Source organism: Paraburkholderia sp. CHISQ3, from assembly GCF_030464945.1.
In the GTDB taxonomy this organism is placed as follows: domain Bacteria; phylum Pseudomonadota; class Gammaproteobacteria; order Burkholderiales; family Burkholderiaceae; genus Paraburkholderia; species Paraburkholderia megapolitana.
In genome coordinates this window covers 1-115343 of record NZ_JALPRG010000008.1, presented here as the reverse complement: position 1 = coordinate 115343, position 115343 = coordinate 1, and the positions used below count along the sequence as shown (strand labels likewise).

Below are 115343 nucleotides of genomic sequence, written 5' to 3'. Positions count from 1 at the left end.
GATGTGCTGCGCTCGACTCGTCTGGCTCGAGAAGCGGCTGTCGCGCTCGAACTGTTCGCTCCTGTTAATCGCCGCAAAGAACGCTCGCCAATGTTTATCGTTGTAGACGAGCACGCAAAGATAGCCATCTTTCGTTCGATACGGCCGCCGGTTCGCGGTCAGTAATCGCGCATAACCGGGATCGCCTTCGGGAGGATCGAAACTCAAGCCGCCAAGATGATCGCCCAGTACGAACTGCACCATCGTCTCGAACATCGGCACGACGATCGCCTGCCCGATGCCCGAACGCTCGCGCTCGTAGAGAGCGGCCGTTACCGCGTACACCGCATGAAGACCCGTCACGCGATCCGCGAGTGTCGTCGGTACGTAACATGGCTCGCCGATCCCATAGCGCGTCATCAACCACGGTAATCCCGCCGCGCCCTGGATCAAGTCGTCGTAGGCGGGTTTGGACGCATAGGGTCCCGTCTGTCCGAAACCGCAGCACGACACGTGGATGAGACGTGGATTGCGCGCGCGCAACGACTCGTAATCGAGACCGAGACGCGCGAGCGCGTTGGGACGCACGTTGGATATCAGCACGTCGTGTGTGTCGACGAGCTTCAGCGCGACCCCGCGCGCAGCCTGCTGCTTGAGATCGAGCACCAGACTGCGTTTGCCCCGGTTCGCATGCAGAAACATATGACCCATGCCGGTGTGACGCATGGGCCCGATATGGCGCAGGTTGTCCCCCTCAGGCGACTCGATCTTGGTCACCTCGGCACCGAGCGACGCCAGAATCTGCGTCGCAAACGGCCCCATCACCACCGACGTAAGATCAAGCACCTTGATGCCCGCGAGCGGCCCGGTTCGTTCGATATTCACTGGGCGATCTCCGTGGCGCGGGCTCGTAAGCCCGCCATCGTGTGAGTCATTTCAACCATCCTTCAGAGCGGAAACGTGCCGACAATCACCGCGGCAAAAGTCATGACGACCGATGCACCGAACAGAAACGGGATCGAAAACTTCTGGTGCTCGGAAAGCTCGACACCGGCGAGACCGACGAGCAGAAAAGTGGCCGGCGTGAGTGGACTCACCGGAAAACCTGTCGTCATCTGTCCAAGCAGTGCGGCCTGTCCCACCTGGATTGGCGATACGCCGAGTTGATGAGCCGCACCTGCCACGACGGGCAGAATGCCGAAGTAAAACGAATCCGGATCGAAGATCAGACTGAGCGGCATCGAGAGCAGTCCGATGATGAACGGAATATGACTCGCATGTTCGGCGGGGATGAAGTGGACGGCGGCGCGGGCCATCGCGTCCAGCATGCCGGTTCCGGACATGATGCCGGTGAAGGCGCCCGCCGCCAGCAGCACGCTCGCCATCAAAAGCGCTGCGCCTGCGTGCGCATCGACCCGGCGGCGTTGCTCGTCCACGTTCGGGTAATTCAGAAACAGCGCGATCACTGTACCGACCATGAACATGACGACCGGTTCTACCTTCCCGCTGATCATCGTGGCCATCACGACGACCGTGAGAATCAGATTCGGCCAGAAGCGAGCGGGCCGACGCAATGCGCGCTCCTGTTCCGTCAGTTCGCGCACGGGCATTGCAATAGAACGACCGTCGCGTACGAGCCCGAGGCGACGCTCCTCGCGCTTGCCGAGTCCGTAGGCAGTCGCAAACACGAACGCAAGGCCGACGATCTGTACCGGAATGAGCGGCACGAAGATCTCGGCCGCCGGTATGTGCAGTGCGACCGACGCGCGAATCATCACCCCCGTCCAGGGCAGGAAATTCACGCCCGCAGCCAGCGCCGCGGTACACGTGAGCAGGCGCTTATCCATACCGAGCCGGTCATAAACGGGCAGCATGGCAGGCACGGTGATCAGAAAGCAGACGGCACCGGACCCGTCGAGATGAATGAGAAGCGCAAGGAGCGCCGTGCCCATCAGGATGCGTGTCGGGCGCACACCCACCGTACGCAGGATTCGGTCGATGATCGGATCCAGCATGCCGGCATCGGTCACGATGCCGAAGAAGACGATCGCAAAGATAAACATACCGACCACAGGTGCGACGCTTTGAATCCCCTTGACGATGAACGTCGTCGTCTGCAGTCCAAAGCCGCCCATTAACGCGGCGACGATCGGCACGACGATGAGTGCTGCGAGGGGCGACATCCTTCTCGTCAGAATCAAGGTGGTGAGCGTCACTACTGAAACAAGCCCGATGATGGCGAGCATGCCGTCTCCTTTCGCGCGTCTTGAGCGTCGACGTGTCTTTTGAACAGGGAGGCCCGGTCAGGGCGCGGGACGGATCACCCGGTCGGGTGACTCTTCGTATGGCGGCGAATAGATAACGAGAACGCGGACGGGCTCTTCGCTCACAACGGTGAACGTGTGCATCATCCCTGCCGGGAAATAACAGCAATCACCTGGCCTCAACTCGCAGCGTTGACCGTCCACTTCTGCTAGCGCAACACCCTCGAGCAGGTAGCACACCTGCTCGATATCCGGATGCGCATGGGGCAGAGCGCCTTTACCTTTCTCGATAGTCCCGTGCAGCACTTCAAGCCGCTGGGCGCCGACCGTTTCGCGACCGATCAGTCGTCGGTTCAATGTTCCGTGATGATTGGCGGGGTGGTATCCGGGCACGTCGTCCAGGCGGACGAAATATCGTTTGTGCGTCACGGCGGTGTCTCCTGTTTATCGATCGCGTTACACCGGAACCCGCTTGAGGGCGGCCCGAGACAGGCGAACGTATTCAGTGTGCATGCTCGTCGTGATATCCGTCCAACACTAGATTCGTTGCTTTTGATATATATTTAGTCTCACCATGATCGCCGCCCGCCTCCTGAACCAGTTCATCGCCGTCGCCGAAGAATTGCACTTCGGACGCGCCGCCGCGAGGCTGCATATGGCGCAGCCTCCGCTGAGTCAGGCCATTCAGAATCTCGAAGAAATCGTAGGCGTGGCGCTTTTTGCGCGTTCCAGACACTTCGTCGCGCTCACGCCTGCCGGGAAGGTATTTCTCGATGAAGCGCGCGCGTTGCTGGCGCAAGGTCAGCAAGCAATCGATGCGGCGCGGCGCGCCAACGAAGGTGTCTCGGGGCGCGTGGCAGTGGGTTTCGTCGGATCGGTCAGCTATGAGTTGCTACCGCGCATGCTGCGTCAATTTCGAATCCGCTTTCCGACAATCCATATCGATCTGCGCGAACTCACCTCGGTCGAGCAGATCGAGAATCTGCGCACCGGCAAGATCGATATCGGCATCCTGCGGCTCCCGATCAACGACGCGGCCGACCTGAACGTGCGCACCATCGAGGTCGAGCGTTTCATTGCCGTGATACCGCGTGACCATCGTCTCGCTGCGGCGCAGACCATCCGGCTCGAGGACCTCGCGGACGACGCGTTCATGACTTTCCCACCGGACCGGGTTCCGAGCCTGCACGCGAAATTCCTGCTGGCCTGCGAAGCTGCAGGGTTCAGCCCGCGGATCGCGCTCGAGGCGTGGCAGATGGCGAGTATGGTCAGTCTGGTCGCGGCGGGAATAGGTGTCGTGTTGCTGCCGGCGCAAGTACGTACCAGCCCGCACCCCGGGGTCGTGTACAAGGACCTCGCAAACGATTCCGATCACTTCCAGTTGAGGATCGCTGCGGCATGGCGCAGCAACGACGTCTCACCGAATGTGCAATCGCTGCTTGCGGTTCTGGATTCGCATATCACCGACTGACGCAGATACCGCACTATCCCGCAGTGCGGTTCAGAACACCGGCCACAGCGGCCCTTCCTGCATCGCACCGACCTGCTCGCGCAACTCGAGAATGCGGTCTTCCCAATAGCGCTGCGTGTTGAACCATGGAAACGCCGCCGGAAACGCCGGATCGTTCCAGCGACGCGCGAGCCACGCGGAGTAGTGAATCAGCCGCAACGTGCGCAGCGCTTCGATCAGATACAGCTCGCGCTGCTCGAATTCGCAAAAGTCCTCATAGCCCGCCAGCAGATCGGCAAGCGCGCGGGACGCCTCCTCACGTTCGCCGGGTAGCAGCAGCCACAGGTCCTGCACCGCCGGGCCCATGCGACTGTCGTCGAAATCGACAAAGTGCGGACCTGCATCGGTCCACAGCACGTTGCTCGGATGGCAGTCGCCGTGCATGCGCAGCGCGCGAATCTCGCCGGCACGCTCGAACGCCTGCTCGACACCTTCGAGCGCGAGATCGACCACCGTCGTCCACGCCGTGCGAACGTTGTCCGGCACGAAGCCGTGCGTGAGCAGAAACTCGCGCGGTTCGCGACCGAAGGTCTCGATGTCGAGCACAGGGCGTGCGGTGTAGTTGTGGGTCTGACCCACGGCATGAATCCGGCCGATAAAACGGCCGAGCCATTCGAGCGTGTCGCGCCGGTCGAGATCGGGAGCACGACCGCCGCGTCGCTCGAAGATCGCGAAGCGATAGTCGTCGAATGTATGTAGCGTGCGGCCTTCGAATGCGCGCGCCGGCACGGCGGGAATCTCGTGTGCGACGAGTTCGTCGACGAACGCGTGTTCTTCGAGAATCGCTTCATCGGTCCAGCGCGCCGGCCGATAAAACTTCGCGATCACCGGCGGGCCGTCTTCGACACCGATTTGATAAACGCGATTCTCGTAGCTGTTGAGCGGCAGCATGCGGCCGTCCGTGCGCACGCCGACCGTGCTGAGCACACCGTCGAGCGCGTCCAGCACGCATTCCGGCGTGAGCCGGGCGAAAGGCACGGCGCCGTCGGCGCCGCCCTGCAGGTCCTGGGTGTCGTGGTTCATGCCGGCATTGTGCCCCGCGCCGCCATGAATGACGAGCGCGGTTCGACAGTGCGCGGTCAAACCGCGCGACCGCTCAATGTATCTGCGCGCCGGCCGGTCGAACGAAGTCGCCGGTATCGATCAGGTCTTCAAGGAAAAAGGGTTCCGTGTTCAGTTGCAACGATGTACCGGGCTCACCGGCGTACCACGCCACCATTGCCATGTCGCCGAGCAGGCGCATGACTATCCCGCGCGCGCCCGCAGGCACGGCGATATGCACGGATCGGACGATAGAACCGACTTGCATGATGTTTCCCCGCTCTCCCATGCCGGCTGTTGAAAATTCATGCCGGTCAATGTGTGACAAAAACACGGCAACGTCGAAACGTTGCGCGCGCACCTGATTCGAACCGCGTGATGCTGTGACTCCGATACGTTCAGCTCATTGTTCCCGTTTTGACGAAACCGGGAAAGTAAAAAGTAATGGCAGATGTCCCCTCTTTCCATGCCATCACTCTTACGAAATGCTAACTGTAACGTATGGTAACGAATACAGCATACCTGCTGTAAGCGACGCTCCTCAAAATCGGGCATCCAGAATACGATACGCGCTATAGTCCAGGCGCGCGGGCAAGCCGACGCTCACGCGGCTTCAGCCACCCGCGCGGCCCGGCTGGTTTACCCTCACTTCGACCGCACCGCTCATGTGGATCGTTCGCCTGGCGCTGCGGCGCCCGTATACGTTCATCGTTCTCGCGTTGCTGCTGCTGATCGTGGGTCCGTTGACGATCCTGCGCACGCCGACCGATATCTTCCCGAATATCGACATCCCCGTGCTGTCGGTGATCTGGACGTATAACGGCCTGTCCGCCGATGAGATGGAAAAGCGCATCGTACTCAATTACGAGCGCGGCCTGTCGGTGGCGGTCAACGATATCGAGCATACCGAATCCACCTCGCTGAACGGCATCGCGGTCGTGAAGATATTCTTCCAGCCGCACGCGAACATCGAAGAAGCGCTCGCGGAAGTCACCGCACTGTCGCAAACGCAGTTGCGCTCGTTGCCGCCTGGCATCACACCGCCGAACATCCTGCGCTACAACGCATCGACAGTGCCGATCCTGCGGCTGTCGTTGTCGTCGGCATCGCTCACCGAGCAGGAACTGTTCGACTTCGGGAATAACTTTCTGAAGACGCAGCTCGCCACCGTGCCCGGCGCGTCCGCACCGTTGCCCTATGGCGGCAAGCAGCGGCAGATCATGGTCGACATCGATACGCGCAAGTTGCAGGAGCGCAACCTGTCGCCGATGGATGTCGTCAACGCAATCAGTGCGCAAAATCTGATCCTGCCGTCGGGTACGGCGAAAATCGGTTCGACTGAATACTCGGTGGAAATGAATGCGAGTCCCGATACGCTTGCGGGTCTGAACGATATCCCGATCAGGACGACGGACGCCGGCACGGTCTATATCCGCGACGTCGCGCACGTGCGTGACGGGTTCCAGCCGCAGACGAATATCGTCCGCGTGAATGGCCAACGGGCAGCGCTCCTGACGATCAACAAGAGCGGCAACACCTCGACGCTCGAAATCGTCGATCGCATCAAGCAGATGATGCCGGTGCTGCACAACCTCGTGCCTGCCTCGCTGAACATCGATCCCGTAGCCGACCAGTCGCTGTTCGTGCGCGCCTCGGTGCAGGGCGTGTTGCGCGAAGCGTTGATCGCCGCCTGCCTGACCGGCCTGATGATCCTTCTGTTTCTCGGCAACTGGCGCGCCACGCTGATCATCGCCGTATCGATTCCGCTGTCGATGATCACCTCCGTCATCGCGCTATCGGCGCTCGGCGAGACGATCAACATCATGACGCTAGGCGGTCTTGCGCTCGCGGTGGGGATTCTCGTCGACGATGCGACGGTGGCGATCGAGAACGTCAGTCATCAGCTGGAGCAGGGCAAGAATCTCGAACAAGCCATTCTGGACGGCGCGCACCAGATCGCGATTCCGACACTGGTGTCGACGCTGTCGATTTGTATCGTGTTCGTGCCGATGTTTTTACTGAGTGGCGTCGCGCACTATCTGTTCATCCCGCTCGCCGAAGCGGTCGTGTTCGCGATGCTCGCGTCGTACTTCTTCTCGCGTACGCTCGTGCCGACGCTCGCGAAGTATTTGCTGCGCCATCACCACCGGGTCGCTGATCCGCACCACGCCGGTGGCACAAACGCGGGCACGAGCCGCAATCCGTTCATGCGCGTGCATCTCGCATTCGAAGGCGGTTTTGCGCGGTTGCGCGAGCGTTATCGCACGTTCCTCGTTGCGCGTGTCGAGCGGCCGGGCGTATTCGTCGTGGTGTTTCTGCTGTGCTGCGGGCTGTCGTTGCTGCTGATCCCGTTTCTCGGTCGCGACTTTTTCCCGCAAGTCGATGCGGGCACGATCGCGCTGCATCTGCGCGCGAAAACCGGCATGCGTGTCGAGGAAACCGCGGTTGTCACGGATCGCGTCGATGCGCGAGTCCGTCAGTTGATTCCGCAGGACGAACTGCATTCGCTGATCGACAACATCGGGCTACCCGTGTCCGGTATCAACCTGTCGTACAGCAACACCGGCACGATCGGCACGTCGGATGCCGACGTACTGATCACACTCAACCCCGATCATCATCCAACCGCCGGCTACGTGCGTACCCTACGCCGCACGCTCACCGACGAGTTCCCCGGCGTGCAGTTCGCGTTTCTGCCCGCCGACATCGTCAGCCAGACGCTCAACTTCGGCATGCCGTCGCCGATCGATATCCAGATCGTCGGCCGCGACGTCGATGCCAACCGCGCGTTCGCCGCGACGCTGCTGAACCGGCTGCGCAGCGTGCCCGGCCTCGCCGACACGCGCATCCAGCAGCCCGCTGACCTGCCGCGCATCTTCATCGACGTCGACCGCACGCGAGCGCAGCAAGCGGGCTTCACGCAGAAGGACATTGCCAGCGACCTGCTGATCACACTCTCGGGCAGCCAGCAAACCACGCCGACGTTCTGGCTGAATCCGCGCAACGGCGTCAGCTACAACGTGATCACCGAAGCACCGCAATACACGATCGACTCGCTGCAGGCGCTCGCCAACATTCCGCTGAACGCAAACGGCCACAGCAATATTCTCGGTGCACTGTCGACGATGCGCCGCGAAGCGGGCCATGCGGTGGCCACGCACTACAACGCGCAATCGACGGTCGATATCTACGGCACCGCCGACAATCGCGATCTCGGCGCAGTCTCCGACGACATCGACAAGGTCATCGCCTCAGCCACCGCCGATTTGCCGAAGGGCTCGACGATCACCGTGCGCGGCCAGGTGCAAACGATGAACGACTCGTTCTCGGGGCTCTTCACGGGCCTGCTGTTTGCCATCGTGCTGGTGTATTTGCTGATTGTCGTGAACTTCCAGTCGTGGCTCGATCCGTTCATCATCATTACCGCGTTGCCGGGCGCGCTCGCGGGTATCGTCTGGATACTGTTTCTCACGCACACCACGCTGTCGATTCCGGCGCTCACCGGTGCAATCATGTGTATCGGCATCGCCACCGCGAACTCGATCCTCGTGATCAGCTTCGCGCGCGAGCAGTTGCTCGAACACGGCGACGCGACACGCGCGGCGATCGAAGCGGGATTCACACGCTTTCGTCCGGTGCTGATGACGGCGCTCGCGATGGTGATCGGCATGGTGCCGATGGCGATCGGTCTCGGCGAAGGCGGCGAACAGAACGCGCCGCTCGGACGCGCGGTGATCGGCGGGCTCACGATCGGTACGCTCGCGACGCTCGTGTTCGTGCCCGTGGTGTTCTCGATGATCTACCGGCGGCTTGCCGACCGGCGGCGGCGCTCGGCGGAGCATGTGGTTCACAAGTCATCCTGAGGCAAAGCATCGATGGAAGGTCAACGTCCTGACGAATCCCAGCCTGGCGGCACGGCCGCAAGCAAGCGGCGCACGCGCTGGCTGACTGTGCTGGCAATCGTCGTCGTGCTCGCGCTCGCGCTGCAGGGCATCTGGTCGCGGCACAGCGCGCACGCCGCGCTTGAGCGCGACGCAGAGCACGCAAGCGCGCTTAGCGTGGCTGTCGTACTGCCGCAGAAATCGTCGGCAGCACTCGATCTCGTGTTGCCGGGCAACGTGCAGGCGTTTCTCGATACGCCGATCTACGCGCGCACCAATGGCTACCTGAAGCAGTGGTACGCGGACATCGGTGCGCACGTGAAAGCCGGACAACTGCTCGCCGACATCGAAACGCCCGAGGTCGACGACCAGTTGCGCTCGGCGCGCGCGGATCTCGTGAACGCGGACGCAAACTATGCGCTCGCAAAAAGCACCGCCGACCGCTGGACCGAGATGCTGAAGAGCAAGTCGGTATCGAAACAGGAGACCGACGAGAAAGTCGGCGACATGCTCGCGAAGAAGGGCACGCTCGACGCCGCGCGCTTTAACGTCGCGCGACTCGAAAAGACCCAGTCGTTCCAGAAAGTCTATGCGCCGTTCGATGGGATCGTGACTGCGCGTAACGTCGATGTCGGCGCGCTGATCGACGCGGGCAGTGCGGGCGGTCCGGCAAAGGAGCTGTTCCATGTCGCGGCTGCCGACCGGCTGCGCGTCTACGTGAACGTGCCGCAGGCGTACGCGCAGGAAGTGCGCGCCCAGCAGACTGCGTATCTGACGTTGACCGAAGCGCCGTCGAAGCGCTATCCCGGCACCGTCGCGCGTACCTCCGGTGCCGTCGATCCGATCCAGCGCACGATGCTCGTCGAAGTGGACGTCGACAACCGCAGCGGCGCGTTGCTGCCGGGTGCGTATGCGCAGGTGCATTTCGCACTCGGCGCGGGGGCGGCACCTTATACGCTGCCGGGCAATACGCTGCTGTTTCGTCCGGGCGGCGTAACGGTTGCGACCGTCGACGCGCAACAGCACGTGAAGCTCGTACGCGTGTCGCTCGGCACCGATTTCGGCACGCGTGTCGCGATCGTGTCGGGGCTTCAGGGTAACGAGCGGGTGATCGTGAATCCGCAGGATTCGATCGTCGACGGTGCGCCGGTGCGGGTTGCTGCGACGAAGCCGGCAGCGAGTGCGGCCGCCGGTAGCAATGCGAGCGGTGAAACGCCGAAGGCTGCAGAGTGAAGCCGGCGAATCTTTTCTTGAGCACAACAGTGCGGTTGCAGTCTGCACGCGCGGTCATGCGTGCCGCGCCCCTTGTTGCACCTCTTGGTATTTCTCTCGCCGCGCTGATCGTCGCCGGCGTACTAGGCGGATGCGCGGTTGGCCCGGACTACGTGCGACCGACGGCCACTACGGCCGCGACTTACAAGGAACTCGAAGGCTCCGGCTGGCAGCCCGCACAACCCGCCGACACTACCCTGCGCGGCGCATGGTGGAAGATCTACGGCGACCCCGCGCTGAACGCTCTCGAACAGCAGGCCGGCAGTGCGAACCAGAACGTACAGGCCGCGCAAGCGCGTTTTCGCGCGGCCCGCGCGGCGGTCGCGCAGTTCCGCTCGAACTTCTTTCCGGTCGTAGGCGCGGGCGGCGATTTCTCTCGCACGCGCACGTCGGACAACGTGATGTACAAGTCGACGGCCGGTTACACGATCAACGATTACGTCGTGCAGGGCGACGCGTCGTGGGAGCCCGATCTGTGGGGCCGCGTGTCGCGCAGTGTCGAAGGTGCGAAGGCGAATGCGCAAGCCAGCGCCGCCGACGTGCAGTCCGCGCTGCTGTCGATGCAGGCCGAACTCGCCACCGATTACTTCGAACTGCGCGGCATCGACAGCGAACGCCGTCTGCTCGACGACACGATCAAGGCGTATCGCGAAGCGGTCGATCTGACGCAGCATCGTCTGACAGGTGGCATCGCCACCGACGCCGACGTCGCGCAGGCGCAAACGCAACTGCAAACCACCGAGGCCCAGGCCATCGATCTCGACGTGCAGCGCGCGCAGCTCGAACACGCGATCGCGATTCTCACCGGCCAGTCGCCATCCACGTTTGCGCTGCCGGTCGCGCCGCTCGCAGCCGTGCCGGTCGTCGCGCCCACCGGCGTGCCGTCGGCGCTGCTCGAGCGGCGGCCCGACATTGCATCGGCGGAACGTCATATCGTCGATATGAATGCGCAGATCGGCGTGGCGACTGCTGCGTTCTTTCCGAACCTGATCCTCTCGGTGACCGGTGGCCTTGAGGCGACCAACTACAGCCAGTGGCTGATGGCGCCCGCGCGGTTCTGGTCGCTCGGTCCGTCGCTGGCCGGTACGCTGCTCGACTTCGGCGGGCGCGCAGCGGTGAAGGCGCAGGCCGAAGCGCACTACGACGAAAGCGTCGCGCAGTACCGGCAAACGGTGCTGAGCGCATTCGGCCAGGTCGAAGACAATCTCGCCGCGCTGCGCGTGTTCGAGCAGGAAGCCCGCGCGCAGGATCAGGCCGTCGCCGCGGCCGAGCGGGCACTCGCGATCGTCTCGGATCGCTACAAGAACGGCGCGATCACCTATCTCGATGTCGTCGTCGCGCAAACCACCGCGCTCACGAACGAGCGGCAAGCCGTATCGATCGCGCGGCGGCGGATGGCTGCGAGCGTCGCGTTGATCAAGGCGCTTGGGGGCGGGTGGGACGCGTCGCAGTTGCCTACCGGCGATCAGCTCGTTCATCCTGCTGCGGCAAACGGCTGAGCGCATACGTGCAACTGTTGCGCACCACGGCATCCCATACTTCCCGATCGGCGTATCGTTGAGACCTTTGCACCGCTCATCGCGCTGCTCACCTTCACCGCTCGGGAGACCGCTTCTTGACTGCATCGCCGGACCGTTACCGGACTGCTTCCACTGCCACTCCTTCATCCACCCCGCGACACGACGAGCCCTACCTCGAACGCGGCACACCGGCCTACTGGCGCGCGAGCGTCGCGCTGCTGTTCGCGGGCTATGCGACGTTCTCGTTGCTCTACTGCGTGCAACCGTTGCTGCCCGCGTTTTCCGAGGCGTTCGGCGTAAGTCCCGCGCAAAGCAGTCTGTCGCTGTCGCTCACGACGGCCGCACTCGCAGTCGCCGTGTTCGTCGCGGGCTTCGTGTCGGAGGGCTGGAGTCGTCATCGATTGATGACGGCATCGCTGACGTTGTCCGCCGTGCTGACGCTCGCCGTCGCCTTCACACCGCACTGGCATCCGCTGCTCGTGTTGCGCACGCTCGAAGGGCTCGCGCTAGGCGGCGTGCCAGCCGTCGCGATGGCGTACCTCGCGGAAGAAGTGCATCCCGATGGCCTCGGTCTTGCGATGGGTCTGTACGTCGGCGGCACCGCGATCGGCGGGATGGCCGGACGCGTGATCACGGGCATCGTCGCGGACCTGTTCTCGTGGCGCGTCGCGATCGGCACGATCGGTGTCCTCGGTCTGCTGTCGATGCTCGCGTTCCGCGCACTGCTGCCGCCGTCGCGTCACTTCGTCCCGCGGCGCGGGCTTGGTTTCGCGCAGCGCGGTCGCGCACTCGCGAAGCACCTCCGGCATCCGGGTCTGTGCAGACTGTTCGCGATGGGTTTCGTCCTGATGGGCAGCTTCGTCACGCTCTACAACTACATCGGCTACCGGCTGCTTGCGCCACCGTACCGGATGAATCAGGCGACCATCGGCGCGATCTTCGTCGTGTATCTGACCGGCGTGGTGGCGTCGCCGTGGTCCGGAAGGCTCGCCGATTCGTTTGGCCGTGGCCGCGTGCTGATCGCGAGCCTCGTACTCATGCTCATCGGGCTCGGACTCACAATGCTGAATCCAGTCGCCGCAATCGCCGCCGGCATCGCGTGCGTGACGTTCGGCTTCTTTGCGGGCCATGCGGTGGCGAGCGGCTGGATTGGGCGGCTGGCAAAAGAAGCGAAAGGACAGGCCGCCGCGCTCTATCTGCTTGCCTACTATCTCGGCTCGAGCATCGTCGGTTCGTATGGTGGGCGGTTCTGGACCGCGCATGGCTGGAACGGCGTCGCGGGGCTGGTGTGCGCGCTGCTTTTGCTCGGCATCGCCGACGCCTGGTCGCTGCGCATGCGCGAACGCAATGGGGAAGCCTGAAGCGCAGAAATGCGGGTGCGATCGCCTTTTAACCTCGAATCCGCATAATCGGAAAGCGAGTTGTAAGTATCCACTACACATTTCCGGAGCCCTGGAAAATCGTGCAAAACCGCGCCCCGTCTAGCTCTTATCGCGTACGAAGCGTCGCTCTAACAGCATCTTGACGCGTAACAGCCAGTAAACCGTCGCCTATACTCGAAACAAGCCCGACGCCCGCCATAGAAAAATCAGACGCGGCGTACGCAGCGAGGATCCTATAAGGAGACGAGCATGACGACCTACTTTACGATCAGCGATTTCATCCTGGTGATTCCGATGGCGTTGGCTGGCGCGCTATTTCTTGGCGCGTTGCCGTGTGCGACGGAATTCAAGCACAACATCCTGCGCGTGCTCGGTGCACTACTCGGTGTCGCGTTTGCGGTGGTGCTCGTCGAAGGTCTACCGGCGCTGATGTGACGCTCGAACGCGTCACCTGCAACCGATCTGTTCAACGCACCCTGCCGAACCGCCCGAACTGTTTGAGCGCGGTACGGAAGTAGGGAGCGTCGGCGTCCGATGCATTTGATGCGGCCGCCGCAATGTCGTGCGCGAGCGCGGGGAGCGCTGTCCACGGCAAGGTCGGGTGTCGATGATGCAACTGGTGCAGATGATGATTCATCAGCACGGGCTGCCAGAAGGACGGCACGCGGAAATTGCGCGCCCGTCCGGGTTCGTCGAGCTGGACATCGTAATGCGGCAGGTTGTCCGCCAGCGACAGCCACACGCCGCGCAAATACATCGTGACGAGCAGCACCGGCCACCACGCGCCGTATAGATAGAACGCGACCGCATGCAGTCCGAGCGACAGCAGCCAGTCGCGCCGGATGCGTGCGCGTCGTGCCGGATCGACGGCAAAGCCGACGAACAATCGCTGCACGTCCGCCCCAACCGGCCCTTCGCTGCCGACCGCGTACGCCACCAGTCGACGCGCGTATCGCTGCGGCACAAAAGCGAGCAGCGGCATAACGAGTTCCCCTGCATACAGACCGCCGAGCAGCCGCGCGTAATAGCGAACCCGCGCGCGCAGATGCTGTGTCGTTCCGTCGTGTACGTCCGGGCGATCGAATGGTTCGCGTGTGAAGCGATGGTGCATCAGGTGGCCGAAACGCACGGCATCGAAAGGCAGCATGAAAGCGATGGCCAGCATGCGCGCGATTAATTCGTTCAGGCGACGTTGCGGCAGCAGTTGCCCGTGAATCGCCTCGTGTATCAAGCCCCAGTGCATCGGTGCGAGTATCGCGAGCGGGATGATGAGCCACAACGCTGCCGGTCCTACATGCCGCAGTAGCAGCGGTAGCCCGAACAACTGCAGCAATACCGCCGACACCACGACGGCGAGCAATGCGAGGTTTGCGCGCACGTCGATGGCAACACGGCGGCGCGTGGGCGCCTCGCGATCGGCGGGATCCGCGCGATCCACATGATCCACGCCCGCTGCCGACAATCCGTCCGGCTTCCCCGCAGCCGCCTGTGCGTCCATCTTCGCTCCGTCGACACGATGTCGCCGGAGAACTTAGCAATGCCACATGACAACTGGAAGAATCGCCGCTGCTCCGGTGACAACTGGTAAGCAACGCAACAGCAGTGCAGCAAAAAGCCGCCTTACGGCGGCCCTTCGATTGCGTACGAACGAAAGCTTTGCGACGTCAGATAGCCTGATCCGTCGATGGCTTCTCCCACAGATTAACGCCGCCCTCGGTTGCGTAACGGTCGATCTCCGCGAGTTCTTCCGTCGAAAACGCGAGGTTCTTCAGCGCACCGACGTTCTCACGCACCTGTTCCGGCTTGCTCGCGCCGATCAGCGCCGACGTCACACGCGCATCGCGCAGCGTCCATGCAAGCGCCATCTGCGCGAGGCTCTGGCCGCGACGCTGCGCAATATCGTTCAGCTTGCGCACGTGTTCGATGTTTTCGGCGCTCAGGTGGTCCTGCTTCAGCGAGCCGCCACCCGGTTTGTTGACGCGCGCATCGGCGGGCACGCCGTTCAGATACTTGCTCGTCAGCAGACCCTGCGCGAGCGGCGTGAACGCGATGCTGCCTGCACCGACGTCATCGAGTGCGCCGAGCAGTTCGCGCTCCATCCAGCGGTTGAGCAGGTTGTACGCGGGCTGATGGATCAGCAGCGGCACCTTGTATTCGCCGAGCAGCTTCGCGATTTCGCGGGTCTTCGTCGCCGAGTACGACGAAATGCCGATGTACAGCGCCTTACCCTGCTGCACCGCGCTCGCCAGCGCACCGGCCGTTTCCTCGAGCGGCGTATCGGCATCGAAGCGATGCGAGTAGAAGATGTCGACGTAATCGAGACCCATACGTTGCAGGCTTTGATCGAGACTCGCGAGTATGTACTTGCGCGAGCCGCCGCCCTGACCATACGGCCCCGGCCACATGTCCCAGCCCGCCTTCGACGAGATCAGCAGTTCGTCGCGGTACGGCTTGAAATCGTCCTTGAACAGCCGGCCGAAATTCGTTTCGGCGCTGCCGTACGGCGGCCCGTAGTTGTTCGCGAGATCGAAGTGGGTGATGCCGAGATCGAACGACGTGCGCAGGATGTCGCGTTGCGTCGACAGCGGTGTCGTGTCGCCAAAGTTGTGCCACAGGCCCAGCGACAGCGCAGGCAGTTTGAGACCCGATTTGCCGCAAACGCGGTACTGCATTTCCGAATAGCGTGCCGAAGCTGCTTCGTAGGCCATGGGTGAAGTCCTTGGTGAGAAAGAGACAGGCTGAGAAAGAATGCCCGCCAACGCCATGCGGCGATGCGCGGTCAGAGCGAGGATGCCGAACGCATTATGTTAGCGAATCGTGACGCGCCTTGCAGGCCGACATGCGACGAGCGGAAACGGGCCGTCGCGTGAGCAACGGGATGGACGTTGCAGCGCGCGTCTTCTACACTGCGGCCCACGATTTCATCGACGAGGCGTTTCATGGGTAAGGTAATTTCGCTCGCATTGCTGGCGGGCGGTGTGGTGCTGCTGTATTTCGGTGGGCAATCGTTCCACTCGTTCAGCAACGAGGTGTCGCGGGTGTTCACCGGTGCGCCGACTAACCGCACGATGTATCTGATCGTGGGCGGTGTAGTCGCGACACTCGCTGGATTGACCGGGCTCGTCGTGTCGGGCAAACGCTAGCGCTTGCGTTTGCGCTAGCCCGGCTTCCGGTACGCCCTAGAATGCGACTTCCGGTGTCGACGCGGAACGCGAGCCCGGCAGCGGCACGTTGCTCGCGCCGTGATACGTGAACACCAGCGAAAACTTCACGTCGTCGGACACGTTCTTGCCCGCCGAATGCAGCGTGTTGCAGTGGAAGAACACGACGTCGCCGGCTTTCAGTTCGGGGGAGAACGCGGTCTGGATCAGCGCCTGATTTTCCGGCAGATCCGAGCGGAAGAATTTCGCGTTGTCGAAGCGGTCCGACGTGAAGGTCCTGCTGTGCGAACCCGGCACGAACCAGAGCCCGCCGTTATCGACCGTTTCCGGACCGAGCGCGAGCCACATCGACACCAGGTCGTCCCGTTCGAACGACCAGTAGCGCACATCGCGATGCCAGCCGGTCAGGCTGCCGTAGGTCGGATGCTTGGTCATCATGCAGTTGTGATGCGCACGCGACAAACGCGGTTCCTCGCCGAAGTACAACTCCATCCAGCCGCGGATCTCCGGCGCAGTCGACCATTCGCGAAAGCTCGCGTGACGCCCGTAGGCATCGAGCAGGCGTCGCACGGTATGGCCACCGGGCGCGTGTTTCGATTCCGGTGCGCCCGGATAACGCAGATCCGCCTCGAATTCGGCTGGCATCGCGGCTTCCTGCAATTGCTGCTGTGCAACCTGCTTCAGTTGCGCGCAGCGCTCGGGCGACACCAGCCCCGAGACGACGACGAAACCCTGCTCCCGCAGCGTCTGGATCTGCTCTTTCTTCGAATGGCCTGACATGGGGTGTTCCGCTTCTTTGGACTGACTGTAGGCTCGATTGTAAATCGTGCGGGATCGCGCTGCCTCGGGATTCCTGCGTCAATGGGGCGCACTGCACGACGCGAGGGCAAGCGTGCACGGGCATCGCTCCCAAAGGGCATGATTGGGCGGACCGCCGCGAGGGTAAAAACCGACTTTCGACAGTCATGAATCGCGTGTAGCCTGCGTTCATGTCGTCTGTAATTTCCGCCTTCCGCTGTGTGTGCAGCCCTCAGAGGCCCGTGCCACAAGCGCCGATATACCTCGATCGCCCTCCCGGCTTTCCCGACGCGCCCGCCATGTTGCGATTGATATCGCACGTGGCGTTCCGGTTGGCATGCTTGCTGCGTGTTGCAGCATCATCTCCTGACGCGCGCGCCGCCGCCCATTTTCGAAGCCATGCACAATTTTTTTAGCACCCGACTCACCCACGCCGCGCTCACTGCGGCGCGTCCGGCGCGGCGCCATGTCATGCGCGCGCTGCGTCATCACTCCGCCCGCACCCGCGCACTCGCCGAGCAATTGCGCGATGCACGGCCGGTCGACGGCATTCGTACCTGGTTCTATGCGTTCTTCTCGACGCTGCGGTCCCGGCGCGCGTCGCATCGACTGTCGCTGCGTACGTTGCTGCGCAAACCGGCGCCGCTGCGTGCGCCATCCACGCTGCGTATTCCCGCGCCGCACAGCACAAGCCGTCGGCCGCGAAGGCTCGGTGCGAGTAGCGCCGGGTGGTTTGCGTTCGCGTTCGCTACGCGTTAAATCCTGCCGCGTGGCGGCGTTGCCCTCAGGGTTGTCAAAACCGCCGCGCATGAAAAAACCCCGTAAGGCAATGCCGTACGGGGTTTGATCGATACAGCCGTAACCAATGCTTGCTTACACGAGCGCGGCAACCGGCTCCGTGCCAGCAGCTTCGGCGAGCAACAGCGCCTTATCGGTGGCTTCCCACGAGAATTCCGGCTCTTCGCGGCCAAAGTGACCATACGCCGCGGTCTTTTCGTAGATCGGACGCAGCAGATCAAGCATCTGGATGATGCCCTTCGGACGCAGATCGAAATGTTCCTGCACGAGGCGCGTGATCGTCGCATCCGATACGCGGCCGGTACCGAACGTGTTGACCATCACCGAAGTGGGTTGCGCCACACCGATCGCATACGACACCTGGATCAGGCAACGCGACGCGAGGCCCGCGGCCACGATGTTCTTCGCGACATAACGGCCTGCATAAGCGGCCGAGCGATCCACCTTCGACGGATCCTTGCCCGAGAACGCACCGCCGCCGTGCGGAGCTGCGCCGCCGTACGTATCGACGATGATCTTGCGACCCGTCAGACCGCAATCGCCTTGCGGACCGCCGATCACGAACCGGCCCGTCGGGTTCACGAGGAACTTGATGTCGCCCTTGATGAGCTCGGCCGGCAGCGTCGGCTTGATGATCTCTTCGATCACGGCTTCGCGCAGCACGGACAGTTCGATGTCCGGAGAATGTTGCGTGGACAGCACGACGGTGTCGATTGCATGCGGCTTGCCGTCGACGTAGCGCACCGTAACCTGCGACTTCGCATCGGGACGCAGCCAGGGCAGGCGACCGTCGCGGCGCAGATTCGCCTGACGCTCGACGAGGCGGTGCGACAGGTGGATCGGCAACGGCATCAGCTCAGGCGTTTCTTCGCATGCGTAGCCGAACATCAGGCCCTGGTCGCCGGCGCCCTGATCGAGATTGTTGTCGTGCGCACGGTCGACGCCTTGCGCGATGTCCGGCGACTGCTTGTCGTAGGCGACGAGCACGGCGCAGCCGCGGTAGTCGATGCCGAACTCGGTGTTGTCGTAGCCAATGCGCTTGATCGTTTCGCGTGCGACCTGGATGTAGTCGACGTTGGCGGTCGTGGTGATTTCACCTGCGAGCACGACGAGACCGGTGTTGCACAGCGTTTCCGCTGCGACACGCGAGTATTTGTCCTGCGTCAGGATGGCATCGAGAATCGCGTCCGAAATCTGGTCCGCGACTTTGTCGGGATGGCCTTCGGAAACGGATTCGGAAGTGAAGAGATAATCGTTTGCCACGTTACAGACTCCTGATGTGTGGTTACGGTTGAGTTTCACGTAGCCAGCCTCGGTGTCTGAAGCGGCGACGCTTTAGCGGATTTCCAGACCGGCCTCGACGCGTAATGCATGCATCGTTGTACCGGCTTCGCCCCGCAAGTTGTCTATTAACTCGGCGAAGCCTTTATTATAGCGACTTCTTCAATTTGTCGCAGAGTACCCACGCGTGCTGTATATCCATTCGTCTGCCGCATTTAGCGGCACCGCACCGCACAATGTCGCGCCCGGAGCATTTTCATGCTGAGCCGGATTGGCGTGAAGCTGGCCGTTGGCCTGCTGAAACTGTTCGCGCTGCTGCCGTACGGCTTCGTCGCGCGCCTCGGCGACGGGCTCGGCTGGCTGCTCTATCAGATCCCGAGCCGGCGCAGGCGCATCGTCCACATCAACCTGAAGCTGTGCTTCCCCGAATGGAGCGACGAGCGTCGCGAAGAGGTCGCGCAGAAGCACTTCCGCCATGCGATCCGCAGCTACGTCGAGCGTAGCGTGCAGTGGTTCGGCTCGGCGAAGAAGCTCGAAAAGCTGATCGAGGTGGTTAGCGACGTCGATCTCCTCGACCCCGATATGCCGCCCACGCTGCTACTCGGCTTTCATTTTGTCGGCATCGAGGCGGGCTCGGTCTTCATCAACTATTCGCTGCATCGGCCCTGCGGTTCTCTATACCAGCCGATGTCGAACCCCGAACTCGAAGCCGTCGCCAAGGCGGCGCGCGGCCGCTTCGACGCGGAGCTGGCAAGTCGCGCGGACAGCGCGCGCATCGTGCTGCGCTGGCTGCGCGAGCGCAAGCCGGTGATGCTCGGCGCGGACATGGACTACGGCATGCGCAATTCGACCTTCGTGCCGTTCTTCGGCGTGCAGGCGTGCACGCTGACCGCGGTCGGCCGGTTCGCGAAGGTGGGGCGCGCGCAGGTGTTGCCGTTCATCGGCGAGGTGCTGCCGAACTACAAGGGCTACCGTCTGCGCGTATTCAAGCCGTGGGAAAACTATCCGACCGGCGACGACGAGGCGGATGCGCGCTACATGAACGCGTTCCTCGAAGAGCAGATTCTGCGCATGCCGGAGCAGTACTACTGGGTGCACAAGCGCTTCAAGACACGCCCGCCGGGCGAGCCCGGTTTTTACTGAAGCGTTGCGGCGCGGCGCGCGATGCGCGACTAGCGCCTCGCTGCACCCCGACAACAAACGCATAAACGCCCCCGCGCGTCCCTTACAATAGCGGGATGAAACTGAAATTCACCAAAATGCACGGCGCGGGCAACGACTTCGTCGTGCTCGACGGCATCACGCAGCCGCTCGATCTCACGGCCACGCAGGTGCGCGCGCTCGCAGACCGGCATTTCGGCATCGGCGCGGACCAGTTGCTGCTGGTCGAGAAACCGACCATCGACGGTGTCGATTTCAGATATCGCATCTACAACTGCGACGGCGGCGAAGTCGAACATTGCGGCAACGGTGCGCGCTGCTTCGTGAAGTTCGTGCGCGACGCGGGCCTGACCGATAAAAGCAGCGTGCGCGTCCAGGTGCAGAACGGCATCATCACGTTGACGATGCAGGCCAACGGCGAAGTTGTCGTCGATATGGGCAGCCCGATCTTCGAACCGGCACACGTGCCGTTCGATGCGAGCGGTCTCGACGGCCGCCGCGAAGGCGACGACACGCTCTGGCCGCTCGATGTGAATGGTGCGACGCGCTGGATCTCGACGGTATCGATGGGTAATCCGCATGCGGTGCAGGTCGTCGACGACACCGAAGCCTTTGCAGTCGCCACCGACGGTCCGATCATCGAACACCATCCGCGCTTTCCTCAACGCGTCAACGCGGGCTTCATGCAGATCGTCGGGCGCCGCGAGATCAACCTGCGTGTGTATGAGCGCGGCGCAGGCGAGACGCTTGCATGCGGCACCGGCGCATGTGCCGCGGTCGCGGCCGGCATCCGGCGCGGACTGCTCGACTCGCCGGTCACGGTGCACACGCACGGCGGCACGTTGACCATTTCGTGGGACCGTACGCAGAACGGCGCACCGTTGCTGATGTCGGGCCCCGCCGTCACCGTCTTCGCAGGCGAGATCGAGCTGGCCGACTGATTTTTCTCATTTAACGCAGCGTCCGGCAACGGGCGCCTATCCGCCGAAACCATGAACGATCGCGAAGTCGCCGAATACCTGCTAGCCAACCCCGAATTCTTCGCCGAACACGCGGAGATGCTCGCGACCATCCGGCTTGCGAACCCGCACGGCAAGGCTGCCGTGTCGCTGCAGGAGCGGCAGATGGACATGCTGCGCGACAAGAACAAGCACCTCGAACGCCGTCTCGCCGAGCTCGTGCGCTACGGGCACGAGAACGACAGCATCGCGTCGAAGTTCAACCGCTGGACCGAGCGTGTGATCGCCGAGCGCGATCCGTATGCGCTGCCGCGCGTGATCGCGCACGGCCTGCGCGAGGTCTTCGATGTGCCGCAAGCCGCGCTGCGCGTATGGGATGTCGCCGAGCAATATGCGCACGCCGATTTCACGCGGCAGGTCGGCGAAGAAGTGCGGATCTTCGCGAACAGCCTTGCTACGCCGTATTGCGGCGCGAACTCGGGCTTCGAAGCTGCGCAATGGCTCGCGCCGTCCGTCGCCGCGGTACCGGACGACTCGACAGGCGACGCTGCGGCGCCTGACACGATCGAATCGATCGCGCTGCTTGCACTGCGCGATCCCGAGGGCAACGAAGATGCCACCGCCTTCGGCCTGCTGGTGATGGGCTCGCCCGATCCGCGACGCTTCCACGACGGCATGGCCACCGACTTCCTCACGCACATCGGTGCGCTCGCCAGCGCGGCGCTGAGCCGTCTGCTGCCGCGCTAACGCGCGCCGCCATCGTGACCCCCGCCGATCCCGTCGCCGACTACCTCTCAAACCTCGAACACGAGCGGCGGCTGTCGACGCATACGTTGCGCGGCTACACACACGAACTCGACGAACTGAAGAAGCTCGCAAACGGCAGGGCGCTCGAAAGCCTCACTGCCATCGATATCCGCGGCGCGGTCTCGCGCGCGCACGCAGGCGGGCTGTCGGCGCGCTCGATCGCTCACCGGCTGTCCGCGTGGCGCGCGTTTTATCGCTGGTTCGCGGGACGTATCGATCTGCCGGCCAACCCGGTCGCGACCGTGCGTGCGCCGAAGCGCCCGAAGACGCTGCCAAAGGCGCTCTCCGTCGACGACACACACCGTCTGATGGAAGCGCCTGCCGCCGAGGGCACCGAAGGTGTCCGCGACCACGCGATTCTCGAGCTGTTCTATTCGTCCGGGCTGCGGCTCGCCGAACTCGTCGGGCTCGATGCGCAGTACGCGAGCGTCGGTGGCTATCAATCGGCGGGCTGGCTCAAGCTCGACTCCGCTGAAGTCGAAGTGCTCGGTAAAGGCAACCGGCGACGCGTCGTACCGGTGGGCAGCAAGGCAATCGATGCATTGCGCGCGTGGCTCGCGGTGCGCGGCGAATTCGTCAAACACGATCCACATCCGCTGTTTCTGTCGGTGCGCGGCAACCGGATGTCGCCGAACGTCGTGCGCGATCGCGTGAAGCGCGCGGCGCTCGTGGCGGGTATTCCGGCCAACGTGCATCCCCACGTGCTGCGTCACTCGTTCGCGACGCACGTGCTGCAGTCGAGCGGCGATCTGCGCGCCGTACAGGAACTGCTCGGCCACGCCAGCATCACCGCTACGCAGGTCTATACGGGCCTCGATTTCCAGCATCTCGCGCGCATTTACGACCAGGCGCACCCGCGCGCAAAGAAGCGCGGCTGAAGTCTTCCGCATGCGTGCTCACGCGCTCACAGCCGGCGCACCGCCGTGCTGAATCCCTCTACGAAATGAGTCATGAATATCGTTACGCTAAAACCGTCGAAAGAGAAATCGCTGCAGCGCCGCCATCCGTGGGTCTACGCGAATGCGATCGATCGCGTCGAGGGCAAGCCGGCGCAGGGCGCGACCGTGCTGGTACGCGCACACGACGGCCGCTTTCTCGCGCGCGCCGCCTATAGCCCGCATTCGCAGATCCGCGCGCGGGTGTGGAGCTTCGACGAAGCCGAACCGATCGATCACGCGTTCTTCAAGCGCCGCGTACAACGCGCGCTCGCGCACCGGCAAACGATGGTGCGCAATACCGGCGCCGTCCGGCTGATCTTCGGCGAGGCCGATGGGCTGCCCGGTCTGATCGTCGACCACTACACCGCCGACGATGGACGCGGACAGCTCGTCTGTCAGTTCATGGCGGCCGGCGTCGAAGCATGGAAAGCCGCGATCGTCGATGCGCTGACCGGCGTGACGGGGTGCCCGAATGTCTACGAGCGCTCGGATGTGTCGATCCGCGAGAAGGAAGGGCTCGAGCAGATCACCGGCGTGCTGGCCGGCGACGAACCGCCCGAGACGCTGATCGCCAGCGAAAACGGCGTGCGTTATCACGTCGATGTGCGCAACGGCCACAAGACCGGCTTCTACGTCGACCAGCGCGATAACCGCGCGCTCGTGCAGCAGTTCGCCCAGGACCGCGACGTACTGAACTGCTTCTGCTACACCGGCGGTTTTTCGCTGGCGGCGCTCAAAGGCGGCGCGAAACGGGTCGTCTCGATCGATTCGTCGGGCGAAGCGCTGGCGCTCGCGCAGCAGAACGTTGCGGCCAATGCCTTCGATGCGGCGCGCGCCGAGTGGCTCGATGCAGATGCGTTCAAGACGCTGCGCCGCCTCCACGACGACGGCGAGCGCTTCGATCTCGTCGTGCTCGATCCGCCGAAGTTCGCCCCTTCGCGCGAGCACGTGGACCGCGCGGCACGCGCCTATAAGGACATCAACCTGACCGGCTGCCGGCTGCTGCGCCCGGGCGGCCTGCTGTTCACCTATTCGTGCTCAGGCGCGATCGACGCCGAGCTGTTCCAGAAGATCGTCGCCGGCGCGGCGGCCGATGCCCGGGTCGACGCGCGCATCCTGAAGCGTCTTGGCGCGGGCGTCGATCATCCGCTGCTGACCGCATTCCCGGAAGGCGAGTATCTGAAGGGCCTGCTGTTGCAAATCGCCTGATCGCCCTCATTTGCGGCGGATCGCCCCGCGGGCGGCCGTCCTGTGTGGGCTAGCCGCCAAGCAGGGGCTTGACAGGTATGTTTCAATATCTGACCAGGCCGACGCGCATAAGCGCTGCGCGCCCCCGATTCACCGATTTACGTATCCAGACAGGCGACCACATGATTCCCGTCACCATCCTGACCGGCTTTCTGGGCAGCGGCAAAACGACGCTGCTCAAACGCATCCTGAACGAGAAACACGGCATGAAGATCGCCGTGATCGAGAACGAGTTCGGCGAAGAAAACATCGATAACGAAATCCTCGTGCAGGACACGAACGAGCAGATCATCCAGATGAGCAACGGCTGCATCTGTTGCACGATTCGTGGCGATCTGGCCCGTGTGCTCGCCGACCTCGCTGCGCAGAAGCGCGACGGCAAGCTCGATTTCGAGCGCATCGTGATCGAAACGACCGGCCTCGCGAATCCGGGCCCGGTCGCGCAGACGTTCTTCATGGATAACGACATCGCCGACGAATTCCTGCTCGACGCAATCATCACGCTGGTCGACGCCAAGCACGCGAACCATCAGCTCGACGAGCACGAAGTCGTGCAACGCCAGGTGGGTTTTGCCGACCGGCTGTTCATCACCAAGGCCGATCTCGTCGACGAAACCACGCTGGGCGACCTGCGCCACCGGCTGCTGCACATGAACCCGAAGGCGGCGATCAAGCTCGTCAACTTCGGCGAAGCGGACATCAAGGAAATCTTCGACCTGCGCGGCTTCAACCTGAACGCGAAGCTCGAGATCGATCCGGATTTCCTCGCCGAAGACGATCACGACCATGATCACGCGCATCACGACCATGACCATGATCACGACCACGCGAACTGCGACCACGATCATGGCCAATGCGATCATGAAGGCCACGACCACGCGCACGGCCATCACCATCACGCGCACCACGACGACAAGATCAAGTCGTTCGTCTACCGCAGCGACCGCCCGTTCGACGCGAACAAGCTCGAAGATTTCCTCGGCGGCATCCTGCAGATCTACGGCGAGCGGCTGCTGCGCTACAAGGGCGTGCTGTATATGAAGGGCGTCGACCGTAAGGTCGTGTTCCAGGGCGTCCACCAGATGATGGGCAGCGATCTGGCCTCGAAATGGCAACCGGTCGAAAAGAAGACCAACAAGATGGTCTTCATCGGAATCGAGCTGCCACAGGATCTGATCACCGACGGTCTCGACGCCTGCCTCGCCTGAGCGACCGGGTTTCCGCCGCCGTATGCCGGGCCGATGGTCCGGCATACGGTCTGGTGCGTGGCGCCCACGAAAACCCTGCAACCGGAAACCTCGCGCGCCCATCGCTTTTTGATGGTTGGCGCGTTATATTTCGAGAAATCGGGGCAGGAGGCTCAGATTCCTCCTAGTTGCGGTGCCGCATTGTGATTCAGTTACAATACGTGCCCACTGGAGAATGACAACGAATTGCCCGGCCAGCGCGCATCTTGTGCCAGGCCCGAAAACGGCACCGGAAAATCTCGTCCGGAAAGTATGCCGACATGACCGGCTAGCCAGCGGCCTGGTAAGCGCGCAACCGGTCAGCATCACCTCGGGAGGATCCGAATCGGTTTCCAGAGGGAGTTCGGCCCCGCATCGGCGCTTCGGCGTCACGACAGCCCACCGTCCGTGTTCGCCAGCGCTCCGTGAGCGTCATCGAAACGCCGTTGCGGGCTACACGAAAGTGCGGGCAATATGTATGAGTTTTGCCTCACATTGAAGAAGCAAGCCAGATGACGACGAAACGACTCTTGACCGAAGCCGAAATCCTGAAGATGAGCGACAAGGATTACATGAATGAGGCTCAGCTCGCTTTCTTCAAGGACCGGCTCGAACAGTTGCAGGCGGACATCCTCCGCAATGCCGGCCAGACGACCGAAAACCTGCGCGAAACCGTGATCGTGCCGGATCCGGCCGACCGCGCGACGATCGAGGAAGAGCATGCGCTCGAACTGCGCACGCGCGACCGCGAACGCAAGCTGCTGAAGAAGGTTCAGCAGTCGCTGGCGCGCATCGAATCGGGCGACTACGGCTGGTGCGAAGAAACCGGCGAACCGATCGGCGTGCCGCGTCTGCTCGCACGCCCGACGGCGACGCTGTCGCTCGAGGCGCAGGAGCGCCGCGAACTGCGCCAGAAGCTGTTCGGCGACTGACCGCCACGGCGCGGTCGCTCCCGCGCCCCGCTACATTGCTTCGTCGAAAGGCGCACGGTGTTCCGTGCGCTTTTTTCTTTGGGCACCGGATCGTCGCAGGTGCCAGCAGCAGGCTTTACCGGCTACCCGCTCCGGTGCCCGTATGTACAAGGCCAGGCCTGGCATGCCGTGCTGCGCTACCGCTGCCTCCGCGGGCTTTTTCCGCCCGATCCGCATCGCCAGCCCTTGATATGGCGGCGCACGCCCTAAAATTGATCCGACATGCGTCGCACGTGCGCGCGCCTTGCGCCGCGCCGTCCGCTCTCCCGCATTTCGCGGTGGCGCAGTGCGCCACCCGTTTTCCCCGTTTTGCAAAAGGAACGCATATGGAGCAATTTCACGGCACGACGATCGTCTCCGTGCGCCGCGGCAACAAGGTCGCACTCGGCGGCGATGGCCAGGTGACGCTCGGCAACATCGTCATGAAAGGCGGCGCGAAAAAGGTCCGGCGCATCTATAACGGCCAGGTGCTGGTCGGCTTTGCCGGCGGCACGGCCGATGCCTTCTCGCTGCTCGACCGTTTCGAAGGCAAGCTCGAAAAGCATCAGGGCAACCTCACGCGCGCCGCCGTCGAACTCGCCAAGGACTGGCGCACCGACCGCATGCTGCGCCGTCTCGAAGCGATGCTGATTGCCGCCGACGCGCAAACCACGCTCGTCATCACCGGCAACGGCGACGTGCTCGATCCCGAAGGCGGCATCTGCGCGATCGGTTCGGGCGGCGCTTACGCGCAGGCCGCGGCGCAGGCGCTCACCGACAACACCGCGCTCGATCCGCGCGAGATCGTCGAGAAATCGCTCGAGATCGCCGGCAACATGTGCATCTATACGAATCACAACCGCGTCATCGAGACGATCGAGTAAGGACCCACGATGAGCACCATGACCCCTGCCGAGATCGTCTCGGAACTCGACAAGCACATCATCGGCCAAGGCCGCGCGAAGAAGGCCGTGGCGGTGGCGCTGCGCAATCGCTGGCGCCGTCAGCAGGTCGGCGACCCGCTGCGTCAGGAAATCACGCCGAAGAACATTCTGATGATCGGACCGACCGGCGTCGGCAAGACCGAAATCGCCCGGCGGCTCGCGCGGCTCGCCGATGCGCCGTTCATCAAGATCGAAGCGACCAAGTTCACCGAAGTCGGTTACGTGGGCCGCGATGTCGACAGCATCGTGCGCGACCTGATCGAGATTTCGGTGAAGCAGACCCGCGAAACCGAAATGCGCAAGGTCCGTACGAAAGCGCAGGACCAGGCTGAAGACCGCATCCTCGACATCCTGCTGCCGGGCGCGCGTCCGGTTGGTTTCGGCTCGGGTTCGCAGGAATCCGCCGGCAGCGAAGACAACGCCACACGCCAGACCTTCCGTAAACGCCTGCGCGAAGGCCAGCTCGACGACAAGGAAGTCGAACTCGACATCGAGATGCCGCAACCGGGCATGGACATCATGGGGCCGCCGGGCATGGAAGACATGACCGAGCAGATCCGCACGATGTTCGCGAATATCGGTGGTGGCAAGAAGGCGCGTCGCAAGCTGAAGGTGAAGGAAGCGCTGAAGCTGCTTAGCGACGAAGAAGCGTCGAAGATGCTCAACGACGAGGAAGTGAAGACGAAGGCCGTGCAGAACGTCGAGCAGAACGGCATCGTGTTTCTCGACGAAATCGACAAGATCGCATCGCGCAACGAAGCAGGCGGTGGCGAGGTGTCGCGCCAGGGCGTGCAGCGCGATCTGCTGCCACTCGTCGAAGGCACGACGATCAATACGAAGTACGGGATGGTGAAGACCGATCACATCCTGTTTATCGCGAGCGGTGCGTTTCATCTTGCGAAGCCTAGCGATCTGATTCCCGAGTTGCAGGGCCGCTTCCCGATTCGCGTCGAACTCGATTCGCTGTCGGTGGGCGATTTCGAATCGATCCTCGTGGCCACCGATGCGAGCCTCGTCAAGCAGTATCAGGCGCTGCTCGCCACCGAAGACGTTCACCTCGAATTCGCCGACGACGGCATCCGTCGTCTCGCGGAAATCGCGTTCTCGGTCAACGAGAAAACGGAAAATATCGGGGCGCGCCGGCTTTATACGGTGATCGAGAAGCTGCTTGAAGAAGTATCGTTCTCGGCGGGCAATCATGCGGGCACGAGCGTCATGATCGATGCGGCTTACGTGGACCGTGCACTGAACGAAGTTGCCGGGGACGAAGACCTGTCGCGCTACGTGCTTTAAGGCGCTGCGGTCACGTTTGATTGCGCACGTAGGTCGCGCGTCGGGCGCATAAACAGAACGGGCGGTCCTGCGAAATTCGCGGGACCGCCCGTTTTTTATTCGGCGACCTTATCGGAAGGGACGCAAAGCGGCCGCATTCGCAACGTTCACTGCTTGACCGGCCGCTTCGCAAGCTTGCGCTGCAGCGTGCGCCGATGCATGTTCAGCGCACGCGCGGTCGCCGAAACATTGTTGCCGTTCTCAGCAAGCACCCGCTGAATGTGCTCCCACTCAAGCCGCGCCACCGACAGCGGCACCGGATTCTCAATCGCCTCTTCCGCCTGCAACGCACTCGCTTCGCTTTGCAGCGCCGCCAGAATCGTCTCGACATTGGCCGGCTTCGCGAGATAGTTGTCCGCGCCGTCCTTAACCGCCTGCACCGCGGTCGCGATGCTTGCGTAGCCGGTCAGCACCAGCATCCGCGCATCGGGCTGCAACTCGCGCAGCGGCGCGACCAGATTGAGACCGGAGTCGTCGCCGAGATGCAGGTCGACGGTGATCTGGCCGAACTTCTGCTGGTTCGCAAGCCGGATTGCTTCGTCGGCGCTGTGTGCTTCGGCGACTACGAAACCGCGCCGCGTCAACCCGCGCGCGAGGATGCCGGAAAACACCTCGTCGTCGTCGATCACCAGGAAATTGTTGTCGCTCATACTTCTTTCTCCACAGGGGTCGGCGCAGAGCCCGTTCGGCTCGCGTCCAATGAATCGCGTGCCGCCACCGGCAGCCGCAGCACCGCGCGCGTGCCGCGCGGCTTCGTATCGCGGGCGTCGGTCAGCTCGATCGATCCGCCGAGCCGCACCGCCGCCGAAAACGCCAGATAAAGACCGACGCCATGTCCGCCTTGCGTGCTGTCGACCGGTATCGCACCAAGCGACCCACGCAGCGACGACGGAATGCCGGGTCCCTTGTCGCACACTTCGAATTCGACGAAATCGCCGCGCACCGCCGTCACCGCGGCCAGCGTCACGCTGTCGCGGCTCGCACGCGCCGCGTTGTCGAGCAGGATCGTCAGGATCTGGCCGACAGCGACAATGTCGCCTAGCGTGGCGTCGTCGGGCAGCGTGCCGAGCAGCTGAAACTTCACATGGGGATGGCGCAACCGCCATTGCTCCGCGAACGAATCGAGCCATTCCGCGACGGTCTGCCGGCTGCCCGGCAACTCGCTGGTGGCCGCGCGGCTGCGCAGGCGCGCGAGCGCCGAGGTGCACAGCGTCAGTTGCTGCTCGAGCAGGTCGAGGTCGGTGGCGTAGGGCGCAAGGCCGCCGTCAGTGCGTGCGGCGTCGCGCAGTTCTTCGGTGAGCATCGCGATCGTCGATAGCGGTGTGCCGATCTCATGCGCGACGGTGGCGGCCTGCACACCGAGCGCCACTGCGCGCTCGTCGCGCAACAGGCGCTGCTGCGCGTCGCCGAGCGCCGCTTCGCGCTGCCGTAGCGCACGCGACATGCGCGCGACGAACCACGCGATCAACCCGACGCTCACCATGAAGTTCACCCACATGCCAGCGCGGTAGTAGTCGAACAGGTTGGCCGGATTGTCGAGATTCAACGGCACCGAGTCGAAGCCGAGCACCGCGTAACAGGCAGCGGCGAACACCGCAAGCCAGATCATCAGATGCCACGGCAGCACAGCCGCCGCGATCGCCAGCGACGGCAGATACAGCGACACAAACGGATTCGTCGTGCCGCCTGACAGGAACAGCAGCGCCGACAACGCGCCAAGGTCGACCCAGATCTGGCCGAACAGTTCGAGATTCGATTCGGGCCGCGCGCGCGCGACGCGCAGCCAGGTCAGCGCGTTGAAGGCCGCCTCGAGGCCGATGACGAGCAGCATCGCCGGCAACGGCAGATGCACGCCGATGAAGATCTGCACGAAGGCAATGGTGCCGAGCTGCCCGATGATGGCAAAGCAGCGCAGCCAGAAGAGGTGGCCGAGATTGACGCGGCCGGTGTTGGTGAAGCGATGCATGCAGTCAGTCTGTCTACGTAGTGGCGCCGCGCGGGCAGCCGTTCATTGCGCCTCGGGCGCCTCGGGCACCACCCGGGCGCGCGCGATTTCGTCGGCGAGACACTCGGGGCACAGGCAGGCGCGGCCGGCCCTGAGCCGGTTGGCCGGCAGCGCGGGCATCGAGCGGCACCAGCAGTCGGGCGCGCCGGCGCCCGGTTCGGCCCGCATGCCGCAATCGAATGCACGGCCGCAGCGCGGACAGCGGCCGCTGGCGGCACTGCGCGGACGATGGGCCGACGCATTCATAAGAAGTCGAAAATATGACACCGACGAGGGCGACCCGGACATGATGCCACGTCCGCCCGCCGCCCACATGCCCTGCGCCAGCGACAAAACAGCGCTCCGGCGCCGTCCGGCCCGGTACAAGGGGCGACTGGCGGCAGCAGCAAACGCCGCGCGTGGCGCAGTGCGGAAAAAGACTGCGGCGCGCCGCCAACACCCGCGTGGAAAAGGCTGTTGCAGCGCGCCAGTCCTGTACAATTCGCGCTTGTTTCAACTGTTCCGTGCCTGAGCCAGCCGCCATGTCCGAACTTCCCGACCTTTCGCAGATCGCGCCCCGCCTGAAGGCTGAAATCCTCGCCGAGGCACTGCCCTATATCCGCCAGTATCACGGCAAGACCGTTGTCATCAAATACGGCGGCAACGCCATGACCGAAGAGCGTCTCAAGCAGGGCTTCGCGCGCGACGTGATCCTGCTGAAACTCGTCGGCATCAATCCGGTCATCGTGCACGGCGGCGGTCCGCAGATCGACCAGGCGTTAAAGAAGATCGGCAAGCAGGGCACCTTCATCCAGGGCATGCGCGTCACGGACGAAGAGACGATGGAAGTCGTCGAATGGGTGCTCGGCGGCGAAGTGCAGCAGGACATCGTCACGCTGATCAACCACTTCGGCGGCCACGCGGTGGGGCTCACGGGCAAGGACGGCGGCCTGATTCACGCGCGCAAGCTGCTGATGCCGGATCGCGACAACCCCGGTCAGTACGTCGACATCGGCCAGGTCGGCGAAGTCGAGGCGATCAATCCGGCGGTAGTGAAAGCGCTGCAGGACGACGCATTCATTCCGGTCATCTCGCCGATCGGTTTCGGCGAAGACGGCCTGTCGTACAACATCAACGCCGATCTGGTCGCGGGCAAGCTCGCGGTCGTGCTGAACGCCGAAAAGCTGGTCATGATGACCAACATCCCCGGCGTGATGGACAAGGAAGGCAACCTGCTCACCGACCTGTCGGCGCGCGAAATCGACGCGCTGTTTGCCGACGGCACGATTTCCGGCGGCATGCTGCCGAAAATCTCGTCGGCACTCGACGCCGCGAAGAGCGGCGTGCGCTCGGTGCACATCATCGACGGCCGCATCGAACACTCGGTGCTGCTCGAAATTCTCACCGAACAGCCGTTCGGCACGATGATCCGCTCGCATTGAGCCGGCAACTGAGCGACAAACTGGATCGGCCCCGGCAATCGATGCGCATTTCCCGCCCACGACGCCGGCGCCCCCGCATTGAATCGGGCAAGCCCGTCTGGCTGTTCGACCTCGACAACACACTGCATCACGCGTCGCACGCGATCTTCCCCGTTATCAATCAGGGAATGACGCAGTACATCATCGACACGCTGCAGGTCGACCTCGACGAAGCAAACCGTCTGCGCACCGGCTACACGAAGCGCTACGGCGCAACGTTGCTCGGTCTGACACGCCATCACCCAATCGACCCGCACGACTTCCTGAAGGTCGTGCACACGTTCCACGACCTGCCTTCGATGGTGCGCAGCGAGCGCGGCCTCGCGCGGCTCGTCGCCGCGCTGCCCGGCCGCAAGATCATCATCACGAACGCGCCCGAAGCGTATGCGCACGCGGTCTTGCAGGAGCTCGGCATCGAGCGGCTGTTCGAACGCGTGATCGCCATCGAACACATGCAGCACGGCGGTGTCTGGCGTGCCAAACCCGATGCTTCGATGCTGCGCCGTGCGATGCGCGACGCGCATGTGTCGCTTGCCGACGCGATCCTCGTCGAAGATACGCGCAGTCATCTGAAAAACTACCGGCACCTCGGTATCCGCACGATCTGGATCACCGGTCACCTGCCGAAGCAGTCGCGCCGCGACGGCGTAGCCGCGCCGCTACCGGGCACGGGCCGGCCGCACTATATCGACTGGCGCATCCGTTCGCTAAAATCGTTACGATGGGGCACCCGCCACGGGCGATTGAGGGGCGACACACATGCAACCGACTCACAAGCATGACGAAGCCGTAACCGAAGACCCGACAGGAACAACCGGAGCAACCGCCGCCGCGGCCGCGGCGGCCAGCGGCGGGCGCGCCGTGCGCCTGAAACCGGGCGAGCGGCGGGTCCACATCCTGCAGATGCTCGCCACGATGCTCGAGGCGCCGAAAAGCGAAAAAATCACCACGGCGGCGCTCGCCGCACGGCTCGGCGTATCGGAAGCGGCGTTGTACCGGCATTTCGCCAGCAAGGCGCAAATGTTCGAAGGACTGATCGAATTCATCGAGCAGACCATCTTCGGACTGATCAACCAGATCGTCGCGAAAGAGCAGAACGGTGTGTTGCAGGCCCGTTCGATCGCCCTGATGTTGCTCAATTTCTCCGCGAAGAACCCCGGCATGACCCGCGTGCTGACCGGCGAGGCGCTGGTCGGCGAACACGAACGGCTCACCGAACGCGTCAACCAGATGCTCGAGCGTGTCGAGGCGTCGCTCAAGCAATGTCTGCGGCTCGGACTGATGGACTCGAACGCGCGGGCCGACAGCGCTGCGGCCGTCCCGCTGCCCGCGGACTACGATCCTGCGGTACGGGCGAGCCTGCTCGTCAGCTATATCGTCGGGCGCTGGCATCGCTATGCGCGCAGCGGCTTCGTGCGGATGCCGGACGAACATGCCGATGCCCAGCTGCGGCTGATCCTGCAGTAGCCGGCGCTGTCGCGCGGATTTTTCCGCTATACTTTGCGCTCCTTTGCTGTTCGCCGGCCCTGTCGGTGTCATACAGCAGCGCGCCGATTTGCTGACTCGATTGCGGGCGCGCGAACCTCCCGGCCTGTGTTGCTTGCCTGGCCCTGCGGTTCACTATAAATGCGGCTAAAGAGGTCGTCAGCCGCGCATCCCGCTTCCTTCCCGCGCATCGCCGACGCCGTTTAGCCGCCCCTGTCAGAAGGCGGATTGAATGGAATCGATCGGAATCGTCGTTCCCCAGAAAATGCATTTCTCCGAGCCGCTGCTCATGCAGAACGGCAGCTCGCTAGCCGGCTTCGACCTGATGGTCGAAACCTACGGCACGCTCAACGCTGCGCGCAGCAATGCCGTGCTCGTCTGTCATGCGCTCAACGCGTCGCATCATGTGGCGGGGGTGTATGAGGGCGAGCCGAAGGAAGTCGGCTGGTGGGACAACATGGTCGGCCCCGGCAAGCCGCTCGACACCAACCGCTTCTTCGTCATCGGTGTGAACAACCTCGGTTCGTGCTTCGGCTCGACCGGTCCGATGAGTATCGATCCTGCAACCGGCGAGCCGTACGGCGCGCGCTTTCCGGTCGTCACCGTCGAAGACTGGGTCAACGCGCAGGCGCGCGTCGCCGACACGTTCGGCATCGAGCGCTTTGCCGCGGTGATGGGCGGTAGCCTCGGCGGCATGCAGGCGCTTGCATGGAGCATGATGTATCCGGAGCGCGTCGCGCACTGCATCGTGGTTGCGTCGACGCCGAAGCTGTCCGCGCAGAACATCGCATTCAACGAGGTCGCGCGCTCGGCGATCCTGTCGGACCCCGACTTCCACGGCGGCAACTACTACGCGCACAACGTGAAGCCGAAGCGCGGCCTGCGCGTCGCGCGGATGATCGGCCACATCACCTATCTGTCCGACGACGACATGGCCGCCAAATTCGGCCGCGCGCTGCGTCGCGCAGAAGGTGCCGAAGACGCGTACAACTTCAACTTCGACGTCGAATTCGAAGTGGAATCGTATCTGCGCTACCAGGGCGACAAGTTCGCCGACTACTTCGACGCGAACACCTACCTGCTGATCACGCGCGCGCTCGACTACTTCGATCCGGCCAAAGCCTTCGACGGCGATCTCACCGCCGCGCTCGCGCACACCACGGCGAAGTATCTGATTGCGAGCTTCTCGACCGACTGGCGCTTCGCGCCCACACGCTCGCGCGAACTGGCCAAGGCGCTGCTCGATCACAAACGCCAGATCACCTATGCCGAGATCGACGCGCCGCACGGTCACGACGCGTTTCTGCTCGACGACGACCGCTATCACAACCTGATGCGCGCCTACTACGAACGGATTGCCACCGAGGTGAACGCATGAACCAGCGCGCACTCGATTATCTTGCGACACGCCCCGACTTCCGCGCCATCGCCCGCTGGGTCGAACCGCGCTCGACGGTACTCGATCTCGGTTGCGGCGATGGCTCGCTGCTGTCGCTGCTCACCGAAGAGCTCGAAGTGTCCGGCTACGGCATCGAGATCAACGATGCCGGTGTGCTGGCGTCGACGAAGAACGGCGTGAACGTGATCCAGCAGAATCTCGAAGACGGACTACGTCTCTTCGAAGACGGCAGCTTCGATTTCGCGATCCTGTCGCAAACGCTGCAGACCATCCACCAGACCGCCGCGATCCTGCGCGAAACGGTGCGGGTCGGCCGCGAATGCATCGTGTCGTTTCCGAATTTCGGCTACTGGGCGCACCGCCTGTCGGTCTTGCGTGGCCGCATGCCGGTGTCGAAAACGCTGCCGTTCCAGTGGCACAACACGCCGAACGTGCGCGTGCTGACGATCCGCGATTTCGAGGCGCTGGCGCCCGAAGTCGGCATCGAAATTCTCGACCGGGCGGTGCTGCACGGCGGCCAGGCGGTACGTTGGGGGGTGAACTGGCGTGGTAGTCTTGCGGTCTATCGCGTCAAGAAAAGCTCACGCTGAACATTTTCATGTCGAACCCGCCGCACGAGGCGCGCGCACTTACCGCACACGAAGAACATCCTGGCTGGCGCGCGTTCCTGAACACGCGCATGCTGATTTGCGTCTTTCTCGGCTTCACATCGGGATTGCCGCTCTTCACACTCGTCTATCTGGTGCAGGCCTGGTTGCGCTCCGAAGGCGTGAACCTGAAGGAAATCGGCCTCTTCGCGCTGATCCAGTTCCCGTACACCTGGAAGTTCGTCTGGGCGCCGTTGATGGACCGCTACCTGCCGCGGCTGCCCGGCTGGCGGCCAGGCCGGCGACGCGGCTGGATGCTCGTCACGCAGATTCTCGTGGCCGGCGCGATCGGTACGCTTGGCTTCGTGTCGCCACGCGAGTCGATCTGGACCGTCGCCGCGCTGACCGCATTGGTCGCATTCTTCGGTGCAAGCCAGGACATCGCCGTCGATGCGTACCGGCGCGAACTGCTGAGAGACACGGAGCAGGGGCTCGGCAACGCTGTGCACGTGAACGCCTACAAGATCGCGGCGCTCGTGCCCGGTTCGCTCGCGCTGATTCTTTCCGATCATCTGCCGTGGACCACGGTGTTCGCCGTGACGGCCGCGTTCATGCTGCCGGGCATGATCATGACGCTCGTCGTACGCGAACCCGAAGTGCATGGCGTACCGCCGAAAAACCTGCGCGCTGCGATCGTCGAACCGTTCCAGGAATTCGTGCGACGTGACGGCTGGCGCGGCGCGCTGTTCGTGCTCGGCTTCATCTTTCTGTACAAGCTCGGCGATACGATGGCGACCACGCTATCGACGTCGTTCTTTCTCGACATCGGTTTCACGCGTACGCAGATCGGCGTGATCGCGAAGACGACTGCGTTCGGTGCGAGCCTCGCGGGTGGGATCATCGGCGGGATCTGGTTGATGCGCATCGGCATCGGTCGCGGGCTGTGGATTTTCGGCGTGCTGCAGATGGTGTCGACGCTCGGCTTTGCGTGGCTCGCGCATGTCGGGCCGGCGTCGCCGGTGCTCGCTTCGCTCTATGGGTTTGCTTCGGCGGGCGGACAGGGACTGACGAAACTGCTGTCGTTCTTCGGTATCGGCTGGACGGTGCAGTTCGATCCGATGTCGGTTGCGCTCGCACTCGTCTACGGGTTCGAAACCTTCTCGACCGGTCTTACGCTGGCGGCCTTCACCGCCTATATCGCCAGCACGACCGACCCGCGTTACACCGCTACCCAGTTCGCGCTCTTCACGAGCCTTGCCTCGGTGCCGCGCACGCTCGCCTCGGCGGCGAGCGGCTATGTGGTCGCGCAGATCGGCTGGTTCGACTATTTCATCGCGTGTACCGCGCTTGCACTGCCCGGCATGCTGCTGCTGTTTCGCATCGCTCCGTGGAGAGCGCGGTCGTGAGCGGGATCGTTTCGTTGCGCCGTCTGCTACCGCGTTTGCTGTGCATCGCGCTTGCTCTGAGCGGATTGTGGCTCGTCCCGGCCGCCGTTGCCTTCGCTGCGGACGCAGCATCTGCCACCGCCGCGACACCTCTTGCACGGGGCGTACCGAACGCTGCGACCGCCGCAAGCGCCGCTCCCTCGTCTTCCGCCGCGGCAAGCAGCAGCGCATCCGCGCCACAAGCCGCTTCGACGGTTCCGGCCGCATCGTCACCAGTCAGCGCCGCGAAGCCACCCACACCGACATCAAGCCCAAGCGCCACTGCCTCTCCGTCCTACCAGAGCGGCCAGCAGATCCGCTACGGCGACAGCGCCGTGTTTCGCAACCTGATTCCGTCGCAGGTACTCGAGAACCAGGCCGCCGAAGAATTCGAGCAAATCGTCCACGGAGCCGATCACGCGAATCGCCTGTACCCGAACAACGATGTGCGCGTGCAACGCGTGCGCGACATCGCAAACCGGCTGATTCCGTACTCGCTGAAGTGGAACGAGCGCGCGAAGAACTGGAAATGGGAAGTGGCCGTCGTGCAGTCGCCCGATATCCGCATGTACTGCCTGCCCGGCGGCAAGATCGTCGTCTATAGCGGCCTGCTCGATCGCGTGCGGTTGAACAACAACGAACTCGGCATGCTGATCGGCCACGAGATCGCACACGCCCTGCGCGAACATGCACGCGAGCGGCTCGGCGAGCAGCAGGCGGCGCAGTTCACGTCGGGTTCGATTCCGCAGCTGTTCGGTCTTGCGGATCTTGGCGCCGCGCCGCTCGGCATCGGCTCGCAGCTGCTGGAAATGAAATACGGACGCGCCGACGAAACCGAAGCCGACGTAATGGGCAGCGAAATCGCATCGCGCGCAGGCTACGATCCGCGCGCGGCCGTCACGCTGTGGGACAAGCTCGCGGCCGCGACGCACAGCAACCGCAATGGCGGCTACATCTATGTGCATCCGTATAGTGCCGCGCGCCGCCAGGACATCATCAAGCGTTTGCCGGACATGTTGCCGCTGTACGCGAAGGCGCTCGGCAAGGACGTCGACGGGTCGCCCGGTTATGCGGCTACCGACCGCTCGCGGCAGGCTACGGCGCGCAAATAGCGGGCGGCCCGTTTAGAGCCGCGCGCCGCATCACTCAGCCTGCAAGCTTGTGCGCGTAATCGACGGTGACCGGCGCGTGGTCGCTGAACTTGATATCGCGAAACACATCGCAGCGCTTCGCCTTGCCGGCAATTTCCGCCGTCGCGATCTGATAGTCGATCCGCCACCCGACGTTGTTCGCATACGCCTGGCCGCGATTGCTCCACCACGTGTACTGCTCCGGCCGCTGGTCGAGCGTGCGGAACACGTCCACATAACCGACCTCGTCGAAGAGCTGCGTGAGCCACGCGCGCTCTTCCGGCAGGCAGCCTGAATTCTTCTGGTTGCCCTTCCAGTTCTTGATATCGATTTCCTTGTGAACGATGTTCACGTCGCCGCACACGATCACTTCGCGTTTCTTGCTGAGCGCGGCGAGATGCGGCATGAACTCATCCATGAAGCGGAACTTGGCCTGCTGCCGTTCTTCACCGCTCGATCCCGACGGCACATACACCGAGATCACCGACAGCTTGCCGAAGCGCAATTCGACATAGCGTCCTTCGGGATCGAACTCCTCGCTGCCGAAACCGATGATGACCTTGTCCGGCTTATGACGCGTGTAGACGCCCGCGCCGCTGTAGCCCTTCTTGACCGCGTGCTGGAAGTAGCCGGTGTAGCCGTGCGGCGCGAGGAATTCGGGTGTCATGTCGTCCTGCGAGCACTTGATTTCCTGCACGCATATGACGTCGGCATCCTGCGTGCCGAACCATTCGAAGAAGCCCTTTTTGGCTGCGGAGCGGATGCCGTTCAGATTGGCGGTGATCACGCGCAACATGGTGTTCCTTTCTTGGCAATGGATGGGATAACGAAGCGCAACGCGAGCAAACCGATGCTGCGTCAGGCCCTAGTCGACCTTCAAACCCTTCAGCGATGCTTTCGCCGGGGGATACTCGAGCTTCATGCCAACGAGCGCACGCAGCAGCAACTCGGCGATCATCACGTTGCGATGCGTCTTTGAATCGGCGGGAATCACGTACCACGGCGCGATCTCCGTCGAAGTCGCCGCGAGCGCATCGCGATACGCAGTCTGGTACTTGCCCCACAGCTTGCGCGCTTCGAGATCGGCGACGTCGAACTTCCAGTGTTTGTCCGGATCGTCGATGCGTGCCTGCAGACGCGCGCGCTGCTCGTCCTTCGAAATGTGCAGCATGCATTTGACGATAGTCGTGCCGCTCTCCGCAAGCAACGCCTCGAACTGGCGGATGTGCCGGTAGCGCAGTTCGCGTGCGGCATCGTCGAGCGTGCCGAGCACGACCGGTACCAGCACGTCTTCGTAGTGGCTACGGTTAAAGACGGTCAGCTCGCCGGCAGCGGGCGCCTGCGCATGCACGCGCCAGAGAAAATCGTGCGCGGCTTCGACGGGCGTCGGTGCCTTGAACGACACGATACGCAGGCCAAGCAGATCGACTTCGTGAAAAACGGCGCGGACCGTACCGTCCTTGCCACTGGTATCCATACCCTGCAGCACGAGCAACACACGTTGCCGGCTTTGCGTGTGCAGACGCTCCTGCAGCGCGTCGAGCTGCGCACCGATCTCGGCAAGGCGCGCACGATCCGACTCCTTGCTACCAGTCGAAAATGGCTTTACCGCCGGATCGAAATCGTCGAGCGCGAATTGTTCCGCCTTCTTGCCGACGTTGAAGAACGGCACGCGGAAATCGTCCAGCTCGGGCTTCTTTGCCATGCAATGTCTCCTTTTTTGCCCAGCATGCAACCCGGCAACGGCCCGTCATCGCAGCGAGCAGGCGCGAACCACGCCCGTTCGCACCGCATCGTTCAGGACAGTTTCTTCTTCAGCAGTTCGTTGACCTGCTGCGGGTTGGCTTTGCCCTTCGTCGCCTTCATCGCTTGCCCGATCAGCGCGTTGAATGCCTTTTCCTTGCCGGCGCGGAATTCTTCCACCGACTTCGCATTCGCAGCCAGCACCTCGTCGATGATCGCTTCGAGCTCGCCGCTGTCCGAGATCTGCTTGAGACCCTTCGCTTCGATGATGCGATCGGCGGCGGCTTCGTCGGTGGCTTTCTCTTCCCAGATTGCCTGGAAAATTTCCTTCGCGATCTTGTTCGAGATCGTGCCGTCGGCGATCCGTTGCAATACGAGCGCGAGTTGCGCAGCGGACACCGGGCACGCGCCGATGTCGAGGTCTTCGCGATTCAGTTGCGACGATACCTCACCCATCAGCCAGTTCGCGGCAACCTTCGCCTGCGCGGCACCGGCCTTGTCGACCACCGCTTCGTAGTACGCAGCCATTGCCTTGCTCGACGTCAGCACGCTGGCATCGTAAGGCGTCAGCCCGTATTGCTCGACGAAACGCTTCTGCATGCCCGCAGGCAATTCAGGCATCTCGCTGCGCACGCGCTCGACCCAGGCCGCGTCGATCACGAGCGGCATCAGGTCGGGGTCGGGGAAATAACGGTAATCGTGCGCGTCTTCCTTGCTGCGCATCGAACGCGTTTCGCGCTTGTCCGGATCGTACAGACGCGTTTCCTGCACGACGGTGCCGCCGTCCTCGATCAGCTCGATCTGGCGACGCACTTCGTACTGGATCGCTTCTTCAAGAAAGCGGAACGAGTTCAGGTTCTTGATCTCGGCACGCGTGCCGAATTCCTTCTGACCGACCGGCCGCACCGATACGTTCGCATCGCAGCGGAACGAACCTTCCTGCATGTTGCCGTCGCAGATGCCGAGCCACACGACGAGCGCATGCAGCGTCTTCGCGTACGCGACGGCTTCGGCTGCACTGCGCATCTCCGGCTCGGTGACGATTTCGAGCAGTGGCGTGCCGGCGCGATTCAGATCGATGCCGGTCATGCCGGCAAAGTCTTCGTGCAGCGACTTGCCCGCGTCTTCTTCAAGATGCGCGCGCGTCAGGTTGACGGTTTTTTCGTAGGTGGTGCTGTTGCCGTCCTTGTCCTTGCCGGGCACCTGGATCGTGACCTGTCCGCCCTGCACGACCGGAATCTCGTACTGGCTGATCTGATAGCCCTTCGGCAAGTCAGGGTAGAAATAATTCTTGCGCGCGAAGATGCTGCGCGGCGCGATCGTCGCACCAATCGAGAGACCGAAGGTGATCGCGCGTTCGACAGCGCCGCGGTTCATCACCGGCAGCACGCCCGGCAACGCGAGATCGATCGGGCTTGCCTGAGTGTTCGGCGCGGCACCAAACTGCGTTGCAGTGCCGGAGAAAATTTTAGAGACCGTCGAGAGCTGTGTGTGCGTCTCGAGACCGATGACGACTTCCCATTGCATAGTCATGCCTCCCACCGCGCGCTGCCGGCCGGTGTCCTGCGATGCCAGTCGGTGGCGCGCTGGAACGCGTCCGCCACCTGCAGCATCCTGGCTTCGTTAAAGTAGTTACCGATGATCTGCAAGCCCACCGGACGCTGCGCATTCGCGCCCGCGCCGAAGCCGCACGGTACGCTCATGCCGGGCAAACCAGCCAGGCTCACTGACAACGTGTAGATATCGGCGAGATACATCTGCACCGGATCGTCGCCCTTCGCACCGAGGTCCCATGCCACCGAAGGCGACACCGGGCCCATGATCACATCGCACTGATGGAACGCTTCCTGGAAATCCTGCGCGATGATGCGGCGGATTTTCTGCGCCTGCAGGTAGTACGCATCGTAGTAGCCATGCGAGAGCACATACGCCCCAACCAGAATGCGTCGCTTCACCTCGGGGCCGAAGCCTTCTGCGCGCGTTTTCTTGTACATGTCGAGCAGATCGCGATATTCGGCGGCGCGATGGCCGTAGCGTACGCCGTCGAAACGCGACAGGTTGGACGAGGCTTCCGCAGGGGCGATCACGTAGTACACGGGGATCGACAGCTCGGTTTTCGGCAGCGAGACGTCGACGAGCGTTGCGCCGAGTGCTTCGTACTGCTTCAGCGCGGTATCGATGGCAGCGCGCACGTCGTCGGCGAGGCCCGCGCCGAAGTATTCCTTCGGCAGACCGATGCGCAGCCCGGCGAGCGGCTTCGCAGCGTCGCCGCCGCTTTGCCATGTCTCGCCCAGATGGCGCGTGTAGTCCTCGTCATCGCGCACGAGGCTCGTCGAATCGCGTTCGTCGAAGCCGGCCATGGCGTTGAGCAGCGTCGCGCAATCGGCGGCGTTCTGCGCGAACGGACCGGCCTGATCGAGCGACGATGCGAACGCGATCATCCCGTAGCGCGACACGCGGCCGTACGTCGGCTTGATACCCGTGACGCCGGCGAACGATGCGGGCTGGCGGATCGAGCCGCCGGTGTCGGTGCCGGTCGCGACCGGCGCGAGACGCGCGGCAACCGCTGCCGCCGAGCCACCCGACGAACCGCCCGGCACAGCCTTGCGATCCCACGGGTTCTGCACCGGGCCAAAGTGCGAGTTCTCATTCGACGAACCCATCGCGAACTCGTCCATATTCGTCTTGCCGACGCACACCATGCCCGCTTGCGCCAGGCGCTCGACGACCGTTGCATCGAAGGGGCTGGTGTAGTGCTCGAGCATCTTCGAGCCGGCTGTTGCACGCCAGTCGCGCGTGACGAACACGTCCTTGTGCGCGATCGGCAGGCCTGTCAGCGGGCCCGCGTTGCCGGCGGCAAGCCGTGCATCGGCGGCTTTCGCCTGGGCGAGCGTGAGGTCGGCATCGACGTGCAGGAACGCGTTCAGGCCGCGTGCCTCGTCGATCCGCTTCAGGTACAACTGCGCCAGTTCGACCGCGGAGCATTCCTTCGCGTCGAGCGCTGCGCGCAGTTCGGTCAAGCTCTTTTCATGCATTGCATTGTTTCCAGAGAACGCCGCGGCGTCGTGCGCCGTGGCGGATGTGTGTCCTGCTGCGTGGCTGGCCGGCGAGCTGCGCAGCTCGCGCGGCCCGCACAGCTATACCCGATTCAAACGGCTATTCGAGCACTCTCGGCACCAGATACAGACCGTCCTGCACAGCCGGCGCGGACTGCTGGAAGTCGTCGCGGCGCACGGTTTCCGTCACTGCGTCGTTACGCAGACGCAGCGCGACGTCTTCGATCTGCTCGATCGGATGGGCGAGCGGCGCAATGCCTGTCGTATCGACTGCCTGCATCTGCTCGACGAGACCGAAGAAGTCGTTGAGCTGGGCAAGCGTATGCCCAGCCTCGTCCTCGGCCAGTTCGAGCCGCGCGAGGTGGGCAATGCGTTTAACATCGGTCAGGGTCAGAGCCATGCAGTCACCGGAGAGGAAGGTGGACTGCCGCAGTGCGGAAAAACAATGCTGCGACAGCGGGTTACGTCACTGGAGGCGACCCTCGAAAGCGGGCCGTCAGAGGCAAAAAGTGCGCTCCGTTTCCTTCAAAACAAGCAAAATTATAAGGTATCATTACGCGTTCGACCCAAACCCGGACCGAGCTGGCAAGGCCCTGCTGGAACATTTTCCAGCTTGCACCCAGAAAACGCTGAGCGGCCCTGCCCCGGCCTCCGGTAGATTCCCCCCGCAGTTTCGTGCTCTCGTGGCCGCTCCCGCCAGCCTGAAACTGCTATTTTTTCCGCTGCCGCCCTACGCATACAGTGCGAGGCCCGGCCCCCAGCGAGACAGGATTTTGAATGTTCGGTTTTTTGCGCAGCTACTTCTCCAACGATCTGGCGATTGACCTCGGCACTGCCAACACGCTTATCTACATGCGTGGCAAAGGTATCGTCCTCGATGAACCGTCGGTGGTTTCCATCCGCCAGGAAGGCGGCCCGAACGGCAAGAAGACGATTCAGGCAGTCGGCAAGGAAGCAAAGCAGATGCTCGGCAAGGTGCCGGGCAATATCGAGGCGATCCGCCCGATGAAAGACGGCGTGATCGCCGACTTCACCGTCACCGAGCAGATGATCAAGCAGTTCATCAAGACCGCTCACGAATCCCGCATGTTCTCGCCGTCGCCGCGCATCATCATTTGCGTGCCGTGCGGCTCGACCCAGGTTGAGCGCCGCGCGATCAAGGAAGCCGCGCACGGCGCCGGCGCCTCGCAGGTCTATCTGATCGAAGAACCAATGGCAGCCGCAATCGGTGCCGGCCTGCCGGTATCGGAAGCGACGGGCTCGATGGTCGTCGATATCGGCGGCGGCACGACGGAAGTCGGCGTGATCTCGCTGGGCGGTATCGTGTACAAGGGTTCGGTGCGTGTCGGTGGCGACAAGTTCGACGAGGCAATCGTCAACTATATCCGCCGCAATTACGGCATGCTGATCGGCGAGCAAACTGCCGAAGCGATCAAGAAGGAAATCGGTTCCGCGTTCCCGGGTTCCGAAGTGAAGGAAATGGAAGTGAAGGGCCGCAACCTGTCGGAAGGCATTCCGCGCAGCTTCACAATCTCCAGCAACGAAATCCTCGAAGCCCTGACCGATCCGCTCAACCAGATCGTGTCCTCGGTCAAGATCGCACTCGAGCAAACCCCGCCGGAACTGGGCGCCGACATCGCCGAACGCGGCATGATGCTGACGGGCGGCGGTGCACTGCTGCGCGACCTCGACCGCCTGCTCGCGGAAGAAACCGGCCTGCCGGTGCTGGTCGCCGAAGACCCGCTCACGTGCGTCGTGCGCGGCTCGGGCATGGCGCTCGAGCGCATGGACAAGCTCGGTAGTATCTTCTCTTACGAGTAAGCGAGTCCTGCTCCATGACCGCAGCGCGGACGGCACGGCCAGCTCCCTCCGGGCTGGCGCGTTGCCCGGCGGCCCGTCCGGCCGCCGCGCGCTGAGCGCGATCGCCGCGCTGCATACCGCTTCATTCACCCGCTCACGCGCCCGGCGCCGACCATGGAATACAGTCCGCCGCCCCTATTCAAGCAAGGTCCATCGGCACTCGCCCGGCTGATCTTCTTCGTCGTGCTCGCGCTGGCGCTGCTCATTTCCGACGCGCGCTTCAAGACGCTCGAAATCGTCCGCGGGGTGCTCGGGGCGGGCCTGTATCCGCTGCAACGCGCGGCGCTCGTGCCGCGCGACCTGTTCATGGGCGCCGCCGATCTCGCCGTGACGAGCGCCACGCTGCGCGCTGAAAACACGAAGCTGCGCGAGCGCAATCTGCAACTATCGCAACAAGCCAATCAATCAGCACTGCTCGGCGCGGAGAACGCGCACTTGCGCAGCCTGCTGCAACTGTCGCAACGCGCGACCATCCAGTCGATTCCCGCCGAAATCCAGTACGACACGAGCGACCCCTTTACGCAGAAAGTCGTGATCGGCCGCGGTTCGCAGCAGGGCATCCAGAACGGTTCGCCGGTTGTCAACGAAGACGGCGTGATCGGCCAGATCACGCGCGTGTTCCCGCTGCAGGCCGAAGTCACCCTGCTCACCGACAAGGACCAGGCCGTGCCCGTGCAGATCGTGCGAACCGGGCTGCGCAGCGTGATCTATGGGACACCGAAGGGCGACTCGCTCGATCTGCGCTTCGTGCCGATCAGCGCCGATGTGCAGACCGGCGACGAACTCGTCACGAGCGGTCTCGACGGTGTCTATCCGCCGGGGCTGCCGGTAGCGAAGGTCGTGCGGGTCGACAAGCAGGCCGATACGGCGTTCGCACGCGTCGTCTGCGTGCCGGTCGCGCCGGTGCGCGGCGCGCGCCAGCTGCTCGTGCTGCACTATCAGAACGATGTGCCGCCGCGGCCGGAAGAGGCCGAGTCGGCAGCCGATTCCGCGAAAGCGGCAAAGGCGAAGAAGCCTGCGGCGGACAAGGCAGGCGCGAAGGGCGCGGACAAGGCTGCTGAAAAGGGTTCGGATAAAACCGCGGACAAGCCCGCGAGCAAACCCGCTGATAAGCCTGCGGCGAAACCCGCCGGCAAAGAGCCTGCTCATAGCACCCGGCCCACTGCGCCCGCCGCCCCCGTGAAACCCGCTACACCAGCCGCCGGCCAGGGGGCGAACCCATGAACCGCCCGCAATACATCCTGCAGCCGGTCAACCCATACTTCATCGCATTCAGCCTCGCCGCCGCGTTCCTGCTGAACCTGATGCCCTGGGGCCGTCTGATCGGCATACCCGACTTCGTCGCACTGGTGCTGCTGTTCTGGAACGTCCACCAGCCGCGCAAGGTCGGTATGGGCATCGCGTTCCTGCTCGGTCTGCTGATGGACGTACACAACGCAAGCCTGCTCGGCGAGCACGCGCTCGCGTATACGCTGCTGTCGTACGGCGCGATCACGATCCATCGGCGGGTGCTGTGGATGTCGCTCGGCGTGCAGGCGTTCGCCGTGATGCCGCTGTTCGTCATCGCGCAGATCGTTCCGTTCGTGATCCGGCTGCTGGCCGGCGCGGCGTTTCCGGGCTGGGGTTATCTGATCGACGGGTTCGTCGAAGCGGTGCTGTGGCCGCTCGCCAGCGTGATACTGCTGATGCCGCAACGCCGTCCGGCCGATCCGGACGACACGCGTCCTATCTAGTCCAGCGCTCACCGGGACCGCCCTTGAAACTCGTTGCATCCCGCCGGCCCGGTCCGCGCACGTTATCTCTTCCGGTTCGCGGCCTGCGGGTTCGCGCACCTCGTGACGGCCGCCAGACGGCCCTGTTTGCTATCGCATGACCGAATTCAAGGACACCCAGCAGCAGCTCTCGAAGTTCCGCCTGCGCGTCGCGGCGGCGGGTCTGTTCGTGTTCGTCTGCTTCGGGTTGATCACGTTCCGCTTCCTGTACCTGCAGGTGTGGCACTACAGCAAGTACTCGCTGCAGGCCGACGAAAACCGCATCTCGGTGGCGCCGATCGTGCCGAACCGCGGCATCATCACCGACCGCAACGGCGTCGTACTCGCGAAAAACTACTCGGCGTACACGCTCGAAATCACGCCGTCGAAGCTCAACGACACGCTCGATAATGTGATCGACAGTCTCGCCACCGTCATCTCGATCGATGCCCGCGACCGGCGCCGCTTCAAGAAGCTGCAGGAAGACTCGAAGAATTTCGAAAGCCTGCCGATCCGCACGCGCCTCACCGACGACGAAGTCGCGCGCTTCACGGCGCAGCGCTTCCGCTTTCCCGGCGTCGAAGTGCGCGCGCGCCTCTTCCGCCAGTACCCGCTCGGGCCGACCGCCGCGCACGTGATCGGCTACATCGGCCGGATCTCGCAGCGCGATCAGGATCGCATCGACGACGCCAGCGATCAGAACAACAGCGATCCCGAGCACTACGACGCACGCCTCGACGCGAACAACTACAAGGGCACCGACTACATCGGCAAGATCGGCGTCGAGCAGAGCTACGAAACCGAACTGCACGGGCAGACCGGTTTCGAGGAAGTCGAAGTGACCGCGGGTGGCCGACCGGTACGTACGCTGTCGCGCACTCAGGCCACGCCGGGTAACAATCTCGTGCTGTCGATCGACATCGGTTTGCAGCAGGTCGCCGAGCAGGCGTTCGCCGGCCGGCGCGGCGCACTCGTCGCAATCGAACCGGCCACCGGCGACGTGCTCGCGTTCGTCTCGGCGCCGAGCTTCGATCCGAACTCGTTTGTCGACGGAATCGACCAGCAGACCTGGGACGACCTCAATAACTCGCCGGATCATCCGCTGCTGAACCGGCCGCTGCACGGCACCTATCCGCCGGGTTCGACCTACAAGCCATTCATGGCGCTCGCCGCGCTGGCGCTGCACAAGCGCACACCGGGCTGGGGTTTCCAGGACCCGGGCTACTACACGTTCGGCGGCCACACGTTCCGCAACGACGTGCGCTCGGGGCAGGGCTGGGTCGACATGAACCGCGCGATCGTCGTGTCGAACGACACCTACTTCTACATGCTCGCGCACGACCTCGGCGTCAACGCGATCGCCAATTTCATGAAGCCGTGGGGCTTCGGGCAGATCACCGGTATCGACATCGCCGGCGAAGCGCGCGGCATCCTGCCGTCGACCGAATGGAAGCGCAAGGCGTACCGCAAGCCGGAACAGCAACGCTGGTACGAAGGCGAAACGATCAGCCTCGGGATCGGCCAGGGCTACAACTCGTTCACGATCTTGCAACTCGCTCATGCGGTCGCGACGCTCGCCAACAACGGCGTGCTGATGAAGCCTCACCTCGTGAAGGAAATCGAAAATCCGATCACCCGCGATACGCACCTGACCGTGCCCAAAGACGACGGTCGCATCAACGTGCCGCAATCGGATATCGATGTCGTCAAGCGCGCGCTGGTCGGTGTGGTGACCGGCGGTACGGCATCGAAGCTGTTTATCGGCGCGCCGTATCAGGCGGCGGGAAAGACCGGCACGGCCCAGGTCTATTCGCTGCAGGGCGCGAACTACAAGGGCCATGCGATCCCCGAACGGCTGCGCGACCACGCGCTCTTTACCGCATTCGCGCCGGCGGACAATCCGAAGATCGCGGTCGCCTTGATCGTGGAAAACGGCGGCTGGGGCGCCGAAGCCGCAGGTCCGATCGCGCGCAAGGTGCTCGACTTCTACCTGGTCGACCGGCAGAAACCAGGCGCCGAAGCCGCGGCCGTTGCAGCAGCGGCCTCGGCAACCGAAGATGCCTCTGCGCCAGTCATAGGCGGCGCATCGACGCCCGTCAAAACCACGTTGCCGGTTCCTGTCGCGACGGGCTTTACCGCGTTGCCGGAGCCGGGTGCGGCCTCGGCGCCTGGCGCGGCATCGGCGGCGGTTGCCGCTTCGGCAGGGGATACGCCAGCCACGCCATTAAGCGCGCCTCCCGATGCCGCCGCAGAGCCGGCCAGCATTGCATCGGCGGCCATCGCTGCGGCGCCGCGCGCCAAAATTCTCGTGCCGCGCAAATCCGGCGGCCCTCACAGCCCCCGTCCTGCCGGCGGCACAACGCCCGCAGTCGTCGCGCCCACGCGCAACGACGGGAAAGAGTCGCAGCCGGCCCAGCCGGCTAGCGGCGGCATCGACGAGTAAGGAGAAAGGCATGCAATTCGACAAGCGCGCCTGGCTCGACCGCATCAAGCGGATGTTCGCAGGCTTCGACCGCCCGCTCGCGCTCACCGTGTTCCTGCTGTTGTGCGTCGGCATCGTCACGCTGTACAGCGCGAGCCTCGATGTGCCCGGGCGCGTGGAAGACCAGTTGCGCAACATCATGCTGACGTTCGTGCTGATGTGGGCCCTCGCCAATGTGCCGCCCACCACGCTGATGCGCTTCGCGGTGCCGCTCTACACGTTCGGTATTGCGATGCTCGTGGCGGTCGCGCTATTCGGGCTCACACGCAAGGGCGCCAAACGCTGGATCAACGTCGGCGTCGTGATCCAGCCGTCGGAGATCCTGAAGATCGCCACACCGTTGATGCTCGCCTGGTATTACCAAAGGCGCGAAGGCGTGGTGCGCTGGTGGGACTATCTGGTCGGCCTCGTGATCCTGCTGGTGCCGGTCGGACTGATTGCCAAGCAGCCCGATCTCGGTACCGCCGTGCTGGTGTTCGCCGCGGGCTTCTTCGTGATCTATTTCGCGGGTCTGAGCTTCAAGCTGATCGTGCCGGTGCTGATCGCCGCGACGATCGCGGTGGCATCGATCGCGGCATTCCAGGACCGGATCTGCCAGCCCGAAGTCACCTGGCCGCTGATGCACGATTATCAAAAGCACCGCATCTGTACGCTGCTCGATCCGACCTCCGATCCGCTCGGCAAAGGCTTCCACACCATCCAGGCCGTGATCGCGATCGGTTCCGGCGGTGAGCTCGGCAAGGGCTGGTTGAAGGGCACGCAGGCGCATCTTGAATTCATTCCGGAAAAGCACACCGACTTCATCTTCGCGGTGTTCTCGGAGGAATTCGGGCTGGCCGGCGGCATCGTGCTGCTGGTGCTGTACATGGCGTTGATCGCGCGCGGGCTGTATATCGCCGCGAACGGCGCGACGCTGTTCGGGCGGCTACTGGCCGGCGCGCTGACGATGGCGTTCTTCACCTACGCCTTCGTCAATATCGGCATGGTGAGCGGCATCCTGCCGGTGGTCGGTGTGCCGTTGCCGTTCATGAGTTACGGCGGCACCGCGCTCACCACACTCGGCGTCGCGATCGGTCTGATCATGAGTGTGGGGCGCCAGAAGCGTTTGATGCAGAGTTGAGTGTTGAACGCGCGGGGCACGCCCGCAGTTGCAGCGGGCGCCTGCGTTATGGTGACTACGGTGACTACGGTGACTACGGTGACTACGGTGACTACGGTGATTTCGGCGATTTCGGTGCGGCGTTGAGCAACTGCGCGGACAGTTGCTGATACTTCAAACGCGCCGCCGGATCGCCCTGAGCCGCAGCCGCCGCGTAGTACGCGCGCGCCACGTTCAGGTTCTGTTTGACGCCGTCGCCGCCGCGCTCATAGAACGAACCGGCCACATACTGCGCGGTCATGTCGCCACCCTCGGCGGCCTTCTCATACCAAACGAACGCCTGCCGGTTGTCGCGCGGCGTGCCCCGTCCATCGAGGAACTGGTTCGCCAGCGCAAGTTCCGCCAGCACGTGTCCCTGCCGAGCAGCCTTCAGAAACCAGCGATGCGCCTCGGCGGGATCGCGGCCCACGAACTCCCCGTCGTCGTACATTTTTCCGTACACGTACTGCGCATGCGACATGTTGGCGTCCGCGGCCTTGCGCAGCCACTTCTTGCCTTCATCGACGTTGGCTTTGCCGCCTTCGCCATTGAGCAGCATCATCGCGTAGTTGAATTCGGCGAGGCGGCTGCCGTGTTCGGCGGCCTTGCGAAACTCGACGAGCGCAACGCTCAGGTTGCCGGCGTTGTAGTCGGCGACCGCCGTCTGCGTGGCGAGATCGGACGCTTTCGGTTTCTCGATCTGCGCATGCGCCGGGCCGGCCGCGAGTAGCACGACGCACACTGCGCCTATCGCCACGCGTGCCATTCCTCGACCTCGAATGCACCGCTTCATGACCGCGCCTCCTGCAGCGCCTGGCGCGTTGCACGAAGCAGCCACATGACGTCGGCGGCAAGCGCGATAAAGCGAAAACCGTCCTCGCGATACTGCCGCGCACCCGCAACGTCGAGCGCGAAAATACCGGTCGCGACGCCGGCGCGCTGCGCTGCATCCGAGATGTGCGCAATTGCTTGCTGCACCTCGGGATGCTTCGGATCGCCGAGATGACCGAGGCTTGCCGCGAGATCGGCCGGTCCGATAAACAGACAATCGACACCCGGCGTCGCCGCAATCCGCTCGACTTCCTGCACTGCGCGCGCCGACTCGATCTGCACGATCGTCGCGATCTGCGCGTTGGCGTTCTGGATGTAGTCGCGCCGCATGCCGTACGCGGCGGCCCGTACTGCGCCGGCTACACCGCGCAGGCCGTCGGGTGTATTGGTGTCGGGATAGCGCGTCAGACGCACCGCATGCGCGGCGTCATCCGCGGTTTCGATGTTCGGAAACATCAGCGTGCGCGCGCCGGCATCGAGCGCGCGTTTGACGAGCCAACCTTCCTTCGCGGGCACGCGCACCACCGGTTCGCTCGGCAGATGCGCAGCCGCGATGGCGCGCAGTTGCGCGGTGACATCGTTGCTGTCGTTGGGCGAATGCTCCATGTCGATCAGCAGCCAGTCGAAGCCGGCGTGCGCGAGCGCTTCCGCCGCGGCATCGCTGCCAAGCGACAGCCACAGCCCGATCAGCGGCTCGGATTCGTGCAGACGTTGCTTCAGGGGATTCGTGAACGTGCTCATCGCGGCGCTCCTCGCCGGCGCGAGGCAGCGCCTTCGCTGGAACGATGCGTGAGCAGAAAGGATGGACGTTCAAGCGGGCCAGGAACGGCCCTGGTCAGATGGCGTGCGCCGCGTAGCGTGGTAACCGGCATGTCTCGCTCCGTGTGGTTGTCGAGCGATCATACCGTGACAATAACGCGTTAGTCGCGGACCACGTCGGCCCAGCAGTTGGGGGTTTCGTACAGGCGCACGTGGTGCAGCCGCAGATTCACGCCGTAGTGCGCGTCGTAGACGTTGGCCAGAATATCGAACGCGACGGCCGCGAGGTTTTCGACGGTCGGAATGCGATCGAGTACGACCGTCTTGTGATCGGGCATCGATTCGAGAAAGCCGCGTACGCGCGTATCGCCTTCGAAGACGAGAAACGCGTGGTCCCACTTGTCAACGAGATGTTCGATAGCCAGCGACTTCACGTCGGCGAAATCCATCACCATGCCGCGATCGGGCGCGCCTTCGGTTTCGACGAGGTCGCCTTGCAGCGTGATTTCGAGCACGTAGCGATGCCCGTGCAGGTTACGGCACTGGCTGCGGTGATCGGGGATGCGGTGGCCCGCATCGAATTCGAGTTTTCGGGTAATGGTCAGCACGGCAAATCAGGGAATATTCAGGTACTTGTGAGTCTGCATCGACAGGCGCCACTGCGGATGGCGTTTGCACCAGTCGATCGCGAGCTTCGTATTGATGTCGCGCGACGGACCGTCCATCGGCTGGACGAGGAAATAATCGAACTCGAGCTTCGCGTAGTCGGCGAGGCGCTGGTTGTCCTGCGGCACGACGACCTTCAGCTCGTTGCCCTTCGTCACGACGAGCGGCGCATCGGCTTTCGGGCTCACGCAGATCCAGTCGATCGTCTCGAGCACCGGCAGCGAGCCGTTGGTCTCGATCGCGATCTCGAAGCCCGCTGCATGCAGTGCGTCGACGAAGGGCGGGTCCATCTGCAGCATCGGTTCGCCGCCCGTGCACACGACGAAGCGGTTGTCTTCGCCCTGCGGCCACTGCGCGGCGATCATCGCGACAAGCTCTTCGGCGCTGCGATACTTGCCGCCGTTCTCGCCGTCGGTGCCGACGAAATCCGTATCGCAAAAGCGGCACACGGCATCCGCGCGATCTTCCTCGCGGCCCGACCACAGATTGCAGCCGGCGAACCGGCAGAACACAGCCGGGCGCCCGGCGTTCGCGCCCTCGCCCTGCAACGTGTAGAAGATTTCCTTGACTGCGTACGTCATGCTGCTTTTCGCCTAAGACTCCAGATCACTCACCTGATTGGCTGGCATCTGCCATGCCGGTGCTGCGCGAGTGCGCACTGAACTTCAATATCCCAACCGCGCGCGTTATCGCGCTCCTACCGCATTTCATGCGGGCGCCGTCACCTTCTCGCCGACGAGATACGCCTCGTAACCGCGCTTGCGCAACCGGCACGCCGGACACTCGCCGCAACCGAATCCCCATGCATGCAACTCCGCCCGTTCGCCGACGTAGCAGGTATGCGTCTCGACCCGCACCAGCTCGACCAGTTCGTCGCCACCGAGTGTGTGCGCGAGCCGCCATGTGTCAGCCTTGTCGAGCCACATCAACGGCGTTTCGAGCAGCAGGCGCGTAGCCATGCCGAGATTGAGCGTCACCTGCAGCGCCTTCATCGTGTCGTCGCGGCAGTCGGGATAGCCCGAAAAATCGGTCTCGCACATCCCGCCGACCAACACCTGCAAACCCCGCCGATACGCAATCGCCGCAGCGATCGTCATGAACATCAGATTGCGGCCCGGCACGAACGTGTTCGGCAAACCGTTGGCGGCGGTCTCGATCTGGATTTCGCGCGTCATCGCGGTATCGCTGATCGCGCCGAGCACCGACAGGTCGATCGTGTGATCGTCGCCGAGTCGCGCGGCCCATGCGGGAAAGCGCTGCACGATGGCCTGCCGGAAACCTTCGCGGCATTCGAGTTCGACCCGGTGCCGCTGCCCGTAATCGAAGCCCAGCGTCTCGACCGTTTCATATCGTTCGAGCGCCCAGGCAAGGCATGTGGCCGAATCCTGGCCGCCTGAAAACAGCACCAGCGCGCTGCTTTTAGCGTCTTTGCGGGTCACCGTGAAACTCCGTGAAGATGAGTGCCGCGCCGCTGCATTGCCGTGCCGTACACCGTCGGCAACGCAGCGTCGCGCGCCGGCACCGCGCCGGCTCAAGCAGTATAGGCCGCGCCTTCCGCACGCAGAGTCGCTGGGCACTTATACCGCTGATATACCGCTGATCGTTGGGCGGAGACGTCCGCGCGATATCGACACGATGTACGCTCTCGACGCCCAGAAACGAAAAGGACTTGCGGCACGCTTCAGGCAAGGCCAGCAAGTCCTTGAAAACGTGCGATTTTATCATCGGGGCCGAAGTGGTGCTTGCGGGCCACCGCTGTGGCTGGCAGCAGCCTCGCTGCATTTCGGACCAGCATATGAAAAACCCCAGGAATCTTGCGATTTCCTGGGGCTGAATTCTGGTGGCCTGGGGCGGAATCGAACCACCGACACGCGGATTTTCAATCCGCTGCTCTACCAACTGAGCTACCGGGCCAACGAAGAAGCGAGAGTATAGCAAAGCACTCGACGCAGCTCAAGCCCCTTGATGATTTATCCCGCCAGACCCTACTCGCCCTTGTTCTTGCCGAGATCGACGCCGAGTTGCTTCAGCTTCCGGTACAGGTGAGTCCGCTCGAGCCCGGTCTTTTCCGCGACGCGCGTCATGCTGCCGTTTTCGCGCGCGAGGTGATACTCGAAGTACGCGCGCTCGAACGCATCGCGTGCATCGCGCAGTGGAATGTCGAACGAGATCGCCGCGGTCTGGTTCGGCACGGTGTTACCGCCGATGCCGTCGCTTGCGAGCACAGGCAGCGCCGCCGCCGAGGCCACCGTCGCCCCGCCGGCCGGCGCCGCGGGCTTCGCTGCTGCACCGCCGGCTGCCGGCACCGCATTGCCGCCGCGTGCGAGACCCTGTTCGACGGCCTTCAGCAGCTTCTGCAACGCAATCGGCTTCTCGAGAAAATTGAGTGCGCCGATCTTCGTCGCTTCGACCGCGGTGTCGATGGTGGCGTGACCGGACATCATGATGACCGGCATCGTGAGTTGCCCTTGCGCAGCCCACTCTTTCAGCAACGTCACGCCATCGGTATCGGGCATCCAGATATCGAGCAGCACCAGATCGGGCGCCTGACGTTGCCGCAGTTCGCGCGCTTCCTGCGCGTTCTCCGCCACTTCCACGACATGCCCTTCATCGCTCAGGATCTCCGAGAGCAATTCCCGGATGCCCATTTCGTCGTCTACCACCAGGATGGTTGCCATTTACGCTGCCCTTGTCTGCACTGTTGCTTTTGTCGTTCCCTGCAACGCTGCGCCGTGCGTCGTCTGCGGTCCTGCGTCGGGCGCTGCCGTATCGTCTGCGAGTTGCAGAAAGAGGATCGAGATCTGCGCGCCCTCGACCACATCGCCCGCCTTGAGCCGGTTGCGAATGTCGATACGTGCGCCGTGTTCGTCGACGATCTTCTTGACCATCGCGAGACCGAGTCCTGTCCCTTTGGCCTTGGTCGTCACGTAAGGTTCGAATGCGCGAGTCAGTATGCGCGCGGGGAACCCCGGGCCGTTGTCCGTCACAGTCAGCCGAACCGCGATGCGTACCTTTCCTTCCGCGTCGGGGTCTCCGTATTCTACTGTCCTCGTCTCGAGCAACACGCGAGGTTCCGCAATCTCGGCCACTGCGTCCTGCGCGTTCTGCAGCAGATTGTGGATCACCTGCCGCAATTGCGTCGCGTCGCCGCGAATGACCGGCAGTTCCGCCAGCTCCACCGCAATCGCGCTCTTGCCTTCCTCGATCCCGTACAGCGTCATCACTTCGCTGACCAGCTCGTTGAGCTGCAGGTTCGCCAGTACCGCGGGCGGCGTGCGCGCGTAGTCGCGGAAATTGTCGACCATCTGCTTCATCGCCGCGACCTGGTTGACGATCGTGGTCGCGCCGCGCTTCAACACGTCGGCATCAGACGGACCGAGCTTGTCCGCGAGCTTCATCTGCAGCCGTTCCGCCGACAACTGGATCGGCGTGAGCGGATTCTTGATTTCATGCGCCAGACGCCGTGCCACTTCGCCCCATGCAATCGAACGCTGTGCCGAGATCACGTCGGAGATATCGTCAAAGACGACCACATAGCCCGCCGTTTGCACGTCGGCCACATCGCCTTCGGCGGCAGCGAAGAGCCGGGCGCCGCGCACGAGCAGCGTCAACGGATCGGTTTCGCCGGGCACTTCCACCGAAAATTGCTGCTGCCAGTGGCCGCGATCGTCGCCGTCGCGGCTCGCCGCTTCGCGGTCGGCGAACGCCTTGCGCACCATCGCGCCGAACTCGGCCAGCACGCCGATGCGATCGAGCGCCGAGCCGAGCACCGCCTGGAACTGCTGGCGGAAAATCCGCTCGGCGCCGCGGTTCGCGGTGGTCAACCGGAACTGCCGGTCGAACACGAACACACCGGCCGTGAGATTCGCGAGAATACTTTCGAGGTAGGCCTTCGAATGTTCGAGTGCGATACGGTTGTTCTCAACGGCGGCGCGCGCTTCGGAAAGCTGTCGGGTCATCGCGTTGAACGACTGGGTCAGGAAGCCGAGTTCATCGCGCGACTTGATTTCGCGCTTGGGCGTGTAGTCGCCCTCGGTCACTTCCTTCGTCCCCTGCGCGAGCAGGAACAGCGGCCGCGCAAGCTGATTGCCGAGCGCGAGCGCGATCATCATCGCGATGAAGGTCGCGAGAAACAGCGCAAGCGTGAGCGTGCCGATGTACATCTTGCGCAGCCCCGTGCGGCCAAGCGACTTCTCCTGGTACTCGCGGTACGCGCGCTGCACCGCGTCGGCGTTACGCGCGAGCGTCGGCGAGACCGGCTGTGTCAGTTGCAGGAAACGCTCTGCGGGCTGCAGCAGCGAGGCGTTCGAATCCGGAATGAGCGTCACGACGCGCAGCCGCAGCGCTCCTTTCGGACCGTGCGCGGCGGGGTCGCCGTCCACTTCGCCTTCGATGGCCGCGTAGCCGCGGCCGCGTGCCTGATCGATCATCATCTGTGTCGGCACGTCGCTCGGCACCAGTGTCGAGTAATTGCTCGACGCCTGCGCGACAACGCGCATACCCGGCGTCGCGCCCGACATACTGGGCGGCGCGGGCGCGACGATCGTCGCATCCTGCACGCTGAACTGATCGCGCAACCGCAGCAGCGTGAGCGTCGTGCCTGGGGCATCGGCGCTCGCGATCTGGTCGGCCATCAACCGCGCCTTCGTCTGCAGATCGGACAGCGATGCGTCGAGCATGCCGCGCCCGAGGTTCAGCCCCGACGTCAGCGCGGTCTCGACGTTGACGTCGAACCACGACTCGATACTGCGCGACACGAACTGGTACGACACGACATAGATGATGCCGCCCGGCACCACACCGACGAGCGCAAAGAAGAACGCGAGCTTCGCGAGCAACCGCGTGCCGAACTTCCCTCTGCGCAACCGCATGATGATGATGCCGACCAGCACCGTCACGATCAGCATGAAGATCAGCGCGACCGCGATGTTGGCCGCGTAGAGCCAGCCGTAGTAGCGATCGAAGAATTCGGTGTTCGCGCTCGCGGCGGCCAGCAGCACGAGCAGCAGCACAGCCGTCACACCGACCGTCGAGACCAGCACGCGCGCGACGATGCTGCTCACACTGGTGACGCGGCGTACGCTATTTAGCACGTTCGGTCACCGTGAAGGTAAAGCGTTTCCAGTCGGAAACGAGATTCCAGTCGCGGTTGTTGACCGCGTCGATCTGGAACGGCTTGGGCATCAATGCGACGTCGAGCTGCATGCGCACCGATGCGGTATAGGTTTCTCCAGGATGCACGTCATTACGTTCGATCACGTGCCACGACGTGATGTGCTTGATCACGGCGAGCGCGTCGCTGAGCGTCGGGAAGCCCTGCTGCAAGCCGCCGCTCGACACCCGGTATTCGCGCGTGAGCGGCTGGAACGACAGCCGGATGCTCTGCGACACGCTCACGGGCTGCTCGTCGAACCAGTACCAGCGTGGGCGGCTTAATTCGAAATCGGTGGTGAAGTACAGCGGGATGCCGCGATTGACCGCGTCTTCAAGGCTGCTGTTCAGCTCGAAGTCGAAGCGGGCATCGAGCGCCCAGCCGTTGCCGTCAGACTGCAGCGATGCGCGTTGCACGGCGATCGAATCGGCGCGCGCCTGGCCGGCTGCGGTCAGGCAAACGGCCAGCGCGAACCAGAGCACGGCCGCGAACCGAAGCGGGAAGAAGCGTTTGATGATCACCGTTTCTGAAAGCGCGCGTAGAAGAATCCGTCGTGGTCAGCGTGCTGGCCGGTGGAATGCCCAGCCAGGGAACCGGCCGATGCGTCGGCGGGCACGCGGGCAGCCGCGGGCAGCAGTTGCCCCGGCGCGTCCAATCGTACCGCATCCGGGTAGAGGTTTCCAAACCACTGTGCCTGCAGTTCGCCCTCTTCCGGGAAGATCGAACACGTGACGTAGAGCAGTTCTCCGCCTGTTTTCAGCAGCGGCCAGAGTGCCTGCAGGATACGGCGCTGTTCGGCGACGAGGGCGGGGATGTCGGATGCTCGTCGCAGCCAGCGGATGTCGGGATGCCGGCGCACGATGCCCGACGCCGAGCACGGCACGTCGGCGAGAATCCGGTCGTACGGTTTGCCGTCGTGCCACGCGGTGGGGTCGCCTGCGTCGCCGATGCGGATTTCCGCTTCGAGCTGCAAACGCTGCAGGTTTTCGCCGATGCGGCGCGCCCGCGACGCGTCGCTTTCGAGCGCGACGACTTCGACATCGGCAAGTTCGAGCAGATGTCCGGTCTTGCCGCCGGGCGCCGCGCAGGCGTCGAGGATGCGCATGCCGTCGCGCGCATCGAGTAGCGGTGCGGCGAGTTGCGCGCCAGCATCCTGCACGGACACCACACCGTCGACGAAACCGGGAATGCGTTCGACCGAGGTCGGCGTGGCGAGTCGCACCGCATACGCGCCCACATGGGTCGCGGCGATGCCCTGGTCGCTCAGCATCTGTAGATAGGCATCGACGGTGGAGTGGCGCGGATTAACCCGCAGCGTCAGAGGACCCTGTACGTTACCGGCCGCAAGCACGTCCTGCCATGAGTCGGGCCACGCGCGCCGGACCGCATCGAGCCACCACGACGGGTAATTCCAGCGCGCCACCTCGTCGGCCTGCAAGGCGTCGAGCAGCGCGGCCCGCTCGCGCAGGAAGCCGCGCAGCACCGCATTGACGAGCCCCTTTGCGAACGCGAACTCGCGTCGACCACCGATCGCATTCACCGCTTGATCGACCACCGTGAACGGCGCATAGGCCGCGGCGTCGCCTTCGTCGATGAGCAGCGCGAACGCACAGGCGAGCACGTTGGCCACGTGCGGCGGCGGCTCCTTGTGCAGCCGTTGTGCGATCAGCCAGTCGGCGCTCCCGAGACGGCGCATCGTCGTGTAGGCGATGTCCTGCACGGCACCGCGCGCGATGGCCGCGTCGCTGTCTTTCCCGAACGCAAAAAGACCCTGCACGGCAGCCGGCAGCGCGGAGCCGGCGCGTACCGCGCCGATTGCCTGAGCGGCGCTGTCGAGTGCGAAGCCGAGGGAGTCGGGGGCAAGATGCAGTGCCGACAGGCGGGATTCGCGCTCACGCGGCGCCGGTTGGGAAGAGGAACGCTGGGAAGGCTTTCGGGTCATGGAGAATGCGCGGGCAGGCCGCGCAGTACGCGCGACACAAACGGGACATTGTAACTTGGCGGGCCTGGGCGGCCGGTGGATACCGTTAGCGTGCAAACGGCGGTAGACCGCGACAAACAATGTTGGGGAATGAAAAAGCGAACCCTGAGAAGGTTCGCTTTTTCTGATGGGGCACGCACGATGTATCGCGCCGCCCTTAGGTCCTCACGCTAGTCGAAGCGCCCGGTGCGCGCCATCTCCATGAGCCGGGCGACGCGTTCTTCGGTGGCCGGGTGCGTCGAAAACAGGTTCGCGATACCGCCACTCGCGAGCGGATTCATGATCATCATCTGCGCGGTGGCCGGGTGTGCTTCCGCGGTCGGGAATGGGACGCCGCTCGCGTAGCGATGGATTTTATCGAGCGCGCTGGCCAGCGCCTGCGGATCGCCCGAAATCTGCGCGCCGCCGCGGTCCGCTTCGAATTCGCGCGCACGCGAAATCGCCATCTGGATCAGCGCGCCGGCAATCGGCGCCAGCAGCGCAACAGCGATGCTCGCGATAGGGTTGGTCGCACGGCCGTTCTCGTCGCGACCGCCAAAGAACATCGCGAAGTTCGCCAGAGCGGAAATCGCGCCGGCCATGGTCGCGGAGATCGTCGAGATCAGGATGTCGCGGTGCTTCACGTGCGCGAGCTCGTGCGCCATCACACCGCGCATTTCGCGCTCGGACAGCACCCGCAGAATGCCCGTGGTAGCCGCCACCGCCGCATGCTCGGGGTTGCGGCCGGTCGCAAACGCGTTCGGTGCGTCTTCGTTGATCAGGTAGACGCGCGGCATCGGCAGGTTGGCGCGTGTCGCGAGTTCGCGGACCATCCGGTAGAACTGCGGTGCGCTGGCCTCGTCGACTTCCTGCGCGTTGTACATGCGCAGGACCATCTTGTCCGAGAACCAGTAAGAGAAGAAATTCATGCCGAGTGCGATCAGCAGCGCGAGCATCATGCCGCGCTGGCCGCCGATCATCCCGCCGATAACAACAAAAAGGGCCGTGATCGCGGCCATCAACACCGTGGTTTTGACCCAATTGAACATGTTCGTTACTCCTTGCCCGGTTGCAGGTTCATATCTCGTGCCGTCTTCCAGGCGATATGCTGGGGACGCCCGATTGTAAGCTTTCTGTTAGATATGGGCTTGCAAGGATAATTCAATCATCGTGTTGCAGTAGCGAGCTTAACGCCAAGACCGACGAACGCACTGCCGACCCCACGGTCCAGCCAGCGCTTCACGCCCGGTTTGCCGGAAAAGCGCTGCGTGACGCTACCGGCGATCCACGCGACGAAGCTGTTCCACACCATGCTCATCGCGACGAACACGAGCCCGAGCGTGAGAAAGGCCCATGCCTTGTGATCGCTCGCGGTCGTGACGAACTGCGGGAAGAACGAGACGAAGAACAGCACGACCTTCGGGTTCAGCACGTTGGTCCAGAAGCCTTGCAGGAACAGTTGCCGCAGCGATTTCGGCGCGCCGGCGGCCTGCGCTGCGGTTCCCGCTACCGGTTTCGAGTCCGCTTTGGTGAGGATCAGGCGCACACCGAGGTAGATCAGATACATCGCGCCGACGAACTTGATCACGGTGAACGCGGTCGCCGATGCCGCCAGTAGCGCCGTCAGCCCGAACGCACAGGCAAGCGAATGTACGCAGCAACCCGCCGATATACCGAGTGCCGAAATCAACCCAGCGCCACGGCCTTGAGCAACGCTGCGCCCAACGATATAAGCCGTATCGGGGCCGGGCGTCACGTTCAGCAGGAAAACGGCGACGACGAAAAATCCGAAATGGGTGATGCCGAACATGAAAACCTCAGAGGCGCGCGCAGGCGCTTATTGTTCCGCTTATTGCCCGTCAGGAAGCTGGAAACGTTGTCCCGCGGCCAACGTGGAGCCGGCGAGAAATTCGCGTGCAGGCAGGCGCTTGCCGCCTGGCTTCTGTAGTTGCGTGAGCCGCAGCACACCTTCGCCGCAGGCTACCGCAACGCCTTCCGGCGCGACCTGGACGATCGTGCCCGGTGTGGCGTCGGTACGCATCTCGACCGGTGCTGCGGCCCAAATCTTCAGCGCCGTGCCGTCGAGCGTCGCCACACCGCCGGGAAACGGATCGAAAGCGCGCACCTGGCGGGCCAGCACCGCAGCGGGGCGACGCCAGTCGAGCGTCGCTTCGTGTTTGTCGATCTTCGCGGCATAGGTGGCGCCGTCGGCAGGCTGCGGCACGTTGTGCAGCTTGCTGCTGCGTTCGAGTTCGACCAGCGCCTCGACGATCAGCGTTGCGCCCGCCTGCGCGAGCCGGTCGTGCAGGGTCGCGGTCGTATCGTCGGGATGGATCGGCGTGCGCGCCTCGGAGATCATCGCGCCGGTATCGAGGCCGGCGTCCATCTGCATCAGCGTGATGCCGGTCTGCGTGTCGCCGGCTTCGATCGCGCGATGGATCGGCGCAGCGCCGCGCCAGCGCGGCAACAGCGACGCATGAATATTGATGCAGCCGTGCGGTGCGATATCGAGCACTTCCTGCGGCAGCAGCAGGCCGTAGGCGGCGACCACCATCACATCGTGGGGCGTTGCCTTTAGCTGCTCGATGGCGGCAGTGGCTTCGGCGGGAAACTTACCGGTGCGTCGCAGCGACGGCGGTTGCGCAACCGCGAGCCCGTGTTCTTCGGCGAAACGCTTGACCGGGCTGGCCTGCAGTTTCATACCGCGCCCCGCCGGCCGATCCGGCTGGGTCAGCACGAGCGGCACCGCAAACCCAGCCGCATGGATCGCAGCGAGCGCCGCCGCGGCAAATTCAGGGGTACCGGCAAAGACGACGCGCAGCGTATGACTCATGAGTGGAAGCAAAAGGCGGGGTAGGCGCGCATTACATCGCGTGAGCGAGTTTCTTCATCCGCGTCTTGATGCGGCTCTGCTTCAGCGGCGACAGATACTCGACGAACACGTGGCCCAGCAGGTGATCCATCTCGTGCTGGATGCACACCGCGAGCAAGCCCTCGCAGTCGATCTCGAAGCTCTCGCCCTTCTCGTTCAATGCCCGCACGCGCACCTTCTCGGCACGTTCGACGTCGTCGTAGATGCCCGGCACCGACAGACAGCCTTCTTCGGAGAGTTTCTTCTCGTCGCTCTTCCAGACGATTTCCGGGTTGATGAACACGCGCAGTTCATCGTGCGTCTCGGACACGTCGATCACGACGACACGCTCATGCACGTCGACCTGGGTTGCGGCGAGGCCGACGCCGGGCGCGGCATACATCGTTTCGGCCATGTCGGCGACCAGGCGGCGGATGCGGTCGTTGACCGTCTCGACGGGCTTCGCGACCTTGTAGAGGCGCTTGTCCGGGTAATTGAGGATGTTGAGTAAAGCCATATTCGTGAAGTGAGTGATCCGGCCTGGCGGTGCGGTTCGACGCGGTTCAGTGGCGGAACTGCTGACCGTTCGGCCAGCTTGTGAGCCCATCGCGGTGCGCAGAGGATATGCGGGTGAACCAGTTCGGTTCAATGCATAGCTCCACGCGCACACGCGCCGCCGCATGCAGTTTCGGAAATTCTTTGCCGGAGATTATTTCGGATGATGAAAATTTTAACATGGCCCTTCACCGACCGTCGGGCGCACCTGTGGGAGGGCCACCCATGCACGTACTGCCGATGACCGGAGATGAGCTCGCCGGCTGGCTCCGGCTCGCCATGGCAAAGGGGTTGAGTCCCACCGCACTGCGCCTGTTGCTCGACACGTTTGGTCTGCCGGACGCGGTGCTGGGGCAGCCGTATGCGTCGCTTGCCGCGATCGTCGGCGAGGCCGCGGCCCGTGCCGCGCTTGCGGCACCCAGCGCGGATTTCCCTGGCTATGTCGACACCGTGCGTAAGTGGTGCGAGGGGCACGGCAACGCGGTCGTGACACTAGCCGATCCGGCCTACCCGCCGATGCTGCTGACCATGCCCGACCCGCCGCCCCTGCTATATGTAAAAGGACGGATCGACCGGTTGCACGTGCCGGGCATTGCGGTGGTCGGCAGTCGTAGCGCCACGCCACAGGGCATCGAGGACGCGGAGCGTTTCGCACGTGCGTTTTCCGACGCCGGCGTGGTCGTCGTGTCGGGGCTGGCGCTCGGTATCGACGGCGCGGCGCATCGCGGGGCGCTTGCCGGGTCTGCCGGCACTGTCGCCGTGATCGGTACCGGCGCCGACCTCGTGTATCCGGCGGCCCACCATGCGCTCGCGCACCAGATCGCCCAGTCGGGCGCGATCATGACCGAATGGCCGCTCGGCACGCCCGCGCGCTCCGCTCACTTCCCGCAGCGCAACAGGCTGATCGCTGGGTTGGTCCGTGGTGTACTGATCGTCGAGGCCGCGATGCGCTCCGGCTCGCTGATCACCGCGCGGCTCGCGAACGAAATGGGTCGGGACGTGTTTGCGCTGCCGGGCTCGATTCACGCGCCGCTATCACGCGGTAGCCACCGGATGATCAAGCAGGGCGCAAAACTCGTCGAAACCCCGGAGGAGGTGCTGGAGGAACTGGGGCTGAATGCGGCGGCGGCCGCTGGAGGAGGCGAAAAACCGCCTCCCGCGGAGGTACCGGCCGGATCCAGCCTCGCGCCGGACGCGCAACGGCTGCTCGATGCGCTAGGTCACGCACCGGCAACACTTGAAATTCTTGCCGCCCGCACCGAAATGGACGACACGACGTTGCAGAGCATGCTGCTGCAGCTCGAGCTGGCGGGGCATCTGACGGTTCTGCAGGGCGGCCGGTTCATCCGGGCTCATCACGGACAATGACCCGCCATGCTACATTCGCGCCAAAAGCTCCCGCCTCCAGCACCCAAGGAACCGACATGCCCGCGCTGAACCTCGACACCGACCAGGACCGGATCGCCGAGCACGTCAATCGCCCCGGCACGCTATTTGTGGCGTGTCTGTGCGCCGAGTGGTGCGGTACCTGCCGGGACTACCGGGCGGCCTTCGACGCACTGGCTGACCGGCATCCCGAAGTCTGTTTCGCGTGGATCGACATCGAAAACCATGCCGACCGCTTCGACGACCTCGATGTGGAGAATTTTCCGACCATCCTGATCGAAGACGCGGTGACGACACGGTTCTTCGGGACCGTATTGCCGCAGGCAGCCATCGTAGAACGGATGCTCGCCGATCTCACTGCATTACCTGGTGTGACCGGCGCGCCGAAGTTGCGACCGGCACTGGCCGTTGCCTGATCTGCTGGCTGAGCCGTTACCCGAACCGGTGCTCGCCGGCTGAAAGCGAGCCGGCACGGGCGTTGCGCGCCGGAAGCAGTAAAGGCTGCCGACACTTGCTCAATAAGTAGACACGCAATTATGATGGCTCGCTTTTTCCGGCCACAGAATCGCTGTTGCTTCAGCGTGTGCTATAAAGCGGTCGTTAATGGGTCGCCACTCCGGGTCGCCCCTGGTCTATAAGCCGGGGCGATAGACCGAAGGGCCAATACCCGAATCCACCAACTCACATCCAGTCATGTCCAAAGCACTGATCATCGCCGAAAAGCCTTCCGTCGCGAACGACATCGCGCGCGCTTTGGGCGGTTTTACCAAGCATGACGAGTACTTCGAGAGCGACGAATTCGTGCTCTCGTCGGCGGTCGGCCACCTGCTGGAGATCGCGGCACCGGAAGATTACGAAGTCAAGCGCGGGAAATGGAGTTTCGCCAATCTCCCCGTTATCCCCCCGCATTTTGACCTCAACCCGATCGCAAAAAGCGAGTCGCGCCTGAAGGTGCTGATGAAGCTGATCAAGCGCAAGGACGTCGAGCGCCTGATCAATGCATGCGATGCGGGACGCGAAGGCGAACTGATTTTTCGCCTGATCGCGCAGCACTCCAAGTCGAAGCAACCGGTTCAGCGCCTGTGGCTGCAATCGATGACGCCCGCCGCGATTCGCGACGGCTTCGCGCATCTGCGCAGCGACGAGGACATGCAACCGCTCGCCGATGCGGCGCGCTGCCGGTCGGAAGCGGACTGGCTGGTCGGCATCAACGGCACGCGTGCGATGACCGCGTTCAACAGCAAGGGCGGCGGCTTCTTCCTGACGACTGTTGGCCGGGTACAGACGCCAACGCTGTCGATCGTCGTCGAACGCGAAGAGAAGATTCGCCGTTTCGTGCCGCGCGACTACTGGGAAGTGAAGGCGGAATTCGTCTGCGCGGGCGGCTTTTACGAGGGCCGCTGGTTCGATACCAAGTTCAAGCGCGACGAGTTCGACCCCGAGAAGCGCGATTCGCGCCTGTGGAGCGTGCCGGCCGCCGAGACGATCGTCGCTGCCTGCCGCGGCCAGCTTGGCACCGTCACGGAAGAATCGAAGCCGTCCACGCAGCTTTCGCCGGCGCTGTTCGACCTGACGAGCCTGCAGCGCGAAGCAAACGGGCGCTTTGGTTTCTCCGCAAAGAACACCCTCGGTCTCGCCCAGGCGCTGTATGAACGGCACAAGGTGCTGACCTACCCGCGTACCGATGCACGCGCGCTGCCGGAAGACTACATCGACACGGTGAAAGACACGCTCACCATGCTCAAGGAGAGCAACAACTACCTGCCGTTCGCCAAGCAGGTACTCGACAAGGGCTGGGTGAAGCCGAACAAGCGCATCTTCGATAACTCGAAGATCAGCGATCACTTCGCTATCATCCCGACGCTGCAAGCGCCGAAGGCGCTGTCCGAGCCGGAGCAGAAGCTGTACGACCTCGTCGTCAAGCGCTTCCTCGCGGTGTTCTTCCCGGCCGCCGAATCCCGGGTGACGACGCGCATCACCGAAGTCGTCGGCCATCACTTCAAGACCGAAGGCAAGGTGCTGGTCGAGCCGGGCTGGCTGCAGATCTACGGACGCGAAACGAGCGGCGAAGACGCGAATCTCGTGCCGGTGCAGAAGGACGAGAAGGTCAAGACCGACAAGATCGCGGCCCAGGCGCTCGTCACGAAACCGCCGGCACGCTACAACGAAGCAACGCTGCTCTCGGCCATGGAAGGCGCAGGCAAGCTCGTCGAAGACGACGACCTGCGCGAAGCAATGGCCGCGAAGGGGCTCGGCACGCCGGCCACGCGTGCGGCAATCATCGAAGGGCTGCTTGGCGAAAAGTATCTGATCCGCGAAGGCCGCGACATGATTCCGACCGCCAAGGCGTTCCAGCTGATGACGCTGCTGCGCGGGCTCGACGTCAAGGAACTGACCGCGCCGGAGTTGACCGGCGAGTGGGAATACAAGCTGTCGCAGATGGAGCGCGGTAATCTGCCGCGCGACGCGTTCATGCAGGAAATTGCCCGCATGACGCAAACCATCGTCAAGCGCGCGAAAGAGTACGACTCGGACACGATCCCCGGCGACTACGCGACGCTGCAAACACCGTGTCCGAACTGCGGTGGTCAGGTGAAGGAAAACTACCGGCGCTTCGCCTGTACGAAGTGCGAGTTCTCGATTTCGAAGATTCCGGGTAGCCGGCAATTCGAAATCGAGGAAGTCGAAGAGCTGCTGCAGAAGAAGGTGATTGGTCCGCTATCGGGCTTCCGCAGCAAGATGGGGCGGCCGTTCTCGGCGATCCTGAAGCTGTCGTTCGACGAAGACACGAAGAACTACAAGCTCGAATTCGATTTCGGCCAGGACTCGGGTGGCGAAGACGGTGAAGTGCCTGACTTCTCGGACCAGCAGCCCGTCGGTGCCTGTCCGAAATGCAAGGCGCGCATCTATGAGCACGGGATGAGCTATGTCTGCGAGAACTCGGTGGCCAACCCGAAGACTTGCGACTTCCGTTCGGGCAAGGTGATTCTCCAGCAGGAGATCACGCGCGAACAGATGGCGAAGCTGCTCGAAGAAGGTCGCACCGATCTGCTGACGAACTTCAAATCGTCGCGGACCGGCCGCAACTTCAAGGCGTTCCTCGTCAAGCAGAGCGACGGCAAGATCGGCTTCGAGTTCGAGAAGAAAGAACCGTCGGCAAAGACTGCGGCTAAAACTGCGGCGGCGAAATCGGCAGCAAAGGCGACGGCTGGCGGTGACGATGATGAAGACGAAAGCGCACCGGTGAAGGCGACGCCGGCCAGCAAGAAGGCCGCTGTCAAAACCACGGCGGCCCGGAAAGCACCGGCGAAGAAGACTGCCGCGCGCAAGACGGGTTCGTAGTCCGTTGTAGCTGCCCGGCTTTGACGGCCGGGCCGAAGCCAGCAAACGACAAAAAGAGCGCAGCCACTTGATGAGGTGACTGCGCTCTTTTCTTTGTACTGCGTTTGACCGCGCGTTACCGCGTTATGGCTTGCGCTCGTGGGCCATCAGGCGTCCACGCTCAACACCTCACAGCGTCGACAACACCGTCGACCGCGTACGCGCAGGCGACGACTTCGACTGACTGGTGGGCGGCGAGATCTCATTGTCGAGCAGACTGGACAGCGGCTCGGCGCCGTCGAATGCCTCCGGTGCGAGCATGTGCGCCGAATCGTGAGCGGGGTTGCCGATGCCGTCCTTGATCCACTGCTCGCCGAGCAGGCTATTCGGCGTCTGGCTGAAATGCTCGACCAGATGATCGATGAACGTGCGCACCTTGGCCGGCAGATGGCGCCGGCTCGGGTAAGCAATGTTGATCTCGACCTGCGGCAACCGGTAATCGCGCAACAACCGGACAAGCCGACCGCGCGTGCTGTCGCGCCCGATCAGGTAGCTGGGCAGAATCGCGATGCCCATGCCGAGCAGCGAGAACTGCCGCAGCATTTCCGTGTTGTTCGCGACGATGACGTTGGTCGGGCGCACCCGGACTTCGCCTTCCGGCCCGGTGAAGACCCGCTCGTCGCCCCAGTATTCGGACGGCAGCGACAGGCACGGATGCTCGAGCAGATGCTCGGGGCGCGTCGGTGTGCCATGCTTTTCCAGGTAGGCGGGCGTCGCGCAAACGGTCATGCAGCCGGTGGTCAGGCGCCGCGTCACGATGCTGGCGCTGCGCATCTGCCGCGCAATCACGATACCGACGTCGAATCCTTCTTCGACCAGATCGACCTGCCGGTCGACCAGTGTCACGTCCGGAACCACCTTCGGGTAACGTTCCGCGTAGGTTTGCAACACCGGCGCGAGATTGTGCAGCCCGAACACCACCGGTGCCACGATCCGCAGGGTACCGACCGGTTCATGATTACGCGCGACGACCATCTGCTCGACGTCTTCGAGCTCGTCGAGAATCTGGCGCGCACGCTCGAGGTACACCTGACCGGATTCGGTCAGCGAGAGGCTGCGGGTTGTACGATTGAGGAGACGCGTGCCAAGCCGGCTTTCGAGATCGGCGACGTGGCGAGTTGCTACTGCATTGGAAATATCCATCGCGCTGGCCGCGCGGGCGAAACTGCCGAGGTCCGACACGCGGACGAATACTCGCATCGACTGCAAATGATCCATGGGACAACTCCTGCCGTGTTACAGCTTCTTGAATAACTATGAAGCAATCTCGTAATTCTCCTACGACTCCCAAATTCCTGCAGAAGTTGCCTAAGTTGCAGCATTTTTGATTGAAATTCGTGCGACTGTATTCCCCAGCGTAGTGCATCGCACTCGATTATTCCCTCAATGGAAACAATCTGCTGCATCGCAGCTAGCATTACGCGCATTGCTAGAACAGCGAGAATGTCTGTCGCATAAAGGGAAAGGCCGAAGAAAGTGTCAAAACGACCTCCAGAAAACATAAAGGCCGCCCGAGGGCGGCCTTTATGCGAAGTGGATACTCACATGGTCAGGCGGCGAGGCGACTCTCTAATGTCGTACGAGTGCGTTCCAGCGCCTCGGGCAAGCCTTGCTGCAGTGTGTCAAATAGTTCCGCATGCAACGCGAGCTCCTCGCGCCATGCTGCATCGTCGACGGAGATCACTTCGTCGAACTGCTGCTGCGTAAAGTCGAGGCCGCGCCAGTCGATATCCTCATAGCGCGGCGACACGCCGAACGCATGCTCGTCGCCGCGCGCGGCGCCCTCGATCCGGCCGACCATCCAGCGCAGCACCCGCATGTTCTCGCCAAAACCCGGCCACGCAAACTTGCCGTCCGCGCCCTTGCGAAACCAGTTGACGCAGAAGATGCGCGGCAGCTTCGCGCCCAGTTGCTGCAGACGTTCGCCGGTGTTCAGCCAGTGATCGAAGTAGTCGCTCATGTTGTAGCCGCAGAACGGCAGCATGGCGAACGGATCTCGCCGCACCACGCCCTGCTTGCCCGCGGCGGCGGCTGTCGTCTCGGAGCCCATGGTCGCGGCCATGTAGACGCCTTCGGTCCAGTTGCGCGCTTCGGTGACGAGCGGCACCGTGGTCGAGCGGCGGCCACCGAAGATAAACGCATCGAGCGGAACGCCAGCCGGATTTTCCCAGTCCGCGTCGATCGACGGGCATTGGGCCGCGGGCGCGGTGAAGCGCGCATTCGGATGGGCGGCCTTGCGCCCGCTTTCTTTCGCGCTAGCGGGCGTCCAGTCTTGGCCCTGCCAGTCGATCAGGTGTGCGGGCGGCTCGTCGGTCATGCCTTCCCACCAGACGTCGCCATCGTCGGTCAGGGCGACGTTGGTGAAGATCACGTTCTCTTTCAGCGTCGCCATCGCGTTGAAGTTGGTCTTCTCGCTGGTGCCCGGCGCGACGCCGAAGTAGCCCGCTTCGGGATTGATCGCGTACAGACGCCCATCCTTGCCGGGCTTGATCCACGCGATATCGTCGCCGATCGTCGAGATCTGCCAGCCGTTCATGCCCTCGGGCGGGATCAGCATGGCGAAATTGGTCTTGCCGCAGGCCGACGGAAACGCCGCCGCCACGTGATGCTTGCGCCCTTCCGGCGACGTCACGCCGAGAATCAGCATGTGCTCAGCGAGCCAGCCTTCGTCGCGCCCCATCGTCGACGCAATGCGCAGCGCAAAGCATTTCTTGCCGAGCAGTGCGTTGCCGCCATAGCCCGAGCCGTAGCTCCAGATCTCGCGGGTTTCGGGGAAGTGAACGATGTACTTCGTGTCGTTGCACGGCCACGGCACGTCTTGCTGGCCGGCGGCGAGCGGCGCGCCCACCGAATGCACACAGGGCACGAACTCGCCGTCTTCGCCGAGCACGTCGTACACCTTGCGGCCCATGCGCGTCATGATCCGCATGTTGGTCGCGACGTAGGGGCTGTCGGACAGTTCGACGCCGATATGGGCGATGGGCGAACCAAGTGGCCCCATCGAGAACGGCACAACGTACATGGTGCGGCCGCTCATCGAGCCTTCAAACAGGCCATCGAGGGTCGAGCGCATTTCGGCGGGCGCGATCCAGTTGTTGGTCGGCCCCGCGTCCTCGCGGCGTTGCGAGCAGATGAAGGTTCGATCCTCGACGCGCGCGACATCGGATGGATTGGAGCATGCCAGATAGGAATTCGGTCGCTTTGCAGGATTGAGTTTCTTCATCGTGCCGGCTTCGACCATCTGTGCGCAGAGCCGGTCGTATTCCTCCTGCGAGCCGTCGCACCAGACGACGCGCGCGGGCTTCGTCTGCGCCGCGACACGCTGCACCCAGTCGATCAATTTTCGGTGTTTGACCCAGGCGGGCGCCTCAATGGCCGTGTTTCCTGCGAAAGCGGGATGATTCATCGAGCTGTCTCCGTTTTGTACAAGCTATTAGAAAAACGGTACAAGCCCAGCAGACACACTGCGTGCGAGAGGCATCCAGCCCGGCGGTGCCCAAACAATCCGGCCCGCCGCGGCCGTGGTATGTCGTGAAGGGCCGCTCAGCCTGTTGCCTCGTCTCGTGCCGCTCGCCCTGCGGTTTACCCTGACCGCTTTTGCTCACCGCGGTCTGCAACCTTCTGTAAAGCGGCTTGCGTCGACAAGCAACAAGCTGATAAAAACCTAGTGAATCTGTCTTGCTATCCGGCGCCGTCCATCGTGGCGGCGCCTTGTATGGTGAGGCATCCCATCCGTCCCGCGTGTGCCGTAAGTCACATGTTGGGACAGCCAGCATAACACCTCATTCCGCGCCTCCGTGGTGCGCCGCAAAACACTAATGCCCATGAAGATTGCCATCCTCGACGACTATCAGGACGCCGTCCGCAAGCTCGATTGCTTCCATTTGCTGGCCGACCACGAGGTCAAGGTCTTTAACAACAGCGTCCGTGGGCTGGGCCAACTGGCCAGCCGGCTTTCCGAAATCGACGCGCTGGTGCTGATCCGCGAGCGGACCCGCATCAACTCGCAGTTGCTCGACAAACTGCCGCACCTGCGGATGATCAGCCAGACCGGCAAGGTGTCGAGCCATATCGATCTCCCGGCCTGCACCGAGCGCGGCATTGCGGTTCTCGAAGGAACCGGCTCACCGACCGCCCCGGCTGAACTGACCTGGGCGCTCATCATGGCGGCGCAGCGGCGCATCCCGCAGTACGTGGCAAATCTGAAGCAGGGCGCCTGGCAGCAGTCGGGACTGAAGACCTCGGCGCTGCCGCCGAACTTCGGGCTTGGCCAGGTGCTGCGGGGCCAGACGCTCGGTATCTGGGGCTACGGCAAGATCGGCAGGCTCGTGGCCGGTTATGGCAAGGCGTTTGGCATGAACGTGCTGATCTGGGGGCGCGAGCATTCGCTCGAGGCGGCGCGGGCCGACGGCTACGGGATCGCGGAAAGCCGTGAGGCGCTGTTCGAGCAAAGCGACGTGCTGTCGCTGCATCTGCGGTTACACGACGACACGCGTGGCATCGTCAGGCAGGAAGATCTGCTGCGGATGAAACCGACGGCCCTGCTCGTCAACACGAGCCGCGCGGAACTGCTCGAGGAAAATGCGCTCGTCAACGCGCTGTCGAAAAACCGGCCCGGCATGGTCGCCATCGATGTCTACGAAAGCGAGCCGATCCTGCAGGGCTACAGTCTGCTGCGCATGGAAAACGTGATCTGCACGCCGCACATCGGTTACGTCGAGCGCGAAAGCTACGAACTGTATTTCGGCGCGGCGTTCAGGAATATTCTTGCGTTCGACGGTGGCGATCTGTCGAGCGTCGCCAATCCGGATGCGTTGCAGGGTGGTCGGCGCCGCTGATCTGTGTGAGCGACGCCGCGACTCAGTCGCGTGCGCCGGCTGCCAGCAGATCCGGCACGCGTTGCAGGAACTGTTCGCCGTCGCCTCTGCCGAGGTTATAGGCGTGCACCATCTGCGACGGGCTCGTGTAGTCCCAGCTCGAAATCGGGACCTTGCGCGACGGCTGCACGTAGATGCGCTGCTGCGTACCGTGCGGGACGACGAACATCTGCGGCCGCGGATAGAGCCGCGTCACCATGACGAGGACGTTGCCCGGCGTGCTGTCGAGCGCGCCGACCGGCACGTTGTCCACCATTCCGCCATCCAGTACCGGCCGGCCGTTGCGCCGCAGAACCGGCGTGAACGGCGGCGTGCTCGACGATTGCAGGATCAGGTCGGCGAGATCCTCGACGGTCGCGCAATCCTGCGCGCGCACGAACTCCGGATGAAACCCGAGCGACTGACCGAGCGTCGGATGCAGCGTCTTGCGGACGTACTTCTCGATGTTGTAGGCGATCAGCCCAGCCGCGACTGCGCTGCGCGCGCCGAGCCAGCGCGGCAGATGTGAAACGCCGATGCGGATTTCCGGCGCATGGGCGAGCGCGCTGAATTTGTCGCTGTAGATATCCAGCAGCGCCTGCCGGTAAATCCGGTAATGCGGAAACACCGACTGGCCGCGCAGCAAGTTGCCCCAATACGCGTTCTTGCGATTGTGGCGCAGCGCTTCTTCGTAATAGCGCATGACCCACTCGGCGTCGCGTGTGTACAGCATGCACGCCGTCGCGGCGCCCGCCGAAATACCGGTGATGACGCGCGGCCGGATATCCAGTGCGGGCTGTACGATGTCCCAGAAACCTGCCTGCCACCAGCAGCGGTTACCACCGCCTGCAAATACGACCTGATCGAACATCGATTGATTTTTCCTTGAAGGCTAACGCCCGTCGCGCCGCGACGGCCGCGTTAGTCGAGCAGCGCGTAGGTCGTCGTTGCGTGAACGGCCATCTTGCCGTCCTCGTCGAACAACTCGACTTCGCCGAACACGAGATTGCGGCCCATCCGCAGGACGCGCGCGGTGATGAGCACATCGCCTTTACGCACCGCGCGCATGAAGCTGATATTCAGCGATACGGTGGTCATCGGCTTGAAACCGCCCAGTGCGGCGGAAATCGCGACGATCATGACCGTATCGGCAGCGGCCATGAAGACCTGGCCGCAGATCACGCCGCCCGAATGCCGTAACTCGCCGGAAAACGGCAGGCGCATCGTGGCGCTCTGGTCGTCGACTGCCACGGACGTGAGCGAGAGGGTCTTGACCCACGGTGCGAGCACGCGATCAAGCAGTTCACGGATTGCGGTTTCGTCCATCGTATGCCCCCGTTCGGCCGCGCGACGCTTCGCGCAGCATGATGTCGCGACATGATACCGGGATGGTGCACGAAGCGGGTTTATGGGCGGGGGTTGAAGAGGGTCACCTTGCCGCCCGGCGCGGGTTCAAGGCTGGTTTTCTCAAAAAATCTGCTTCAGGGGGCTAGGCAAGACGCTCGGGATACTGCATAATTTGCAGTCTGTTGGGGGCGTTAGCTCAGTTGGTAGAGCAGCGGACTCTTAATCCGTAGGTCGAGTGTTCGAGTCACTCACGCCCCACCAAAGAATTTGAAGCCCGGTTAGCGAAAGCTGACCGGGCTTTTTACTTTGGCCGGGCCATTTTCAGTCAATTGCCTAAACCGAACGTCCGGGGTCAGCCGGTACCCCAGCTCCTCGACTCTCGCATCGCTCCCGACCCAAACTTTCCACCCACCGTCCCCACCCCACTCTAACTGTCGCGCTTATCTGGTCACACCTCCTGTATATAAGCCTTCAACCCAGCCACAATCGCCGCAAACGTCACCGCACAACGCGCACTCTCGCGCAGATCCTCATGCATGGCGATCCAGGTATCCATGGCGTACGAAAATGCGTCCGGTAGCACCCGCACGAGCGACTTGTTGCGCGCCGCCAACCCCGACTGGCATCCCCCAATGCCAACGCCTGCGCGAATGGCGGCCAGTTGGGCCAGATCACTATCGGTGCGAAACCCCAGTGCAGCGCGCGTGAACATCGGATATTGATCCTCGAACTGACGGGTGAAAGCGGTCCCGCGGTCGTAACCGACGATGGCGTGACGATGCAGCTCATCCAGCGACTTCGGTATGCCGTGCGCGGCCAGATAACGTTCGTGAGCGAACAAGCCGAGTTCGATATTGCCGACGCGCGTCGCCACTAGCGCATCCTGGGTGGGCCTGAATCCGCGCACCGCGATGTCCGCCTCGCGATGCAGTAAATCGTCGGCCTTGTTCGACAGCACCAGTTCGACGGTCAGTTCCGGGTGCTCGTCGCGCAGTGCCGCGACGATGGGCGGGAGCACCTCGACGCCGATCACCTCGCTGGCCGTCACGCGCACGCTACCGCGAACGCCGCTCCCGTAACTGCTGGCCACCCGCAGCAGCGCCGCCGAGGTCGCCGCCACGCCGGCCGCGTAGGGCTTCAGTTCGAGCGCCGCATCGGTGGGCGCGAAGCCGTCGAACGAACGTGTGAAGAGCTTGAGCGACAGTGCTTCTTCGAGGCTGTCGATGTGGCGGCCGACGGTCGGTTGGGTCAACCCCATGAACCGCCCGGCCGCCGACAGTGAACCCGTTTCCAGGACGCTCAGAAAGGTGCGGTACCACTCCCAGTTCGGCTCGCGTTTCATGATGGTATGCATTTTTCTATAGAGACAATGCGATTCTAGGCAATTTTCGTTTGATGGTCTATTTGGCAATCTACGGTCTCCAGCAACGCAATCCACCGAAACGCACGGAGCCCGACATGAACCTCGCCACCCTCGCCGACCAGCCATCCCGGCAACGCGACTGCCCAGCAGGTGTATTGGCAGCAAAGGCTGGCGAAGTCGCGCTCGACACCGCTATCTCGGCGCTCGAAGCCTGGTTGCAGGCTCCGGTCCGGCCGATTCTCGACGGGTATCTGGGCGCGGTTCTCTCGCGCGTCTCGTCGGTTTCCACTGCCACCTTTCGCCGTCGTCGCTCGATCTGAATACTCATCCCCAGGAGAATCGTCATGTCCAAAGTAGCTCTGTTCGGCGCCGCTGGCGCTATCGGTCAAAGCATCGCCACCGCCCTCAGCAGCAAGGGGCGCCCCTATCGCGTCGTCGGTCGTACTGAAGCAAGCCTGCGCAACACCTTCGGCACCGATCCGCTCGCGGAAATCGTCACGTGGAACCCGGACTCGCCCGCCTCCGTCATCGCCGCGGCCGAGGGCATCGAAACGCTGATCTATCTGGTCGGCGTGAACTACTGGCAGTTCGAACTGCATCCCGAGTTGATGCGCAAGACGATCGACGGCGCGGTCGCCGCCGGCGTCAAGAACATCATCCTGATCGGTACCGTGTACCCGTACGGCATGGCAAACGCGAGTCGGGTGCGCGAAGATCATCCGCGCGAGCCGCACACCTTCAAGGGGCGTATGCGCAAGGCGCAGGAAGACTTGCTGATGCAGGCGCACAACGACGGCCGCATCAATGCAACGGTGTTGCGCCTGCCGGACTTCTACGGCCCGGGCGTGACAGCGAGTCTGCTCCATGGCGCGGCGCACGCCGCGGTGAACGGCGGCACCGCCGATATGATCGGGCCGCTCGACCGCCCCCACGAATTCGTCTTCGTACCGGACGTGGGGCCCGTGGTGGCGCGACTGGTCGATACGCCCGCGGCATTCGGGAAGATCTGGCACTTCGCCGGCGCGGGTGTCACGACGCAGCGCGAGATCGTGTCGGAAATGGAGCGTCAGACGGGCAGGCAGCTTAAGTTACGGGTGGCCGGCAAGACGATGTTGCGTTTGATCGGACTCTTCAAACCGCTGATCCGCGAGATGGTCGAGATGAATTACCTGATGACCAATCCGCTCATCATGGACGACTCGGCGCTGCAGAAACTGCTCGGGCCGATCCATAAAACGTCGTATGTGGAAGGTATCCGGCAGACGCTCGTTGCTGAGTCGAGCACCCGTGCGCTGGCTGCTGCAGCGTGAGAATCGCCTTGAACAACTTCACTTTCCAGCACGGCCGCGCGGTTCAAACAGGTTAGCCAGGTAGCGGCGCGGTGTCGGCGGAACCACCGGCAAGCGGATCTCACGATGCCGATCCGCGCGCCGGCATTCCGGGCTCAGCCGCACCGCACTGTACGTCTCTCCTTGCAAACCCCATCGCACTAGTCATAAAATAACTAGATATTAATCGACTAGGCATTTTTATGGTCCGTCATTCCCCGCTGGCCCTCGCCGTCCTGGCGATGCTCACCGAATCCCCCATGCACCCGTACCGGATGCAGCAGTTGATCAAGGCGCGCGGCAAGGACGAGGTCATCAACGTCGGTCAGCGCAACAGCCTGTACCAGACCATCGATCGCCTGCTGCGCAACGATCTGATCGCGGTGCACGAAATCGAGCGCGATGGCGCGTTTCCCGAGCGCACCGTCTACGCAATCACCGACGCCGGCCGCGATACGGGACGGCTCTGGCTGCGCGAGCAACTCGCTCAACCGGCGCGTGAATTCCCGGCGTTTCCTGCCGCATTGTCGTTCTTGCCGCTGCTGGCACCCGACGACGTATGCCGGCAACTCGCGATCCGCGTCGGCGCGCTCGAGCGTGAACTGGAGCGTCTCGATGCTGGGACTGCAGAGGCGCAAGCCATCGATGTCCCGCGTCTCTTCCTGCTCGAAAGCGAGCTGATTCGTGCGCAACTCGTCGCCGAACTCGACTGGGTGCGCGGTGTCGTCGCGGACCTGCAAAGCGGTGTGATCACGTGGAGCGCCGCGTGGCTCGAAGAAATAGCGCAGCGCTTCACGCTCGCCGCCGACTCCACGACGTATCAGCCGAACAAACCCGCGAAATCCACGAAACCCGCGGCAAAAAAAGGAAGCAGGAAATGAACAGCAATCCGTTGAGCGTCATCGTCATCGGTGCCGGCACCGGTGGTCTGTGTCTCGCGCACGGCTTGCGGCAGGCCGGCATCGATGTTGCCGTGTATGAACGCGACCGCACGCGCACCGACGGTCTGCAGGGCTATCGCGTCGGCATTGACGCGCATGGCATCGCGTCGCTGAAGGCGTGTCTACCGCCCGATCTCTTCGCGACGTTCATCGCTACCTGCGCACGCACCCCGGGTCATTTCAACATTCTCACGGAGCACATGACCGAGTTGCTGTCCGTCACGCTTGCCGACGAATCGATGAGCGGCGGCAAGTCGGTCAGCCGCATGACGTTGCGACAGGTACTGTTGAGCGGGCTCGAAGACTATGTGCATTTCGACAAGACGTTCACCGCTTACGAGCAGAACGCGGACGGCAGCGTGACCGCGCATTTCGCCGACGGCACGCACGCCACTGCGGATCTGCTGGTCGGTGCGGACGGGGCGCGCTCGAAGGTGCGGCGTCAATTGCTGCCCGATGCGAAGCTGGAGAACACCGGCATCGTCAGCATCGCCGCGAAGGTGCCTATGACCGAGGCTGCGCGTGAGCTGCTGTCGCCGAGGGTGCTCGACGGCATCACGCTCATCAACGCGCCGAAGGGCCTCGGCGCGATCATCCATGTGATGGAGTTTCCGTGGCGCGACGATGGGCTTAAGGAAGGTATCGGCAGCAGCGATGCGGAACTGCTCGCGCGCTGGCCGGGTCTGCTCTTCGACAACAGCAGCGACCATCTGATCTGGGCCGTGTGGGGTGCGCTGCGCAATGTACCGGCCAATCCGATGACACTCGGCCAGCCCGCACTGCTCGCACTCGCCACGCAGATCACCGACGGCTGGCATCCGAACCTGCGCGCGCTGATCCGCGCATCGGACCCGTCCACTGCGTTCGCCGTCGACGTCCGCACCTCCGTGCCGGTCGACCCATGGCCGACCACCAACGTCACGGTGCTCGGCGACGCGATCCATCTGATGACGCCGGGCAGGGGTGTCGGCGCGAATACCGCGCTGCGCGATGCAGCGCTGCTCACCGCACGACTCGCCGATGCCCATCGCGGCGCGATGTCCGGTCGCGATGCCGTGGCGGGCTACGAGGCGCAGATGCTTCGCTACGGCTTCGATGCGGTCGCGGCATCGCGCAAGCGGTTCGACGAACACGATCCGATTCATCGGCCGGTGGTTGGACGCATCGCGTTGGGTGCGATGCGCACGGGCTTACGCGTAGTCAACAACGTTCCGTTGTTGAAGCGCCGGATGATCGACGCGGAAAACCAGTTTCGCGGTAGCGACGGCGATAGCAGTAACGGCACCGACCGCGCCGCGCAGACGCGGTAACCGGGGCGTGCGGCTTACTTCGGCGACACGTCGATGCTGCCGAAGTACTTCTGTCCAAGCGTCTTCACGGTGCCGTCACTCTGGATCTTCACGATCGCCGCATTCAATCGATCACGCAGCGCGCTGTCGCCCTTGCGGATACCGAATGCCACACCGCCGCCGAGAATCCGGTCGTCGCGCACCGGCTGCCCGACGAACCCGAAATCCTTGCCATCCGGTCGCGACAGAAACCCGGTCTGTCCGGCCGGCGCCAGCACGAGCGTCGCATCGAGGCGGCCCGCTACGAGGTCGGTATAGACCTGGTTCTGATCCTGATACGCGACGATGTTCACGCCGGCGTTCTCCCAATGCGCTTTCGCGAACGTTTCCTGAATCGACGCCTGCAGCACGCCCACACGTTTGCCCTTTAACGACTCGGGCGTCGGCAGCAAACCACTGCCGCTGCGCGCGATCAACTGGGTCGGTACACGGTAGATGATGTTCGTGAAGTCGATCGCCTGACGGCGTTGCTCGGTCGCATTCATCGCCGAATTGATCGCATCGAACTTGCGGCCCTGCAGCGCGGGAATCAGTCCATCGAACGAGGTCTCGACCCACTTGCACGTGAGATGCGCACTTGCGCAGACCGCGTTGCCGATATCGATATCGAAGCCCTGCAGGTCGCCGTTGGCCGCTTTCGATTCGAACGGCGGGTACTGCGCTTCGAGGCCAAAGCGCAGCGTCGATACATCGGCCGCAAACGCGGACATCGTCGCTGCGGACACTGCCGCGAACCCACACGCCGCCACCAGCAAGCTTCTGACTATCTTCATGACCGATCCCCTTACCCTTTGATTTGAACTCATCGAAGCCGTCGGCTTCGTCTCCCTCAGATCGAACACAGACGACGCGCGCCTTCGATCAGCGTCGCATCGTCCTTCGAAAAACTCAGCCGTATCAGCCCGGAATCGGTGCCGTCCGTATAGAACGCGGAAAGAGGGATCGTCGCAACCTGCGCATCGCGAATCAGGCGCAACACGAAGTCGCTATCGCGTTCGTCGGAGAAACCGCGAAAGCGCGCGAGCATGAAGAAGCTGCCTTCGCTCGGCAACAGTTCGAAGCGCGATTCGCGCAGCGCATGGGCGAGCAGGTCGCGCTTCTTCTGATAGAACGCCGCAAGGCCGAGATAGCTTTCCGGTTGCGCGAGCGCTTCAACGAACGCGTATTGCATCGGCGTATCGGCGGAGAACACCATGAACTGGTGCACCTTGCGAATCTCGTTCATCAGCGCCGCGGGTGCCAGGCAATAGCCGATACGCCAACCCGTCACGTGATACGACTTGCCAAACGACGACACGATCACACTGCGCTCCGCCAGCTCGCGATAACGCGCCATGCTTTGATGCTGCGCGCCGTCGAATACAACGTGCTCGTAGACCTCGTCGGCGAGGATCACGATATCGGTGTTGCGCGTTAGCGCTTTCAGGCGCTCGACGTCCGCCGCATCGAACACGGTCGCTGTCGGGTTGTGCGGCGTGTTGATGATGATCATCCGCGTCTTCGGCGTGATCTTTGCGGCGACTTCGTCCCAGTCCACCCGGAAATCATCCAGCGACAGTTTGATCGCCACCGGCGTTGCGCCCTGCAATCGCACGATCGGCGCATAGCTGTCGAACGAAGGTTCGAAGTAGATCACTTCATCGCCGGGATGCACGAGCGCGCTAATCGTCGAATAGAGCCCTTCGCTGGCGCTCGCGATCACCGTGACTTCGTCGGCGGGGTCGTAGCGCGTGCCGTACAGCGTCTCCATCTTCTGTGCGAGCGCTTCGCGCAACGTGTCGATGCCGGCCATCGGCGCGTACTGGTTGTGTCCCTCGCGCATTGCACGCGCGACACCGTCGATAAGCTTCGGGTCCGGCGCAAAGTTCGGCGCGCCCTGCGAGAGATTCAACGCATCGTGTTCGGCGGCGAGCTGACCGATTACGGTGAAGATCGTCGTGCCGACGTCGGGCAGTTTCGAGCGGGCCTGCAACGCGCTCTGCATGAGTAATCCTCCAACTGGCGGGTCTGCGGGCCACCGTGTGCATGGCGGTCCCGTCCGGTCTGGCGATTAGGCATCAACCGGCGGGCGCTCACAATCGAAAGTTTGTCATGCGCGGCATGCGTTTATGTCATGCGGCTGCGGTGGTAACGGCGCGAGCGCCCGGACCGAACGCCCTGCTCGTTCACTATTCGTCCATCAACCGGACCTTGACCTTCTTGCCCTTCACCTTGCCCGCATTGAGCTTGCGCAGCGCATCCTGCACGATGCTGCGCTCGACGGCCACGTAGGTCGAGAATTCGGTCACGTTGATCTTGCCGACCTGCGCACCGCTGAAACCCAGATCGCCGGTCAGTGCGCCGAGCACGTCGCCGGGACGGATCTTTTCCTTGCGGCCACCGAGAATCTGCAGCGTTTCCATTGGCGGCAGCAGCGGCTCGCGGCTCGTCGGCTTCAGTTCGGCGAGCGGATGCCATTCCACTTCGCGACCCTGCGCCTGCTCAAGGCTACCGACGCGTCCCATCTCGTTCATGCTCGCGAGACTGAGCGCCCAGCCTTCCTGATCCGCGCGGCCCGTGCGACCGATCCGATGCGTGTGCACCTCCGGGTCCGGCGTCACGTCGACGTTGATCACGGCTTCGAGCTGCGCGATGTCGAGACCGCGCGCGGCGACATCGGTGGCAACGAGTACCGAGCAGCTGCGATTCGCGAAACGGATCAGCACCTGGTCGCGCTCGCGCTGATCGAGTTCGCCATGCAGCGCGAGCGCATGAAAGCCCTGCGCACGCAGCACGTCGAGCAGATCGCGGCATTGCTGTTTGGTATTGCAGAACGCGAGCGTACTGACCGGCCGGTAGTGTTCGAGCAGTTGCCCAACCGCGTGCAGCCGTTCGTTTTCCGTCACCTCGTAGAACCGCTGACGGATCTTCGTATTGTCGTGCCGCTCTTCGAGCGTTACCTGTTTCGGGTTGCGCAGGAACTGCTGGCTCAGCTTCGCGATGCCGTCGGGATAGGTCGCGGAGAACAGCAGCGTCTGCCGTTCTTTCGGACATTGCCGCGCAACGGTCGCGATGTCGTCGAAGAAGCCCATGTCGAGCATGCGATCCGCTTCGTCGAGCACCAGCGTATTCAGCGACGGCAACGCGAGGCTGCCGCGTTCAAGGTGATCCATGATCCGGCCCGGCGTACCGACGACGATATGCGCACCGTGTTCGAGGCTCGCCGTTTGCGGGCGCATCGGCGTGCCGCCGCACAGGGTCAGCACCTTGATGTTTTCTTCGGCGCGCGCAAGACGGCGGATTTCCTGCGTGACCTGGTCGGCCAGTTCGCGGGTCGGGCACAGCACCATCGACTGAACGGCGAAGTTGCGCGTGTCGAGGCGCGCGAGCAGTGCCAGTGCAAACGCGGCTGTCTTGCCGCTGCCGGTCTTCGCCTGGGCGATCAGGTCGTGACCTGCCAGCGCGATCGGCAGGCTTGCGGCCTGGATCGGTGTCATCTCGACATAACCGAGGCGAGTGAGGTTCTCGAGCGTGGCGGGCGGCAGCGCGAGCTGGCTGAACGGGGCGGGGGCGGGTTTGTTCATGGCGGTGGGGTGCTGGCTCACAGGAACGGACGGCCGTCGAGCTGCTCGTAGACGACCGAGCCGTCTTCCGCTTCGATGCGGTCGACATAATTGCGCGCGCCGCACATCGGGCAGCGGAACAACAGGCCCTGGCCTTCGTTCTTGATGACGACTTCCGACTGCTCCCACGATGCGCTGCAGGGTTGATTTCTACATGTGAACACGTTGATTCTCCAGCTCGATGCTGTGATGGATTACGCCTCGTACTGCGTGTGTCACGCGGTACGAGGCGCTGATTCGATGGACCCGCTCAGCCCAGATGCGTGTGCCGCGAGCGCGGCGCCGTCATCTGCATGTCGGTCAGCCCCTGAACGATTCCGCAATCTTCAACCGACTGCTCGACGCGGCATTGCTCGCGCAGCGTGATCAGTTGTGCCTTCAACTGCTTCAGTTCGTCGATCCGCGCTTCGACATGTGCGATGTGCTCGTCGACCAGCGAATTGACCGCGCCGCACTGGTCGGCCGGTGCATCGGTGAGCTGGAGCAGCGCGCGGATCTCGTCGTGAGTCATGTCGAGCGCGCGGCAATTGCGGATGAAACGCAGGCGCTCGACGTGCTGGGCGGTGTAGCTGCGGTAATTCGCCTCGGTCCGGTCGGCTTCGGGCAACAAGCCTTCCTTTTCGTAGAAACGGATGGTTTCCGTCGTGCAGTGAGCAATCTTCGCGAGTTCGCCGATCTTCATGGGGCCTCCGGATTGCAGGGCGAATGAAAGCCTTGACCTTGTAGTGGCTTCAAGGTGTTTACTAGACCACAAATCCTCCACGGAAGCCACCATCATGCGTCAAACCCACGCTGTACACCGCCAGGAAGCCGATGAAACGGGACTTCGCGCTGGCCATGCCACGCCGCATGTGCACGATCACGACCGTACCGACGAGCACGAACACGCCCATGAACATGATCGCGACCATGCCGACGGGCATGAACACGGTACGTTGTGCGATCACCCCCACGCCCGCGAACATGACCACGATCACGGCAATGCCGACAAACATAAACACGGCGCATCGTGCAACCACGCCCCCGCCCGCGAACATGACCACGATCACCGCAGTGCCGACGAACATGAACACGGCGCGTCGTGCGATCACGGCAACGGCGCGAAACCGCACGCGCACAGCCATGCTCACAGCTCCAGCAGCGCCTGCTGCACACCCGCACCCGCGATCACCGCACCGCTCGCGCGTGCCGAAACAATCGGCGACCGCGTACGCACCCCCATCCGCATCCTGCAGATGGACTGCCCGACCGAAGAAGCGCTGATCCGCAAACGCCTCGGCGGCATGCCGTCGGTGTATTGCATGGACTTCAACCTGATGCAGCGCACGCTGACCGTCGAGCACGCCGCCGACGCGCTGGGCCCGATCGTCGCCGCATTGCGCTCGCTCGATTTCTCGCCGGAACTGCCCGATGCGAACGGCGCGCCGGCCGCGCCGGTGGCGGAACAGCACAAGCCGTGGTGGCCGCTCGCACTGGCCGGCGCGGCAGCGATCGGCTCGGAAGCGGCCAGTTGGCTCGGCGCACCGTCGTGGCTCGCCGCCGCACTTGCCATTGTGGCGGTGGTCGGTTGCGGACTCGGTACCTACAAGAAAGGCTGGCTCGCGATTCGCCACGGCAACCTCAACATCAACGCGCTAATGAGCATCGCGGTAACCGGCGCGCTGATCCTCGGTCAGTGGCCCGAAGCGGCGATGGTGATGGTGCTGTTCACGATCGCCGAGCTGATCGAAGCGAAGTCGCTCGACCGCGCGCGCAATGCGATCAAGGGCTTGATGCAACTCACGCCCGAGCAGGCCACCGTGCAGCAGAACGACGGCAGCTGGCTCGCGGTGCCGGTCGCCGGCGTGACGCCGGACAGCGTGGTGCGCGTGAAGCCGGGCGAACGGATCGCGCTCGACGGAACCATCGTCGCGGGACGCTCCAGCGTGAACCAGGCGCCGATCACCGGCGAAAGCCTGCCCGTCGATAAAGCCGAAGGCGACCCGGTGTTCGCAGGCACCGTCAACGAATCGGGTTCGTTCGACTACCGCGTAACGGCCGCAGCGAACAACACGACGCTCGCGCGCATCATCCACGCAGTCGAAGAAGCACAAGGCGCGAAGGCGCCCACACAGCGCTTCGTCGATCAATTCGCGCGCGTCTACACGCCGATCGTCTTCGCGATCGCCGTCGCGGTCGCGGTGATTCCGCCGCTGCTGTTCGGCGGCGTGTGGCACGACTGGGTCTACAAGGCACTCGTGATGCTGGTGATCGCCTGCCCGTGCGCGCTGGTGATCTCGACGCCGGTGACGATCGTCAGCGGTCTCGCAGCGGCGGCGCGGCGCGGCATCCTGATCAAAGGCGGCGCGTATCTGGAACTCGGCCGCAAGCTGAGCTGGCTCGCGCTCGACAAGACCGGCACGATCACGCATGGCAAGCCGGTGCAGACCGACTTCGAATCGTTCGCCGATATCGACGGCACGTATTGCCGCCGTCTTGCAGCGAGCCTTGCCGGGCGCTCGGATCATCCGGTGTCGCTGGCTGTCGCGAACGCCGCGAATGCCGATGGCCTCGCGCATCTGAGCGTCGACGACTTCACGGCACTGCCGGGTCGCGGTGTGCGCGGCACGATCGATGGGGTTGCGTATTCGCTCGGCAATCACCGGCTGGTCGAAGAACTCGAACGCTGCTCTCCGGCCCTCGAAGCGCGGCTCGATGCGCTCGAACGACAAGGCAAGACGGTCGTGATGCTTATCGACGAAGCACGCGTACTCGGACTCTTCGCTGTCGCCGATACCGTGAAGGACAGCAGCCGCGCGGCAATCATGGGGCTGCACGAACTCGGCGTGCAAACCGCAATGCTGACCGGCGATAACCCGCACACCGCCGAAGCGATCGCCCAGCAGGTCGGCATCGACGAAGCGCACGGCAACCAGTTGCCGCAAGACAAGCTCGATGCGGTCGGCCGGCTCGCGGCGAACGGTTCGGTGGTCGGGATGGTCGGCGACGGCATCAACGATGCGCCCGCGCTCGCGCGTGCGGACATCGGCTTCGCGATGGGTGCGATGGGCACCGGCACCGCAATCGAAACCGCGGATGTCGCGCTGATGGACGACGACCTGCGCAAGATTCCGCTGTTTATCCGGTTATCGAAGGCAACGCATTCGGTGCTCGTGCAGAACATCGCGCTCGCACTCGGTGTGAAGGCCGTGTTTCTCGCGCTGACCGTGATGGGGCTCGGCACGATGTGGATGGCCGTCTTCGCCGATGCAGGCGCGAGCCTGCTGGTCGTCGCGAACGGTTTGAGGCTGCTGCGCAAATAACGCTGGCGATCCAGTCGCCCGGGCGACGGCGTACTCGCCCACGCAACTGAGGAGCAACGAAATGGGAATCTGGGAAAGAATGCTCGGTGGACATCACGGCGGTCGAGGCGGCAGCCACGGACGCAGCCACGACGGCTGGGGCAGCCGCAACCATCACGATTCACGCGACGATGGCAGCCGCTATCGCAATCCGCCGGCGGCACCGGCCTTGAGCATTGCCTGCGCGGCCTGCGGCACGCTCAGCGCACCCGGGGCGCGCTTCTGCCAGCAATGCGGCGGCGCGTTGACACCCGCTACGTGCGACGGCTGCGGAACGGCGCGGCCAGTTGGTGCGAAGTTCTGTGCGCAGTGTGGGAAAGCAGCCGCGTGAAACGGAAGGAGCTTGATCGGTACCAGCCCGCGTAAGCGGGGAGCTTGCTCAGTAGCGACGCACGTAAGCGAAGGCGGCTTGCTTGCTACCGGCGCGCGTAAGCGAAGGAGCTTTCCCACTACCAGCTCGCATCAATGTGCAATAGCGTGTTCGTCGTAGCTACTGAGCGCAGCCTTTAGCGTCTCCGACGGACGAATACCGAAGAGCTTCCGGTAATCGGTAGCGAACTGGCTCAGATGCCAGAAGCCCCACGCGGCCGCAACGTCCTGCACCGAACACCGGTTGCGGCCCGCTTCGCCGAGCTCGCGCCGTGCACCGTTCAGACGAATCGCGCGCAGATAGGCCGCCGGCGCCATGCCGAGCACATCCTGAAAGCAGTATTGCAGCGTGCGCCGGCTCACATGCAGACGTTCGCACAGTTCCGGCACATTGACCGGACGCTCGCGGTTGGCGAGCACGTAGTCGCGCGCTTCGGAGACGATCCATTGCCGGCGCGGCCGGGACGGCATCGCCGCCGGCTCGGCGGGCCACGGGCCCACATCGAATAGCGACGCCAGCACCGACGCCTGCAGGTTGTTGCGTGCGAATGCAGACAACGGCGCGCGAGCGGGTGTCGTGCCATCGGCAGCGCTACCGTCGGTGCCGTGCGTACCGTCATCGAGAATCCGCCGCAGCGACGCACAGAGTCGAGCCTTGCGCATACTGTCGATCGGCACGACCTCCGTGCGCGGCACATGATCGGCGAGACCGATCTGTTCGACATCCGCTGCGTAACGGCGCAGCACCGCACCCTTCACGACGATGCCGAGAATCTCGTAGCCGGCGGGCGTCAACAGTTCGAATTCCACGCCGCCTGGACGAAACGCCAGTGCGTCGCCGAAGATCGGCTGGGCATCGATCCGACCCGCGCCGTCAGCCCTTACTGGAATGCCGAACCAGTACGCGTCCGCCTGCACTTCGCAGGTTTGACGCAGAGAATGACTCGTGGTCTCGCAGAAGACCTGCATATGATCGAGCCGAAGCTCAGTCAACGTGCCGACGAAGCGACCGGCTGTGATTTGATCGTAGGTCTGGCGCCAGCCGTGCAGGTTGCGCGCCTGCTCGTCGGCGTCGTGCGCGACGCAGGTTCGCACGCTGAAGCCACGCGGCTCGCCGGTCATTGCGGCATGTGCAACGCGCTCTGCGGGCACCGCCATGCGGGAGGAATTGCTCGTCATACGGGATCGGCCAGAAAACGGTGAGTCCGGTGGAGCACGTCGCGCGCGCTGGAACAAAACACAGAAAGAACGCAAACCCGACGCAAGTCCCATGCCGATCGGATCGACGCATGGCAAACCCGCATGGCGCCAACCCGCCCTGTTCAAATCCTGAACAGCTTCTCACGCACTGCGCAGAAACGGCACGCTCGCGCTGAACAATATTGAACACATCCGCAAACGATGCCTCACCGCTGTGCCCCTTGCACCGTAGCGTGTCATCCGTGCCGCGTATTGGCACGCTTCTGGCGTATGCACCAGACGGCCTGCGAGACGTCAGCATCGCGCCGACAACAGATCATTCGACACATGTGAGGAGCACACAGATGAATCATGCGGAGATGCAATTCCTGACCACTGAATTCCCGTACAAAAAGCAGTATGCGAATTTCATCGGCGGCGAATGGGTGAAGCCGGTAGGCGGCGAGTACTTCGACAACGTATCGCCAATTACCGGCGAGCCGTTCACGTCGATTCCGCGTTCGCGCGAAGCCGATATCGAACTGGCGCTCGACGCCGCGCATCGTGCGAAAACAGCATGGGGCAAGACCGCGGCTGCCGAACGCGCCAATATCCTGAACCGCATCGCCGACCGGATGGAGGCGAACCTGCAGCGTCTCGCAGTCGCCGAAACCATCGACAACGGCAAGCCGTTGCGCGAAACGATGGCCGCCGACATCCCGCTCGCCATCGATCACTTCCGCTATTTCGCCGGCTGCATCCGCGCCCAGGAAGGCTCGATCTCCGAGATCGACGACGACACGGTTGCGTATCACTTTCACGAGCCGCTCGGTGTGGTGGGCCAGATCATTCCGTGGAATTTCCCAATCCTGATGGCGACGTGGAAGCTCGCGCCGGCGCTCGCGGCAGGCAACTGCGTCGTGCTGAAACCGGCCGAGCAGACGCCCGCGTCGATCCTCGTGCTGCTCGAACTGATTCACGATCTGTTGCCGGCTGGCGTAGTGAACGTCGTGAACGGCTTCGGCCTTGAAGCCGGCAAGCCGCTCGCGTCGAACAAGCGCATAGCGAAGATCGCGTTCACCGGCGAAACGACGACCGGCCGCCTGATCATGCAGTACGCGAGCCAGAACATCATCCCCGTTACGCTCGAACTGGGCGGCAAGAGCCCGAACATTTTCTTCGCCGACGTGATGGATGCCGACGACAGCTACTTCGACAAGGCGCTCGAAGGCTTCGCGATGTTCGCGCTGAATCAGGGTGAAGTGTGCACGTGCCCGTCGCGCGTGCTGATCGACGAGAAGATCTACGACCGCTTCATCGAACGCGCCATCAAGCGCGTCGGCGCAATCAAACAGGGCCATCCGCTCGACACGTCGACGATGATCGGCGCACAGGCATCGCAGGAACAGCTCGAAAAGATTCTGTCGTACGTGGATCTCGGCAAACAGGAAGGCGCGCAATGCCTGATCGGCGGCGAACGCAACACGCTAGCCGGCGAGTTGAGCAAAGGCTATTACGTGAAGCCGACCGTGTTCCGCGGACACAACAAGATGCGCATCTTCCAGGAAGAGATCTTCGGGCCGGTCGTATCGGTGACGACGTTCAAGAACGAAGACGAGGCGCTGGAGATCGCCAACGACACGCTGTATGGTCTCGGCGCCGGCGTCTGGACACGCGACGGCACGCGCGCCTATCGCTTCGGCCGGCAGATTCAGGCGGGCCGCGTGTGGACCAACTGCTATCACGCGTACCCGGCGCATGCGGCGTTCGGCGGCTACAAGCAATCGGGGATCGGCCGTGAGAATCACAAGATGATGCTCGATCACTATCAGCAGACGAAGAACCTGCTCGTCAGCTATGGGCAGAAACCGTTGGGCTTCTTCTGAGCCTGAGGTTTTTGCCGGCCTTGTTCCAGCTGTTCCAGTTGTTCCTGCCGGGCGGGTCGCAGTACGCGGCTCGCCCGCTTTTTCAGCGAGGCATGCTCATATGACAGAACCCGATGTAGCGCGCGTTATCGCGACGCCCGCGGCAGTGGCGTTGATCCAGCAGCTCGCGGCACAACACGGGCCGATGATCTTTCATCAATCGGGGGGATGCTGCGACGGCAGTGCGCCGATGTGTTTTCCGGCCGGCGAATTCATGGTGGGCGGCTCGGACGTGCGGCTCGGCACGATCGCGGAGGTGCCGTTCTATATGAGCGAGTCGCAGTTCGAATACTGGCAGCACACGCAGCTCATCATCGATGCCGTGCCGGGAAACGGCGGCATGTTTTCGCTTGAACGGCCGACGGGGTTGCGCTTCTTGACGCGGTCACGGCTCTTCGAGGATGCCGAGAATGCGTGGCTGGATGCGCATCCGGTGGAGCGGGCGGAATGAGGCTGCGCGTTTTTCGTACCGCGCCCACCACTCGCTATTCCACCGCTAGCGGCACACTAGCGACAGGTGCCTCAAGCAATGCGTCGCTATCGTCCTTAAGACCCACTCCAGTGAGCCCCAACCTTCGCGCATGCGTCAGCAGATAGTGCAGCTTGTGCGCGGCCGCCTCGTAGCCGAGTCCTTCCGGCCGCACATTCGAAATGCAGTTGCGCTGCGCGTCGCTACATCCGAGCTTCGGCGCGTATGTCAGATAAACGCCAAGGCTATCCGGTGAACTGAGCCCGGGACGCTCGCCGATCAGCATCACGACGAGCTTCGTTCCGAGCAACTCGCCGATCTCGTCGCCGAGTGCAACACGCGCCTGTCGCGCCACGACCACCGGCCCGATCTGCCAGCCCGCCAGCCGCGGGCACACCGCCTGCAGCAAAGGCACGGCCTGCTTCGATGCGGCAAAAGCCGACAAGCCATCGCCGATCACGAATACGACGTCGGGCGGCTCGATATCGACGCGCGCAAGCACGTCGCGACTATCGTCCGACAGCCTCCGCCCGAGGTCCGGTCGCCGCAGATAGTGCTCGCGATCCGGTGCTGCGCTATGCACATCGAGCGTCGTATAGCCGTTTGCGTACAACTGCGCATGCAGCGCGTCGGTATCGAGCGGCTGGTGCACGGCGTCGCGTGCCTGCGCGTGCGACAGGTTGAACGCGAGCAACGGTGCCGTCGGCAGGCTGTTGCCGGCACGGCCAAGCGCGATCCGCGCGTCGGTGAACTGCCGCAGCGTGTGCCACGGGTTCTTCTCGATCAAATCGTTCTTCGTGTTCATGGCGCTCATGGGATACCCATCCATTCTCGTGCCCCTTCGAGCAACGGTTGCCGCGCCACCGATGCGCTAAGCAGCACACCGCGCGCGTCGGCGATCTGCATCGACTCCAGCCACTCTTCGAATTCCGGCGCACGCCGCAGGCCAAGCACGTCACGCACATAGAGCGCGTCATGAAACGACGTGCTCTGGTAGTTCAGCATCACGTCGTCGGCACCGGGAACGCCCATGATGAAGTTGATCCCCGCGACACCGAGCAGCGTCAGCAGATTGTCCATGTCGTCCTGATCGGCTTCCGCATGATTCGTGTAGCAGATATCGCAGCCCATCGGCACACCGAGCAGCTTGCCGCAGAAGTGATCTTCGAGTCCCGCACGGGTGATCTGCTTGCCGTCGTACAGATACTCCGGGCCGATGAAGCCGACCACGGTGTTGACGAGAAACGGATCGAAGCGACGTGCGACGGCATATGCGCGCACCTCGCAGGTCTGCTGATCGACGCCGTGATGCGCGTTCGCGGATAGCGCACTGCCTTGCCCGGTTTCGAAGTACATCACGTTGTTACCGACTGTGCCGCGCCTGAGCGACAACGCCGCCTCGTGCGCTTCCTGCAGCAAGGCTAGCGAAATGCCGAAGCCTGCGTTCGCCTGCTCCGTGCCGGCGATCGACTGGAACACGAGATCGACGGGGGCGCCTTTCTCGATCGCGGCGATCGTGTTCGTGACGTGTGTCAGAACACACGACTGCGTCGGCACCTGGTAGCGCTCACGGAAATCGTCGATCATCCGCAGCAGCAATGTGATGGCGGCGAGGCTGTCGGTGGCCGGGTTGATGCCGATCATCGCGTCGCCGCAGCCGTACATCAGACCGTCGAGCATCGATGCGGCGATGCCTTTGACGTTATCGGTGGGATGGTTCGGTTGCAATCGCACCGACATGTGGCCCGGCAACCCAACCGTGTTGCGAAAACGCGTGACTACCGGACGCTTGCGTGCGACCGCAACCAGATCCTGATTGCGCATCAGCTTCGATACGGCCGCGACCATCTCCGGCGTCAATCCCGCGGCAATGCGCGTGAGAACGGTCGCATCGGTCGAACTGGCCAGCAGCCAGTTACGAAAATCGCCCACCGTCAGATGCGCAATCTCCGCAAACGCTGCCGGCGAATGACCGTCGACGATCAGGCGCGTGACTTCGTCGCTTTCATAGGGAATCAACGCATCATTGAGAAACGCGCGCAGCGGTACCTGCGCGAGCGCCATTTTCGCGGCGACGCGCTCTTCCTCGCTCGCCGCGGCGACACCTGCGAGCTGATCGCCCGAACGCAGCGGGCTGGCTTTCGCCAGCAACGTCTTGAGATCGACGAAGCGGTAGACGCGACTGCCGATGGTTTCCGAGTAGCTCATGAGCGTGTTCTCGCTACCGTCGCGTCACTCTTCGAGCAACGCATCGGCGGGCGCGATCTCGCGCTGATGACGCGTCAACAGGAAGTAGACGTAACCGAGCGCAACGAAGATCGCGAACACCACGGCGACCAGGAAATTGAAGTAGACCATCGTCGCAAGCGAGATCACCGCGGCCACTAGTGCGAATGCTGGAAAGTACGGGAACAGCGGTGCGCGGAACGGTCGCTCCATCTGCGGCTCCGAGCGGCGCAGCTTGAACAGCGCCAGCATGCTGATGATGTACATCACGATCGCGCCGAACACCGACATCGTCACAATATTCGCGGTCAGCGTCTGACCGCCGAACTGGATCAGCTCATCGCTGTAGATCGCCGCGATGCCGATCACGCCGCCCGCGAGAATCGCGCGATGCGGCGTCTTGAAGCGCGGATGAACCTTGGCGAGCCATTCGGGCAGATAGCCGGCGCGCGCCAGCGCGAAGATCTGCCGCGAATAGCCGAGGATGATGCCGTGAAACGATGCGACGAGACCGAACAGCCCCAGCCACACGAGCATATGCATCCAGCCGCTGTTCTCGCCGACGATGTACTTCATCGCTTGCGGCAGCGGATCGTTGATGTTGGCCAGCTTGGTCCAGTCGCCGGCACCACCCGCAAACACCATCACACCGACCGCGAGCGCGACCAGCGTCAGGATGCCGGTCACGTAGGCGATCGGGATCGAGCGTTTCGGGTTCTTGGCTTCTTCGGCGGCCATCGCAACGCCTTCGATCGCGAGGAAGAACCAGATCGCGAACGGAATCGCTGCGAACATGCCGTGGAACGAGCCGAAGCTGAAATGATCCGAACCGGACCAGCCGCCCTTCGTGAAGTGCGCCCACTCGAAGCCCGGCGACACGACGCCCATGAACACCAGCAACTCGAAGATTGCCAGTACCGTCACGCAAAGCTCGAAGGTCGCCGCGACCTGCACACCGACGATGTTAAGCGCCATGAACACGAGATACGCGCCCATCGCCGCGTGTTTGGGCTCGAGGCCGGGAAACTGCACATGCAGATAGGCACCGATGGCGAGTGCGATGGCGGGCGGTGCGAACACGAACTCGACGAGCGTCGCCGCGCCGGCGATGAAGCCGCCGGTCGGACCGAATGCGCGCCGCGCATAGGCGAACGGGCCGCCGGCCTGCGGGATCGAAGTCGTGAGTTCGGTGAAACTGAAAATGAACGTCGTGTACATCGCCGCGATGAAGATCGCCGTCGCGACGAAACCGAGTGTGCCGGCGGTGGCCCAGCCGTAGCTCCAGCCGAAATACTCGCCGGAAATGACGAGACCTACCGCGATGCCCCATAACTGCCAGGTGCCGAGCGTCTGCTGCAACTCGTGGTGCGTCACCTTGCCGACATGCTGACCCTTCGACTCTGATTTCACCGGACTCTCCTGAGGTAGGCAGCGCATCGCGGCCGCACGGCGGCGGCCAGCAGACAGGCTTTTACCGATGGTAGAGAGCCATAAATCGAGGTGTTATCGAAAATCGGCAATGTTTCTGGTGGGCCTGGTCGATCGCGGCGGGTTATTTATCCCGCATGCCCTTGCTGGATGTGCGGTGCTAACCGACGAGCATCCGCCCGGCCCAGTTTGTCGCCTTCAATCCGGCATAAGCACGATCGACGGTCTCCAGGTCGTGCGCGCGGCCGCTCGCGTGCATGCCTTGAAGCTCGGGGACATCGAGATCGAGGAACGTGCAGTGTCGATAGTCGCGAACGCGCATGTCCCCGGCGATCGTCGTGAAGAAAGCCGCGGTGGGGACATCGAATCCGGCTGCAATGTGGACGGCTGCGGTGTCCGATGTCACGAGGAAACGCGCATTCTTGACCCACGCCAGGAAATGCGCCGTGTCGGGCGATAGCGATGTGATGTCGGTGTAGTGGTCGTGCCTGATCGCGCCGAAGCCGAGCACCGGGAGATGAAACTTCTCCCACAGACGGTCTACCGCTTCGGAGCGGAACGAATCGGGAATGCTGCGTACCGGCGTGCTCGCCGTCGCGCATAACAGTACGTACTCTTGCGGCGCCCATGTGCTTTTTAGTGCGGGCACGGCGACCTGCTTGAGCCAGTCATTCGATTTGTCTTGTGCCTTGATATCGCCGGGCTCGATGCCGAGTGCCCACAAGAAGAAATCGATCATCGGCATCGACGCGAAATTCGTCCAGAACAGATGGTTGCCGATGTCGAGTTGTAGTTCGTCGTTGGGTAGCGATGCGAGGGGGACGGGAAGATCGACTACCGAACCGAAGACCGGTGCCGCGAGTTCGTATAGCTGCTTCACGTACGTTGGTGCCTGGTTGGGGCGATAGATCGTGAAGGACAGCGCCGGATGCTGCTTCTTGATGGCCGCGAGCGCGGTGAGCCCCATGATCGAATCGCCTAACGTGACGCCCATTCCGTTGATGACGTGCACGTGCCTCACGTCCGAATACTCGATTTTGAAGGGCGCGATGTTGGCGTTTCTGATTGCCGCGACGCTCGACAATGCGCGGTAGGTGTCTACGGGCGCGTCGGTGACTTCGAGATCGTAGGAGGCGACGATCTGGTTGTCGTGCGATAGCAGTGAGCCGGGGTTGGATAGTGCGGAAACGGGGTCCAGGAAGGGCATGGGGGGATCTGTGCGGGAAAGTTGAATGTTAGCGGCGGGTTCCAGTGGATCCGCTAACGGTATTCCTTGATGCATTGCGCTATTAGACGCAATCACCGGTGCGCATTTGTTTGGATTTGCGTAGCGATGCCGTTTTGTGCCGGCTTGTCGTGAATACTATACGGATATGTGGCGGTGTGCCGATGCGGAGGTACGACGGTTCTGAATCCAGGAGCAGCGCAATGTCTCGACTGTGCCGGAAAGCGGCAGACCACTGTCCTGTTTCTCGCTATCATGGCAAATATGGATGGTGAATTCTTATGAGACAAAATTTTCACCAATCTCAAATATCTAAGGCCAATCGAACAATGCATTTCGTATTTTCCAGACACGAAGTCGGGGATCAAAAATGAGAGATGACGCTAAGACAATCGAAATTCTGACGGGCTACTCCGACGTCGCACCGTTCGTCCCGACCATCACGAAAGCTGCAGATAGTGAGAAGAATGCACTTGGATTTTTCCCTTCAAGCGTGTTTGAGGAATTTGCCCGCAAAGAACAGCTATTTGTTGCCACGCTGCGCCGGAGCGACAAGATGACATATGCGGGCCATCTCTTATTTGACGCACGTCATCCGAAAGCACATGTGTTGCAGATGTATGTCGCACCAGTTTTCAGGAAACAGGGGATAGCATCATTTTTGCTCAATAGTCTTAAGGACCATTTGACGGAACATGCTTTCATCTCTCTGTATGCTCGAGTGGCCGAGGATCTCGTTGAGGCGAACGATTTCTGGCATAGGCAGAATTTCTACGTGCAACGCGTCGCTCCCGGTGGAGTAACAAAGAAGAGAACCATTCTTGTCCGAAGTCACGAACTGGATACACCTCAACTCATCGCGCCGAGTGGGTTGACTGCGGCAAATCCTCTCGGGCTCGAATCCGTGGTTAGCCCAGAGATACCCCTCTTCCTTCTTGACTTGAATGTTTTGTTTGATCTTGGTCCACGTCGACGCAGAAATGAAGATGTTCTAGAGCTTTTTCGTGCTGAGAGAATGCGCTCGTGCCGGTTGGCCTTGAGCACTGAGATTAGCGCGGAACTATCGCGGACCGCCACAGTAGGGCGTACGGACCCGATGCAAGTATATGCCCGTATCTTCCCAACGTTCCCTTGTCCAAGTGCTGAGGATTGGGATACGCTCGCTGTCAATCTTGCTCCCACAGTATTTCTTGATCGATTTCGCGCTAACTCACTGACGAAGAACGATATCTCTGACCTACGTCATCTAGCGACGGCTATTCATCACAAGCTCGCCGGTCTGATAACCAACGATAGGTCTATCCTGGACGCGGCCGTCGCCTTGAAAGATCGATACGGCATTGAAGTTATCTCCCCTGCAGCATTTCAGGATTTGACTTCTCCGGGAATCGCCGGCGAGGTCTTCGAGACCACGTCGAGCGATACGTTGTCACTAACGACCATTACGGGTACTGACGAGCCGGCAGTGTATCGACTGTTGTCCAAACTCGACGTGCACGCCTCCTCATTAGCCAGTGATTGGGCAGCGGTTGATGCTGGTGAACGAGTCTGTGTGCGTCGAGGAGTGTGGTCTGAGGGAAATCTGGTGGGATACGTGACGTGGCCCAAGGGGCTGTCAAAGAGTAGCATTACTGCACACATTGCTGTCGACGAATCGGGGCCCAACGCACTAAATGCAACTCGCGCGTTACTGAGTGAACTAGTTGAACAATCTTCGGGCGTCGACGCAACCCAGATCAGGCTTGAATTTCCACGCCATCAGTCCCGTGTCAGAGAGGTTGCCGCAGCACTCGGATTCACAGGCATTCCGGGCCAGTCCTCGTTGAGCAAGCTTACGTTGGGGCGGTTGATCACAGACGAAAATTGGAGTGAATGCAGAAGCAGCCTGCTTTCAGTCGGCCGACTAAAGTTACCTGATGCCCTCCCGCTCTTCTCAAACGTCGATCAGCAAATCAAGCTGTTCCGACCCGATGGAAATCTGGTTCATGTGTCGTTGATGACCCTTGAAACGCTTTTGGCCCCAGCACTCTTTTGCCTTCCTGGCCGTCCGGCACTAATAACTCCTGTACGCCGGGGGTTTGCCGAACATCTTTTGACCCATTTGCCGCAAAGAAGTCTGCTCCCTCTTGCAAGAGCGGCGCTCTATCGCGAGAAACACTATCTAAGTGACAAGCGGACGTTGAAGCATTTCAACAGGGGAGCGCTTGTTCTGTTCTATGAATCGGGAAAGGATCGTGGTTTAAGTGCTATCGTTGCGATCGCACGAGTGCAACACGCTTATCTCAAGTCGCAAGATGCAATGGAGGATGCCGACCTGGACCCATCCGTTCTGGATACCGCCGGATTGGAGGCCATTGGCCGCTCGAAGATAAAGACGGTGACGGTGTTTGACAACTTGATCCGATTTTCCAGGCCCGTGCCACTTGAGACCTTGCGCGCACTCGGTTGTGGCAGCGCGACGAACCTAGTTACGACCCATCAAATCAATGACTCACAGCTCCAAGAGATCGTTTCACGAGGATTCGCTCATGGATGAGCCCGAACACGTTTTGATTTCGCTTGAACAGCGGCACGCGGAGAACATTCTATCGGGAATCAAACAGATCGAACTCCGTCGGCGTGCCATGAGGGTGGAGATTGGTACCGTTGTCTGGATCTACGCAAAATTGCCCGTTGGGCGCGTCGTCGGCTCCGCTCGTGTCAGCGCGGTCCACTCGCTTGCACCCTCTACTCTATGGAGGCGCTTTGCCGATGTTTGTGGCCTGACTCGCAGTGAGTTCTTCAGCTATTTCGAAGGTACCTCTAGCGGTTGCGCCCTCGCCCTGCATGAGCCACACCGGCTCGTCGGAGCAGTCTCACTGGCAGAACTCAGGCAAGCCTCAATGGGTTTTCAACCCCCCCAATTTTTTATTCGACTGAGGCCCGGGAATCCGTTACGTGACGTCATGGACAGGAAGGGGCTGGGTGAGCCTCGAAAGTACCGTTAGTCCCTTCGGGTACCCAGGAAGACACCTACGCTATCAGTCTAACAATTCATTGCCAGCACCCCGAACCTGCTCCCAATCCAGCCCAAACCGCGCCAGATACTTACGCAACCGATCCGCATCGTTGGGCTGCTTCTTCCCCTGCCTCGACACAGCAAACAGCTTACGCCCGGCATCCGACAAACTCGCGGATTCGCGACACACTTCAACCACCCGCTCAAGCTGAATCCGATCAAACAGATCAAGCTGAGCTACACGATCGCCAAGCAACGCATCGAGGTAGTTGAAATCGCCATCATCCGGCGACCACGTACCGCGCAATCGCGTGACTTCCTGCTCGACGATCGCCTCGGTGATTCGCCCCGAGTCAGCCAGGGTAGCCATTCGCGTAATCGACGCCGACAGCTCGCGAAAATTGCCGGCCCACGCAGCCTGCGCGGATGTCGCAAACGCGAGGTATCGACGCTTCGCCTCGACATTGAACCGCACCTGTTCGCCCTGCTCTTCGCCGAACCGCTCGAGCTCGAAGTCGAGGTTCGGCTCGATATCTTCGGATCGTTCGGCGAGACCCGGCAACGCGTAAGTCCAGAGGTTGATCCGGGCATACAGATCCTCGCGAAAGTCCCCGGCGGCCACCATCCGGCGCAGATCGCGATGTGTACCGGCGATCAGCTGGAAATCGCTCGTAGCCTCCACATCCGCGCCCACCGGCAGGAAACGTTTCTCTTCAACCGCCTTGAGCAACATCGCCTGCTCGTCGAGACCCAGCTCGCCGATTTCATCGAGGAACAACAAGCCGCCATCCGCCGAGCGCAACAACCCGGCACGCGCCTGCTGCGCGCCGGTGAAAGCCCCCTTCACGTGACCGAAAAGCGTGGACATCGCCGCATCGCCACGCAGCGTTGCGCAGTTGATTTCAATGAATGGCCCCGCCAGACGGTGGCGGCTGCGCTTCAGTTCATAGATGCGCTTCGCGAGAAACGACTTGCCCGCGCCCGTCGGTCCGAACAGCAGCATCGGCGCGCGAGAACGAACCGCCACGCGCTCGATCTGTTCGATCAGCGTGTTGAAACGATGATTGCGCGTAGCGATGCCCGACTTCAGAAACGACACGGTCTCGTCACGTTCGCGAGTGAAGCGTTGGGCGATCAGGTTGTAGCGCGACAGATCGAGATCGATCACCGATGCCGTGCCGGCGCCGCTTGGCCCCTCGTCGGTCTGCCGCGGCGGCGCGGTCTGAACCAGCTTCGCCGGCAGATAGCGTGCTTCGGCGAGCAAAAACCAGCAGATCTGTGCGACGTGTGTGCCGGTCGTGATGTGAATCAGGTAGTCCTCGCGATCGAGGTCGAATGGATAGGCGCGCGCGTAGTCGTGCAGCTTCGCATAGACCTCCTCGAAGTCCCACGGGTCGCGGATCGACAGCTCTGAAAGACGGACTTCCGTGTGCGGCGACAGGCGCGCGAGATCGTCCTTGACGCGCTCGGCCAGCCGCTCGAAGTTTGCTGGATGCAGCAGCTCGAGCCGGTCGATCGGCAACTGCGGCTGCAGACAAAGGCTGACGGTGGGACGCCATTTTTGCAAACGGCGTGCCCTGCTACCCTGGTCGAGTACGGTGCCCAGAAACCCTATTGCGACGGTTTTACGCATCTTATATAGCGTTATAAATGTTTATCTGATGGTATCAAATATACGCTATCCGATGTGACGTCGAAATCGATAGACGATCCGTCCTCAACAAAAAATTCCCTTCTTGGTCAATAAGTTACGAACGCCGCGATAAGCAGCCCGGAAACTGGCACGGTCCTCGCGTATATCTCTGCGCCGGATGTCCCGCTGGCCCGCGAGTCAAGGTTCGCAAAGCCTTGCTGGTGCGCTGCCGCCGAACCCTGTTCGTCGCGGTTGCGTATGTCGCTATGGACGTGTGAAGGCGATAAAGATGCACGGGTGTTTCGCCCGGGTTCGATTCCCGGGGCATCTGTTTTGTTCGGTAGCTCATCAGGAAGAGCAGTCGGCGTCAGCCGACCTGTGGCGGGTTCGAATCCCGTCCGAACACTGTCCGAAAGACAGTCTCGTAACAAACGCAGTACCCGCCGGCGCGGGCCGCAAGGTCCGCCGCGCGTCGGGCCGGTCCTGGTTCCGCGTGAACGACCGGGTAGTCGGATCTGACTTGCACGATGGCGTATCGCGGCACACGGCAGTACCTGTCGCGATGCCCACCACGTGCAGTCTTCCAGCGAACCCGCTCATTTGCGTCGCGCCGCGATTCGCTCGACGCGTGCTGCCGGTGGTCAATCAACAAGGAAGAAGAAAATGTGGAAACGTTATGTAGTGAAGAAAAACGAACTCGCGCTGTTGATGAGCGAAGGTGATTTCGTCAAGGTGCTGGAGCCGGGCGTGTTCAAGGCGCTCGATCCGTTCAACCGGCTGTCGATGCAACCCGTGCGTCTCGACGCACCGCTTGCCGATGCCGCGTTGGCTGACTACCTGCGCGTTCAGGCGCCGGACATCGTCTCGCGCTACTTCGTGGCGATGGACCTCGGCGACGACGAGGCAGGTTTGCGCTACGAAGACGGGTTGCTGGTCGAGCTGTTGCCGCCGGGCACGCGTCGTTTGTACTGGCGCGGCCTGTTCGAGCATCGCCTCGAGCGCGTGAATCTCGCGGCAGCTAGCGAATTGCCGAAGGAACTCGCGATGCGGCTCGTGCAGCCGACATTGCGTGCGCGCGGTGTTGCAGGTCTGGTCGGTGTGCTGCTCGCTGCGGTGCCGGCGTACAACGTCGGCGTGTTGAAGATCGACGGTAAGGTCGAGCGGCTGCTCGAGCCAGGGCTGTCGGCTTTCTGGCGCTATAACCGCGACGTGTCGGTGGAGCTGGTCGATCAACGGTTGCAGGCGCTCGAAGTAGGCGGCCAGGAAATCCTGACGCGCGACAAGGTCGCACTGCGTTTGAATCTTTCGGCGACCTGGTGCTACGCGGATGTGCTTCGCGCATTCGCGCAGTTGCAAAAGCCGGTCGATCATCTGTACCGCGAGCTGCAATTCGCACTGCGCGCAGCTGTCGGCACGCGAACGCTCGATGAGCTGCTCGCGGACAAGCAGATGATCGACGAGGTCGTGACCGCTCAGGTGCGTACGCGGCTTGCTGACACAGGCGTCGATATCCGCGGCGTAGGTGTGAAGGACATCGTACTGCCGGGCGATATGAAGACGATTCTCACGCAGGTTGTCGAGGCGGAGAAATCCGCTCAGGCAAACGTGATCCGGCGTCGCGAGGAAACCGCGGCGACTCGGTCACTGCTGAACACGGCCAAGGTGATGGAGGACAATCCGGTCGCACTGCGGCTCAAGGAACTGGAGACGCTCGAACGGATTGCGGAGCGTATCGATCGGATCTCGGTGTTCGGCGGGCTTGACCAGGTGTTGAACGGTCTCGTGAGCATCAAGTCGGCATAGTGAACATCAGTGAGCATTTGTGATGCATGAAAGCGCTGGGGCGGTAAGCCGCCTCTGCGCCATTAAACGAAGCAGGGTAAGACCATGAACGAACAGGAATATCAGGTGATGGAACTGGCGCACGGCAAGCCAGTGAAGATGTGGACCAACGGTGTCGCCGTCGAGGACGAAGCGCGCGAACAGCTGCGCCGCACCGCGAGCATGCCGTTCATCTTCAAGCACGTCGCGGTGATGCCGGATGTGCACCTCGGCAAGGGCTCGACTATCGGCAGCGTGATTCCGACGCAAGGTGCGATCATTCCCGCGGCCGTCGGCGTCGACATCGGCTGCGGAATGATGGCGGCCCGCACGTCGCTCAAGGCGTCGGACCTGCCGGATTCGCTCGTCGCGCTGCGACACGCAATCGAACGTGCTGTGCCGCATGGTCGTGCGCCAGGACGGCGCGATCCGGGAGCGTGGGGCGAGCACGCCCCGCAGCATGTCGACGAAATGTGGAAGGCACTGGCTCCGGGATTCAAGCGCATTGTCGACAAGTACCCGAAGCTCCACAAGACGAACAACTACACGCATCTGGGCACGCTCGGCACGGGAAATCACTTCATCGAGGTGTGTCTCGACGAGTCCGACAGCGTCTGGTTCATGCTGCACAGCGGCTCGCGCGGGGTCGGCAACGCGATCGGCAGCCTGTTTATCGAACTCGCGCAGGCTGACATGCGGCAGCACATCGCGAGCTTGCCGGATCGCAATCTCGCCTACCTCAAGGAAGGCGCAGAGCATTTCGACGATTACGTCGAGGCCGTTGATTGGGCGCAGGATTACGCGAGTCGAAACCGGCAGGTGATGATGGCCGCTGTAATCGGCGCGGCCTACGACGTGATCGGCAAACCGTTCACCGTCGACGAGCACGCCGTGAATTGTCACCACAACTATGTGCAGAAGGAACGTCACTTCGGTGCCGAAGTGTTCGTGACGCGCAAGGGCGCGGTGTCGGCACAGAAGGGGCAACTCGGCATCATCCCAGGATCGATGGGAGCGAAGAGTTTTATTGTGCGGGGGCTCGGTAATCCGGAGAGCTTCTGTTCATGCAGTCACGGTGCAGGACGCGCGATGAGCCGGACCGAGGCGAAGCGCCGCTTCACGGTTCAGGATCAGGTGGCGTCGACTGCACATGTCGAGTGTCGAAAGGATGCGGATGTGGTCGATGAAATTCCGCTGGCCTACAAGGACATCGATGCGGTGATGGCTGCACAGCACAGTCTCGTCGAGGTTGTGCATACGTTGCGGCAGGTGGTGTGCGTGAAGGGCTGACCAAAGATGTGACCGCCCGCTCTATGCGGGCGGATTCGAAGAAATCCTCAATCTGGCGTGTTGCCTCCAAGTATTTCGCATGTTAATAAATGTATTTCGTGCACGAAATATATTTATGTCGACGACTTCTCATCTCGTTCGTTGCTCCGATGGCTTTTTGCTGGACGTGACGACGCATCAGTCCGAACGGACAGCGAAGGCGGTAGTGCAGATCAATCCCGCCACCGCCGTCACTGAGCGCATGTATTTTGCGTTCGCTGAGCATCTCGTCGCCAGTGGGTTCGACGTCGTCACGTATAACTATCGCGGGGTCGGTAAGAAAGGACCACATCCGAAGTCGCTTGAGGCGGGGTTTATGACGTGGGCCGACCAGGATGTCGACGCCGTGACTCAGTGGACCTCGGAGCGATACCGGCCCGTTCCGCATCTGGTGGTTGGTCATAGCTTCGGTGGGCATGCGATCGGCCTGAGCGCGAGTAGTCAATTGCTCTCGGGGGCCGTGATGATCTGCTCGCATGCAGGTTGCCTGCGCTTCATTCGTCCGTGGAGCGAGCGTCTGCGAGTCGCGTTACTTCTCAAGGTATTAGGTCCGCTTTGCGCGCGAACGCTCGGCTTTGCTCCGGGGCGCAAGCTCGGCATTGGGGAAGACCTTCCTGGGCAGATCATGCTCGACTGGTCGCGCTGGACCAGCTTGCCAAGGTACTTTTTCGACGATCCGGCAACACACGCACTCGAACGCTTTCGTCGGCCCAGCCTGCCTATACTGTCGCTGGGCATGAATGACGACCGTTGGGCGCCTGCCGAAGCAATCGATCTCATCGCAGGGCAACTATCGAACTGCCAGGTAGAGCGCCGGCAATTCGGCCCGTCGGACAGTCGCAACCAACCGATCGGACATCTCGGCTTCTTCAAACGACATCATGCCGATACGCTATGGCCCATCGTCACGCAATGGCTGGAACAGCACACATTCGAGTGAAATGAATGCCACTGGATCGTAGATATGTGTTCCTTCTGAACACGGCTCAAAGAGCGCTGCAGCGTTATCTGGACCGGCAAGCCGCCGAGCAGACGGGAATCAGTGTCACGCATGCTGGGGCGTTGTTTGTTCTCCAGCGCGAGGACGGCGCGCTCAGTGGGGAAGTCGCGGCAGCACTGGATATTGCGCCGTCCGCGATGACGGGACTCGCTGACCGGATGGTGAAGGCCGGGTTGATCGAGCGACGTATGGACGAGTTCGACGGAAGAAGCAGTCGGCTATGGCTCACGAAATCCGGCCGTGCTGCGGCGACGCAGGCAAAGAAGCGACTGGGTCCGTTAAACGAAGCGCTGACTGAGGGCTTCGACGACCATGAACTGGATGTTGTCTGCCGGTGGCTCGCCGCCGTACGCGAGCGTTTTCCTAGCTAGGCTTTGATTCGCCCAGTATGTCGATCGCTTCACGAGAAAAATCCACCCAGAACTGTTCCTGCGCAATACCTGCCTTCAGCACCAGATGCTGAAGGCGCGCCGATCGCGACGTAGGGTTCTCCGGGAAATCGCGTGCTTCTATTTCCCGATACACATCGAGCTTCTCCTGATGCAGTGCGAGACGCCGCTCGATCTCCGCCTCCAGCCCAACAGGCCCCACCACCGCTTCTGCGCGCAGCCGCACCATCAATTCGTCGCGAAGCGGCGTCGGGTCATCGCTTTCAGCAATCCAACGGCGCAGTTCCTTTTTACCGGCCGGCAGGATCCGGTAGGCACGCTTGCGACCGCGCCCCGATTCGGCGGGCAATGACTCGACCCAACCCGCGTCCTCCAGCCTCCCCAACTCGCGATAGATCTGCTGATGGGTTGCCTGCCAGAAATAGCCGATCGAACGGTCAAAGCGGTCCGCGAGTTCCGAACCGGAACCGGAACGTTCGGCCAGCGAGGTGAGGAGTGCGTGAGGCAGGGACATGTCGGATCGGATCAGCAAGGGCCACGGGAATACGCGCATCTTGCCATATTGGGGACACAGGATCGTCTCCGGAAAATTTAATGCAACTAGTTGCATTAAAGCAGGCTGCCCGCTAGTATTCGTGCAACTGGTTGCATAGACGGAGACCCTTTCGATGAACCCCTATCCGCATCTGACGATGCCGCTCGAACTCGGCTTCACGAGCCTCAGAAACCGTGTGTTGATGGGCTCGATGCACGTTGGCCTGGAGGAAGCGCCGAACGGTTTCGAGCGCATGGCCGCGTTCTATGCGGAGCGGGCGCGCGGTGAAGTCGGCCTGATCGTCACGGGCGGCATCGCGCCGAACGAACGCGGCAGGCCCGCGCCCGGCGGCGCGATGCTGACGACGGAAGCGGAGGCGGAGCGCCACCGCATCGTCACGCGCGCAGTGCATGCCGAAGGCGGCAAGATCGCCATGCAGATCCTGCATTTCGGCCGCTATGCGTATCACCCCACGCTTGTTGCGCCGAGCGCGCTCAAGGCGCCGATCAATCCGTTCACGCCGCACGCGCTGGATGGCGATGAAGTCGAGCAGACCATCGCTGACTTCGTTCGCTGTGCCGCGCTCGCGCAACATGCGGGCTACGACGGCGTCGAGATCATGGGTTCGGAAGGCTACCTGATCAACGAATTCATCGCGGCGCGCAGCAATCATCGCGAGGACGTGTGGGGCGGTGCTTACGAGAACCGCATTCGCTTTGCCGTCGAGATCGTGCGGCAGGTACGCGAGCGGGTCGGCGCGAACTTCATCGTGATCTACCGGCTGTCGATGCTCGATCTCGTCGAAGGCGGCTCGACGCTTGACGAAGTCATTCAGCTCGCGCAGGCGATCGAGGCGGCCGGCGCAACGATTCTCAACACCGGCATCGGCTGGCACGAGGCGCGTATTCCGACCATCGCCACCAAAGTGCCGCGCGCCGCGTATGCGTGGGTCACGCAGCGGCTGATGGGCAAAGTCGGTATTCCGCTCATCGCGACCAACCGGATCAACACGCCCGAAGTCGCCGAGCAGCTGCTGGCCGATGGCGTGTGCGACATGGTGTCGATGGCGCGACCGTTTCTGGCCGATGCCGCGTTTGTGCTCAAGGCACGGCAAGGGCGCGCCGATGAAATCAACACCTGCATCGGTTGCAATCAGGCGTGTCTGGACCATACGTTCGGCGGGAAGATTACCTCGTGCCTCGTCAATCCGCGCGCGTGCCACGAGACCGAACTCGTCATCGAGCCTGCCACGGCGCGCAAACGGATCGCAGTTGTGGGTGCCGGGCCGGCGGGCCTCAGCTTCTCGATTACGGCCGCTGAACGCGGGCACGACGTGACCCTGTTCGAGGCTGGCGCGGAGATTGGCGGGCAGTTCAACATCGCCAGGAAAATCCCCGGCAAGGAAGAGTTCAATGAGACGCTGCGCTATTTCCGGCGTCAGCTCGAATTGCATCGGGTCGACGTGCGGCTTGGTACGCGCGTTGACGTGCCACAGTTGATCGACGGAAACTTCGACGAGATCGTGCTGGCGACCGGTGTAACGCCTCGTGTGCCGCAGATCGACGGAGTAGACGGTGTGAACGTGCTCAGCTATCTCGACGTGCTGCGTGATGAAAAACCGGTCGGTGCGAATGTTGCCGTGATCGGGGCCGGCGGGATTGGCTTCGATGTTGCCGAATACCTCACGCACGAAGGTGCGAGCGCGAGCGTCGAGCCGGCAAAGTTTTATGCCGAGTGGGGTATCGATACTAGCTATTCGGTGCGCGGCGGCGTTGAAGCGCCGCGCGTCGAAGCCTCGGCGCGCCGTGTGCATCTGCTGCAACGCAAAGCCACCAAAGTCGGCGAGCAACTCGGCAAGACTACCGGCTGGATTCACCGCACATCGCTGAAGGCGCGCCGCGTGGCGATGTCGTCGAACGTCACGTACGAGCGCATCGACGATGCGGGGCTGCATGTGTCTATCGACGGCGAGCCGCAAACCGTCGCGGCCGACCATATCGTGATCTGCGCGGGGCAGGAGCCGCTGCGCGAACTCTACGACGGCTTGCGTGCAGCGGGCTGTGCGGTGCACCTGATCGGTGGGGCCGACGTCGCCGCGGAACTCGACGCGAAGCGGGCGATCCTGCAGGGCACGACGCTCGCAGCGACGCTCTGAAGACCGCGCAGTTTCACTCGATCCATTTCCCCGACTGTCGAATCGACATTCCATCAGGAGAGCATGTTGACTACTACACAGAACCACTCGCCCGCGCCCGCCGGTTTGCATCCGGCCGTGGTGTCGTCGCTCGCAACGTGGCACGCGATGATCGAGCGTCGCGATCTCGGTGGCCTTGGCGCGATCACGCATCCGGACGTCGTGTTCCGTTCGCCGATGGCGTTCTCGCCGTATCACTCGGCAGCGGCGCTGCAACTGGCTTTGACCACCGTGCTTCAGGTGTTCGAAGACTTCACGTACCACCGCCAGCTCGCCTCGGATGACGGCCTGAATGTCGTTCTCGAGTTCAGCGCGCGGGTGGGCGACAAGAACCTCAAGGGGATCGATTTCATCCGCTTCGACGAGGCGGGGAAGATTGTCGAATTCGAAGTGATGGTGCGGCCGCTAAGCGGCCTGCAGGCGCTCGGCGAGCAGATGGGCGCGCGAATCGGACGACCGTTGACCGCGTACAAAGGGCAGGCTTAGGCCGCGTGGCGGTCGATTCAAAATAGCGCCGATTGCGCTGCCGGTACCAGGGGAACCACGTTGAGCTCGTCGAGGCGCACCCGCGCCTTCGCCAGGTCATAGAGCACCTGGCGCTGGAGCCACGTCTCCGCCCCGCCCCCGAATACCTTGTCCAGACGCAGCGCCATCTCCGGCGATATGGCCGCCTTGCCGCCGAGCAGGTTGGTCAGCGCCTGACGGCTGACGCCCAACGCCTGCGCGCCTTCCGTGACCGAGAGATTGAAACGTTCGAGACAGAGCTGGCGGACAGTCACGCCGGGGTGGTCGAGTTCGTCTGCTTTTGGCATGGGCGAGAGATGTTTTCTAAAAACTTCAGCTAGTCAGCGGGGACCTGTACCGCCCCGCACTTGAATACGTGACACAAGTCTAGCCGATTAACGCGCCAACGACAAGTGATGCTTGTCAATTGACTATCGCGTCGTTCACGTCTATTGTCCGACCAGTCGTGCAGTGCTCATGACGTTACTGGTGGTGCAATCGGTGGCGCAATCGCCGCCCCCTCCTTCGTGAAGGAACGCTCCCTTGACTACCCCTATATTCAAAGCCCAACGGGACGTACTCATTCGTCCGCTGCAGGTGATTTGCGGCATTGTAGAAAAGCGCAATACGCTGCCGGTGTTGTCGAATGTGCTGATTTCGACGGGGAGCGACGAGGTTCGTTTCAGGAGTACGGATCTCGAGCTTGAACTCATGGCGAGCGAAGCGATTCAGACCGGGCAAGGAGCCACCGAGTTGCTTGTGAACGCGCGCAAGCTGCTCGATGTTGTGCGTGCGATGCCGGATGCCGAGCTGACGCTTTCGACTAACGAAAAACATCTGTTCGTTCGCGCGGAGGGAAGTCGCATACAGCTGCATCTGGCGAACCCCGACGACTATCCGCTCGCGGCGCGCAATGCAGACGACTCAGAGCCGGTCTCGGTGAAAGCCGGCGAGTTGCGACGTTTGCTCCACAGCATCCACTTCGCAATGGGCGACAACGATCTGCGTTACTTTCTGAATGGCGCTCTTCTCATTACCGGGCCACGTCTGACTGCCGTTGCCATCGACGGGCATCGTCTTGCCACTGCGAGCATTGCCCTCGTAGGGGACGCGAAACACAGCGAGATCATCGTGCCCCGGAAAGCCGTCCTCGAGTTGATCAGGCTGTTGCCCGACGATGAATCGCCGGTATCCGTAGAGACGTCGACGCGGTATGCGAAATTCGAATTCGCGAATGTGTCTTTTGCCTGCAAGCTTATCGAAGGAAGATACCCTGATTACACGCGTGTCATTCCCACTAGTTTCGAAGCGGAATTCTCTGTGGACAGGCAGCAACTCCTAGCATGCCTGCAACGCGCAGTGATTCTGACCAACGAGCGATTTCGAAGCATTCGCTGCGTTGCAGGCAGCGGCAAGCTGACTGTGTTCGCCAGCAACGCCGACAACGAAGAGTCCGTCGAGGCGATTGAGATCGACTACCTTGGGACGAATGTGGAGCTAAGCTTCAACATTCGATATCTGCTCGATGTGGCGAGTACGTTGAAGACGAACCGGTTGAATTTTCAGTTGAGCCCGGCGAATCTTAGTGCGTTGATCTCCGCGCAGGATATGGGGGATTTCAAATACGTTGTCATGGCGCTGCGGAATTGACGTGGTCGTACATTGGAATCTTTAACCACCTCGTGAGACCGGAAGTGACAAATCGACGAGTCGTGTGGCTTCTCCTGTTTCTGCTTGCAGGCATTTTGGCGGCAAGCTCCCGTAGCTTTGCTGAACCGGCGAACCAGTTGATCGATGGCCGTTATCTGATTCAGAGTGACGGCGCCACGGTCAAGGACACGCAAACGGGACTGACGTGGATGCGTTGTAGCGTAGGCCAGAAATGGGACGGTGTGGATTGTCAGGGTCGGCCGGAGCGACTCACCCTGTCTGATGCAATGACGCGCGCGGCGGATTTCAATAGTGGCAATGGTTACGCTGGAGACACGAAATGGCGCGTGCCGACCAGCGATGAACTGGGAAAGCTGCTCATCTGCTTCCATGACGCGGAGGCTGTGGTGCAGGCGAACTGTCGCACGCAGACTCCTGGTACGGGAGTGGCAGGCATAGCGTTTCCGGGCATCCCGGATCGGGCCTACTGGACTGCGTCCCATTCGTCCGATGGCAGTCCGGTGAGCATTCTGTTCGACACAACTCCTATATATGGCTTTTCGGACGCTAACGAAGGCCTGTATTTGAGGCTCGTCAGGCAATGATGGCGACGAAGGAAAAGCCTGATGTATTCGTTTCTGCATTCTGAACGCGATGCGGGTGTCGGCAAGAATCCGAAATTAGTCCTCGGCAGCGGCCGCTTGAAGGAGCCAACGATCCCACGGATTACTTCGACGCTACCACTGTGCAGTTGTCTGGTTGTTCGAACAGCACGGCAAGCAACGCAACCCGTAGAGCAGCGGCATCACCTGAAGGAACCTCAGTGACGCCGTGCACACGGCTCAATCCGCACTCAGGTGTAGCGATCACCGGCACACCCGCGGCAAGCGCGCGCAATGCAGCACGCGGTGCATGTTCGACGTAGGCGGGCAACACGGCGACGCGCACGTGCTGCGCCCAGTCGCTGCGATAGCCGGAGTACTCGACATCGATACCGCGCCATAGCGTTGCATCGTCGGACGGTGTACCGAGGATGCGCAAGCGGCACGGCAAACCGCGCAGCGCGTCGGCCAGTTCATAGGCACCCTTACGCGCCAGCGCACTGGCGACAAAGACGACTAGCAGCCGACTACCGGCTTCGCGATGAGCATCGTGTGGCGACGACTGTATCGCCGGCAGATGCCAGTCGAGTTCAACGACTTCTGGCGCCTCCATCGCACGCATGAACGATGCGACGTCCGCATGCGGCGTGACGATCCGGCGCGCGTGACGCAATGCCGCGAGTTCGGCCCGCGCAACGAACGGATCGACGCGAAAATCGCGCAAGCTTTCCGCGCCGCTCGAAACATTCGATGTAGTCGCGCGATCAAGACGCCGTTCGATTTCCGCCATCGGTAGTGCCGGCATCAATACGTCGTACGTGCGGCCGCCCAACACACCTGCGAGTTGCAGATGCGGCAGCAATGCCTGGTCGATCAGCAGTTCCGTGTGTTCGACGCGCAGTTGCTGCGCATACGCTTGCGCGAGCCACCGTTGGCCGGCGATCAGGCTCGCCTGACGGCGCCCCTGGCGTCGCGCGCACAGACGTTGCCAGATCGTGCGTCGCACGCTTGTTGCGTAGAGACGAAGTAGACGCAGATCTTCAGACGGCGGCCCCCAATCCGGAGCTGCCGGTTTGCGCCAGAAGCGGGCCGGCACCGGTGTATAGCGGTCGGCCGTTGAGTGATGTCCGGCGATGTATTGCGCGAACTCCGGCGTCCACGCATCCAGCAGCAGCGCGCATCGCCCCTGCACGTTACGCAGGACCGGCCGATGGCGAAAGCATGCGGTTTCGTCGCAGGTGAGGCAGTTGCGAGCGGCCGCTGGAGCCGGTTCGATTCTCTGCCACGCGCGGGGCGACGGTGAAGCAGCCCGAGCATGCGCGCCCGCTTCACCGCGAAGACGCAGCACGAACTCGCGATCGGTCAGCTCGATCTCGATACGCCACGCAGCGGGGCTGCGTACCCGCAGATCGACGTAGTTCCAGAATACGGTCGCGTCGATATCCGCATGACCTGTGGCATCCGCGCGATGCAGGCGAACGGAGTGACCGTGCCGCTCGACGAGTTCCAGACCGGCACGCTGCGCGCACGTGGCAAGCGCGTTGGTGATCTGGCAGAGGCCTCCGCCGATTGTCGGCACAACGCAACCCGCTCGCACTTCGCGACCCACCACATAGCCGCGTGAAGCGAGCGGTCGTCCGACTTGCTGCCAGAAGCTGAGACAGCCACCGGCAGGCACGACGACGGAATCGAGCGCGGCGCGTGCGACCCGCAGGTTCTGCACTTTTCCCGCGATCAGGGCGAAGTCTTGGTCATGTCCGTTGCTCCACAGTGGCTCGCGCACTTCCGCTAGCAGCGCGGCATCGGCGAGTGTGTCGCTAGCAGGCCAACGACGCAGCGACGGATCACGCAGGTTGCACCAGATCTGCCGCAGACGCAGCCCCCACGCACGTACCCAGAACGCCGCCGCGTCGCGACGAGTCGGTGTTTGCCACGATGCGGGCGTGAGTGGAGGGGGTGAATTCATTCAAGGTGCGGCGAGGCGAACGCCTCGGGATTCAGGTCGTGCCCAGAAGTGTGCTGGCGAAACGGCGATACACCCATGCAGAACACGCAGCGCCTAACGCGATTGCGAAAAGTACCCATAGGGCTTCTACGACCGACAGACAAACCAGGATTGAATCTCCTATCCCGTAGCCGAGCAGAATCGCGATAGATACTCCCTTGAATACGGCATATACGATCAAGATCACAAACATCGGTAGGCCAGTCAGCAGATAAGTCAGTGCGATCTTCCAGACATGACCTCTGGTATCGCGCCATGCGGCGCGCCACAACACTCGCCCTCCGGTGGCCACATGACACAACAGCACGCTGAGCCTGATCGAGACCAACAGGCCGATAACGAACAGTGGCAGCAAGACTGCAGACCAGGCGAGATCGGTGCCGTGGTCCGCGAGGAAACCTTGATCCGTAGATCTACCGAGCGACAGCATGAGCACCAACGCGTTAAAGCCAGCGCCCGTAGCAACCACAAAGAGAAGCCAGAGCAGCAGACTCAAGCCGATGAATTTCCAGAACGGCTTGTTGAAGAAAACCGCAGACCTGGCGGCATCGGCGCCGAGAACGGTGTATCGCTGGACCTGCATCGATAAACCGGCGAAAGCACAAAGCTGGGTGAGGGAAAGTATCCCGGTCAGCAGGTAAATGGCCCATGTTCCATAGGCCGCTATGGCCATCACCTCTGGTGACGAGACAAAAAGCGTCAACGCGTTTTGCACGTAGCTAGCCATCAACAGAAGAATAAATATGATGAAGACGACCAGAGGCCTGCAGCGAAGCGCTGATGCTGCGTCTTTCCAGGCACCTGTGAAGCATCGTCCGATCGTTATTGATTCCATCGTGGTCCCCAATTCGTGGCGCTGGTTGGTGCCGGGTGGTGCTCTTTGTGTGTTTGTTGTTTGCTATCTGTGTCGGTGTCGGCCAGTGTGTGCGCGTCGGCGCGCCGGTCATCGCCTTGCCAGTGATGAGTGGGTCGGGGATTTGACGCTGTTCGTTCGCTCGTTCGTTCGTTCGTTTAAATCGACGAGAATACGACGGTTGGGATTTCGTCGATGTGCGTGAAGCTGCGAAAGAACCTGTATGTTCTGCCGCCGATTTCAATCAGGTTCGGTCCCGCCTGCGTCGCGTCGAGGATTTCGGTTGCGAGCGTTGCTGAAATCGTTCCGCGTCGCTTTAGGTCCTCCCGTGGGCCTGATGGGTCGCCTATGTAGAGCGTGGCAGTGTCGGGGGCGTGACGCATTATGGCCAGGCTCGCGCCTGCGTCGAGTGATAGCTCGAGATACTCCGCTAATGTTCGCAGCGCCTCAGACACGGGGGTCTGCTGGTTGGTGTTCGCCCCGGATGCGTTTGTCATGTGGTTCTCCGTCGGGTTGGAGGGCTGCTGGGGGTAGTTTAGCTGACTGGCCGGGGTGGTAGTTGTACTTGCGTCAGCGGTCCGCGTCGGGAGGTATCGATTTTGTTAGACCTTCGCACCGCCTTTATTGCATCGAATCGTCCGAGCGACCCTCTGCGTTTGCCGTTGATCGTCCGCAGTAGCAAGACGCCTACGTGCTGCGTTGTCATTGAGCGGTGACATCACAGCCAACACGCTTCGGCGCACTCGCGCTGATGACCCTCACCAGTGCGGCATGATCCGGTGCCTCCTCCTGCGGGCGGGCAGTCTCCATGTCTCAGATTTCGATTTTTGCTGTCCCTTCGAGTCGCCCCCCCGTCTGGTCTCCCCGGCGGAATTCGCAGGTAGTGCACTGCATCGCTCTGGTTTGTGAACACAAACACGCCGGATCGTTGCGAGCGACCGGGAAACCACTTCGTCGATGCGTCGTCTTCTGTAAACCAGACGTCCGACCCGATAGTTTCATCGTCGTAGTCGACCGCGTACTGTGCCATTGGAGTATCGCAACAGGCATCTAGTCGAATCCCTCAAACGCTATCCTGCGCCGACTAACCTCCAAAAAAGGCTTAACTCATGGTCCGGCCTGATAATTCAGTAGCGGAAGTAAAAAAAGACACAATGCAATCAACGTGAGAACAATCGTAATAACAGCCCTGACCCAAAGCACGCCCTTGTTGAAGCGTTCTCCGTGAATCGCAAAGATCACCGAAGCAGTGAGACTCGCGAGTGCAAACGGAAACATCGCGATGCCAGCGACGCCATTCCCTGCCGCATCATAGAAGTTTAAATACTTGAAACCCATCATATTCTTGATATCGTCAAAATTTCGGATATCGGAAGCAATGAAAACAAATAAAACAATTGCGATTGCCAGCAGGCAAAAAAATAGAAAATCGACTCTTGATTTCATGGCAAATTATTGAATTCCATAAAATTCCATTGCAACGGAATAGACATATCAATCCATGTCTGCCCGCTATCCAACTTCCCATTCAAAGTGAGATTTTGATATCTCCACTTTCCATAATTCAGAATGTAACTCCCATTCTGAACGGGCACACCGTAATAATCCGGACTGGTCGGAGAATCAGCACTTGCAGGACGCCCCAGAAAAATCTTTGCAAGATGTCCACCAACGTATCGTAAGCCAGTGTCGGCACCACTAGACGGGAAATTGCCCTGAAGAATGTCTATTTCGTTGCTGCTTTTCGACACGACCACCTGAACATGTGAATGTGTATGCTTTAGAAATATATCTCCAGGCAAAACAGCGAGCTTGTCGGAGAGCGTAATGCAATTTTTTGGCATGTCGTACGCGGCATAGGCCGTTTTGACATCATTCAAAAAACCTCGAATGGTTGGTGGTGAGGGTTTATATTCGGATTTATAGTTGCGATCTATGTTGGCGAAGACTGCTGCATCTGTCTTGAGTTTGACCGGCAACAAATTCTCACTCGCAAAACGAACCAATACCTCCAGCGCAAAATCCTCGCATGTGTATGGCTCGCTCTTCACGTCCTTGTATGTCATACCAAAAGATTCTGGTATAACTACATCGGTCGTTGTCTTTTCGCTTTGTATCTGTCTGGCAATAGAAGGCGCTTCTTTATGGTAACGAGCTATCCATTCATCATCCCATGTATTCTCGTACAACCAATACACCTTCCATCTGGCAATGACCGGTTTTGTATCGGTGGACGGCGTGGTAGTTCCGCTTGCGAGTTCCATCCCCTTATACTCCTTTACCTAAATCCAAGACTAATTTCACACCCCTGACTCCATCCGTGGTCAATTTCTCCGTAATCCCATGGGCGGTCGTGTTGCCCTTGATGATCTCTCCTGCCTCAGATTGGAGGCAGTAGCGAAGGCCCTCAATCGGACTTCCATCACTGTTCAATAGCAGAAAATGTTGATCGTGGACGTTTTGCGAAGTTGACGATTGGGCCGCTCCCTCACCGTCCATCGTCATTGTGTAATTCCTGGTGGCCTCGAAGACAGGGGGAGGATCGCAGTTGCAGATATTAATATCACCACTCAACGCCCACATTTTGCCGTTTTCAGTCGCGCCGGGCAGGCGTGGACCAGACGGGCAAATAAAACCCTCCTTCTTGCACGTGTGGCAATACGTCTTCATGTAGACCGTGGCAAGTTCGAGTTCCGCCCCACCCTCAGAATAGGTGTTTCCGGGCAAGCCTTCGGTGATCACGGCCTCATCTGCCTTGTCGCCTTTACAAAGGAATGTACGTGTCATTGTCGGTGATGTATTCCATATCATCTTGCGAGGCAAGGCACTGGCAAATTGCGCGATCCCAACGGAATCTTAGTTTCGTTCCTTGCCGTTCACGCGCATCTGCCCTTCGAGCCAGGCCGACGGAACTTCGCGTAGCAACGGGTCGCCCCATTTCAGCGGTGTCCAGGTCTTGCCGGCATCCTGTGAGCGGACGATCAACGGCCCGGCCGCCAGCGGTAGCGTGCTATCTATCGCAGCAAGCCAGATGACATCGTCATTTGCGACGTAGGCGCTGACCAGTTCAGAAATCGTCGAGGGCAACTTGGCGTCGGTCCAATGCTCGCCATCCCCGGAACGTAGTAGCGTGTTCAGGTTGGACCCAACGATCCACCAGCGCCCAACCGGCGACCATCCGAGTTCGACAAGATAGTCAGGATTGCCCAGATCCGTCGTGGACAAGACGCGACAGTTGCCCTGCGAGATCCGAATAGCCCCGTAGCGGGTATCCGCGGGCTGCTCGCCGGGCAACGTGACCAGCGCGACCAGCGTGTTGATGTCCGCGCAGAACTGACCCACTAGAGCCGCAAATTTTCATCGAATTTT

The 115343-nt window shown here is 62.4% G+C and carries 107 protein-coding genes and 3 tRNA genes (1 of these 110 running past the window's edge); 53 read left to right on the top strand and 57 right to left on the bottom strand.

The window, feature by feature from the left end:
* From M0D65_RS20080 to M0D65_RS20070, 3 genes are all read right to left on the bottom strand, one after another.
* Positions 1-864, bottom strand: partial view of a CaiB/BaiF CoA-transferase family protein gene (locus M0D65_RS20080; protein ID WP_266254242.1) — the 5' portion only. It extends 351 nt beyond the left edge of the window; the window shows 864 of its 1215 coding nt (coding positions 1-864); it begins with the start codon at positions 862-864; its stop codon lies off the left edge, out of view.
* 62 nt (positions 865-926) lie between these two features.
* Positions 927-2225: a CitMHS family transporter gene (locus tag M0D65_RS20075; protein WP_266254241.1), complete on the bottom strand. Its 1299-nt coding sequence runs from the start codon at positions 2223-2225 to the stop codon at positions 927-929.
* 57 nt (positions 2226-2282) lie between these two features.
* On the bottom strand, positions 2283-2672 hold the full coding sequence (locus M0D65_RS20070; protein WP_266254240.1) for a cupin domain-containing protein: 390 nt from the start codon (positions 2670-2672) through the stop codon (positions 2283-2285).
* 145 nt (positions 2673-2817) lie between these two features.
* Between M0D65_RS20070 and M0D65_RS20065 the strand changes: the two genes are divergently transcribed.
* Positions 2818-3714 (top strand): LysR family transcriptional regulator, encoded by an 897-nt coding sequence (locus M0D65_RS20065; RefSeq protein ID WP_266254239.1) that lies wholly within the window; start codon positions 2818-2820, stop codon positions 3712-3714.
* A 30-nt stretch (positions 3715-3744) separates the two neighbouring features.
* On the opposite strand, the gene M0D65_RS20060 is transcribed toward M0D65_RS20065, so the two are convergent.
* Positions 3745-4776, bottom strand: a complete 1032-nt coding sequence (locus tag M0D65_RS20060) for a serine/threonine protein kinase (RefSeq protein ID WP_266254238.1) — start codon at positions 4774-4776, stop codon at positions 3745-3747.
* Between the two features lie 73 nt (positions 4777-4849).
* Positions 4850-5062 carry a hypothetical protein gene (locus tag M0D65_RS20055; RefSeq protein ID WP_091019471.1) on the bottom strand — a complete coding sequence of 71 codons (213 nt, stop codon included), beginning with the start codon at positions 5060-5062 and terminating at the stop codon, positions 4850-4852.
* A gap of 397 nt (positions 5063-5459) precedes the next feature.
* On the opposite strand from M0D65_RS20055, the gene M0D65_RS20050 reads away from it, so the two are divergent.
* The 5 genes from M0D65_RS20050 to M0D65_RS20030 all read left to right on the top strand — a co-directional run bounded on the left by M0D65_RS20050 (position 5460) and on the right by M0D65_RS20030 (position 13284).
* A complete protein-coding gene (locus M0D65_RS20050) occupies positions 5460-8657 on the top strand; it encodes an efflux RND transporter permease subunit (protein WP_266254237.1) in 3198 nt (1065 codons plus the stop codon).
* Positions 8658-8669: 12 nt separating this feature from the next.
* Positions 8670-9908, top strand: a complete 1239-nt coding sequence (locus tag M0D65_RS20045; protein ID WP_266254236.1) for an efflux RND transporter periplasmic adaptor subunit — start codon at positions 8670-8672, stop codon at positions 9906-9908.
* A gap of 56 nt (positions 9909-9964) precedes the next feature.
* Positions 9965-11446, top strand: coding sequence for an efflux transporter outer membrane subunit (locus M0D65_RS20040; protein WP_266254235.1), 1482 nt, complete (start codon positions 9965-9967; stop codon positions 11444-11446).
* A 236-nt stretch (positions 11447-11682) separates the two neighbouring features.
* Positions 11683-12828: an MFS transporter gene (locus M0D65_RS20035; RefSeq protein ID WP_266254426.1), complete on the top strand. Its 1146-nt coding sequence runs from the start codon at positions 11683-11685 to the stop codon at positions 12826-12828.
* Positions 12829-13098: 270 nt separating this feature from the next.
* On the top strand, positions 13099-13284 hold the full coding sequence (locus M0D65_RS20030; protein WP_091019462.1) for a hypothetical protein: 186 nt from the start codon (positions 13099-13101) through the stop codon (positions 13282-13284).
* Between the two features lie 31 nt (positions 13285-13315).
* Here M0D65_RS20030 and M0D65_RS20025 read toward each other — a convergent pair whose 3' ends face one another.
* Positions 13316-14347, bottom strand: coding sequence for a fatty acid desaturase (locus M0D65_RS20025; protein ID WP_266254234.1), 1032 nt, complete (start codon positions 14345-14347; stop codon positions 13316-13318).
* A 166-nt stretch (positions 14348-14513) separates the two neighbouring features.
* Positions 14514-15557: an L-glyceraldehyde 3-phosphate reductase gene (gene mgrA, locus M0D65_RS20020; RefSeq protein WP_091019456.1), complete on the bottom strand. Its 1044-nt coding sequence runs from the start codon at positions 15555-15557 to the stop codon at positions 14514-14516.
* A gap of 231 nt (positions 15558-15788) precedes the next feature.
* Here mgrA and M0D65_RS20015 point away from each other — a divergent pair, with 231 nt between their 5' ends.
* Positions 15789-15992, top strand: a complete 204-nt coding sequence (locus M0D65_RS20015) for a DUF3185 family protein (protein WP_091019454.1) — start codon at positions 15789-15791, stop codon at positions 15990-15992.
* A gap of 36 nt (positions 15993-16028) precedes the next feature.
* On the opposite strand, the gene M0D65_RS20010 is transcribed toward M0D65_RS20015, so the two are convergent.
* Complete coding sequence (locus M0D65_RS20010; protein WP_266254233.1) at positions 16029-16790, bottom strand: phytanoyl-CoA dioxygenase family protein; 762 nt, start codon at positions 16788-16790, stop codon at positions 16029-16031.
* A gap of 417 nt (positions 16791-17207) precedes the next feature.
* On the opposite strand from M0D65_RS20010, the gene M0D65_RS20005 reads away from it, so the two are divergent.
* Positions 17208-17567 (top strand): hypothetical protein, encoded by a 360-nt coding sequence (locus tag M0D65_RS20005; RefSeq protein WP_091019563.1) that lies wholly within the window; start codon positions 17208-17210, stop codon positions 17565-17567.
* A 114-nt stretch (positions 17568-17681) separates the two neighbouring features.
* Here the strand turns inward: M0D65_RS20005 and metK are convergent, their stop codons facing one another.
* On the bottom strand, positions 17682-18869 hold the full coding sequence (gene metK, locus M0D65_RS20000) for a methionine adenosyltransferase (RefSeq protein ID WP_091019449.1): 1188 nt from the start codon (positions 18867-18869) through the stop codon (positions 17682-17684).
* A gap of 276 nt (positions 18870-19145) precedes the next feature.
* Between metK and M0D65_RS19995 the strand changes: the two genes are divergently transcribed.
* The 9 genes from M0D65_RS19995 to hslU all read left to right on the top strand — a co-directional run bounded on the left by M0D65_RS19995 (position 19146) and on the right by hslU (position 28413).
* Entirely contained in the window at positions 19146-20030 is an 885-nt protein-coding gene (locus M0D65_RS19995) for a lipid A biosynthesis lauroyl acyltransferase (RefSeq protein WP_091019447.1), read from the top strand.
* A gap of 95 nt (positions 20031-20125) precedes the next feature.
* Positions 20126-20989 (top strand): diaminopimelate epimerase, encoded by an 864-nt coding sequence (gene dapF, locus M0D65_RS19990; protein WP_266254232.1) that lies wholly within the window; start codon positions 20126-20128, stop codon positions 20987-20989.
* Between the two features lie 51 nt (positions 20990-21040).
* Positions 21041-21754, top strand: a complete 714-nt coding sequence (locus tag M0D65_RS19985; RefSeq protein WP_266254231.1) for a DUF484 family protein — start codon at positions 21041-21043, stop codon at positions 21752-21754.
* Between the two features lie 14 nt (positions 21755-21768).
* Positions 21769-22692, top strand: coding sequence for a tyrosine recombinase XerC (gene xerC / locus M0D65_RS19980; RefSeq protein WP_266254230.1), 924 nt, complete (start codon positions 21769-21771; stop codon positions 22690-22692).
* Positions 22693-22764: 72 nt separating this feature from the next.
* Positions 22765-23961: a class I SAM-dependent rRNA methyltransferase gene (locus M0D65_RS19975; RefSeq protein ID WP_266254229.1), complete on the top strand. Its 1197-nt coding sequence runs from the start codon at positions 22765-22767 to the stop codon at positions 23959-23961.
* Positions 23962-24122: 161 nt separating this feature from the next.
* The gene (locus M0D65_RS19970) at positions 24123-25208 is read left to right on the top strand and encodes a GTP-binding protein (protein WP_266254228.1); all 1086 of its coding nucleotides are present in this window, start codon (positions 24123-24125) and stop codon (positions 25206-25208) included.
* 530 nt (positions 25209-25738) lie between these two features.
* Positions 25739-26158 (top strand): RNA polymerase-binding protein DksA, encoded by a 420-nt coding sequence (gene dksA / locus M0D65_RS19965; RefSeq protein ID WP_091019435.1) that lies wholly within the window; start codon positions 25739-25741, stop codon positions 26156-26158.
* 365 nt (positions 26159-26523) lie between these two features.
* Entirely contained in the window at positions 26524-27060 is a 537-nt protein-coding gene (hslV, locus tag M0D65_RS19960) for an ATP-dependent protease subunit HslV (RefSeq protein WP_091019433.1), read from the top strand.
* Positions 27061-27069: 9 nt separating this feature from the next.
* On the top strand, positions 27070-28413 hold the full coding sequence (gene hslU / locus M0D65_RS19955; RefSeq protein ID WP_091019430.1) for an ATP-dependent protease ATPase subunit HslU: 1344 nt from the start codon (positions 27070-27072) through the stop codon (positions 28411-28413).
* 146 nt (positions 28414-28559) lie between these two features.
* Here hslU and M0D65_RS19950 read toward each other — a convergent pair whose 3' ends face one another.
* From M0D65_RS19950 to M0D65_RS19940, 3 genes are read right to left on the bottom strand one after another with little or no spacing between them, the layout of a single operon-like run.
* Positions 28560-29102: a response regulator transcription factor gene (locus M0D65_RS19950; protein ID WP_266254227.1), complete on the bottom strand. Its 543-nt coding sequence runs from the start codon at positions 29100-29102 to the stop codon at positions 28560-28562.
* Positions 29099-30418, bottom strand: a complete 1320-nt coding sequence (locus M0D65_RS19945) for an ATP-binding protein (protein ID WP_266254226.1) — start codon at positions 30416-30418, stop codon at positions 29099-29101. Before M0D65_RS19945 ends, M0D65_RS19950 begins: the two co-directional genes overlap by 4 nt.
* A 42-nt stretch (positions 30419-30460) precedes the next feature.
* Positions 30461-30703, bottom strand: a complete 243-nt coding sequence (locus M0D65_RS19940) for a cysteine-rich CWC family protein (protein WP_266254425.1) — start codon at positions 30701-30703, stop codon at positions 30461-30463.
* Between the two features lie 275 nt (positions 30704-30978).
* Between M0D65_RS19940 and argB the strand changes: the two genes are divergently transcribed.
* From argB to M0D65_RS19905, 7 genes are all read left to right on the top strand, one after another.
* Entirely contained in the window at positions 30979-31878 is a 900-nt protein-coding gene (gene argB, locus M0D65_RS19935) for an acetylglutamate kinase (protein ID WP_091019422.1), read from the top strand.
* A gap of 41 nt (positions 31879-31919) precedes the next feature.
* The gene (locus tag M0D65_RS19930; protein WP_091019420.1) at positions 31920-32699 is read left to right on the top strand and encodes a pyrimidine 5'-nucleotidase; all 780 of its coding nucleotides are present in this window, start codon (positions 31920-31922) and stop codon (positions 32697-32699) included.
* Positions 32677-33384 carry a nucleoid occlusion factor SlmA gene (gene slmA, locus M0D65_RS19925; RefSeq protein WP_091019418.1) on the top strand — a complete coding sequence of 236 codons (708 nt, stop codon included), beginning with the start codon at positions 32677-32679 and terminating at the stop codon, positions 33382-33384. The genes M0D65_RS19930 and slmA overlap by 23 nt, the downstream gene beginning before the upstream one ends.
* Before the next feature lie 250 nt (positions 33385-33634).
* Entirely contained in the window at positions 33635-34780 is a 1146-nt protein-coding gene (locus M0D65_RS19920; protein WP_266254225.1) for a homoserine O-acetyltransferase, read from the top strand.
* On the top strand, positions 34777-35391 hold the full coding sequence (metW, locus tag M0D65_RS19915) for a methionine biosynthesis protein MetW (protein WP_091019414.1): 615 nt from the start codon (positions 34777-34779) through the stop codon (positions 35389-35391). Before M0D65_RS19920 ends, metW begins: the two co-directional genes overlap by 4 nt.
* 8 nt (positions 35392-35399) lie before the next feature.
* Entirely contained in the window at positions 35400-36794 is a 1395-nt protein-coding gene (locus tag M0D65_RS19910; protein ID WP_266254224.1) for an AmpG family muropeptide MFS transporter, read from the top strand.
* A gap of 56 nt (positions 36795-36850) precedes the next feature.
* A complete protein-coding gene (locus M0D65_RS19905) occupies positions 36851-37924 on the top strand; it encodes a M48 family metallopeptidase (protein ID WP_266254424.1) in 1074 nt (357 codons plus the stop codon).
* 34 nt (positions 37925-37958) lie between these two features.
* Here the strand turns inward: M0D65_RS19905 and M0D65_RS19900 are convergent, their stop codons facing one another.
* From M0D65_RS19900 to gatC, 5 genes are all read right to left on the bottom strand, one after another.
* Positions 37959-38738, bottom strand: coding sequence for an exodeoxyribonuclease III (locus tag M0D65_RS19900; RefSeq protein WP_091019407.1), 780 nt, complete (start codon positions 38736-38738; stop codon positions 37959-37961).
* Between the two features lie 69 nt (positions 38739-38807).
* A complete protein-coding gene (locus M0D65_RS19895) occupies positions 38808-39647 on the bottom strand; it encodes a PPK2 family polyphosphate kinase (RefSeq protein ID WP_266254223.1) in 840 nt (279 codons plus the stop codon).
* Between the two features lie 92 nt (positions 39648-39739).
* The gene (gatB, locus tag M0D65_RS19890) at positions 39740-41218 is read right to left on the bottom strand and encodes an Asp-tRNA(Asn)/Glu-tRNA(Gln) amidotransferase subunit GatB (RefSeq protein ID WP_091019403.1); all 1479 of its coding nucleotides are present in this window, start codon (positions 41216-41218) and stop codon (positions 39740-39742) included.
* Entirely contained in the window at positions 41215-42720 is a 1506-nt protein-coding gene (gene gatA / locus M0D65_RS19885) for an Asp-tRNA(Asn)/Glu-tRNA(Gln) amidotransferase subunit GatA (RefSeq protein ID WP_266254222.1), read from the bottom strand. Before gatA ends, gatB begins: the two co-directional genes overlap by 4 nt.
* Before the next feature lie 121 nt (positions 42721-42841).
* The gene (gene gatC, locus M0D65_RS19880) at positions 42842-43141 is read right to left on the bottom strand and encodes an Asp-tRNA(Asn)/Glu-tRNA(Gln) amidotransferase subunit GatC (RefSeq protein ID WP_091019398.1); all 300 of its coding nucleotides are present in this window, start codon (positions 43139-43141) and stop codon (positions 42842-42844) included.
* Positions 43142-43518: 377 nt separating this feature from the next.
* On the opposite strand from gatC, the gene M0D65_RS19875 reads away from it, so the two are divergent.
* The 5 genes from M0D65_RS19875 (at position 43519) to rodA (ending at position 49954) form a co-directional block, all read left to right on the top strand.
* The gene (locus M0D65_RS19875) at positions 43519-44562 is read left to right on the top strand and encodes a rod shape-determining protein (protein WP_004189550.1); all 1044 of its coding nucleotides are present in this window, start codon (positions 43519-43521) and stop codon (positions 44560-44562) included.
* Positions 44563-44715: 153 nt separating this feature from the next.
* Positions 44716-45825, top strand: coding sequence for a rod shape-determining protein MreC (gene mreC, locus M0D65_RS19870; protein WP_091019396.1), 1110 nt, complete (start codon positions 44716-44718; stop codon positions 45823-45825).
* Positions 45822-46334: a rod shape-determining protein MreD gene (mreD, locus tag M0D65_RS19865; RefSeq protein ID WP_091019395.1), complete on the top strand. Its 513-nt coding sequence runs from the start codon at positions 45822-45824 to the stop codon at positions 46332-46334. Before mreC ends, mreD begins: the two co-directional genes overlap by 4 nt.
* A gap of 136 nt (positions 46335-46470) precedes the next feature.
* Positions 46471-48795 (top strand): penicillin-binding protein 2, encoded by a 2325-nt coding sequence (mrdA, locus tag M0D65_RS19860; RefSeq protein ID WP_266254221.1) that lies wholly within the window; start codon positions 46471-46473, stop codon positions 48793-48795.
* Positions 48796-48805: 10 nt separating this feature from the next.
* Positions 48806-49954, top strand: a complete 1149-nt coding sequence (rodA, locus tag M0D65_RS19855; protein ID WP_091019390.1) for a rod shape-determining protein RodA — start codon at positions 48806-48808, stop codon at positions 49952-49954.
* 91 nt (positions 49955-50045) lie between these two features.
* Here the strand turns inward: rodA and M0D65_RS19850 are convergent, their stop codons facing one another.
* The 14 genes from M0D65_RS19850 to def all read right to left on the bottom strand — a co-directional run bounded on the left by M0D65_RS19850 (position 50046) and on the right by def (position 62708).
* Entirely contained in the window at positions 50046-50765 is a 720-nt protein-coding gene (locus tag M0D65_RS19850) for a tetratricopeptide repeat protein (RefSeq protein ID WP_266254220.1), read from the bottom strand.
* The gene (locus M0D65_RS19845) at positions 50762-51544 is read right to left on the bottom strand and encodes an HpcH/HpaI aldolase/citrate lyase family protein (protein ID WP_266254219.1); all 783 of its coding nucleotides are present in this window, start codon (positions 51542-51544) and stop codon (positions 50762-50764) included. The genes M0D65_RS19850 and M0D65_RS19845 overlap by 4 nt, the downstream gene beginning before the upstream one ends.
* A 179-nt stretch (positions 51545-51723) precedes the next feature.
* Complete coding sequence (queD, locus tag M0D65_RS19840; protein ID WP_091019557.1) at positions 51724-52167, bottom strand: 6-carboxytetrahydropterin synthase QueD; 444 nt, start codon at positions 52165-52167, stop codon at positions 51724-51726.
* A gap of 9 nt (positions 52168-52176) precedes the next feature.
* Positions 52177-52809, bottom strand: a complete 633-nt coding sequence (gene queE, locus M0D65_RS19835) for a 7-carboxy-7-deazaguanine synthase (protein WP_091019385.1) — start codon at positions 52807-52809, stop codon at positions 52177-52179.
* 126 nt (positions 52810-52935) lie between these two features.
* The gene (gene queC / locus M0D65_RS19830) at positions 52936-53667 is read right to left on the bottom strand and encodes a 7-cyano-7-deazaguanine synthase QueC (RefSeq protein WP_091019382.1); all 732 of its coding nucleotides are present in this window, start codon (positions 53665-53667) and stop codon (positions 52936-52938) included.
* 399 nt (positions 53668-54066) lie between these two features.
* Positions 54067-54142: transfer RNA gene (locus M0D65_RS19825), tRNA-Phe, on the bottom strand.
* 71 nt (positions 54143-54213) lie between these two features.
* On the bottom strand, positions 54214-54906 hold the full coding sequence (gene esaR / locus M0D65_RS19820) for a response regulator transcription factor EsaR (protein ID WP_266254218.1): 693 nt from the start codon (positions 54904-54906) through the stop codon (positions 54214-54216).
* Entirely contained in the window at positions 54907-57321 is a 2415-nt protein-coding gene (locus M0D65_RS19815) for a PAS domain-containing sensor histidine kinase (RefSeq protein WP_091019378.1), read from the bottom strand.
* A complete protein-coding gene (locus M0D65_RS19810) occupies positions 57311-57901 on the bottom strand; it encodes a DUF4390 domain-containing protein (RefSeq protein ID WP_091019376.1) in 591 nt (196 codons plus the stop codon). Before M0D65_RS19810 ends, M0D65_RS19815 begins: the two co-directional genes overlap by 11 nt.
* The gene (gene rsmB / locus M0D65_RS19805) at positions 57898-59322 is read right to left on the bottom strand and encodes a 16S rRNA (cytosine(967)-C(5))-methyltransferase RsmB (protein WP_266254217.1); all 1425 of its coding nucleotides are present in this window, start codon (positions 59320-59322) and stop codon (positions 57898-57900) included. Before rsmB ends, M0D65_RS19810 begins: the two co-directional genes overlap by 4 nt.
* Before the next feature lie 209 nt (positions 59323-59531).
* Entirely contained in the window at positions 59532-60389 is an 858-nt protein-coding gene (htpX, locus tag M0D65_RS19800; protein ID WP_091019371.1) for a zinc metalloprotease HtpX, read from the bottom strand.
* A gap of 116 nt (positions 60390-60505) precedes the next feature.
* Entirely contained in the window at positions 60506-61150 is a 645-nt protein-coding gene (locus tag M0D65_RS19795) for a LysE family translocator (protein WP_266254216.1), read from the bottom strand.
* A 39-nt stretch (positions 61151-61189) separates the two neighbouring features.
* A complete protein-coding gene (gene fmt, locus M0D65_RS19790) occupies positions 61190-62173 on the bottom strand; it encodes a methionyl-tRNA formyltransferase (RefSeq protein ID WP_266254215.1) in 984 nt (327 codons plus the stop codon).
* 31 nt (positions 62174-62204) lie between these two features.
* Complete coding sequence (gene def, locus M0D65_RS19785; protein ID WP_091019366.1) at positions 62205-62708, bottom strand: peptide deformylase; 504 nt, start codon at positions 62706-62708, stop codon at positions 62205-62207.
* A 263-nt stretch (positions 62709-62971) separates the two neighbouring features.
* Between def and dprA the strand changes: the two genes are divergently transcribed.
* From dprA to M0D65_RS19770, 3 genes are all read left to right on the top strand, one after another.
* Positions 62972-64114, top strand: a complete 1143-nt coding sequence (gene dprA, locus M0D65_RS19780) for a DNA-processing protein DprA (RefSeq protein ID WP_266254214.1) — start codon at positions 62972-62974, stop codon at positions 64112-64114.
* A 56-nt stretch (positions 64115-64170) separates the two neighbouring features.
* Positions 64171-64548 (top strand): thioredoxin family protein, encoded by a 378-nt coding sequence (locus tag M0D65_RS19775; RefSeq protein WP_091019362.1) that lies wholly within the window; start codon positions 64171-64173, stop codon positions 64546-64548.
* Positions 64549-64825: 277 nt separating this feature from the next.
* Entirely contained in the window at positions 64826-67474 is a 2649-nt protein-coding gene (locus M0D65_RS19770; protein WP_091019360.1) for a DNA topoisomerase III, read from the top strand.
* Positions 67475-67642: 168 nt separating this feature from the next.
* On the opposite strand, the gene M0D65_RS19765 is transcribed toward M0D65_RS19770, so the two are convergent.
* Together M0D65_RS19765 and M0D65_RS19760 are read right to left on the bottom strand one after the other, a co-directional pair.
* On the bottom strand, positions 67643-68731 hold the full coding sequence (locus M0D65_RS19765) for a LysR family transcriptional regulator (RefSeq protein ID WP_091019358.1): 1089 nt from the start codon (positions 68729-68731) through the stop codon (positions 67643-67645).
* Positions 68732-69062: 331 nt separating this feature from the next.
* Positions 69063-70919, bottom strand: coding sequence for a phosphoenolpyruvate carboxykinase (GTP) (locus M0D65_RS19760; RefSeq protein ID WP_266254213.1), 1857 nt, complete (start codon positions 70917-70919; stop codon positions 69063-69065).
* A gap of 418 nt (positions 70920-71337) precedes the next feature.
* On the opposite strand from M0D65_RS19760, the gene M0D65_RS19755 reads away from it, so the two are divergent.
* Positions 71338-72351, top strand: coding sequence for a D-2-hydroxyacid dehydrogenase family protein (locus M0D65_RS19755; protein WP_266254212.1), 1014 nt, complete (start codon positions 71338-71340; stop codon positions 72349-72351).
* A gap of 22 nt (positions 72352-72373) precedes the next feature.
* Here M0D65_RS19755 and M0D65_RS19750 read toward each other — a convergent pair whose 3' ends face one another.
* Positions 72374-73240, bottom strand: coding sequence for a patatin-like phospholipase family protein (locus tag M0D65_RS19750; RefSeq protein ID WP_266254211.1), 867 nt, complete (start codon positions 73238-73240; stop codon positions 72374-72376).
* A 50-nt stretch (positions 73241-73290) separates the two neighbouring features.
* The gene (locus M0D65_RS19745; RefSeq protein WP_091019352.1) at positions 73291-73695 is read right to left on the bottom strand and encodes a PaaI family thioesterase; all 405 of its coding nucleotides are present in this window, start codon (positions 73693-73695) and stop codon (positions 73291-73293) included.
* Positions 73696-73901: 206 nt separating this feature from the next.
* Between M0D65_RS19745 and M0D65_RS19740 the strand changes: the two genes are divergently transcribed.
* A tRNA-Lys gene (locus tag M0D65_RS19740) sits at positions 73902-73977 on the top strand.
* A 187-nt stretch (positions 73978-74164) separates the two neighbouring features.
* Here M0D65_RS19740 and M0D65_RS19735 read toward each other — a convergent pair.
* Complete coding sequence (locus tag M0D65_RS19735; RefSeq protein ID WP_266254423.1) at positions 74165-75061, bottom strand: LysR family transcriptional regulator; 897 nt, start codon at positions 75059-75061, stop codon at positions 74165-74167.
* Positions 75062-75174: 113 nt separating this feature from the next.
* On the opposite strand from M0D65_RS19735, the gene M0D65_RS19730 reads away from it, so the two are divergent.
* The 4 genes from M0D65_RS19730 to M0D65_RS19715 all read left to right on the top strand — a co-directional run bounded on the left by M0D65_RS19730 (position 75175) and on the right by M0D65_RS19715 (position 78658).
* On the top strand, positions 75175-75399 hold the full coding sequence (locus M0D65_RS19730) for a hypothetical protein (RefSeq protein ID WP_266254210.1): 225 nt from the start codon (positions 75175-75177) through the stop codon (positions 75397-75399).
* 24 nt (positions 75400-75423) lie between these two features.
* A complete protein-coding gene (locus tag M0D65_RS19725) occupies positions 75424-76389 on the top strand; it encodes an NAD-dependent epimerase/dehydratase family protein (RefSeq protein ID WP_266254209.1) in 966 nt (321 codons plus the stop codon).
* 221 nt (positions 76390-76610) lie between these two features.
* A complete protein-coding gene (locus M0D65_RS19720; RefSeq protein ID WP_266254208.1) occupies positions 76611-77288 on the top strand; it encodes a PadR family transcriptional regulator in 678 nt (225 codons plus the stop codon).
* Positions 77285-78658, top strand: coding sequence for an NAD(P)/FAD-dependent oxidoreductase (locus M0D65_RS19715; RefSeq protein ID WP_266254207.1), 1374 nt, complete (start codon positions 77285-77287; stop codon positions 78656-78658). The genes M0D65_RS19720 and M0D65_RS19715 overlap by 4 nt, the downstream gene beginning before the upstream one ends.
* Positions 78659-78672: 14 nt before the next feature.
* Here the strand turns inward: M0D65_RS19715 and M0D65_RS19710 are convergent, their stop codons facing one another.
* The 6 genes from M0D65_RS19710 to M0D65_RS19685 all read right to left on the bottom strand — a co-directional run bounded on the left by M0D65_RS19710 (position 78673) and on the right by M0D65_RS19685 (position 83423).
* Positions 78673-79470 carry an ABC transporter substrate-binding protein gene (locus tag M0D65_RS19710; RefSeq protein WP_266254206.1) on the bottom strand — a complete coding sequence of 266 codons (798 nt, stop codon included), beginning with the start codon at positions 79468-79470 and terminating at the stop codon, positions 78673-78675.
* A 56-nt stretch (positions 79471-79526) separates the two neighbouring features.
* Positions 79527-80681, bottom strand: coding sequence for a pyridoxal phosphate-dependent aminotransferase (locus tag M0D65_RS19705; protein WP_266254205.1), 1155 nt, complete (start codon positions 80679-80681; stop codon positions 79527-79529).
* Positions 80682-80865: 184 nt separating this feature from the next.
* Entirely contained in the window at positions 80866-82260 is a 1395-nt protein-coding gene (dbpA, locus tag M0D65_RS19700) for an ATP-dependent RNA helicase DbpA (RefSeq protein WP_266254204.1), read from the bottom strand.
* Between the two features lie 17 nt (positions 82261-82277).
* Entirely contained in the window at positions 82278-82463 is a 186-nt protein-coding gene (locus tag M0D65_RS19695; RefSeq protein ID WP_096721838.1) for a hypothetical protein, read from the bottom strand.
* Positions 82464-82549: 86 nt separating this feature from the next.
* Positions 82550-82981, bottom strand: a complete 432-nt coding sequence (gene cadR / locus M0D65_RS19690) for a Cd(II)/Pb(II)-responsive transcriptional regulator (RefSeq protein WP_091019328.1) — start codon at positions 82979-82981, stop codon at positions 82550-82552.
* Positions 82982-83042: 61 nt separating this feature from the next.
* A complete protein-coding gene (locus M0D65_RS19685; RefSeq protein WP_266254203.1) occupies positions 83043-83423 on the bottom strand; it encodes a hypothetical protein in 381 nt (126 codons plus the stop codon).
* Between the two features lie 111 nt (positions 83424-83534).
* Here M0D65_RS19685 and M0D65_RS19680 point away from each other — a divergent pair, with 111 nt between their 5' ends.
* Together M0D65_RS19680 and M0D65_RS19675 are read left to right on the top strand one after the other, a co-directional pair.
* On the top strand, positions 83535-85601 hold the full coding sequence (locus M0D65_RS19680) for a heavy metal translocating P-type ATPase (RefSeq protein WP_266254202.1): 2067 nt from the start codon (positions 83535-83537) through the stop codon (positions 85599-85601).
* Positions 85602-85662: 61 nt separating this feature from the next.
* The gene (locus M0D65_RS19675; RefSeq protein WP_266254201.1) at positions 85663-85971 is read left to right on the top strand and encodes a zinc ribbon domain-containing protein; all 309 of its coding nucleotides are present in this window, start codon (positions 85663-85665) and stop codon (positions 85969-85971) included.
* A gap of 131 nt (positions 85972-86102) precedes the next feature.
* Here M0D65_RS19675 and M0D65_RS19670 read toward each other — a convergent pair whose 3' ends face one another.
* Positions 86103-87131: a helix-turn-helix domain-containing protein gene (locus M0D65_RS19670; protein WP_266254422.1), complete on the bottom strand. Its 1029-nt coding sequence runs from the start codon at positions 87129-87131 to the stop codon at positions 86103-86105.
* Positions 87132-87553: 422 nt separating this feature from the next.
* On the opposite strand from M0D65_RS19670, the gene adh reads away from it, so the two are divergent.
* Together adh and M0D65_RS19660 are read left to right on the top strand one after the other, a co-directional pair.
* On the top strand, positions 87554-89074 hold the full coding sequence (adh, locus tag M0D65_RS19665) for an aldehyde dehydrogenase (protein ID WP_091019319.1): 1521 nt from the start codon (positions 87554-87556) through the stop codon (positions 89072-89074).
* Between the two features lie 100 nt (positions 89075-89174).
* Positions 89175-89564, top strand: coding sequence for a DUF779 domain-containing protein (locus tag M0D65_RS19660; RefSeq protein ID WP_266254200.1), 390 nt, complete (start codon positions 89175-89177; stop codon positions 89562-89564).
* Between the two features lie 34 nt (positions 89565-89598).
* On the opposite strand, the gene eutC is transcribed toward M0D65_RS19660, so the two are convergent.
* The 4 genes from eutC to M0D65_RS19640 all read right to left on the bottom strand — a co-directional run bounded on the left by eutC (position 89599) and on the right by M0D65_RS19640 (position 94443).
* A complete protein-coding gene (eutC, locus tag M0D65_RS19655) occupies positions 89599-90396 on the bottom strand; it encodes an ethanolamine ammonia-lyase subunit EutC (protein WP_266254199.1) in 798 nt (265 codons plus the stop codon).
* Positions 90393-91790 carry an ethanolamine ammonia-lyase subunit EutB gene (locus tag M0D65_RS19650; RefSeq protein WP_266254198.1) on the bottom strand — a complete coding sequence of 466 codons (1398 nt, stop codon included), beginning with the start codon at positions 91788-91790 and terminating at the stop codon, positions 90393-90395. The genes eutC and M0D65_RS19650 overlap by 4 nt, the downstream gene beginning before the upstream one ends.
* Positions 91791-91814: 24 nt before the next feature.
* Positions 91815-93218 (bottom strand): ethanolamine permease, encoded by a 1404-nt coding sequence (gene eat / locus M0D65_RS19645; RefSeq protein WP_091019313.1) that lies wholly within the window; start codon positions 93216-93218, stop codon positions 91815-91817.
* A 178-nt stretch (positions 93219-93396) separates the two neighbouring features.
* Positions 93397-94443, bottom strand: coding sequence for a glycosyltransferase family 9 protein (locus M0D65_RS19640; RefSeq protein WP_266254197.1), 1047 nt, complete (start codon positions 94441-94443; stop codon positions 93397-93399).
* Between the two features lie 388 nt (positions 94444-94831).
* Between M0D65_RS19640 and M0D65_RS19635 the strand changes: the two genes are divergently transcribed.
* Positions 94832-96997, top strand: a complete 2166-nt coding sequence (locus M0D65_RS19635; RefSeq protein ID WP_266254196.1) for a GNAT family N-acetyltransferase — start codon at positions 94832-94834, stop codon at positions 96995-96997.
* A complete protein-coding gene (locus M0D65_RS19630) occupies positions 96948-97448 on the top strand; it encodes an ASCH domain-containing protein (protein ID WP_308076692.1) in 501 nt (166 codons plus the stop codon). The genes M0D65_RS19635 and M0D65_RS19630 overlap by 50 nt, the downstream gene beginning before the upstream one ends.
* Positions 97449-97481: 33 nt before the next feature.
* Here M0D65_RS19630 and rtcR read toward each other — a convergent pair whose 3' ends face one another.
* On the bottom strand, positions 97482-99092 hold the full coding sequence (gene rtcR, locus M0D65_RS19625) for an RNA repair transcriptional activator RtcR (RefSeq protein WP_266254194.1): 1611 nt from the start codon (positions 99090-99092) through the stop codon (positions 97482-97484).
* A gap of 334 nt (positions 99093-99426) precedes the next feature.
* Here rtcR and M0D65_RS19620 point away from each other — a divergent pair.
* The 5 genes from M0D65_RS19620 to M0D65_RS19600 all read left to right on the top strand — a co-directional run bounded on the left by M0D65_RS19620 (position 99427) and on the right by M0D65_RS19600 (position 103613).
* Positions 99427-99498: transfer RNA gene (locus M0D65_RS19620), tRNA-OTHER, on the top strand.
* A 257-nt stretch (positions 99499-99755) separates the two neighbouring features.
* Complete coding sequence (locus M0D65_RS19615) at positions 99756-100895, top strand: slipin family protein (RefSeq protein WP_266254193.1); 1140 nt, start codon at positions 99756-99758, stop codon at positions 100893-100895.
* Positions 100896-100979: 84 nt separating this feature from the next.
* A complete protein-coding gene (locus M0D65_RS19610; RefSeq protein WP_266254192.1) occupies positions 100980-102203 on the top strand; it encodes an RtcB family protein in 1224 nt (407 codons plus the stop codon).
* Positions 102204-102318: 115 nt separating this feature from the next.
* Positions 102319-103182, top strand: a complete 864-nt coding sequence (locus M0D65_RS19605) for an alpha/beta fold hydrolase (RefSeq protein WP_266254191.1) — start codon at positions 102319-102321, stop codon at positions 103180-103182.
* 5 nt (positions 103183-103187) lie between these two features.
* The gene (locus tag M0D65_RS19600) at positions 103188-103613 is read left to right on the top strand and encodes a MarR family winged helix-turn-helix transcriptional regulator (RefSeq protein WP_266254190.1); all 426 of its coding nucleotides are present in this window, start codon (positions 103188-103190) and stop codon (positions 103611-103613) included.
* On the opposite strand, the gene M0D65_RS19595 is transcribed toward M0D65_RS19600, so the two are convergent.
* Positions 103606-104145: a PadR family transcriptional regulator gene (locus M0D65_RS19595; RefSeq protein WP_266254189.1), complete on the bottom strand. Its 540-nt coding sequence runs from the start codon at positions 104143-104145 to the stop codon at positions 103606-103608. The two genes, M0D65_RS19600 and M0D65_RS19595, sit on opposite strands and share 8 nt — an antisense overlap.
* Before the next feature lie 154 nt (positions 104146-104299).
* Between M0D65_RS19595 and M0D65_RS19590 the strand changes: the two genes are divergently transcribed.
* Both M0D65_RS19590 and M0D65_RS19585 read left to right on the top strand, forming a co-directional pair.
* The gene (locus M0D65_RS19590) at positions 104300-106321 is read left to right on the top strand and encodes an FAD-dependent oxidoreductase (RefSeq protein WP_266254188.1); all 2022 of its coding nucleotides are present in this window, start codon (positions 104300-104302) and stop codon (positions 106319-106321) included.
* Positions 106322-106384: 63 nt separating this feature from the next.
* On the top strand, positions 106385-106846 hold the full coding sequence (locus M0D65_RS19585) for a nuclear transport factor 2 family protein (RefSeq protein WP_266254187.1): 462 nt from the start codon (positions 106385-106387) through the stop codon (positions 106844-106846).
* Between the two features lie 17 nt (positions 106847-106863).
* On the opposite strand, the gene M0D65_RS19580 is transcribed toward M0D65_RS19585, so the two are convergent.
* Complete coding sequence (locus M0D65_RS19580) at positions 106864-107172, bottom strand: HigA family addiction module antitoxin (protein WP_091019294.1); 309 nt, start codon at positions 107170-107172, stop codon at positions 106864-106866.
* A 235-nt stretch (positions 107173-107407) separates the two neighbouring features.
* On the opposite strand from M0D65_RS19580, the gene dnaN reads away from it, so the two are divergent.
* Positions 107408-108514 carry a DNA polymerase III subunit beta gene (gene dnaN / locus M0D65_RS19575; RefSeq protein ID WP_266254186.1) on the top strand — a complete coding sequence of 369 codons (1107 nt, stop codon included), beginning with the start codon at positions 107408-107410 and terminating at the stop codon, positions 108512-108514.
* Positions 108515-108576: 62 nt separating this feature from the next.
* The gene (locus M0D65_RS19570; RefSeq protein ID WP_266254185.1) at positions 108577-109119 is read left to right on the top strand and encodes a DUF1566 domain-containing protein; all 543 of its coding nucleotides are present in this window, start codon (positions 108577-108579) and stop codon (positions 109117-109119) included.
* 121 nt (positions 109120-109240) lie between these two features.
* Here M0D65_RS19570 and M0D65_RS19565 read toward each other — a convergent pair whose 3' ends face one another.
* The 7 genes from M0D65_RS19565 to M0D65_RS19535 form a co-directional block, all read right to left on the bottom strand.
* Positions 109241-111082, bottom strand: a complete 1842-nt coding sequence (locus M0D65_RS19565) for a VanW family protein (protein ID WP_266254184.1) — start codon at positions 111080-111082, stop codon at positions 109241-109243.
* A 31-nt stretch (positions 111083-111113) separates the two neighbouring features.
* Positions 111114-111956 carry a hypothetical protein gene (locus M0D65_RS19560; protein WP_266254183.1) on the bottom strand — a complete coding sequence of 281 codons (843 nt, stop codon included), beginning with the start codon at positions 111954-111956 and terminating at the stop codon, positions 111114-111116.
* 176 nt (positions 111957-112132) lie between these two features.
* Complete coding sequence (locus M0D65_RS19555; RefSeq protein WP_266254182.1) at positions 112133-112471, bottom strand: hypothetical protein; 339 nt, start codon at positions 112469-112471, stop codon at positions 112133-112135.
* A 610-nt stretch (positions 112472-113081) separates the two neighbouring features.
* The gene (locus tag M0D65_RS19550; RefSeq protein ID WP_266254181.1) at positions 113082-113420 is read right to left on the bottom strand and encodes a hypothetical protein; all 339 of its coding nucleotides are present in this window, start codon (positions 113418-113420) and stop codon (positions 113082-113084) included.
* The gene (locus M0D65_RS19545; protein WP_266254180.1) at positions 113417-114238 is read right to left on the bottom strand and encodes a hypothetical protein; all 822 of its coding nucleotides are present in this window, start codon (positions 114236-114238) and stop codon (positions 113417-113419) included. Before M0D65_RS19545 ends, M0D65_RS19550 begins: the two co-directional genes overlap by 4 nt.
* 4 nt (positions 114239-114242) lie before the next feature.
* Positions 114243-114761 carry a hypothetical protein gene (locus M0D65_RS19540; RefSeq protein WP_266254179.1) on the bottom strand — a complete coding sequence of 173 codons (519 nt, stop codon included), beginning with the start codon at positions 114759-114761 and terminating at the stop codon, positions 114243-114245.
* A gap of 69 nt (positions 114762-114830) precedes the next feature.
* The gene (locus M0D65_RS19535; protein ID WP_266254178.1) at positions 114831-115316 is read right to left on the bottom strand and encodes a hypothetical protein; all 486 of its coding nucleotides are present in this window, start codon (positions 115314-115316) and stop codon (positions 114831-114833) included.
* Positions 115317-115343 lie beyond the last annotated feature (27 nt).

What these genes read in the sequence shown, in the direction of transcription:
- hslU (WP_091019430.1), top strand. Translation starts at nt 27,070, where the DNA reads ATGAGCACCATGACCCCTGCCGAGATCGTCTCGGAACTCGACAAGCAC.
- dprA (WP_266254214.1), top strand. Translation starts at nt 62,972, where the DNA reads ATGCACGTACTGCCGATGACCGGAGATGAGCTCGCCGGCTGGCTCCGG.
- M0D65_RS19550 (WP_266254181.1), bottom strand. Translation starts at nt 113,420, where the DNA reads ATGAAATCAAGAGTCGATTTTCTATTTTTTTGCCTGCTGGCAATCGCA.
- queE (WP_091019385.1), bottom strand. Translation starts at nt 52,809, where the DNA reads ATGACGTACGCAGTCAAGGAAATCTTCTACACGTTGCAGGGCGAGGGC.
- M0D65_RS19730 (WP_266254210.1), top strand. Translation starts at nt 75,175, where the DNA reads ATGAACCTCGCCACCCTCGCCGACCAGCCATCCCGGCAACGCGACTGC.
- M0D65_RS19850 (WP_266254220.1), bottom strand. Translation starts at nt 50,765, where the DNA reads ATGAAGCGGTGCATTCGAGGTCGAGGAATGGCACGCGTGGCGATAGGC.
- M0D65_RS20010 (WP_266254233.1), bottom strand. Translation starts at nt 16,790, where the DNA reads ATGTCAGGCCATTCGAAGAAAGAGCAGATCCAGACGCTGCGGGAGCAG.
- slmA (WP_091019418.1), top strand. Translation starts at nt 32,677, where the DNA reads ATGCAACCGACTCACAAGCATGACGAAGCCGTAACCGAAGACCCGACA.
- M0D65_RS19920 (WP_266254225.1), top strand. Translation starts at nt 33,635, where the DNA reads ATGGAATCGATCGGAATCGTCGTTCCCCAGAAAATGCATTTCTCCGAG.
- M0D65_RS19585 (WP_266254187.1), top strand. Translation starts at nt 106,385, where the DNA reads ATGTTGACTACTACACAGAACCACTCGCCCGCGCCCGCCGGTTTGCAT.
- M0D65_RS19715 (WP_266254207.1), top strand. Translation starts at nt 77,285, where the DNA reads ATGAACAGCAATCCGTTGAGCGTCATCGTCATCGGTGCCGGCACCGGT.
- M0D65_RS19995 (WP_091019447.1), top strand. Translation starts at nt 19,146, where the DNA reads ATGCTGAGCCGGATTGGCGTGAAGCTGGCCGTTGGCCTGCTGAAACTG.
- M0D65_RS19770 (WP_091019360.1), top strand. Translation starts at nt 64,826, where the DNA reads ATGTCCAAAGCACTGATCATCGCCGAAAAGCCTTCCGTCGCGAACGAC.
- M0D65_RS19660 (WP_266254200.1), top strand. Translation starts at nt 89,175, where the DNA reads ATGACAGAACCCGATGTAGCGCGCGTTATCGCGACGCCCGCGGCAGTG.
- M0D65_RS19725 (WP_266254209.1), top strand. Translation starts at nt 75,424, where the DNA reads ATGTCCAAAGTAGCTCTGTTCGGCGCCGCTGGCGCTATCGGTCAAAGC.
- rtcR (WP_266254194.1), bottom strand. Translation starts at nt 99,092, where the DNA reads ATGCGTAAAACCGTCGCAATAGGGTTTCTGGGCACCGTACTCGACCAG.
- M0D65_RS20005 (WP_091019563.1), top strand. Translation starts at nt 17,208, where the DNA reads ATGCACAATTTTTTTAGCACCCGACTCACCCACGCCGCGCTCACTGCG.
- M0D65_RS19710 (WP_266254206.1), bottom strand. Translation starts at nt 79,470, where the DNA reads ATGAAGATAGTCAGAAGCTTGCTGGTGGCGGCGTGTGGGTTCGCGGCA.
- cadR (WP_091019328.1), bottom strand. Translation starts at nt 82,981, where the DNA reads ATGAAGATCGGCGAACTCGCGAAGATTGCTCACTGCACGACGGAAACC.
- mreC (WP_091019396.1), top strand. Translation starts at nt 44,716, where the DNA reads ATGGAATACAGTCCGCCGCCCCTATTCAAGCAAGGTCCATCGGCACTC.
- M0D65_RS19895 (WP_266254223.1), bottom strand. Translation starts at nt 39,647, where the DNA reads ATGGCAAAGAAGCCCGAGCTGGACGATTTCCGCGTGCCGTTCTTCAAC.
- M0D65_RS19750 (WP_266254211.1), bottom strand. Translation starts at nt 73,240, where the DNA reads ATGTTCGATCAGGTCGTATTTGCAGGCGGTGGTAACCGCTGCTGGTGG.
- M0D65_RS19650 (WP_266254198.1), bottom strand. Translation starts at nt 91,790, where the DNA reads ATGAGCTACTCGGAAACCATCGGCAGTCGCGTCTACCGCTTCGTCGAT.
- mreD (WP_091019395.1), top strand. Translation starts at nt 45,822, where the DNA reads ATGAACCGCCCGCAATACATCCTGCAGCCGGTCAACCCATACTTCATC.
- M0D65_RS20015 (WP_091019454.1), top strand. Translation starts at nt 15,789, where the DNA reads ATGGGTAAGGTAATTTCGCTCGCATTGCTGGCGGGCGGTGTGGTGCTG.
- M0D65_RS20050 (WP_266254237.1), top strand. Translation starts at nt 5,460, where the DNA reads ATGTGGATCGTTCGCCTGGCGCTGCGGCGCCCGTATACGTTCATCGTT.
- M0D65_RS19945 (WP_266254226.1), bottom strand. Translation starts at nt 30,418, where the DNA reads ATGCATCGCTTCACCAACACCGGCCGCGTCAATCTCGGCCACCTCTTC.
- M0D65_RS19560 (WP_266254183.1), bottom strand. Translation starts at nt 111,956, where the DNA reads ATGGAATCAATAACGATCGGACGATGCTTCACAGGTGCCTGGAAAGAC.
- mrdA (WP_266254221.1), top strand. Translation starts at nt 46,471, where the DNA reads ATGACCGAATTCAAGGACACCCAGCAGCAGCTCTCGAAGTTCCGCCTG.
- rsmB (WP_266254217.1), bottom strand. Translation starts at nt 59,322, where the DNA reads ATGACCCGAAAGCCTTCCCAGCGTTCCTCTTCCCAACCGGCGCCGCGT.
- htpX (WP_091019371.1), bottom strand. Translation starts at nt 60,389, where the DNA reads ATGTTCAATTGGGTCAAAACCACGGTGTTGATGGCCGCGATCACGGCC.
- M0D65_RS19875 (WP_004189550.1), top strand. Translation starts at nt 43,519, where the DNA reads ATGTTCGGTTTTTTGCGCAGCTACTTCTCCAACGATCTGGCGATTGAC.
- M0D65_RS19595 (WP_266254189.1), bottom strand. Translation starts at nt 104,145, where the DNA reads ATGTCCCTGCCTCACGCACTCCTCACCTCGCTGGCCGAACGTTCCGGT.
- M0D65_RS19565 (WP_266254184.1), bottom strand. Translation starts at nt 111,082, where the DNA reads ATGAATTCACCCCCTCCACTCACGCCCGCATCGTGGCAAACACCGACT.
- metW (WP_091019414.1), top strand. Translation starts at nt 34,777, where the DNA reads ATGAACCAGCGCGCACTCGATTATCTTGCGACACGCCCCGACTTCCGC.
- rodA (WP_091019390.1), top strand. Translation starts at nt 48,806, where the DNA reads ATGCAATTCGACAAGCGCGCCTGGCTCGACCGCATCAAGCGGATGTTC.
- M0D65_RS19975 (WP_266254229.1), top strand. Translation starts at nt 22,765, where the DNA reads ATGAATATCGTTACGCTAAAACCGTCGAAAGAGAAATCGCTGCAGCGC.
- M0D65_RS20055 (WP_091019471.1), bottom strand. Translation starts at nt 5,062, where the DNA reads ATGCAAGTCGGTTCTATCGTCCGATCCGTGCATATCGCCGTGCCTGCG.
- dksA (WP_091019435.1), top strand. Translation starts at nt 25,739, where the DNA reads ATGACGACGAAACGACTCTTGACCGAAGCCGAAATCCTGAAGATGAGC.
- M0D65_RS19970 (WP_266254228.1), top strand. Translation starts at nt 24,123, where the DNA reads ATGATTCCCGTCACCATCCTGACCGGCTTTCTGGGCAGCGGCAAAACG.
- M0D65_RS19610 (WP_266254192.1), top strand. Translation starts at nt 100,980, where the DNA reads ATGAACGAACAGGAATATCAGGTGATGGAACTGGCGCACGGCAAGCCA.
- M0D65_RS19985 (WP_266254231.1), top strand. Translation starts at nt 21,041, where the DNA reads ATGAACGATCGCGAAGTCGCCGAATACCTGCTAGCCAACCCCGAATTC.
- M0D65_RS20045 (WP_266254236.1), top strand. Translation starts at nt 8,670, where the DNA reads ATGGAAGGTCAACGTCCTGACGAATCCCAGCCTGGCGGCACGGCCGCA.
- M0D65_RS19775 (WP_091019362.1), top strand. Translation starts at nt 64,171, where the DNA reads ATGCCCGCGCTGAACCTCGACACCGACCAGGACCGGATCGCCGAGCAC.
- M0D65_RS19760 (WP_266254213.1), bottom strand. Translation starts at nt 70,919, where the DNA reads ATGAATCATCCCGCTTTCGCAGGAAACACGGCCATTGAGGCGCCCGCC.
- adh (WP_091019319.1), top strand. Translation starts at nt 87,554, where the DNA reads ATGAATCATGCGGAGATGCAATTCCTGACCACTGAATTCCCGTACAAA.
- def (WP_091019366.1), bottom strand. Translation starts at nt 62,708, where the DNA reads ATGGCTTTACTCAACATCCTCAATTACCCGGACAAGCGCCTCTACAAG.
- M0D65_RS19705 (WP_266254205.1), bottom strand. Translation starts at nt 80,681, where the DNA reads ATGCAGAGCGCGTTGCAGGCCCGCTCGAAACTGCCCGACGTCGGCACG.
- M0D65_RS20065 (WP_266254239.1), top strand. Translation starts at nt 2,818, where the DNA reads ATGATCGCCGCCCGCCTCCTGAACCAGTTCATCGCCGTCGCCGAAGAA.
- M0D65_RS19910 (WP_266254224.1), top strand. Translation starts at nt 35,400, where the DNA reads ATGTCGAACCCGCCGCACGAGGCGCGCGCACTTACCGCACACGAAGAA.
- gatA (WP_266254222.1), bottom strand. Translation starts at nt 42,720, where the DNA reads ATGCATGAAAAGAGCTTGACCGAACTGCGCGCAGCGCTCGACGCGAAG.
- M0D65_RS19685 (WP_266254203.1), bottom strand. Translation starts at nt 83,423, where the DNA reads ATGGCTGTGCGCGTGCGGTTTCGCGCCGTTGCCGTGATCGCACGACGC.
- M0D65_RS19755 (WP_266254212.1), top strand. Translation starts at nt 71,338, where the DNA reads ATGAAGATTGCCATCCTCGACGACTATCAGGACGCCGTCCGCAAGCTC.
- gatC (WP_091019398.1), bottom strand. Translation starts at nt 43,141, where the DNA reads ATGGCTCTGACCCTGACCGATGTTAAACGCATTGCCCACCTCGCGCGG.
- M0D65_RS19540 (WP_266254179.1), bottom strand. Translation starts at nt 114,761, where the DNA reads ATGACACGTACATTCCTTTGTAAAGGCGACAAGGCAGATGAGGCCGTG.
- M0D65_RS19940 (WP_266254425.1), bottom strand. Translation starts at nt 30,703, where the DNA reads ATGAATGCGTCGGCCCATCGTCCGCGCAGTGCCGCCAGCGGCCGCTGT.
- argB (WP_091019422.1), top strand. Translation starts at nt 30,979, where the DNA reads ATGTCCGAACTTCCCGACCTTTCGCAGATCGCGCCCCGCCTGAAGGCT.
- M0D65_RS19615 (WP_266254193.1), top strand. Translation starts at nt 99,756, where the DNA reads ATGTGGAAACGTTATGTAGTGAAGAAAAACGAACTCGCGCTGTTGATG.
- M0D65_RS20060 (WP_266254238.1), bottom strand. Translation starts at nt 4,776, where the DNA reads ATGAACCACGACACCCAGGACCTGCAGGGCGGCGCCGACGGCGCCGTG.
- M0D65_RS19765 (WP_091019358.1), bottom strand. Translation starts at nt 68,731, where the DNA reads ATGGATCATTTGCAGTCGATGCGAGTATTCGTCCGCGTGTCGGACCTC.
- hslV (WP_091019433.1), top strand. Translation starts at nt 26,524, where the DNA reads ATGGAGCAATTTCACGGCACGACGATCGTCTCCGTGCGCCGCGGCAAC.
- dapF (WP_266254232.1), top strand. Translation starts at nt 20,126, where the DNA reads ATGAAACTGAAATTCACCAAAATGCACGGCGCGGGCAACGACTTCGTC.
- M0D65_RS19900 (WP_091019407.1), bottom strand. Translation starts at nt 38,738, where the DNA reads ATGTTGCGCGTGATCACCGCCAATCTGAACGGCATCCGCTCCGCAGCC.
- dbpA (WP_266254204.1), bottom strand. Translation starts at nt 82,260, where the DNA reads ATGAACAAACCCGCCCCCGCCCCGTTCAGCCAGCTCGCGCTGCCGCCC.
- M0D65_RS19605 (WP_266254191.1), top strand. Translation starts at nt 102,319, where the DNA reads ATGTCGACGACTTCTCATCTCGTTCGTTGCTCCGATGGCTTTTTGCTG.
- mgrA (WP_091019456.1), bottom strand. Translation starts at nt 15,557, where the DNA reads ATGGCCTACGAAGCAGCTTCGGCACGCTATTCGGAAATGCAGTACCGC.
- M0D65_RS19680 (WP_266254202.1), top strand. Translation starts at nt 83,535, where the DNA reads ATGGACTGCCCGACCGAAGAAGCGCTGATCCGCAAACGCCTCGGCGGC.
- M0D65_RS19590 (WP_266254188.1), top strand. Translation starts at nt 104,300, where the DNA reads ATGAACCCCTATCCGCATCTGACGATGCCGCTCGAACTCGGCTTCACG.
- fmt (WP_266254215.1), bottom strand. Translation starts at nt 62,173, where the DNA reads ATGAGTCATACGCTGCGCGTCGTCTTTGCCGGTACCCCTGAATTTGCC.
- M0D65_RS20025 (WP_266254234.1), bottom strand. Translation starts at nt 14,347, where the DNA reads ATGGACGCACAGGCGGCTGCGGGGAAGCCGGACGGATTGTCGGCAGCG.
- gatB (WP_091019403.1), bottom strand. Translation starts at nt 41,218, where the DNA reads ATGACTATGCAATGGGAAGTCGTCATCGGTCTCGAGACGCACACACAG.
- M0D65_RS19630 (WP_308076692.1), top strand. Translation starts at nt 96,948, where the DNA reads ATGACTCACAGCTCCAAGAGATCGTTTCACGAGGATTCGCTCATGGAT.
- M0D65_RS20030 (WP_091019462.1), top strand. Translation starts at nt 13,099, where the DNA reads ATGACGACCTACTTTACGATCAGCGATTTCATCCTGGTGATTCCGATG.
- esaR (WP_266254218.1), bottom strand. Translation starts at nt 54,906, where the DNA reads ATGGCAACCATCCTGGTGGTAGACGACGAAATGGGCATCCGGGAATTG.
- M0D65_RS19555 (WP_266254182.1), bottom strand. Translation starts at nt 112,471, where the DNA reads ATGACAAACGCATCCGGGGCGAACACCAACCAGCAGACCCCCGTGTCT.
- M0D65_RS19930 (WP_091019420.1), top strand. Translation starts at nt 31,920, where the DNA reads ATGCGCATTTCCCGCCCACGACGCCGGCGCCCCCGCATTGAATCGGGC.
- M0D65_RS19670 (WP_266254422.1), bottom strand. Translation starts at nt 87,131, where the DNA reads ATGACCGGCGAGCCGCGTGGCTTCAGCGTGCGAACCTGCGTCGCGCAC.
- M0D65_RS19675 (WP_266254201.1), top strand. Translation starts at nt 85,663, where the DNA reads ATGGGAATCTGGGAAAGAATGCTCGGTGGACATCACGGCGGTCGAGGC.
- M0D65_RS19950 (WP_266254227.1), bottom strand. Translation starts at nt 29,102, where the DNA reads ATGAGCGACAACAATTTCCTGGTGATCGACGACGACGAGGTGTTTTCC.
- M0D65_RS19545 (WP_266254180.1), bottom strand. Translation starts at nt 114,238, where the DNA reads ATGGAACTCGCAAGCGGAACTACCACGCCGTCCACCGATACAAAACCG.
- M0D65_RS19635 (WP_266254196.1), top strand. Translation starts at nt 94,832, where the DNA reads ATGAGAGATGACGCTAAGACAATCGAAATTCTGACGGGCTACTCCGAC.
- M0D65_RS19745 (WP_091019352.1), bottom strand. Translation starts at nt 73,695, where the DNA reads ATGGACGAAACCGCAATCCGTGAACTGCTTGATCGCGTGCTCGCACCG.
- M0D65_RS20040 (WP_266254235.1), top strand. Translation starts at nt 9,965, where the DNA reads ATGCGTGCCGCGCCCCTTGTTGCACCTCTTGGTATTTCTCTCGCCGCG.
- M0D65_RS20075 (WP_266254241.1), bottom strand. Translation starts at nt 2,225, where the DNA reads ATGCTCGCCATCATCGGGCTTGTTTCAGTAGTGACGCTCACCACCTTG.
- M0D65_RS19720 (WP_266254208.1), top strand. Translation starts at nt 76,611, where the DNA reads ATGGTCCGTCATTCCCCGCTGGCCCTCGCCGTCCTGGCGATGCTCACC.
- M0D65_RS19640 (WP_266254197.1), bottom strand. Translation starts at nt 94,443, where the DNA reads ATGCCCTTCCTGGACCCCGTTTCCGCACTATCCAACCCCGGCTCACTG.
- M0D65_RS19580 (WP_091019294.1), bottom strand. Translation starts at nt 107,172, where the DNA reads ATGCCAAAAGCAGACGAACTCGACCACCCCGGCGTGACTGTCCGCCAG.
- M0D65_RS19845 (WP_266254219.1), bottom strand. Translation starts at nt 51,544, where the DNA reads ATGAGCACGTTCACGAATCCCCTGAAGCAACGTCTGCACGAATCCGAG.
- eutC (WP_266254199.1), bottom strand. Translation starts at nt 90,396, where the DNA reads ATGAGCGCCATGAACACGAAGAACGATTTGATCGAGAAGAACCCGTGG.
- M0D65_RS19600 (WP_266254190.1), top strand. Translation starts at nt 103,188, where the DNA reads ATGCCACTGGATCGTAGATATGTGTTCCTTCTGAACACGGCTCAAAGA.
- M0D65_RS19795 (WP_266254216.1), bottom strand. Translation starts at nt 61,150, where the DNA reads ATGTTCGGCATCACCCATTTCGGATTTTTCGTCGTCGCCGTTTTCCTG.